Source organism: Bacteroides sp. M10 (assembly GCF_014334015.1).
GTDB lineage: Bacteria > Bacteroidota > Bacteroidia > Bacteroidales > Bacteroidaceae > Bacteroides > Bacteroides intestinigallinarum.
On the sequence record NZ_CP060488.1, the window covers coordinates 1,509,900 to 1,625,242 of the forward strand.

Below are 115,343 nucleotides of genomic sequence, written 5' to 3' on the forward strand. Positions count from 1 at the left end.
TCTTCCGCCAGCTTGTCAATCGTGAATTCCTCATTGGTGAAGTTGCGGGTGATAATCTCATTGACCGTATTGATCCATTTCACATCAGACTTATTCATCAGCGTCTGATCGTACGACATATTCGGCACACTTGTGAAGTGATTGAACAACATACGCCTGTTTTCCAGCAGATTGTTGATCGTGGCTTTCATGTGATTCAGTGAGAAAGGCTTCTCTATGTAAGCATCCGCACCATAGTCGAGACCTGCGATCTTTGAATCAATGCTGTCGAGTGCCGAAAGCAAGATGAACGGGATATGACAAAGCATATTGTCGGAACGAATCGACTTTAATAATTCGAATCCGTCCATATAAGGCATGACGATGTCACTGATAATCAAATCCACCGTTGTTGTTTCCAGACATTCCAATGCTTCCTTACCATTGGTAGCCGTATGAATCGTATAGGCATTTCCCAGATTCTTAGCCAGAAATTCCAGCATATCCGTCGTATCCTCCACGACGAGCAGAGAATAACCACCGGGTTCGGCTTCTTCTTCCAGAGCGGCTACCTTGTCCGGTATGGAAGTGACGGCGTGGACTGCCGGAATACTTTTCTCCAAATAAGGAATTTCGACGCACACTTCGCAACCATCGGTATAATTAGGGTTGATATAAACTTTCCCATTATGCTTTTCGACCAATAATTTAACCAGGCTTAGCCCGATACCTACTCCCGATCCGTTATTACCGGCATTTCCCACCTGATAAAACGGTTCGAACACCTTACCGCATTCCTCTTGCGGAATTCCCGGACCGTCATCGCGTACACAAATAGAAAGAATACGTCCTTCGGAAGACAAATGTTCGTCCATAATCACCCTGATGCAGGTACGGGCATATTTCATGGCATTGGTCAGCAGATTGCTGACGATTTTCGTTAAAGCCTCCTGATCTACATTATATTGCAGATGCTCCTCGGGCAGGGAAACACTGAAAGATATTCCGGTCAGGGAGATGGCACGGAAACGATCGATGATATCCTCAATCATCCGGTTAATATCTACTTCATTGAATGAAAGTGTATATCCTTCCTTATCCACTTTGCGGAAGTCGAGCAGTTGCTTGATAAGCTCCATCAGCCGGTTGGTGTTCTTCCGTATCACAGACAGGTTACTCTCTACTTCACTGTTCCATTCATGCATTTTCAAAATAGCTTCCAGCGGGGCCTTGATGAGGCTTACCGGAGTCTTAATCTCATGTGCCACCTGTGTAAAGAACGTAATCTTCGACTGAAACAATTCCTGATTCTTGATTTGCTCCATCTCTTTCATCTTTCTTAATTTCACGGCCTGTTGCTTACGCAGATAAAGCCTTACCAGAAAATAAGTGAAGCCACATGCAATTAGTAAATAGAAAATCTTGGCGTAGATCGTCTTCCAGGGTGGAGGAAGAACTTCAATATGCAGACAGCAGTCGTCATTACTCCAATATTCATCGTTGTTACTCGATTTCACACGGAACGTATATTCACCCGGAGGCAGGTTGAGAAATGATACGTTATGTTTGTCCGTGTATATCCATTCCTTGTGGATGCCGTCCAGTTTGTAGGCATATAAATTCTTGCTGGGAGCCACATAACTTAGACTTTCAAATGTGATGTCGAACGAAACTACCTGATAAGGAATAGTCACCTGTCCGCTAAGGGCAGGAATACGTTTGCTAAGGCTCACCTTATCATCGGGACTGTGCATATACACTGCCGAAATAGATGCCGTAGGCTTTACCTTATTGATCGATAATTTGAACGGATAGAAACTATTGAATCCATTCACCCCACCGAAATAAAATTTCCCGTCACGGGCTTGCATGGAAGAGCGGAAATTGAACTGGTTACTTTGCAATCCGTCTTCAATGGTATAAAGTTGTGCCCGCTTGTTTTGCGGCTCATACCGGATCAGCCCCCTGTTGGAAGAAAGCCAATAGTTACCCGATTGATCGTCCAGTATGCCGTAAATGATATTGTTCGGCAGATTCTCTTTGGTGGAGAAATTTTCAAAACGGTCCTCCTGGTAGTGATAACGGCAGATGCCGCCTCCCTCGGTACAAAACCATAGATTCTGTTTATGATCGATATACACACGAATGACCCAGTTGCTACACGGAGAAGCGGGATTAGCCGGATCGTTACGGTAATTGTGCAGCTTACCGGTCTGGCGGTTGTAACGCCAGATACCGTCCCTTTTACTTGCCAGCCATAAGTCCCCATACTGGTCTTCCACCATATCGTAGATAAAGATATGACTTAAAGGTTCCAATGTCCGGAACGAATCACTGTCCGGATCATATTGGCAGAATCCGGACAGAGTGCCCAGATAAATACTGCCATCTTTCGTTTGATAAATGGAGTAGATATGATCGTTAGGAATGGAATGTGGGTTAGTACGGTTGTGGCGATAGTTCTTCGTTTTTCCCGTTTGGATATCCAGGATATATAATCCCCGGGAGAAACTGCCGATCCATAACTTTCCTTCGTTGTAGAGCAGCGCATGGATATTGTGATAACCGATATTGAGATTACTGCTTTTCAATAGATGATTCTTAAACTTCCTCGTGCGGGGATCGAAGAGATTCAATCCTCCGTCTTCAGTAGCAATCCAGATATTACCATCGGGATCTTCACAAAACTGGCTGATTACATTTCCCGAAAGAGAATTCGTACCATTGGGATAATACCACTCGATATCCTTATGTTTGGGAGACAGGTAACTCACTCCACTGAAATAACTCCCGATCCAAATTCCCCCTTCCCTGTCTTGATAACAGGCATAGATGCTTTCCTTGTTCTGTTCATCGTCAGTTGGCAGACACTCTCCTGTGGCAGTGTTGAAGGTATAAAGCCCGTCGTCGGAGCCAAGATAGAAAGAATTGGCCGTCCGTTGAAACAGGGTACGGATGCGCGGAATGGTGAGAGTATCCCCTTCTCCGAAGTAATAGCGGAATTGCCCCGTTTCCTTATTGAAACGTGCCAGCCCTCCATACCAGGTACCCGCCCATAGCACTCCCTGCGAGCTTTCCATCAAAGAGATAATCTCGTTGCAGGCAGGGCGTCCGAAAGAAGTCTCTTCGGATATATACCCTGTGAAATTGTCCGTACGCTGGTTATACTTTGCCAAACCGTTCCGGGTGCCTATCCAGATCGTCCCGAACGAGTCGTTATAAATCACCCACACATGATTATCCGGTAATGAATGAGGATCGGAAAGAGAATGTAGATACTGCCTCAACGTACCTTTTTTCTCATTGTAGACAAACAATCCGTTGGTTGTTCCAATCCATAACTGCCCGTCATTGTCATAAGCCATTCCGAAGACACTGTTGACTGTCACCCCGTCTTCCGTCTGTTTGTCGAATACGGAGAATTTCTCTTCCTGCGAGTCGAATAAATACAGCTTTTCCGTGCTTGCCACCCAGATCTGATTGTTATCCTGATGGCGGCAGATGGTTACTATATTCATATAACTGTTTCCGCCGTTTTCTGACGAATGTCCGTAGTTGGTAAACTCGATACCGTTGAAACGATTCAACCCGTCCTGTGTGGCAAACCACATATATCCGATGCTATCCTGAAGGATGCTCCGGACACAATTGCCCGATAACCCTGATCTAACGTCATATTTCTTGTAGATATTGGCGAAGACCAGAGAAACCGATGCCAGCAATATACATATAGACAAGATGGATCGTTTCATAATTTCCCTTCTTTGTATCTCCTGTTTATAGGCAATATATCTCCTGTTTGCAGGATCTATATACCCTGCATGTTGGATCTATATACCCAACACGCAGGACATATATTGCCAACAGATTGGATCTATATCTCCTGTAAACCGGGTAACTATCCCCTCTGTAGGGCTCTTTATTTCACGTCATCCCACGTATCCGTGCGGAACGGGAAAGCGCTCAATCCGAAAGTGTTGCGCAGAGTGATATTTCCTACATAATTACGGAAAGCATAGCGCACGGCAACCGGTTGGGTAACCTCTTCACTCGATACTTCCACCGTGTTGGTACGTCCTATGATCTTCGCTTTCGCCGGATAGAACTTCTTGTCGGCTCCTGCAATCTCGAATCCCTCCAGTTGGGCGAAAGTAGGGAACAATCCCGCAGGTGCGTTATTGAATGTCACTATGGCCTTGTTGCCCTCATAGTCTACTTTAGTCATCATCGGACCGTTGGATGGCAATCGGCCGATACCGTATGTTTTGGTCAATGCAAGCGTAGCCAGCCGGAGTCCTACCACATCCTTTGGCGATGGATGGATACAAAACTCATCACCAATATCCGTAGTGGGTATCATGCCCGAATTAGGAATCGTTTTCAATGCTTCCATCTGTGCTTCACGCAATAAAGCGGCACCCGTATTGCTGCTGTTTTCATATTTGTAAGGAGCAATCTGCACATAATAGAAAGGCATATCGGGAGCCTCCCATACGTTTCTCCATAGCTGCACCATGGCAGTCATCATCGGAGCATAGAACTGATAGTTGGATATGTTCGATTCTCCCTGATACCAGAGGAAACCCTTTGCCGTGAAGTTCTTAACAGGCCATAACATCGAGTTGTACAGACATTCCAGACGCTGATGCACCCCTCTTTTAGGATCTTTGGCAGCTTCTACGTCCATACCTTCAACGGTTTTCAATGTCGGTTCATCTATCCATGCTTCGATAGCCGAACCTCCCCAACTGTTGATAACCAGCCCTACCGGAAGATGAAGACTTTCAGTCAGTTGTCTGGCAAAGAAATAGGCGGCGGCACTGCAATCAATGGTCGTTTCAGGTGACGAAACTTCCCATTTCCTTTTTTCAAAATCCGTGCGGCGCTCTGTATCATTGGTTCTCGGTACGGTAATAAAGCGAATACGGTCGCGGTAATTTCCCGAGTTTAGAAGCGTTTCAAGCGAGTTGTCAATGGGCTGTGCGGCATTTCCCATCATGCGCATTTCCATATTCGACTGTCCGGAGCAGATCCACACTTCCCCTATCAATATATCCGAGAGAGTGACCGGAGTTCCGTCGCTGATTGTAATAGAATAAGGTGTATATCCTCCTTTGGGAGTATCTACTTTCACCAGCCATGCCCCGTCTTTGTCGGTAGATGCCTGATAAGTCCGGTTGTTCCATGAAGTAGTGACGGTTACTTTTTTGCCGTCTGCCCAACCCCATAATTTAACGGAGCTGTTCTGTTGAAGTACCATGTGATCTCCCATCATTGCGGGAAGTTTTACTTTGCCTTGTGCAAGCGGTAGGAATAAAAGTGATAAAATCAGAAGTAGAAATTGTTTTTTCATACTGTTTTTTATTAGATATTCGACGAATAGTTATTAGGTATCCGGCAAAAATACAATCAATTTTTAAATATGGAATAAAATTAGCTGGTCATTTTCTGATAAAAGCTAGTCGAAATCTTAAAAGCTTGTTTTTCCTTTCCATTCTCGGTCGAATTTTCTTAATTAGTGGCATCAATCGCCTAAACAGTATTATTAGATTGGTTAAATATCCCATTTCTTTGCACTGTGAGTATTTAACAACCTAATTGTTTCATTAAATCTAATCAAATGAAAAAGAAGCATTATTTATTATTTTTATTGGCTTCGCTCTTTTTACTGACAGATGTGGTGTGGGCACAGACATCTGCTACAGTAAGTGGAGTAGTGATCGATGAGAATGGAGAAACCCTGCCGGGTGTTTCCGTCGTCGAAGTAGGTACAACGAACGGTGTCTTGACAGATTTGAACGGTCACTACACCTTAAAAACAACTTCTGCCAAACCTTCTGTTTCTTTCAGTTACATTGGTTATCAGACCACCACGCTTCCCCTGAACGGACGCACGAAACTCGACGTCCAGATGAAGGTGGAAACGAAAGTACTGGATGAAGTAGTGGTAGTGGGTTACGGTGTGCAGAAGAAAGTGAACCTGACCGGTTCCGTGACTTCCATCAACTTTGCCGATCAGACGGAGGGACGTCCCATCATGAGTGTTTCTTCTGCCCTTTCGGGGCTCGCTGCCGGTATGAACGTGACGCAGGCTTCGGGACAACCCGGATCGGACGGCGCCACCATCCGCGTGCGTGGTAACGGTACGTTCAATACCAACTCCCCATTGGTACTGGTAGACGGTATTGAATGGAGCATGGACAACGTGAACCCCAACGACATTGAAAGTATCTCCGTACTGAAAGACGCTGCCTCAACAGCTATTTACGGTACGCGTGCCGCTAACGGAGTGATCCTCATCACCACCAAAAGCGGAAAAGGTAAACCGCAAATCTCCTATTCTTATTCCGGAGTTGTGCAGATGCCTTACAACAATCTCTCTTTCGTAAGCGACTACGCCCGCTATATGGGACTGGTCAACGAGGCTTGCGAAAATGTGAATACCAAAGGTATTTTCTCGCAGGAAAGCATTGACCGCTGGAGGGCTGCTTCTGCCGATCCGAACGGACTGAATGAGTACGGAGTGCCCAATTACGTGGCCTATCCGAACACAGATTGGTTCGACGAAGTATTCGACACCGGATATTCGCAGGAACACAACCTCTCTGTCTCCGGCAGCTCGGAGAAAGTGAAGTATATGCTTTCCTTGGGCTATCTCGACAATCAGGGAGTCATGAACCGCTGGAACCTCGATTCAAGTACGCAGAAAATCAATTTCCGTACCAATCTGGAAGCCAAGATTGTGAAATGGATGACCGTCGGTACCCGCCTTTACGGACAAAAGCAAGATTACGGGATGGCAAACATCAGCAATGGATTCAAGTATCTCTACCAGACTACTCCGGGTGTATATCCGGGCGAACCGAACTACTGGGGACGTCCCGCACTGGCAAGTGAAGAATCTTCCAATGCCAATAATATCTTCGGGCAGATGGCGGGAGCTACCGGTTTCAATACCGTATGGCGTCTCAACGCTTCAGTCTACGGAATTATCACTCCTTATAAAGGTCTTAACATCGAAGGTACATTCAACTATTCACCGACATTTACTGACAAGTCTTCCTATAGCCGCCAGAATGGTTATTGGGACTACGTGACCGACCAACGTGTCAGCGAAAGCGCACTGGAGAACGCTTCCATTACCAATACAAGCGCGCGCACCTGGCGTCAGAGTGCCGAAATACTGGTACGCTATCAAACCACCATCAAGAAAGACCACGATCTGGGCGCATTACTCGGATATTCCGCACAGGAATATTACAGCAAGAGCTTTGCCGTTTCCCGTAAAGGAGCTACTGACTGGACACTGAACGAATTGAGCACCTATGAAACTCTCGTCAGCTCTTCCAGCTCGGCACCTGCCAAGTGGGGACTGCTCTCCTATTTCGGCCGTGTCAACTATGGATATAAAGGACGCTACCTCTTCGAAGCCAACCTCCGTGCCGATGCCTCTTCCCGTTTCGGTGTGAACCAGCGTTGGGGATATTTCCCCTCGTTCTCCGGTGGATGGCGTATCTCGGAAGAATCGTTCATGCAGGGAGCATCCGACTATCTCTCTAACCTGAAACTGCGTGTTTCGTGGGGAAAGACAGGTAACAACTCTACGGGCAACTACGACTGGCAGGCAAATTATGCCACAGGCAATGTTGTAATCGATGGTGAAGGAACCAAAGGACTGGTACGTAAAAAACTAAGCAACGACAAACTGCATTGGGAAAGTACCGCAACAACCGACATCGGACTTGACTTCGGTTTCTTCAACAACCGCCTGACGGGTGAAATAGACTACTATAATAAATATACTTCGGACATTCTCTACCATCCCGAACTCTATCTCTCGATGGGTGTTGTCGGCTCTGCTCCCGAAAATCTGGGTGAAGTGCGCAACCGCGGTGTAGAATTTACCCTGAACTGGAACGACCGTATCGGAAAAAACTTTGAATACCGGGTAGGCATGAACTTCTCTTTCAATGCCAATAAGGTAATGAAATTCAAGGGCGATCTCCAGAAATACTGGACGTATGATGCACAGGGAAACAAAGTCAGCTATGTCAACAACTTCAGTGATGTGTCCGAATCCGGATTCGGAGGATACATCTGCGAAGGTCGCCAACTGGGTGAAACCTATATGTATAAGGTGTACAGAGGTTCCGGCGAAGGCTATACCGGAGGTGCGGTGGACATCCATGCGGGACCGAAGGACGGAATGATACGTACAAAGGAAGACATGGTATGGGTACAGGCCATGATTGACTCCGGTTATTCATTCGGAGGAATGAAGACGATTGCCAAAGACCAGCTTTGGTATGGTGACATTCTCTATGCCGACAGCAATGGGGATATGAACTATGGTGATACGAACGACAGGGATTTCTCCGGTCATACCAGTGTGCCGAAATTCAACCTGGGCTTCAACTGTGCTTTCTCTTACAAGAATATTGATTTCTCCATGTTGTGGTCGGGAGCTTTCGGACATTACCTCAACTGGAATACGGATTACTACAACTCCACGCTCGTGAGTCACGGATATGGCATTATCGAACATATTGCCGACAATCATTACTTCTTCGATCCTTCCAATCCGGACGATTCGCGCACCAACCAGTCGGGCAAATACCCCCGTCTGACGTATGGAACTACGTATAATAACAGAATCCAGAGTGATTGGAACGAATATAAGGCCGACTATTTCAAGTTGAAGAATATCCAGATAGGCTATACATTGCCGCAGCGGATTTCCAGTAAGTTCTTTGTAAGCAAGCTCCGTGCTTTCGTGTCGATGGATAACATCCTGACGATTACAAGTTACCCGGGACTTGATCCGGAAATAGGAACTGAAATCGGCTACCCATTGATGCGTCAGATCTCTTTTGGCGGACAGATTACCTTTTAATGATGTAGAACTAAAAAACAGAATCTGATATGAAAAAGATATTAATGATTTTAACGATGGCTCTGGCTGCTACCTCCTGCATGGATATTCTTGATGTGGCCCCGGAAGACCAGATCGCAAGTGAAAACATGTGGACTACGGAGGAGCTTGCCGACAAGGGAATGGCAGGACTCTACTATCCGTTCTATGCCACCCAACTCTCGTCTACCCAGCTCCGGCGTGCCGACGGTTTGAACCGCCAGGGAATCGAAGCCATGAGCTTCGCAACCGATTATTATTCCAACAACTATCCGGTGGAACTGCTTTCGCTGGCTACCAAACCTGCCAATGACTTTCAGGTGTGGTATGAATGGAAGTTCTGTTATACCATCATCCATGCGTGTAACGATGCGATTGCCAATCTGCATAAAGCGGATATGGCTGCCGGCAAACTGGCGCGTTATCAATGCGAAGCCCGTTTCCTCCGTGCGTGGGCCTATAACCGGCTGAATATGCTCTATCAGGGTGTTCCCGTTTATCTGGAACCCATCAATAATGAAGACTGTACGCGTGGTCAATCTTCGGTAGATGAAGTCTGGCAAGTGATTCTGGACGATTTGACGTATTGCATCAATAATCCCGATTTTCCCCATAACACGCTGAACGAAAACTACGGACGCCCCTCCAAGGGAGCTGCCTATGCGCTTCGTGGCATGGTATATATGTGGAAGAAGCAATACAAGGAAGCAGGCAACGATTTCAAAGAAGTGGAAACCTGCGGCTACGGCTTGTGGACAGGCGAATATGCCGACTTCTTCAAATATGAAAACGAGAAAGACAAAGAAATGATTTTCTCGCTCCAGTTCAGCGAAGAAACCGGTTACTGTGACAACATTCAGCAAATGACCGGTGCGCGTGATACGTATGACGGATGGACGGAAATAAAACCTTCCGCAGACTTTGTAGACTATTATAAGAATGCCGACGGATCGGATTTCAAATGGTCGGAAGTAGACGGTTTGGAAGATTGGGACTTACTGACTCCGCAACAACGTGAAATCTTCTTCTGTCGTGACGGACTGGAATCCATGTCCTCACAAAAGAATGGTCTTATCAAACGCGTAGGCGAAGATATTTATCAGAAATATTACCTGAACAGCGGCAACGAAGCCCGCATTAAAAAGGCGTATAGCAACCGTGACTCACGTCTGCAACAGACAGTCGTTACCCCTTATATCCCGGTAGATTGCTACAAGCCTAACTATGCCGGAGATGCCAACCAAATCGGTAAACAACTCCGCTGGCCGTTGAAGGAACAAGGCACGAATGGCGGAGACTTCTGGCTGGATAAACGTACTTCCGCTTTCTACTGCTATCGTAAATACAATGAGTTTGAGAAAGGCCGCTTGATTAGCCGGAGCCGTTGCCATACCGACTGGCCGTTGATTCGCTATACCGATGTATTGTTGCAGTATGCGGAAGCATTGGCACAGACCGACCAGATAGGAGAAGCCATCCGCCTGGTGAATAAAGTACGTACCCGCGCCCACATGCCTGCGTTGACAGAGGGCGGAAGCGGTCCGTGCGCAGTGAACGGAAAAGAAGACATGCTCGAAAGAGTGCGCTATGAACGTCGCGTGGAATTCTGTCTGGAGGGAATTAACTTCTTCGACGAAGTACGTTGGGGAACCTATAAAGAAACCAAATTCCAGGGGAAAGACGTGAATGGCGGCAAGTCCTGGTGGGGCGATATGGTAGAGTATAACTGGTATTACACCGATTATATGTGGCCGTGGACTGCTCCTATCGTTGAAACGCAAAAGAACCCGAACCTGACTAAACGAAGCGGTTGGGCGTATTAATCATAAAGATTTGAATAAGGATGAAGAAAATACTTTTACTATTACTCATTTTTGTATCCGGTTGCACAGGTGTATTTGCGCAACAGTTTGACTATGGCAAGATAGAGCCTCATCCCCGGCTGTTATTGCCGGAGGGCGGAGAAGAAGCTATTAAGAAAGCTATTGTGGAGTATCCCCCGTTGGCAGCAGTTCACCAACGGATCATGGAACTTTGCGACCGGACACTTACGGAACCACCTGTGGAACGTATCAAGGAGGGCAAACGCCTGTTGGCGATTTCGCGCATCGCATTGAAGCGTATCTATTACCTCTCATACGCTTACCGTATGACGGGAGATAAGAAATACGCTCACCGTGCGGAACAGGAGATGCTCGCTGTCAGCCGTTTCACGGACTGGAACCCTACTCATTTCCTGGATGTAGGCGAGATGGTAATGGCATTGGCTATCGGTTACGACTGGCTCTATGATTCTTTGCAGCCCGACACCCGCCGGGTGGTGCGTGAAGCAATCATCGAAAAAGGATTTGATGCGGCAAAGAATACCCGTCATGCCTGGTTCTACACTGCCAAGAATAACTGGAATTCCGTATGTAATAGTGGATTGGCGTATGGTGCACTGGCTCTTTTCGAAGAGATTCCGGAGATTTCGAAAGGTATTATCGAGAAATGCATGGAGACAAATCCGAAAGCGATGGTAGGCTATGGTCCTGATGGAGGTTATCCCGAAGGATTCGGATATTGGGGGTACGGGACGAGTTTTCAGGTAATGCTCATTGCTGCGCTCGAAAGTGCTTTCGGCACAGACAATGGGCTCTCCCAAGCCCCCGGATTTAAGAAGTCTGCCCGTTTCATGCAGTATATGACGGCTCCGAGTGGAGACTGCTTCTGTTTCTCGGATTCTCCGGTAGAGGCGGAATGTAACATGATGATGTTCTGGTTTGCAGGCAAGGAGAAAGACCTTTCCCTGTTGTGGATTGAACGTCAGTATCTCGACCGCCCGGATATGCAGTTTGCCGAAGACCGTTTACTACCCAGCCTGATGGTGTTCTGTTCACAGCTCGACCTGAATCGAATCGGAAAGCCGAAGAAAAACTTCTGGTTTAACCGTGGAGATACGCCTGTGTTTATCTACCGTGGCGGATGGGACAGTAAGAAAGACACCTATCTGGGAGTGAAAGGAGGTTCGCCCTCTACCTCTCATGCACACATGGATGCCGGGTCGTTTATCTTCGAGAGAGACGGAGTGCGTTGGGCGATGGACTTGGGGATGCAGAGTTATATCACACTCGAAAGTAAGGGAGTGGACCTGTGGAATATGTCGCAGAACGGACAACGCTGGGAAGTATTCCGGCTAAGCAATATCGCTCACAATACGTTGACGATTAACGGAGAACGCCATTTGGTAGAGAGCAATGCCCCGATCACCCGTACTTTCGAGTCGAAGAAACAGAAAGGGGCGGAAGTAGACCTGTCGACTGTGTTTGCCAATAGTGTGAAGAAAGCTGTCCGCACCGTGATATTGGATCAGAAAGACCATCTGGAAGTAATAGACCGCTTGGAGACGCGCGATAAGGAAGCTACCGTATCCTGGATTATGGTCACTCCGGCAGAAGCCAAGATTACAGGCAAGAACCGCATAGAATTGACTAAAGACGGACAACGGATGCTCCTGACAGCAGATACCGGTACGGAAGTAGAAATGAAAATCTGGTCCAACGTGCCCCCGCATGAATATGATTTCCGCAATCCGGGAACCATCCGCGTTGGCTTTGAAACGGTGATTCCTGCCAATCGTGCCTCGCAACTGAAAGTACGACTTATTCCTTTGAAGTAATACAAATAAATTCATTGAACCATGAAAACGATTCTTTTTAAAACAATCATCATAGCTTTCTTCGTAGGAACAGCCGTAAGTTGTTCCGATGAGGACGAGAACAGATTCCGTCCGGGATCTACCCATGAGAAACCGAATCCTACGGAGCCGGAGGGTGGACTGGATTATTCCAAACTGACTGCGGATAACCATCCTCGTCTGTTGATGAACGCTGAGGCTTTCACTGCATTGAAAGCCAAAGTGGATGCAAATGCGAGTGCCAATCTGACCTTGCTGCATAACACCATTATGGGAGTGTGCAACAGCAAAGGGATGAATGCAACGGCACTGACTTATAAGCTGGATGCCAGCAACAAACGTATTCTCGACGTTTCCCGTGATGCTTTATTGCGTATTTTCACCTGCGCTTATGCCTACCGGATGACTGGCGATGCCAAATATCTGACTAAAGCGGAAACCGATATCAATGCCGTATGCAACTTTCCCGACTGGAACTCGAAACGTCACTTTCTCGATGTGGGCGAAATGGCTACGGCCGTTGCTTTCGGCTACGACTGGCTCTATAACGAACTAAGTGCCTCCACCCGTACGAAAGCAGCCAACGCATTGCTGAAGTTTGCTTTCCAACAGGCACAGAACAAGAACTGGAACCTGAACTTCTATGAAGCTACCAACAACTGGAACCAGGTTTGTAATGGCGGACTGGTCTGTGCGGCACTGGCCTCTTATGAAAACAATCCTTCCGAAGCAAAGGACATGATTGAAAAGGCTTTAGAATCCAATAAACCTGCATTGGAAGTGATGTACTCTCCCGATGGCAACTATCCGGAGGGCAGCGGTTACTGGTGTTACGGCACGCTTTATCAGGTGTTGATGCTTGCCGCCCTCAACAGTACGCTTGGCACGGATAACGGACTTTCCGATACGCCGGGATTCTCCAAGACGGCAGAATATATGTTGTATATGACAGGGCTGAACAGCAAGTTCTTTAATTATTCGGACTGTGCTCCCTCTTCTACCGCAGCACTTGCTTCGTGGTGGTTTGCCGATAAATACAGTAACCCGTCATTGCTCTACAATGAACTGAAAATGCTGAAGAACGGTGAATACGCTTCTTGTGCCGAAAACCGCTTACTGCCAATGATTATGGCTTTCGCCAATAATCTGAATCTGGATGCGATCTCCGCCCCTTCCAATAAGCTATGGAGTGGAAAAGGGGAAACGCCTGTGGTGATGGTGCATACCGACTGGACATACACGGATACGGATAAATACCTCGGTATCAAAGGGGGCAAGGCCAGTTCTAGTCATGGGCACATGGATGCCGGTTCATTTGTATACGATGCGTATGGAGTACGCTGGTCGATGGATTTCGGGCTGCAAAGTTATACAACTCTTGAGTCGGTACTGGCCGGTTTGGGTGGTAATCTTTGGGATATGGGACAGAATTCGATGCGTTGGGATGTATTCCGCCTGAATAATCTCAATCATAGCACGATCTCAATCAATGATGCCCGTCACCGGGTGGACGGTGCGGCTACCCTGACCACTACCATCAACACTGCTACGGAATTGGGAGCCACTTTCGATCTGACAGAAGTAGTGTCCGATCAGGTTGCATCCGCTACCCGTACCGTGAAAATCGTGAACGATAAAGATTTAGTAGTCATGGATGAGATAAAGGCAAGAACGGATAAATCCGCCAAAGTACGCTGGTGCATGGTGACCCCTGCCGTCCCGACGGTGGAAAGTAACCGCATCGTACTAACTAATGGAAGCAAAGTGATGTATCTCACAGCCAGCGGAACCGTGAAGCCTACCTACAAAACATGGAGTACCACTAGTGAAAACTCTTATGACCAGGCTAATCCGGGCACTTATATGGTCGGCTTTGAAGCAACGGTCACAGCCAACCAGACTGCCACATTTACCACAACCCTGTCCCCCAAATAAAATGAATTGAACGTATGAGAATCTTATTATTATCTATACTAGGGCTTCTAACATTGGCATCCTGCTCCAGGCAGGAGCCAATGGAGGCGCTGATTGACCGTGTGTTTACCGTTGCAGAGCAACAATACACGAATATGGATACCCGCCTGACGGAAAAGACACTTCCCCGCACGCTCTCTGCCGAGGGTGAGTTTGTCCCTTCGAATATCTATTGGTGGTGCAGCGGGTTCTATCCCGGCTCCCTCTGGTATATCTATGAATATACCCGGAACGATGCCGTGAAGGCGCTGGCCGAGAAGAATACGCTGAAACTCGACTCTATACAGTACGTGACCAGAGATCACGATGTAGGTTTCCAGTTGAACTGCAGTTATGGGAATGCTTTCCGGCTGACGGGCAATGAGGCTTATAAACAGGTGCTCTATCAGGGAGCCAAATCCTTGTCAACCCGCTTCCAACCTACCGCCGGTGTAATCCGTAGCTGGGACTTTGTGCGCAAAGGTTGTGACTGGAAGTTTCCGGTGATTATTGACAATATGATGAACCTGGAATTACTGTTATCCATGTCGAAAGCCTATGCCGATGATTCTTTGCAGAACATAGCCTGCACGCATGCCAACACCACTATCCTGAATCATTTCCGCGATGATTACTCTACGTATCATTTGGTAGATTATGATCCTGAAACCGGAGAAGTGCGCGGCAAGCAGACTGTGCAGGGTTTCTCGGACAATTCTTCCTGGAGTCGCGGACAGGCATGGGCCTTGTATAGCTATACGATGATGTTCCGCCTAACGGGTTATCAGAATTATCTGTTGCAAGCCGGACATATTGCCGATATGCTGCTCCGCCGTTTACCTGCCGACGGTATTCCTTACTGGGACTTTGACGCTCCGGTGGAAGAACACTCCTATCGAGATGCTTCTGCTGCCGCTATCATGGCCTCTGCTTTTATCGAGCTAAGCCGCTATATCCCCGGAACGGAAGCCAAGGAATCTTATCTTGCCATGGCGGAAAAGCAACTTCGCACGCTTGCCTCGAAAGAGTATCTGGCCGAACCGGATACGAACGGGAACTTCCTCCTGAAGCATAGCGTAGGCGCACTTCCGGATAAAAGCGAAGTAGATGTCCCCCTGACGTATGCCGATTATTACTTTTTAGAAGCATTGCTACGGTATAAGAATCTACAAAAATAAAACTAATACAATATGATTATGAAGAACTTACATATAAGCATGGCATTTATCTTCGTATTACTGCTGATAACTGCCTCCTGTTCGGACAAGGATGATTCGGCTCCACGTGTCATCCCCACCATGAACCTGACAGTTTCGGAGATTGCAGACAATACGGCTCTGATTACTTCCGAACAGCAAACAGGTACTACATTCGGAGCGAAAGTCATTGATTTCTATCCGGTGGCCGACATCGGCTTTGACTATAACATTGAAGTGAAGCTGGTGAAATTCGTAGAAGAAAACGGAGAACCGGTATCTCTGCCCTATACCCGTAAAGTCACCGAAGGATTGCGTCCGGGAGTGAATTACATTAGTGCTATCATTGCCTATAATGCCGAGGGGCGTGCCGTGTGTTCCGCTTTTCAGACTTGGAAAGCGGCAGGAACAGAAGGCGCATGGAGTGATGGCGGTTCTGCCGGTGATCTGGAAGAGAATGAATGGTAAACGAGGATGTAACTCAAAAGAATGAATGGTATGAAAAATAAATTATATGCAATAGGTGTAACGATTCTGATGATGACAAGTTGCACACAGGACGAGTTTATTTCGTCCGATAACGGCCGGGAACCGGTAACGGCAGGTTCATGTCTGACGCTGGTAGGACTCTCGTCTCCGCAGACGCGTGTTTCTATCGGTGATAAAACAGGCGATGTTTATCCGGTGCTTTGGAGTGAGGGTGATGCCTTGGGAGTTTTCTCCCGTACGGCAGGGACTGATATTCACAATGTGCAGTCTTTATTAAGTGATGAATCGATCGGGCAGAATTCCGGTGTCTTTACTTCAGACGATGTGAAGATGGCGGAAGCAGGAGCTACGGAACTTCTTATCTATTACCCGTACCGGGCAAGTACGGAACTAGCCGAAGACGGGAACAAGATAACTTCTTCCTTGTCTGTAGAGCAGGAGCAAAGTCGTCCGGGTGATAGTCATCATATTGGAAAGTATGGGTTTGCATTTGCCAAGGCAACAGTCAGCGGTCCGGATATGCTTGCCAAATTTACGTTGAATCATGCGATGGCTTATGTGAAGTTCAGCATCTCGTCCCAGGAACTTTCTACGTACAGGCTAAAGAGTGTTTCCCTGTATGACAAGGAGACGAAAACGCCTCTTTCCGGTACGTTTACCGCAAATCTGGATACGGACGAGTTGACATACGGTACGGATGCCAAACCGTATGCCACTGTTTCACTGACTACTCCCGAGTTGCTTGCTTCCGCACAGGATATATATCTGACTACGTATCCTGCTGATTTAAGCGGCAAACAGGTGTACATTGTGGTCACTCTGGAGAATGACCGGCAGACGGTTACAATTCCTATTCTAAAGGAAGGAAAGCAGCTGAAAGCCAATGCAGTCAATACGATTGCTATTAATAACTTGAAACTTTCGGATAATTCCTGTGAATGGTACGAGCCTGTAGAGACACGTCTGCTGGCAGGTGGATGGGCTTATGGTGAATCCAACTGTTTGATGACGAATATTTCGACCAGTGGTGTGAGCAATACGATTAGTGTGAAAGCACGTGGTAACTTCATGGAAGTGGAAGAACCTAAGTATGCAAAGACTATTCTCGGGTGCGATTTGAATGTTAATCATAAGATGATTGCTGTGAATGGTTCTACTACGGACATCATTCCTGTTGGCAGTGATTACAGTATTACGATTAATACCTATAAGGTAAGTGGAGGCTACGACGGCGGTTGCGGTCAGGTGGCTATCTATGGAGAGGATCAGACTACTGTTATCTGGAGTTTTATTATCTGGATGACCCCTACTCCGGCAGAACACCCTTATGGTAATACGGGATATGTAGTGTTAGATCGTAATTTGGGTACTTACATGACATGCGAAGGAGACAACTGGAAACAAAACGGTGTTTACTTCCAGTGGGGACGTCCTACGCCGGTGGGCTGGTCGGGAACCGTGGGTACTAACATACCTACTCAAGACACCAATGTCCGCTTCTCTATCGAAAATCCTCGTGCATTGCTTTATACCAATGAAGTGGAGAATACAAAATCCGACTGGTATCTGGGTGCATGGACCGGTGCACGTACCGACCGTAAAGATGACTTCTGGGGTAATCCGAACGAATCGAGCACTTATCTCAATCCTTCTGACGGTCATAAATCTATTTATGATCCTTGTCCGAAAGGGTATCGGGTAGTGTCTCCCCGCGTATTGGATGAGATAGAGCAGAAAGGTGAATTTGTGAAACAGAGCGCAACTGCGGTATTTAAATATTGCTATGATGGTACAAACTATGCTTATTGGCCGTTAGCAGGTTGTAAGTGGGGATCTAATGGTGGAAATAATGGTAATAATACAGGGCTGGATGCTAGCAAGGGTGCTGCTTGCTATTGGTCCAACTCATCGGCAAGTAGTTATGGAAATGATAAGGATCAGGGAGCTACTTCCTTGTATTATAAAGTTTCCGATAAGACGTGGACTCACTCTTCCGGTCGTTCTCATGCATTCTCTGTACGGTGTATGAAAGATACCGAGAATCGTTAGGTTTATGGGCTGTATGAGGAAATAGAGTTTTCCATCTCTGTTCCATTTTTAAGATTCAGAAGAAAACCGGAATAAGATAAAAGGACCTAATAGAAGAAAAAGTGCATATTCAGTTGCAAGAATATGCGCTTTTTCTTTTTATATTGCATTTATTTCCTTGAAATATGCAATATATGGTGTCACTAAACCATCGGTTTGGTGTAATCAAAGCTTCGGTTTGTTTAAAACAAACGCTCTCTTTGGTATAAACCAACCGTCGGTTCCTTTTAAAGGAACCGAAACTGGTTTTTGGGAGAGCAGAATTAGAGCTGGTTTGTCTTTCTTTTCTGTTGGTTTGTAAATAGCAATCTGATATGTGTCTGATGATATCGTGACTTTTTATACTTTTAAAAGGTCTGCTTTACTGCAATTTGTCTAGCTATAATAGACGTTTGGTATCGCTTGCGAATTGTGCTGTTTTAAATTACAGGCGTTTTTTCTGATTCAGAAGAGAGGAGCTCGAATTATGAGGTACAGAATAGATAAAATATGCGTTTCTTCATATATCCTCTTTTCTGCTCCGGTAACTGGCCGGTGATGTTCCCAAATATGCTTTTACATATTTCCCGAAGAAGGACTGATTAGGGAAGTTGAACTCTTCCGCAATTTCTTTGATAGACTTGTCCGAATGCTTCAACCGGTATTTTATTTGCTCCATAGCCGTTTCATTAATCAAGTCTGACGGAGTTCTGCCACACGCCTGCTTGATGACCTTCGAAAAATGTTTGGGCGTATAACAGAGCTCGTTGGCAAAATAACTCACCGAGTGGTGTATACCTTTGTCTCTTGATAATAGTTCCATGAATTTCCGTAAGGTATAATTCACCTGCTTGATATTCTCTCTCGAACGATCCGACTTGTCGGAGCACTCTATTTCCTTATGAAGCTGCCCCAACATCTCACAAAAGAGAGCGGAAAAGAGATGCTGCATCACTTCCCTGTGGTAGCAATGAGGTTCATCATTTATCTTGGCCACAATTAAATCCCGGTAGAATCCGAAAACAGAATTGTCTTCTTCGTCGCTTACGGACTTCACCGGATTGTTATGGATATGAACGGCTGTGTTCCACGCCTCCTTTTCCATTTTAATGATACGTTGCAGAAAACGGGTGGAGAATCCTGCAAGCCTTACCTTATATTTAGGGCTTAACATCGTATGGCTGATGACGGTATTGGGAAGGCCGAGCAATAGATCGCCTGCCTTCAACTGGTAAGTCCGGTAGTTGATGTCCAGTTGGATGCACCCTTCTATGCAGACGGCGATGATGAAACATTCCAGTCTGACAATATCATTATTATCAGGAATTCCTTCCAGGCTGTTGACTATTGCAAAATCATTATCTATATAGTCCAGTGTATGCTGACTGTCCTTAAAGTCTTTTATATCTATTGGTCTGATGTTCTCTTTTTCCATATTCTTTTCTTTTTTTCTTTTTGCAAAGTTGGTGAATAAAGCGGAAAACAGAATGTCCTGATTGCCTTTATAATTGTCTGATATGTCGTTTATTGACAAATAGTTAGCTATAATAAATGAAAAAGGCGAGAATAGGACATTTATAGAGGGAAATTGGTCACTATTGCCTTGTTCTTTTCTCCTACTTTTGTCCAGGATTTAACAAAAGAACAAAAGAGAAAGTATGATTACAGTAAGCAAAAAATGGATACGGCTGATAGGGATTGTCGGTTGTACAGTGTGGATGGCATCTTGCAAGCAGGCATCGGATGCGGGAGTGAAATCTTCTTCTTATGCAGTAATGCAGATAGAAGCGGTGGACAAAGAGTTTTCTTCTTCCTATTCGGCGACTATACGCGGGCGGCAGGATATTGACATCTATCCACAGGTGTCGGGAACGATTGAGAAACTCTGTGTGACCGAAGGACAGAAAGTACGCCGGGGACAATTACTCTTCGTTATCGACCAGGTTCCTTACAAGGCTGCACTGAAAACTGCCACTGCCAATGTAGAAGCAGCACGTGCCGGGCTGGGTACCGCCGAACTGACTTACAAGAGCAACAAAGAACTGTATGCACAGAAAGTTGTTTCCGAATTTAGTCTGAAAACAGCCGAGAACACTTATCTCACTGCCAAGGCACAACTCTCACAGGCCGAAGCCCAGGAAATCAGTGCCCGCAACAACCTTTCTTATACCGAGGTGAAAAGTCCCAGTGACGGAGTAGTAGGCGCATTGCCTTATCGCGTGGGTGCATTGGTAGGTGCTAATATGCCTTATCCGCTTACCACAGTCAGCGACAACTCGGATATGTATGTCTATTTTTCCATGACCGAGAATCAGTTGCTTGCCCTTACCCGCCAGTATGGTGATATGGATGAGGCATTGAAGAATATGCCGGAAGTGGAATTGCACTTGAACGACAATTCGGTTTATGATAAGAAAGGTGTCATTGAATCCATCAGCGGAGTCATCGACCGCCAGACGGGTACTGTCGTAGCGCGTGTGGTGTTCCCCAACGAATCACGGTTGCTTCATAGCGGAGCATCGGGCACGGTAGTAGTGCCGAGTATCTATAAAGACTGTATTGCCATTCCGCAGACGGCTACCGTGCGGATGCAGGACAAGACTATTGTATATAAGGTAGTGGACGGTAAGGCTGTCTCTACCCTGATAACTGTGGCCGGTATCAATGACGGACGCGAATATGTAGTGTTGAGCGGACTGAAAGCCGGTGATGAAATTGTATCGGAAGGCGCCGGACTGGTGCGCGAAGGCACGCAAGTTAAATAAGAAGGAGACTGATTATGAAAGGAAATATGTTTATAAAGAGGCCGGTGATGGCAATCTCCATTTCCGTATTGATTCTGGCTATCGGGCTTATTTCACTCTTCACGTTGCCCGTGGAGCAATATCCCGATATTGCACCTCCGACGGTATATGTGACTGCCAGCTATACCGGTGCTGATGCCGAGGCAGTGATGAACAGTGTCATCATGCCCCTGGAAGAGAGTATCAACGGTGTGGAAGACATGATGTATATCAGTTCGAGTGCCTCCAATGCAGGTTTGGCTATTATTCAGGTTTACTTCAAGCAGGGCACAGACCCCGATATGGCAGCAGTCAACGTGCAGAACCGTGTGGCTAAGGCGCAGGGATTACTTCCGGCCGAAGTTACGAAAGTCGGTGTAAGCACGATGAAGCGCCAGACCAGTTTCTTGCAGATCGGTGCTTTGGTCTGCACTGATGGCCGTTATGACCAGACTTTCCTGGCCAATTACTTGGACATCAATGTTATTCCCCAGATAAAACGTATCGAGGGAGTAGGAGACGTCATGGAGCTGGGTGATACGTATAGTATGCGTATCTGGCTGAAACCGGAACGGATGGCACAATATGGGCTGGTACCGTCGGACATCACCGCTGTACTGGGTGAGCAGAATATTGAAGCTCCTACCGGTTCGCTGGGTGAGAGTTCGCAGAACGTTTTCCAGTTTACGATGAAATATCGCGGACGCCTGAAGAGCGTGGAGGAATTTCAGAATACGGTTGTCCGTTCGCGTGAGGACGGCTCGATACTCCGCTTGAAAGATGTGGCGGAAGTAGAGTTGGGCACTATGACATATAGTTTCCGTAGTGAGATGGACAGTCAGCCTGCCGTTCTCTATATGATTTTCCAGACAGCCGGTTCCAATGCTACCGCTGTCAATAAAGAGATTACCGCGCAGATAGAGCGGATGGAGAAAAATCTGCCGGAAGGAACGGAGTTTGTCACCATGATGAGCTCGAACGACTTCCTTTTCGCTTCCATACACAATGTGGTGGAGACGTTGATTATTGCTATCATCCTGGTAATCCTTGTGGTATATTTCTTCTTGCAGGATCTTAAAAGTACTCTTATCCCTTCCATCTCCATTATCGTATCATTGGTAGGTACGTTTGCTTGTCTGGTGGCTGCGGGGTTCAGTCTGAATATCCTGACGCTGTTTGCCTTGGTGCTTGCCATCGGTACGGTGGTGGATGATGCTATTGTGGTGGTGGAAGCGGTGCAGTCCAAGTTTGATGCCGGGTATAAGTCGCCTTATCTTGCCACTAAAGATGCAATGGGCGATGTGACGATGGCTATCGTCTCCTGTACCTGTGTGTTTATGGCTGTGTTTATTCCCGTTACATTTATGGGAGGAACTTCGGGCGTGTTCTATACACAGTTCGGTATCACAATGGCAACTGCCGTAGGTATCTCCATGATTTCGGCTTTGACGCTTTGTCCTGCTTTGTGTGCCATCATGATGCGTCCGTCGGACGGAACCAAGAGCGCTAAGAGTATTAACGGACGGGTACGCGCTGCGTATAATGCTTCGTTCAATGCCGTACTGGGTAAATATAAGAGGGGTGTGATGTTCTTCATCCGCCATCGTTGGATGGTATGGGCTTCGTTGGCAGTTGCCGTTGCCCTGTTGGTTTATCTGATGAGTACCACCAAGACGGGACTTGTGCCGCAGGAGGATCAGGGTGTTATCATGGTGAATGTCAGCATTTCACCGGGAAGCACGCTCGAAGAAACAACGAAGGTGATGGACCGTTTGGAAAATATCCTGAAAGATACGCCCGAAATAGAACACTATGCCCGCGTGGCAGGGTACGGACTTATATCCGGGCAGGGAACTTCTTACGGTACAATCATTATCCGCCTGAAGGACTGGAGCGAACGAAAAGGTAAGGAACATAGCTCGGATGCCGTGGTTTCCCGCCTCAATGCACAATTCCAATCTTTAAAAGAAGCGCAAGTATTCAGCTTCCAGCCTGCCATGATTCCGGGTTACGGTATGGATAACTCCCTTGAACTGAATCTTCAGGACATGACGGGTGGTGATCTGGCTACGTTCTACGAAGCGGCTGTACAGTTCCTTGGTGCTTTGAACCAGCGTCCGGAGGTAGCAATGGCTTATACCTCTTATGCTATCAACTTCCCGCAGATATCGGTGGAAGTGGATGCTGCCAAATGTAAGCGTGCGGGTATTTCGCCAAGTGCGGTGCTCGATGCAGTGGGGAGCTATTGCGGTGGTGCGTATATTTCCAACTACAATCAGTATGGTAAAGTATATCGTGTGATGATGCAGGCTTCACCTGAATATCGTCTCGACGAACAGGCATTGAACAATATGTTTGTACGCAATGGTACGGAGATGGCTCCGGTAAGCCAGTTCGTAACGCTGAAGCAAGTGCTGGGACCGGAAACGGCCAACCGTTTCAATCTTTACAGTACTATCACTGCCAATGTGAATCCTGCTGACGGTTACTCTTCCGGTGAGGTGCAGAAAGTCATTGAAGAAGTAGCCGCACAATCTTTGCCGGCAGGCTACGGATACGAATATGGTGGTATGGCACGCGAAGAAGCAAGTAGTGGTGGTGCGCAGACAGTCTTCATCTATGCGATCTGTATCTTCCTGGTCTATCTGATTCTGGCTTGTCTTTACGAAAGTTTCCTCGTACCGTTTGCCGTTATCTTCTCCGTGCCGTTCGGACTGATGGGTTCGTTCCTTTTCGCCAAATTGCTCGGATTGGAGAATAATATCTATTTGCAGACAGGGGTGATTATGTTGATCGGTTTGTTGGCTAAGACAGCGATCTTGATTACAGAGTACGCCATAGAGCGTCGTCGCAAAGGGATGGGCATCGTGGAATCTGCCTACTCTGCCGCACAAGTCCGCTTGCGTCCTATCCTGATGACGGTATTGACGATGATTTTCGGTATGCTTCCGCTGATGTTCTCTTCCGGTGCAGGTGCCAACGGTAACAGTTCGCTGGGTACGGGTGTGGTAGGCGGTATGGCTGTCGGGACACTGGCATTGCTCTTTGTCGTTCCGGTTTTCTACATCATCTTTGAATATTTGCAGGAGAAAATTCGCAAACCGATGGAGGAGGAAGCAGACGTACAGGTGCTTTTAGAGAAAGAAAAGAGTGAAGTTGAACGCGAACGTAACTAAATGAAAGAAAGAATGAAGAAGAATATCATCACATTAGTTGCCATCAGTCTGTCGTTGAGCGGTTGTGGCATCTATACCAAATACAAACCCGCCACTGTCGTCCCCGACCATCTTTATGGGGAGGAAGTGGTGGCCGAGGACACTGCCAGTCTGGGCAATATGGACTGGCGGGAACTCTTCACCGATCCTTATCTGCAATCCCTCATCGAAGTGGGATTGCAGACCAATACCGACTATCAGTCCGCCCAGCTTCGTGTGGAACAGGCACAGGCGGCACTGATGTCTGCCAAACTTGCTTTTCTGCCTGCTTTTGCCCTTTCCCCGCAGGGAACGGTGAGCAGTTTTGATACACATAAGGCTACGCAGGCTTATTCATTGCCCGTTACTGCCAGTTGGGAACTGGACGTATTCGGTCGTATGCGCAATGCCAAAAAACAGGCGAAGGCACTTTATGCTCAAAGCGAGGATTATCGTCAGGCTGTCCGCACCCAGTTGATAACAGGCATTGCCAATACTTACTATACCCTGCTGATGCTGGATGAGCAACTCGACCTTTCCCGTCAGACGGAGACGGCATGGAAAGAAACCGTGGCCTCCACCCGCGCTCTGATGAATGCCGGACTAGCGAACGAATCCGCAGTGTCGCAGATGGAAGCTGCTTATTATCAGGTGCAGAGTTCTGTACTCGATTTGCAGCAGCAGATCAGTCAGGTAGAGAATAGTCTTGCCTTATTATTGGCGGAGACACCCCGTAGTTATGAGCGTGGTATGCTGGCAAAGCAGCAGTTTCCTACGGATCTTTCGATAGGGATTCCTGTCCGGATGCTTTCTTCCCGTCCCGATGTCCGTTCTGCCGAGCGGACACTGGAAGCAGCGTTCTATGGAACCAATGCGGCACGTTCGGCTTTCTATCCTTCCATCACTTTAAGCGGAAGTGCCGGATGGACGAACTCTGCCGGGTCTTTGATTCTCAATCCGGGTAAGTTTCTGGCATCAGCGGTAGGTTCGCTCACGCAGCCGCTCTTTAATAAAGGACAGGTGGTGGCACAATACCGCATTGCCCGTGCACAGCAGGAAGAAGCCGCTCTCGGTTTTCAGCAGACATTGCTCAATGCCGGCAGCGAAGTGAATGATGCGTTGATTGCCTATCAGACCAGTCAGGGAAAAAGACTTTTGTTGGACAAGCAGATCGCTTCCCTGCAAACGGCTTTACAAAGTACTTCGCTATTGATGGAGCATGGTAATACTACCTATCTGGAAGTGCTTACCGCCCGCCAGTCATTGCTTAGTGCGCAACTGTCGCAAACGGCCAATCATTTTACTGAAATACAAAGTTTAATTAACCTATACCGCGCTTTAGGGGGAGGTCAGGAGTAAATGACATCATACTCTCTCTGTTTTTTAATTTAGAGAAAGAAGGGCTGCCGGAGAAGTGATTCTGTGGCAGCCCGTTTTATGGTAAATCGTCTTTATGTAGTGTGTCACTTATTTTATCAAGCTCTTTGCCCTCTCCAATGCGACATTGATATTCGGACAGATATTCTCTTTTCCCAGCAGTTCGTAGAATCCGGCTTTTTCCAGTACGTTATGCACGTTTTCGTTTACTCCGGAAAGGATAACGGTGGTTTTTTCCTTCTGTGACATCTCGCAGAGGGTAGTCAGATTATGAATACCTGTGGAGTCGATGAACGGAACCTTACGCATACGGATAATACGTACCTCCGGACGATCTCCCAGTTGAGCCATGGTTTCTTCAAATTTGGTAGCGATACCGAAGAAGTAAGGACCGTTGATTTCGTATACCTCTATGCCTTTGGGAATCATCAGGTTTTCTTCGTGTACGGCAAGATCCGATTCTTTATTGGGGTCGATTTCATCGGTAATCACCGAGATTTCGGTAGTCTCCATAACACGTTTCATAAAGAGGACGCAGGCGATTATCAATCCTACTTCGATAGCGACTGTCAAGTCGAAGATAACGGTCAGGAAGAAAGTAATCAGCAATACGGTGACATCCGATTTCGGGTTCTTCAGTAAAGCTCTGAATACACGCCATCCACTCATGTTGTAAGATACGATGACCAGTACCCCGGCAAGGCACGCCATCGGGATATATTGTGCAAGCGGCATCAGGAAGAGCAGAATCAGCAGCAGTATCACTGCATGAATAATTCCGGCTATCGGTGTCTTACCTCCGTTGTTGATATTTGTCATGGTACGGGCGATGGCTCCGGTAGCGGGAATACCTCCGAACAGAGGAGCTATGATATTGGCTGCTCCCTGGGCAATCAGCTCTGTATTGGAGTCGTGGCGGTCGCCTATCACACCATCGGCTACGGTGGCAGACAATAGAGATTCGATAGCTCCCAGTACGGCAATGGTGATAGCTACCGGGAATAATTCTCTGATAGCTTCCCAATCCAGTGCAGGTACAACGGCATCGGGCAATTCCGATTTAATGGTAAAACGGTCGCCGATGGTCTGGATGCAGTCGATACCTCCGAAAGTTTTCATCAGATAAACGGCTACTGTGACAACGATGATAGCAATCAGTGAACCGGGAATTTTCTTTGAGAATTTCGGAGTGATGGCGATAATAATAATACTGACAATGCTTACAATGGTGTTCCACCAGTTGATCGTATCGAAGTGACGGAAATAGATCATCCACTTACCGACGAAGTCCCCCGGCACTTTCTCATCTCCGAAAGACAGGCCGAAAATATCGGCGATTTGGGTCGTGAAAATAGTGACAGCGATACCGCTGGTAAATCCGACGATGATAGGATAAGGGATGAACTTGATAACCGCTCCGAGCTTGAACACTCCTAATAAAATAAGGAGTACACCTGCCATGAGTGTGGCTACAATCAGTCCGGCTTCGCCGTATTGCTGTATGATGCCGTAGATAATGACGATAAATGCTCCTGTCGGACCACCGATCTGGACTTTGCTGCCGCCCAATAAAGAAATGATAAATCCGGCAATGATAGCGGTGATAATACCTTTTTCGGGTGAGACTCCCGAAGCGATACCGAAGGCGATGGCCAATGGGAGTGCCACGATACCTACGATGATACCGGCCATCAGGTCCGCCATAAACGTTTCTTTCGAATAATTCTTTAGACAAGAAACCAGTTTGGGTTTAAATTCAAATAGCTTCATTTTTATATGATGTTATACGTGTACTTCGTTCTTTTTTGCAAAGTAGAGGTTGCAAAATTATATAAAATAATCGAAAGAAGTATGTTTTTGAACATACTATTTATCTGTTGATAGATTTCATCGATGAGCCGATAGTTTTTATTCATCAAGAAAAGGTGGCTTGTTATGAACAAATCTCTTATATTTGCGTTATAAATAGTACGACAAGTTACGTTTGGTAATCAACCAATTTAAAATATAAATAGAATTATGGCTAAGAGTATTAAAGGAACTCAAACAGAGAAAAATCTGTTGACTTCATTCGCAGGAGAATCACAAGCTAGAATGCGTTACACTTATTTTGCAAGTGTCGCTAAAAAAGAAGGTTACGAACAAATTGCAGCTATCTTTACAGAAACAGCCGATCAGGAAAAAGAACATGCAAAACGTATGTTTAAGTTCCTCGAAGGCGGTATGGTAGAAATTACTGCTAGTTATCCGGCTGGCGTAATCGGTACTACACTTGAAAATCTTCGCGCTGCAGCAGCAGGTGAACATGAAGAATGGTCACTGGATTATCCTCACTTTGCTGATGTGGCAGAACAGGAAGGTTTCCCGATGATTGCTGCTATGTATCGCAATATCGCTATTGCTGAAAAAGGTCACGAAGAAAGATACCTTGCTTTCGTGAACAACATCGAAAATATGACTGTGTTCGCTAAAGAAGGCGAAGTGGTATGGCAATGCCGTAACTGCGGTTACATTACTGTAGGTAAGGAAGCTCCTGAAGTTTGCCCGGCATGTTTGCATCCGCAGGCTTATTTCGAGGTGAAGAAAGAAAACTATTAATTCTGGATGAATCAGATAAAGAAATGCCGCTTGCAGATCAACTGCAGGCGGCATTTCTTTATTTATTAGGTATACTGTCTTTGTAAATGGTAATCGTTCTCTTTCTCGTTGAATCATTTTTGATACTGGTTACATCTCCCCGGGTGGTGAAATATACATAGTTTCCCATATCAAGAAAGCGATACACTTTCACTCCGTCATGTTCAAACAGATAACTGACCTCATAAGTCTGGTTGTTTTCCGATTTTCCACTTTGTAGTGGAATGCCTGAATAGCAGGAAATGAGTCCTGTTATACAGAAGAAAAGAGCAAAGAACCGGATCAGTGTTTTCATAATCATTTCTTTACGTGCGGATAATCAATCGTATAATGCAACCCGCGACTCTCTTTACGCTCCATTGCCTGACGCATAATCAGATAACCCACGTTCACCATATTACGCAATTCGCAGATTTCTCTGGATGCAACGCTACGCTTGAACAGACTTTCAGTCTCCTCGTAGATAATATCCAGTCGGTCCCACGCACGTTTCAGACGGAGGTCGCTACGGACAATACCTACATAAGTACTCATAATCTGGTTCACTTCCTTCATGCTCTGTGTAATGAGCACCATTTCTTCCGGCGAGCGGGTTCCCTCATCATTCCATTCGGGAATATCTTCATTATAAGAATATTGATCGACCGCTTGCAGACTGTGTTTGGCAGCAGCGTCGGCATAGACCACTGCTTCTATCAATGAGTTTGAAGCCAGGCGGTTACCACCATGTAATCCGGTGCATGAACATTCTCCCACGGCATAAAGGCGCTCGATGGAAGATTGTCCGTCCAGGTCGACAAGGATACCTCCGCAGAGATAGTGGGCGGCCGGGGCTACCGGGATATAATCTTTAGTGATGTCGATGCCCAGGCTAAGACATTTCTCGTAAATATTGGGGAAATGTTTCCTTGTTTCTTCGGGATCTTTGTGGGTAACATCCAGATATACATGGTCGTCTCCACGATTCTTCATCTCGTTGTCGATGGCACGTGCCACGATGTCACGGGGAGCCAGGGAAAGACGGGGATCGTATTTCTGCATGAACTCTTTGCCATCCATGGTGCGCAGTACGCCTCCGTAGCCGCGCATCGCTTCCGTTATCAGGAAAGAAGGACGATCTCCCGGGTGATACAGGGCGGTAGGGTGGAACTGTACAAACTCCATATCCTTCACCGTACCTTTGGCACGATACACCATAGCGATACCGTCTCCGGTAGCGACTAGCGGGTTAGTGGTCGTTTTATAAACGGCTCCTACTCCACCGGTAGCCATCAATGTCACTTTTGCAAGATACGTATCTACTTTTCCCGTTTTCGGATCGAGGATATAAGCGCCGTAGCATTTAATATCCGGTGTCTGGCGGGTTACGGTAACCCCCAAGTGATGCTGTGTCAGGATTTCAATGGCAAATTGGTTTTCGATGACCGTGATATTCGGATGCCGTTGTACGGCTTTAATCAGACTGTCCTGAATCTCTGCTCCTGTATTGTCTTTATGGTGAAGAATACGGAACTCTGAGTGTCCTCCTTCGCGGTGCAAGTCAAATTCACCTTTCTCGTTTTTGTCAAAGTCCACTCCCCACTTAATCAGTTCTTCAATCTGTGCGGGAGCTTCGCGCACTACTTTTTCTACTGCGGCACGGTTGCTGATCCAGTCGCCTGCGATCATCGTATCTTCAATGTGCTTGTCGAAATTATCCACCAGAAGGTTGGTGACGGAGGCTACCCCTCCCTGGGCGAAGTACGTGTTGGCCTCTTCCAGCCCGCTTTTACAGATAAGAGCAACTTTACCTTTGTGCGCCACTTTCAGCGCAAAACTCATACCGGCAATTCCGGAACCGATAACGAGGAAATCGAATTTTCTTACCATAATCTTGTTATTTCTCACCGCAAAGCTACAAAATAAGTTACTTCGTTGTACTTTTCGTTGTCACTAATTCATAAAATTGCTACCTTGCAGGCAAAAATCTGACAAAATGAATCGAATTTTCCATGCCCGCATCGCCTGGTACCAATATTTCCTGTTGGTAGTGCTTACTGTGAATGCCGTCGGCGCATTGTGGTGTAAATATATCTTGGTAGCCGTACTGTTCATGCTTATGCTGATTGTAGTAATCGAGCAGATTATACATACTGCTTATACATTGACTACAGACGGTAATCTGGAGGTTTCACGCGGCCGTTTTATTCGTAAGAAGGTAATTCCGCTTTCCGAAATCACCACAGTCAGGAAATACCATTCCATGAAGTTCGGTCGTTTTTCGGTGACGGATTATATCTTGATAGAATACGGAAAAGGGAAATTTGTTTCGGTGATGCCTGTCAAGGAACAGGAATTTGCAGAACTGCTCGAAAAGAGAATGTTCGAAAAGAAGATAAAAGACCTGGAGGCAATAGACTCTGTAGATCCTCAAGGGGATGAACCATAGCATGTTTTGATAATAATGAAAAGATTAACTGATTATATACTATGAAATATCAAGTGATTATCATCGGTGGCGGTCCTGCGGGATATACGGCTGCCGAAGCTGCCGGTAAAGCCGGTTTGAGCGTATTGCTTATCGAAAAGAATAGTCTGGGTGGTGTCTGTCTGAATGAAGGCTGTATTCCTACGAAAACGTTGTTGTATTCGGCAAAGACTTATGACAGTGCAAAACATGCGTCAAAGTATGCGGTCAATATCCCGGAAGTCTCTTTCGATTTGCCTAAGATAATAGCGCGTAAAAGTAAGGTAGTGCGCAAACTGGTGCTGGGAGTGAAAGCGAAGCTGACTGCCAACAATGTTACGATCGTATCAGGAGAAGCACAGATCATTGATAAAAATACAGTTCGCTGCGGAGAAGAAACTTACGAAGGAGAGAATCTGATACTTTGTACAGGCTCGGAAACCTTTATTCCCCCTATTCCGGGAGTGGATACAGTGAACTACTGGACGCACAGGGATGCTTTGGATAGTAAGGAACTGCCGGCTTCTCTGGTCATTGTTGGTGGCGGAGTGATCGGGATGGAGTTCGCATCGTTCTTCAACAGTTTGGGAGTACAGGTGACGGTAGTTGAGATGATGGACGAAATTCTGGGTGGAATGGATAAAGAGCTTTCCGCTTTGCTCCGTGCGGAATATGCCAAACGTGGTATTAAATTCCTGCTTGGTACGAAAGTTATCGGCTTGTCGCAAACGGACGAAGGAGCTGTAGTCTCTTATGAGAATGCAGAGGGGGACGGTAGTGTCATAGCAGAAAAGCTGTTGATGAGTGTCGGTCGCCGTCCTGTGGCGAAAGGTTTCGGACTCGAAAACCTGAATCTGGAGAAAACAGAGCGTGGTATTATCAAAGTTAATGAAAAGATGCAGACTTCTGTATCGGGTGTGTATGTGTGTGGTGATCTGACAGGATTCTCTTTGCTCGCCCATACGGCCGTTCGTGAGGCAGAAGTTGCCGTACATTCCATTTTGGGGAAAGAAGACACCATGAGTTACCGGGCTATTCCGGGCGTAGTCTATACCAATCCGGAGATTGCTGGAGTGGGTGAAACGGAGGAATCGGCTTCAACGAAAGGAATCAATTATCAGGTTATCAAACTCCCGATGGCTTACTCCGGCCGTTTTGTGGCGGAGAATGAAGGCGTGAACGGAGTTTGCAAAGTATTGCTGGATGAACAGCAGCGGGTGATTGGCGCTCACGTATTGGGAAATCCCGCTTCGGAGATTATCACTCTTGCGGGGACTGCCATTGAACTCGGACTGACGGCAGCGCAATGGAAAAAGATTGTTTTCCCGCATCCCACGGTAGGAGAAATCTTCCGGGAAGCTCTATAAACGGATTCCGATATCTGACATCGTTCATTGATGAAGATACCTATCTGATTCATTGATGAGGGGGTATCTCACTGATAAAATCGAATATATGATGAGAAAATATATAATCACTCCGGCCTTATTGGCAATAGTTTGTATGGTGATGTGTCATTGTACATTCAATCGTAAAGCGTCAGTTGCCGCAAATGAATATTTGATTCAGGGCGAATTGGCTAATCTTCCCGACAGCATTGTGATCGGCCTGTATGAGGAAGACGGAAGTATTCTCAACTGTGTATGGAGAGATACGCTTATGAATGGGCAGTTCTCTTTCCGCGACACGGTTTCTACCACACGGAAAATGCTGATTATGTCTGATAACCGGGGCTTTCCGGGTACATGGCTGGAAGTGTGGATCGCACCGGGAGAATACATCGAAATCAAGGGGCAGGACAAACTAGTGAAAACATGGGAAGTAGTAAGCGATGTGCCGGAACAGCAGGAAGAAAACCGCTTTACGGCTTGCGCGATGTCCCAACAGAAAGAATTGATGCAGCACATGGCAGCAGAATATGACTGGCAACGGATGATGTTCATAGACCATCCGGGCGACCGGGAGTTTGAAAGCCAGGCCTGGGCCAAGATAGATTCTATCCGGAAACTGTCAATGCCGTTGCAGCAGGAAATCTGGAAAAAGGAAATGGAATACATGGAAGAAGCACCCGTCTCCCCGGTGTGGATGGACAGATTATTGTTATTTGCTTCCATGATGAAATATGAAACCATCATGCCTTATAAAGAAGAGGTAAAAAAACTCTATGCCCGAATGTCCGAAGCCGATAAACAAACAGATGACGGACAGGAGATTACAACCTATGTTTATCCTCCCACTACCGTAGGGATTGGAGATATGATGGTTGATGGAGATCTATATGATGTGAATGATTCTCTCCATCATATTTCCGAATTCAAAGGAAAATTCATCTTACTTGATTTCTGGAGTAGCGGTTGTGGCCCTTGCGTGGAGTCGATACCTGAAATGGAGAAGGTGATGGATCTGTATAAGGATAAAATAACTGTGATTAGTATTAGTGAGGACCCGAAAGCACGTTGGAAAGAGTATATCAAGACGAAAGGAATGGGTGGTAACCAGTGGAACGAACTTCGTAAAGGACGCACCGGTCTTGCCCTAAACTATCAGGTACGGGGAATCCCTCATTATGTATTGATTGCCCCTGATGGAAAAATTCAGGATGTATGGTCCGGTTATGGCTCCGGTTCGCTTCTTGGACAGGTAGAGAAAAACTTGAAATAGATAGAGGTAAAATACTATCATTTGTTGATGTCATAAACAGTGTTATATGAAAAAAAGTCTTTTGTTAGTCGCCCTTTCTGTTTGTTTGTTGCCACTTTGGGGACAACAGAATTTCTCCCGGATAGATTCGCTTATCAAGAAGATGCTCCCCGAAGCATCCGAAGTCGGCATATCCGTCTACGACCTGACGGCTAAGAAATCGCTTTATAACTATCGTGCGGAGAAACTTTCCCGTCCTGCCTCTACCATGAAGCTGCTGACGGCCATTACTGCACTCTCCTGCCCCGAAGCCAACGAGCCTTTCCGCACGGAAGTATGGCACGATGGCGTGATAGAACATGATACTTTGCAAGGCAACCTGTATGTGGTAGGCGGATTCGATCCGGAATTTGACAGCCAGTCGATGGACTCATTGATAGAAGAGGTAATCACTTTCCCTTTTTCGGTCATTAACGGACAGGTATATGGTGACGTCTCAATGAAAGACTCCCTTTATTGGGGCAGCGGATGGGCTTGGGACGATACGCCTGCGGGCTATCAGCCTTATCTCTCTCCATTGATGTTCTGCAAAGGGACTGTCCAGGTTTCCGTAGTTCCCTCCACCGTGCAGGGTGATGCGGCAAGTGTTTCCTGCCAACCTGTATCTTCCTATTATACAGTAACGAATCAGACGAAAACACGCACCTCTTCTGCCGGGAAATTCTCTTTCACGAGAGACTGGCTGACGAATGGAAACAATCTCCTTGTTTCGGGCAATGTCACTTCGATCCGGAAAGATGATGTCAACATCTACGATTCCCCCCGTTTCTTTATGCACACTTTCCTGGAACGCCTCCGTGGGAAAGGAATCACGACTCCCCAGTCGTATGGCTTTGCCGAATTGCCTCGCGACAGTGTGATAGTAGAGCGTATGGCTTGCTGGAACACTTCCGTGCAGAAAGTGCTGAACCAACTGATGAAAGAGAGTGATAACCTCAATGCAGAAGCATTTCTCTGTCGCCTGGGAGCGCAGGCTACGGGAAAGAAGCAAGTAGCTGCCGAAGATGGCATTGTCGAAATAATGAAGCTGATCCGCCGCCTGGGGCATGATCCGAAAGACTATAAGATTGCCGACGGTTGCGGACTGTCCAATTATAATTACCTCTCTCCTGCCCTGCTGGTCGACTTTCTAAAATATGCGTACTCGCAAACAGAAGTGTTTCAGATGTTATATAAATCACTTCCTGTTGGCGGGGTGGACGGAACTTTAAAATTCCGGATGAAAGGTACTCCTGCTTTCCGGAATGTTCATGCCAAAACAGGCTCGTTTACGGCAATAAATGCACTTGCAGGCTATCTGAAGATGAAGAACGGGCATGAAGTGGCATTTGCCATTATGAACCAGAATGTGCTTTCGGCTGCTAAGGCAAGAGCGTTTCAGGATAAGGTGTGTGAGGTGATTATCGGGAGATAGGCTATGTTAATACATTAGCCCGAACAACCAAAGTGGAATCTCGTTGTTGAATCCGATTTCTATGTTGTCAAGGGCTAGGTATCCATTCTCCACTCCCGCTAATTGTTTTTGAGTTTTGTTTTTACCACCTATTTCGAAATTATATGTTTCATTCAATGTGAAATCTATTTGGGAAGAATAGGTAACCTTATGTTTTACAACTGTTTGATTAAAGAAGAATGTTTCCCGGACATTTCCTATATCTGTTTTTTCTCCTCCCAATGCGTATGCATAATTTGTGTTACCTAAATAAATTTTTTCCGGTTTTGCCAGTTGTTTGATGCCGGAAGCTTCTTTGTCAAGTAGTAGGATGGCTTGGGCTTTTTGGAGATAGGATAGATAATTCAACAGACTGATACGACTGACTTCTATCTCCTTACTAAGCATTGATATATTGGGAATATAGGGTACAAGTCCGGCGAGTATGGCAAATAGTTTTTTTATTTTGCCAATGGAGTAATAATCTATTTTTTCAGTAGAAGGTAGATCTACATCCAGAATTGTATTCAGGGTGGCTAATAGTTTCTCATGATACAATATTTTATCTTCTTTATAAAAAGGGAAATAGCCGTAAGTTAAGTATTCGTTGAACGCTACAAGCGGCTTCAACTGTTTGTTTACGTTCATGGCCATTTCGATATGTCGGTTCAGAATATCAGAAAGTGTAAGTGCTTCCATTTTATATCCATATTCGAATAGTAAGAATTCACGGAAAGAAAGGCCATGAAGATGATAGGTAACAGCCCTTCTTGAGAGGTCTGCTTCGCCTTTGTGTATTTCCAATAAAGAAGATCCTGTGAATACTATTTTTATGTCCGGATAACTGTCATAGATGTTCTTTATTTCTCTTGACCAGGTGGGGTATTTGTGTACTTCGTCCAAAAACAAAGCTTTTCCTCCCATTTTCTGAAACTCGTCAGCCAGTTCAAATAATGAATGAGTGGTGAACCATATATTGTCTAATGAAACGTAGAGTGCTTCATTGCCATAGCCGGGGTAATGCTCTTTTATGTATTGAAGCATCAGGGTGGTTTTTCCTGTTCCGCGTGCACCTGTTATAGCTATCAGTCGATTGTCCCAACGAATTTCATGATACAGGTATCTGATGAAATCCAGAGAGACCCGTTCTTTAAGTTGATAGAATGTGGTGAATAACTGTTTCATAGGAGTAACTTATTGATTCTTCTACAAAGATATAATTGTATTCTCTAATAAACAAAAATAGTTTGATTTTGTTTACCAGAGAATACAATTATGCTTGTTTTGAGTCGAATACTGTAAATCCTATATTCTATTTACTTGGCGTATTCAGCCCAATTGGTATTCTTCATGTCGCCACTCTTAGCCAACTCTGCGTGCATGCCCAGTGCAGCCTGAATAGCGTGCGGAGTCTGTGCTCTATTACCGGCCAGTTTGAGGTAATCCCAAAGAAGCTCTTTATAGTCAGGATGTGCACAGTTTTCGATGATGGCTTGTGCGCGTTCTTTCGGGCTCTTGCCACGAAGATCGGCAACACCTTGCTCGGTGATAACGATGTTGACATCGTGCTCTGTGTGGTCGTGGTGGGATACCATCGGTACGATCGCACTGATTTTACCTTCTTTGGCCACAGACGGACAAGTGAAGATGGAAATGTAAGCGTTGCGGGTAAAGTCTCCCGAACCACCGATGCCGTTCATCATTTTTGTTCCGCCGATATGGGTAGAGTTTACATTGCCGTACAGGTCAACTTCGATGGCTGTATTGATAGAAATGATACCGAGACGACGAACCACTTCCGGGCTGTTTGAGATTTCCGACGGACGGAGAACCAGTTTATCGCGGAAGAAATCCATATCGTTGTAAATGCCTTCCAGGCAGTCATTTGTAACAGTCAGTGAGCAGGCGCTACCAAATTTGATACGTCCTTCGCGAATCAAACCGATCACGGAATTCTGGATTACCTCTGTGTACATTTCAAATGCAGGAATCGTTTTGTCACGTCCCAATGCACCGAGTACAGCGTTGGCGATGTTTCCTACACCCGATTGCAAAGGCAAGAAACTAGACGGGATGATACCGCGTTTCATGTCGGCAGCAAGGAAGTCGGCAACATTCTGCCCGATTTTGTCGGTCAACGGATCAGCAGCAGCGAAAGAACGCGCTTCATCCGGCCAGTTGGTTTCCACTACGCCTATAATCTTTTTCGGGTCTACCTGAACGTAAGGCAGTCCGATACGGTCACTCGGTTTGTAGATCGGTATTTCGCGGCGGTAAGGCGGGTCGAGCGGTTCGTATACGTCGTGCATACCCATACCGGATTTGCTGTGTGCGCTGTTCAACTCCACGATAATCTGGTCGGCAAGACGGCAGATAGTCGGCGAAATACCACCCGCGGCAGTCAGATAAATCTTTCCGTCGGGAGTCACTTCGCAGGCTTCGATGATGGCTACGTTCACTTTGCCCATGAACCCGTAGCGCACTTCCTGTGCCATTTGTGAGAGGTGTATGTCGTTGTAGGCAATCTCTCCGTTGTTCACAGCTTTGCGGAAGTCGGCGTTGGTAGTATAAGGAGCGCGGTAGCGGATGGCTTTGGCACGTGACAGTACGCCGTCACAGGATTCTCCTGTTGATGCGCCTGTGAAAATTCCTACTTGAAACGGGTTTCCTTTCGCATGTTCTGCTTCAGCAATTTTTGCGAGTTCGGCTGTTACAGCCTTGGCCGTTCCGGCGGGAGTAAATCCGCTTAGGCCGATGTTGTAGCCATGTTTAATCAGGCTTGCAGCTTCCGCTGCCGAAATACGATTGAATGACATAAATAGTAAATTTCGTGTTAAAATACAGTTGATATTTTTATTGATAATTAATTCGAAACTCAATGAGTCCACGGGCTCTCTCAATACTTCCGTTGAAGTATCTCTCCCCAGATAATAGCGCGTCGGGCTTCTTCTGCGGAGTGAATCGTGAAATCGTGTTCGTTATCAGTTGATTCGGTGTGAGAGTTATAATGAGAACCTTGTTGGGAATTTCGTTTATCTTGTGCGGCACTGTTTGCCAGGGATGCAGAAACGGAAATTTCTTCTTTTTTTCTTTTCTGCTGCGCGGCTGGTTTCGCCGTCTTTTTGGGAGACTGTTGCGGTGACGTTTGTTTCAGGGGTTTAGGCTGAAATAATTCTTCCAGCGACTTGGGGCCTCCCCATGCCTCGGGCATAGGAACTGCATCCGGAGCTACTTCAACGGGGGATGGCATCGGGGAAACGGGGCGTTTATTCTTAGCTTTTTTCGATTTACTATTCTTATTCACCTCTTTGAATATTCCCACAAGAATGACACCTGCTATCAAGAGAAATTTCAAAAAATCTTCCATTGTGTTTCACTGCTAATTAGTAATCTGCCAAAGTTACGTATTTTATCTGGTTCAGGCTAACTTTTTATTATGAAAAAAGGGCAGCTTCACAGCTCCCCTTAATTTTTTTAACCTAAACCTTAACTATGAAAAAATCTAATGTTTCTTTCATTGCACAAATGTGAAAAATAAATTTAAATTTGCCAAGCATATCGCCTAAAAATGTTTATTCCCTTAACATTAATTACAAAATTGCTTGCCAAATCATAAGTTTTTGCGTTATTTTGATATCAATTCACTACTTATTGAAAGCGAAGCCGTATCTTTGCATCCGAATTTTTAAACTAAGATTTGAGTATGAACGAATTAACGGGAGCGGACTTTAAATCCGCAACTGAAATGAATGATGACAACAAAAAGTTGTTTATCGAAACCTATGGCTGCCAGATGAATGTAGCCGACAGTGAGGTGATTGCCTCGGTGATGCAAATGGCGGGTTATTCCGTAGCCGAAACGCTGGAGGAAGCCGATGCCGTGTTTATGAATACTTGTTCCATCCGCGACAATGCGGAGCAAAAGATTCTGAATCGCCTGGAGTTTTTCCACTCGCTGAAGAAAAAGAAAAAGCACCTGATTGTAGGTGTATTGGGCTGTATGGCCGAACGGGTAAAGGATGATCTGATAACGAATCATCATGTCGACCTCGTTGTGGGGCCGGATGCTTACCTGACGTTGCCCGACCTGATTGCTGCCGTAGAAACCGGTGAAAAAGCAATCAATGTGGAACTTTCTACTACCGAGACTTATCGGGATGTGATTCCGTCGCGTATCTGCGGCAATCATATTTCGGGTTTTGTATCCATCATGCGTGGCTGCAATAACTTCTGCACCTATTGCATCGTGCCCTATACTCGTGGACGTGAGCGTAGCCGTGACGTAGAAAGTATCCTGAATGAAGTGGCAGACCTCGTGGCGAAAGGCTATAAGGAAGTCACCTTGTTGGGGCAGAACGTCAACTCTTACCGTTTTGAAAGACCGACAGGCGAAGTGGTTACTTTCCCGATGTTGCTCCGAACAGTGGCCGAAGCTGCTCCGGGAGTGCGTATTCGTTTCACAACTTCCCATCCGAAAGACATGAGCGATGAGACGTTGGAAGTAATTGCGCAAGTCCCCAATGTGTGTAAACATATCCATCTGCCTGTGCAGAGCGGCAGTTCGCGTATTCTGAAACTGATGAACCGTAAATATACCCGTGAGTGGTATCTGGACCGGGTGGCAGCTATCAAACGTATCATCCCTGATTGCGGATTGACTACCGATATTTTCTCCGGTTTTCATTCTGAAACGGAAGAGGATCATGCTTTGTCACTTTCGCTGATGGAAGAATGTGGATACGATGCTGCTTTCATGTTTAAATACTCCGAACGTCCGGGAACGTATGCATCGAAGCATCTCGAAGATAATGTGTCCGAAGAGGTGAAAGTACGCCGCCTGAACGAAATTATCGCTTTGCAGAACCGTCTGTCTGCCGAATCCAACCAGCGTTGCATCGGTAAAACGTATGAAGTACTTGTGGAAGGAGTTTCCAAGCGTTCGCGCGACCAGCTGTTCGGGCGTACGGAGCAGAACCGTGTGGTGGTGTTCGACAGAGGTACGCACCGTGTAGGTGATTTTGTCAACGTGCGTGTCACGGAAGCCAGTTCGGCTACGCTGAAAGGGGAAGAGGTCGTTTCAAATTAGTTTGCAAGAGAATTTTAAGATCGAACAAATATTGCACGAATTAGCAGATTATTTCATTTAATGTGCTACCTACGGCTTACTATATTTCTCATTGCAGAGGACGCAAAAAACGCAGAGGTATTATTTTCTTTAATCTCTGTGTCTTTTGTGTCCTCTGTGTTTTTTTCGTCTTTTTGGCTCTCTTTTACGATGAGATTTACATCATCATGTGCCTCCTGATGGAGAACTTCACAATCGCCATTGCATTGATGGACGCAAATGGAATGTCCATCGGTTCGTGGTGTGTATTGTAACTCACCAGTTTGAGATATCCCTCCTTATCGGAACGGTTCACGTATTTCACTGCCAGATACTCGTCTCCGTCAATCATAAACGACACCAGATATATTTCCCCGTAAATGACATTATCGAAGCTGCTGATTTCTTTATATCCGATAATGTCTCCCGATTTCAATATAGGATACATGCTGTCTCCGTTGACATAGACTGCTCCGTCGCAGATGGAAATATTCGGAATTAATATCTTTCCCAGTGCATACTGCTTTTTGTTGGTGAACAATGTTTTCAGGTTTGCAGCTGCCGTAATATCGTATAATGTCACGCTACGGTCGTCTATTGGTTCGGGTGTTTTCGGATTGTGTATAATCTCGACTTCTCCCTGCACCAGTTCGCTTTCGCAATATCTTGATTGGTGTTTCGGATTTCCCTTTCCCAATAATAGCCAATTGTAGTCCACCTTGTCCCCGAATTTATCGAGTAACAGGCGGAAGTCAATGCTATTTCGTGCACCCCAATTGGATACTGTAGCGCGTGAGACGCCTAAATATTCAGCTAATTCGCTGTCGTTCTTGAAGTTTAGCGCCTGTTTGGCACGCTTCACTATTCCTGTAACATCCAAAAATGTATCCATTCTATTATCGTTTATTTTTGATGTAAAAATTCATAAACTCGTTAATTGCTCATTGATAATTTGTTATCTACTTTTTTAAAGTTAATTCTCAAAATCATTTGTTTTCTTTGTGAAAACTGTTTTATCTTTGTAGCAACGAAATTACAAAGATGTTTCAAAATTATAAATTTTAAATAGAAAAACCATGAGAAACCGCAAAAAGTTTACGAAAGGTTGCAAAATACCTCATTCACCCCCTTTTTAAGGAAGCCGTGCCGGACGGGCGGAAGTAATATTGAGCCCGCTTACACCATCTATATATCTTGCGTCTAGCATCTATATACCCAATGTGCAGCCGATATATCTCCAATATACAGCAACTATATGTCCTGCGCGCAAGCGATATATCTCTAATATACACACGAATATTTAAATATGAAAATTGTAAAAACGGAAAGCAGTATGGAAACCATTATGAATCAATCTCTACACATCTGCGGATGTTGCAAGCGTAAGCTCCCACAGGAAGCCTTTTATATGAATCAGCGTACCCGGGCTTCAGATAATTACTGCAAGGAATGCCGTAAGGCAAACACGCGCAGACATCGCAATCAGGATAAAAATATATCATTTGAAAACAAACCTCTTTCTTATCCGGTAATAACCGAGGTAAAGGACTACGCTTTGCGGATGCTCCTTATCCGCCATGCCCGTCAGGTGGTGGCGGACAGTATTCGCCGGAAGCAGGAAAAGGAAAAACTACACGCACTATGGGAAGAATAAAACAGGGGTTGGATTATTTCCCCATGAGCACCAGTTTCATGCACGACCGCGTGGTGCGTCGTGTCATGAAGCGGGAAGGTGATGCTGCTTTTGCCACATTGGTAGAAACGCTGTCGTACATCTATGCCGGAAAAGGATATTATATCTCTGCCAGTGATGAGTTTTACGATGAACTGACGGACAGCCTTTACAACACGGATATGGATGATGTGAAACGTATCATCGCCCTGTCCGTGGAATGTGGTCTGTTTGATGCCGGGCTTTTCCGCCAATACGGCATCCTGACTTCCGCCGATATCCAACGTCAGTATCTCTTTATCACCAAGCGTCGCAGCAGTTCGTTGATAGAACCGGACTACTGCCTGTTGGAAGCGGAGGAGCTTGCATCGTATCACCCTTCTCAAAGTAGCAAAAGCTGTGCGGATGATGCTGATAACGAAACAGTCGATGCTGTAACATCAACTGCTGATTCTGTAACATCAAACACCGATTCTGCAACATCGGAAGCCGAAATGTCGACATCGGGTACACAAAACAAAGAAAAACAAATTAAAACAAACCAAAACAAATTAAACCACCTCTCTGACTCTCCTCAAGGAGAGGACGGAGGAGGAAAAATCTTGAAAAGAAGGAAGGTGATGACACAGGAAGACATCGACAACCTGCAACCACCGTCCGACGGCACGCAGCGTAACTTCGAGGGACTGATGGAGAACCTTCACTCTTACAAGATTCCGCCTTCCGAGCAATATGCCATTATCCTGAAAAGTAACTTCGGAGCTATCGGAAACCCTGTGTGGAAGGGATTCGGCAACATTCGCGGGAGCAATGGAAAAATCAAATTGCCGGGACATTATCTTTTGAGCGTAATTAATTAATTTATGAACGCACTTTGAAAAAATGATTGGGTCAGTCTGAATAATACCCGTATCTTTACAGTGTCATTAAGCTTAAGGACAACACTAAACTAATTTATTAACACGTAAAAACTATTACAATTATGCAGTATTGTACAAACCCTTCCAGTCGGTTCTGGAAGACAAGAACAAAAAGAAATTATTTCATCCCCGTGTGATATACACGGCCAATGTGTCAACCACCCAACTCGCCAAAGAGATAGCCGCTTACTCGTCTCTCTCCACCGGTGATGTGAAGAATACAATCGATAATCTGGTGACAGTGGCTGCCCAGCATCTGCAAGCATCGGAAAGTGTAATGCTCGACGGCTTCGGGACTTTCCGTATGGTGATGAAGTCCAACGGCAAAGGGGTGGAACTGCCGGAAAAAGTATCGGCTGCCCAGGCTTCCCTTACCGTCCGTTTCCTGCCCAACTATACCAAGAATCCCGACCGTACCACCGCTACCCGCTCTTTGGTGACAGGTGCTAAGTGCGTCCGTTTCGACCTTGCCGATACTTCGGCTTCGGGTGGCGGAAATAGCGGTGAACCCGATGACGGTGGTGGTTCCGGCGGCAGTGGAGAAGCACCGGATCCGGCAGCATAGCCTGTCTGTATGACGCAACACAAACACGAATGGCTGACTAAACGGAACTTTTTAACTAGGCTAGTAAACTAATTATCCACTAACATGCGAATTATTAATTTAATCGTGGTGCACTGCAGTGCCACGCGGGGGGATTGTACGCTCTCTCCGGAAGATTTGGACCGGTTGCACCGACGTCGGGGATTCAACGGAACAGGCTATCACTACTACATCCGCAAGGATGGAACAGTGCACCTCACCCGCCCCATCGAACGTGTCGGAGCGCACGCAAAAGGTTTCAATGCTCATTCAATAGGTATCTGCTATGAGGGTGGTCTGGACTGCCGGGGACGCCCGGGAGATACCCGAACCTCGGCACAGCGGGCTACGCTCCGGCAACTCATCGGGCAACTACAGGAGAAATTCCCCGGCTGCCGGGTATGCGGACACCGGGATCTTTCACCGGACTTGAACGGAAACGGCGAGATAGAACCGGAAGAGTGGATTAAATCGTGCCCGTGTTTTGAGGTGGCAAAGGAATTCAAGGAACTTGAGGAGTTTGCTATCAAAACAGAAAACACGGAAGAACACAGAGTATCACAACACATTAAGGAACAGAAAGGAGGTAAATGATGGCAATGAAGAAATCAGTTTGGGATATGATCCTTAAGGTGGTTATCGCAGTGGCTTCGGCTTTGGCTGGCGTTTTGGGCGCTAATGCGATGAATCTGTAATTAGTTGAATTGTGGGACGTGCGCGCCGTCCTGCAATTTTGATGGTTAGATAATTAATTGAACGATAGATAATTAGAAATATAAAAATATTTATTAAAATGCAGAAAACAATATATATACAGAAGATTTTTTTACTCATTGTAGTGACTTTCAGTTACTCAATTGCTATGGCGCAGCAGTTTAAGTCACCGGATGTGATGCCGTCTTCTCCCCAAAGTCAGTTAATAGAAAATTTTTATGAGAAATATTTCAATAATGATATTTCAGCTCGTGGAGAAAAGACTATTGATATCAATTTATATGATATTGAAGTGAAAGGCCTCAATATTCCCATTAATATCTCATATAATACTTGTGGAGTCAAATATAAACAACCGTCTGGTGATGTCGGAGTGGGCTGGACATTATCCCCTGCCGCCAGAATATCTAGGACGATTATTGGCTATCCGGATGAAGCAATGAAAAGAGTGCCTACATTATTTGATGATTTAAATAAATTGAATAATCATATTGATGTAGACAAATATCTGTCTGCTTTTTCGTCTGGAATAATGGGTAATGTCTCCTATTTCTCTGTCGCATCGTGGGACCAGGGATGTGATATTTTTACATTTAGTACATTAAGCGAGAGTGGTCATTTTGTTTTTCCAGATCCGTCTACATTGGATAAGGTTGAAATCCTGGAAAAGATAAATTGCCAAATTACTCCTATCTTAACAGGAGGATTGCTGACCGGGTTTCAAATTGTTGATGGACATGGTATTACTTATAATTATGGTGGTAATGCCAGCGAACATGTTCATGAGGACGCCTATCGAACGGATATTTCGTCGGGAACTACAGGATGGGCTCTGAAAAGTATTGTAACGGCGAAAAATGATACGGTTCGTTTTGACTATGTCGGATATACGAACCGTTCTATTACAGAGCCGGAATATAAGACGTTGACTGTAAATGATTCTTATGCTTACCGTATGTACGTACAAGATGAAGGGGATGTCCGAGTACAACAAGAATATGAATTAAGCACTGCGCTGAACTTTAATATAACTTTACCCAACTATACAACTTTCTTATTGTCAGGGATTGAGGCGAATGGAATAAAAGTGAATTTCTTGCGTGCGTCGGCAGATGGCATTTACTCCAACGCAGTAGATAGTATAACCGTTGTTGATAAGCAGTCTGGTGATATTATAAAACAAATCAACCTCTCATATTCCGGGATGAACAAACGACCGCATTTCTTTTTAGACAGGCTGGAAATGGATGGCCAAAAGTATTATTTGTCATATTATACACCTTCTGACTTAGGATTGGGTGAATATGATAATACGCATTATACATCTGATTTATGGGGATATTATTTGTATTCTTCCACATCGTTGGATAAAGTGGATCTGCCTGTAATAAGCCGTGAATTTGTAGATGATAGTTTTGTGTTTCTTAAACCCATTCCTGGAGCAAGTTTGTACGATGATGTCATCAAGAAGTTATCCCAGATTATTCCAAATGTGAATTTCAAAAATGATTCGGATAACACAAAAGCACATCTTTTTTCTCTGAAGAAGATATATTTTCCTACCGGTGGGTCACAAGAATTCATATATGAACCCAATGAGTATTTATTGAATTCCGCTCGTGTGAAGGGGGCCGGTATCAGATTGAGTAATGTTAAAACTTATGATGATAATGGCAATTTGCATGGGCAAAGGTATAAATATGGAGAAAATGAGGATGGAATTGGTGTTCCTAGTTTTCATTTGAGTTGTGAAACCTTTGCAGATGTGAAACAGAACAGAATACAATATAGTACATCTCCAGGGCTTTATGATTATGTCTCATTTTGCTCACGTATTTATTCTCCGGTGGCTTTTGGAGATGCTAACATTAGTAGTAATTTTTTTGTAGAATATCCGCAAGTACATGTATATAGCAAACAGGAAAAGGGTGAAAATAAGATTTCGTATCTTTTTAACCTGCTTCAACCTCTTTACATAGATATGATGCCTGAAAATACTAATGAGAAATATGTAGGAAGCCCTGATTTACTGAATAACAGGGGATGGAAATCTTATATACACAGATATCAATATGGAATAAAGACTAACATTGCATCATGCCGGTACTTTAATTCGGACGGACGTTTAGTTAAAAAGGAAGATTATACCTATTGTAGAAGCGCTGGTTTGGTTATGGACGGAGGAATTAAGATGGAGCAAGTTGTTATTCCTGTTTATCAGGATACGTATGATTTTGCTCATACGATCGAGCTTTCCAGGCCATCTCTTTTCAAATATATGACTTACTCGGTCATGTCTGGAAGGGATTTGTTGAGTAAGAAAGTCGTTAGTGAATATTTTGACGGGGGAACAGTTGTGTCAGAAGAAGGTTATGTCTATGATGATAAGAACCAGTTGATAAAAGTTATTCGTACCTCTCAAAATGGTGGTGGTGATTGTAGGATAAAGAATATAAAGTACCCCTATAACTATACAGATGCCATAAGTAATCTTATGGTAGAAAGGAATATGCTCGATTATCCGGTTGAAACTATAACCGAATATAATGGTAAGGAAGTATATCGTGAACAGATAAAATATGGGCTGTATCAAAATCTGCTATTACCTGCTTATGTTGATATATCTCACGATGGCCCCCTTGGGCTGAAAAGAGAAATGACTTATGTATCGTATGATAAAAAAGGAAATATATTAGAATATGTTGATAAAAATAATAATCATACCTGCTATATATGGGGATATAATTATAAATATCTTATAGCGGAAATACAAGGGGCGACATACGACTCTGTAAAAAGCGTTTTAGGTCATGAAAATAATGATTTATCCTATCTGCAAGGATATGGAGAATATCAATTAGAGCGTGAGCTAAATAAACTACGGATGGCTTTTAGAGGTAACCATCCGGTCTTTATTAAAACGTTTCTGTATAAACCGTACGTTGGGGTTACTTCAATAACTACTTCTGATGGCTTTACTACTAAATATGGCTATGATCAGTTTGGTCACCTTAAAGAATCTTATTTGGAAAGAAACGGAAGAAAACAATTAATTCAGGAATTTAAATACAATTATAAGCTATGATAAAACAACTTCGGATCATAATATTATTAATATTGTTGGGTACAGGCACTTGTCTAACGGCACAAAATAATACTGTCACTCCTTTATTTGCGGGAAAAATAGGCTATCATCAATATTTTGGGAGTGATATTCTACTTAAAGACGTAGTTTCTCCTTCAGGGGGGAACGGGACTTATTCTATATCGTGGGAATACCGGTATACTGATTCAAATGAATGGAGTGAGATTACCCGGCTTGCTCAATCTGACTATGAGGGGGGATGCTTGGTTTCATCCCAATACTTCAATACATACAGAGCGGAAGGGGTATATATCAGAAGAAAGGTTGTAAGTGGTACCTTGGTTGCATATTCTTCGGATATTAGAGTGAAAAGGCTCACAGAACCTTTGTCTTTTACCAATAGAGGCGGGGAGGCTTATATTGATCTTACTAAGCATTGTCCTTCGCTGCCTGGTGATTTTATTTGTACAGAATTATGGCTTGGAGAAAATACATCTGATTGGTGTAGTTTCCTGTATACCGGATGGGAAAACACGGATCATCCTGCTACTGTAAAAATAGAAGTTATGAGAAGTTTTGTAGATCACCGTAGCGGGCAGATTGAACTTCTGTATCGTGGATTTTCACGTAATAGCAATTTTTCTGTAGACATGAGTAACTACCAGAAGTATAAAGTTACCGTAAAAGTAGAACAGAACTGGAACTCTTTTGATGACGTATTCTTGTTTATTTCCTCTATGCATGAAGAACCGATTAATTCAGGTGAGACTTCTCGTGGCATTTGGGTCGAGAATGACGGGACTAGGGATGATTTGTTCAGATGGTGGCAATACAGTCATGACCAGATACATTGGGTAGATGTCTTTGATGTACCGGATTTGAGAACAGTATATCAGCCGGGTCCGCTGTATCAAACCACTTATTTCAGAATGATGGCTAATGACGGAGTTGATGTATATACTTCGAATATTGTGTCTATAAAGGTGCGTGAGAAATTGAACCTTTCGTCAAAGAATTACATACATACGCGTACTTATACTACTCCGGATGGGATGGAATTCAGGGATGATGTTGAATATTTTGACGGTTTGGGGCGTTCCATTGAAAATGCCAAAGTGAAGCATAGTGTTGATGATACGGATCTGTTGTCAATTACAGAGTATGATAAGATGGGACGTTTATTTAGAGAATGGTTGCCTGGGGTATCGGAACCCGGCAATTGTGGTGCATTTGTCGAAGTGGAAGAGTTGAAGAATAGTTCTGTTTTGTCTAATGGAAACGATGTTATGCCTTATACAAAAACGTTATATGAAAATTCGGCTATAGGGAAAGTGGAGAGCCGATATGGTCCGGGTATGGAATGGCATAATCGGGGAAAAGGGGTTAATAGCAGATATTTAACAAATGTATCCAAAGATACTACCTTGTTGGACTTGTGCGATTCATTGGTGTGCTTGCGTTATACCGTGCCGACTGATAGAACACGACTTTTTGTTAGTTGTGCAGGAACCTATGCTTCCGGGGAACTATATGTCGTAAAAGAGGTTGATGAAGACAATCATGTAAGGTATGAATTTACGGATAAAGAAGGAAGGATCGTGCTGATTCGCAGTATAAATGGTAATGAAGGAATGGATGACACATACTATATATATGATATATTCGGAAATTTACGGGTTGTTCTTCCTCCGATGTGTTCTGCCAATTTTTGTTCAGGTTCTCTTACGGATAGTGCTTCTGTTTTATCCGATTATGCTTTCTTGTATAAGTACGATACCCGTAACCGTTGTATTGGGAAAAAACAGCCTGGTTGCGAGTGGGTAGAATTAGTGTATGATCGTTGCGACCGATTGATTTTTACTCAAAATGGAAAAGAACGGGCAAATAATGAATGGGCTTTTCATTTGGAAGATTTGTCGGGGCGCTCTGTGTTGACCGGTGTTTACCGCGGTACGCCTGATTTTCAGAATTGTGCTTCAGAGGATATTTATGCTGAATTTACTTCAAATACTGATTTGCCTTGCTATGGATATACTATTTATGGATTGCAGAATCATTATTTGGACATACAACAGGTTTATTTTTATGATACTTATGAATATCAGAACTTATTGCCGGATTCTTTGTCTTCACTATGGTATGTATTTGATAATAATTACGGGGAACGCTATGAGAATAGCCAGAGTTCACCTCATTGCAAAGAACAACTAACAGGAAGTATCGTTCGAATATTGGGAACGGAAGAATACCAGTATGCCAGTTATTATTATGATTATTATCATAATCTGATTCAGGAACGTAAGACGACATCGGGTGGAAATAAGAAAGTAAATAAATCGCTTTTTAATTTTCTCAAGCAGCCTGTGAGTGTCCGCTCGGAATACGAAGGAGGAGTTTTAAATAAATTGTATAGTTATGATCGTGCAGGAAGGCTGATTCACGAAAGACATTGTGTCGTAGATAAGGATACTGTTGATCTGTTGTATGGTTATGACAAGTTAGGAAGGCTAAAAAGACTGGAACGTATTCATGGAAAAGATTCGGTAATTACAGAAAATGCCTATAATATACGTAGCTGGCTGACCGGTATTGATAGTAATGCAGGGTTTGGAGAGCAATTGCATTATGTGGACGGATTGGGCGATCCCTGTTATAATGGAAATATTAGTAGTATGACATGGGAGGCTGATGGTATGAAAAGAGGTTATAAATTTATGTATGATGACAGAAGCCGCCTGCTTCGTGCTGTATATGGTGAAGGTGAAGGTTTGAATGTCAATCAGGATCGTTTTAATGAAGAGATAACCGGGTATGATAAAAATGGGAATATCCTTGGTATTAAAAGATGCGGAAAGAGATCAGAGGATGAATATGGCTTAATAGATAACCTTGTCATGAGTTATAATGGAAATCAATTGAAGGCTGTATCTGATAGTGTAACAGGTTCTGCCCATGCTGATAGTTTTGAATTTAAAGATGGAGCAGATCTGCCGGTCGAATGCTATTATGACTCAAACGGAAATTTAATACAAGATTTAAACAAAAAGATTTCTGAAATTCAGTATAATTGTTTAAATTTACCCAGCCGTATAGAGTTTGAGGATGGAGGTGTTATTTCCTATCTTTATGATGCCAAAGGAACAAAGTTCCGAACAACGCACATAATAGTCGGAAAGACCACGACTATTGATTACTTTGACGATGCGATCTATGAAAATGGTGTACTCACTACTTTGTTGACGGAGTTGGGATATATTTCCCTTGTTGATGGCAAGTATCATTATTACTTGAAAGATCACCAGGGTAATAATCGTGTGGTTGTGGGACAGAATGGCAGTGTGGAGGAGGTGAATCATTATTATCCTTTTGGTGGTACATTTGCTTCGACTTCATCTGTTCAACCTTACAAGTACAACGGTAAGGAACTGGATAGACAAGGTGGTCTTGACTGGTATGATTATGGGGCGAGACATTATGATGCGGTGTTGGGAAGATGGCATGTGGTGGATCCATTAAGTGAAAAATTCTACAATTGGAGTTCCTATACATATTGTTTGAATAATCCGATACGAAAAATAGATCCTACAGGTATGGTTCCAAGAGATTATAGAATCGATACTAATGGTAATATTAGGCCGGTTAATAAACCTGATGCCAAACCAGATCGATTGATTGGAACAAATCAATCAACAGGGAAAGACGAAAATATAACAGTGAGTGATAAAAATATCCTTCCAGTTTTAGCAGGAAAAAGTAATATTGAAAATAAGGCTGTTCCTTTGGAAGGGAAAATAATAAGAAGAGTGAGTAAAGGTGAATATAGTGTTGAAGTTGTTCCTACAATGAGGCAAGGACATGTAGCAATAACACGTTCGAAAGTAGATGCAAAGAATTTGTTTGTTTTTGCATCAAAAACGTCTAATGTTGAATGGAGTTTGTCGCACTATAAAAATGGAAATTCTGTTGTCGGTACTCTTCATCAGAATAGTCAAGCGCCTAGTTTCTCTGTTTTAGGGGAAGATTACAAACTTGAAAATCAAGTATACGATGCTCATAGCCATACAGGTACGAATCCTAATGTGGACTTTGTTCCATCGGCACCTGATATTAATGCTGCAAGAAGTTTAATAATGGCGACACCAAATGCTAAAGTTTATATATATGCACCTTGGAAGCCTGGTAACCAATGGATAAATTTAAAAAGTTATGCGAAATAGAAAAGTAGCTTGTTTGTTAATCCTGTTGTTTTTTTCAATTATATATGGAATTAAACTAATAGTTGATGCAAAATCTCATCCTAAAATAGTTTTCACTGATTTACCTGGATTAATTCGTAATGGCTATGATTTTGTGGACGACAATCATATTTTCCCTAAATTATGTATGTTATTAAATGATTCTTTGTTACTTAAAAAAGGTAGCGTGAAAATGGCGGTATTTACTAATGTTAATTTGTCAGATAGTACAATCGGCTGGTGTTTGTTGGGTTATAACGATGAAGCTGAACTGTTAAGAGAAACTGATCGGTATTTTTTTAATATTGATCTGTATGAAGGGGGGCATATAAAAGTACAAAATATCCCTACTCAATTATCTGATATTCGCGGTTTAGCTGTAGATTATATTTTTTATCCTGATAGTGCAAGTAGAAAACGTATTTTTACTAGGCGTAATATCAATCAGGGAGAAGAATTAGAAGTATCAGGTGCCGGAGTGTATATGAGAGTAGATATAAAAGATAATAATGGTTTCTCGATTTCTGATTGGCGAGTCTTTTATAATTGCTTGCATGAGTTAATAAAATTATTCGAAGATGAAAGAAATAAAATATCGTTGAAAGTATGGGATAAGGACTATGATTCGCTTTCGTTTCAGGAAAAGGAAAAAATTATTGATTTAGCTGGTTATCGTATTAATATAGAATTTAAATAGTTTTTATGGAGATACAAATATCTTTTACTTAACATATTAAGTAGGCTATTATAGAGGGATATAAATCTAATAGCTTCCCTGACACAATGAATGAATTTTATTTGTTAAGGTCGCTTCTTTTTAAGTGTCATACCCTGATATAAGTTGGCTGGAAAATAGACAATTTGTATCAGGGTATTTTATATTCGCAGAGGTTATTGGGAATCAGTGGGGAGATATTGCGTTTGATGCCGTAACAACAGGAGCAGGGGTAGGAAAAGTTACCGGAACGTTAGGAAAAGCGAGTTCGGGTGTAGAAAAGGTGAAAGGGTTAGGTAATCCATTCAAGAATATGACACTTGACCAGGTCAGGACATCGATGGGTAAGCATGTAGGTACAGGAAAACTGAAAGTAGTTCATATCGACGGCAAAACAGGATTGAATAAAACATATTATAATAATAAATCTGGTTATTCTTATAATTTGGATGAAGGTCGAAATACTAGGGTAGGTCGACAGAAAGTTGTAGAAGATTCACATATTGATGTTAACTACCCAAAAACTAGACCTAAAAATATTGAAAAGAAAAAATTACCAGTAAACAATTAATATTATGATTAATGTAATAGCAGACGGAATGGGGAGTTGTATCTATCTTGATAATGAAGGTATTGATGACATGATCCATTATTTAACTTATTTGAGAGAGAAAAATGAGACAACTTATGATCTAGTTGAAGGCAATGGATTGGATAGACTTGATGAAGATCTTCTTCCTGATGGATATAGACATATAACACATCTGGAATTGATATACATCAATGCCTTTGATAGAGATGATGGCACAGTAAGAATCATAGAAGAAGATTAATATTTCTTACCATTCTCGTGTTTTACCCTGGTATAAGTTGATTAGAAAACAACCAATTTGTATCAGGGTATTTTATATTCTTTATTATGATGCCAAAGGAGCAACGTTCCGAACAATACACATAATAGTTGATGGGTGAAGTGGATACAGGATGTACGGGTGGCATTAGTGGGACGTAACTTGCTTATGTTGTACAATAAAGCTCCATTTGATCCGGAATCTACGGCAAGCACCGGAACCTGGGGTCAGGGCATAGACAACTTCCGTCAACCCAGCTACAGAAACATGGGCTTTTCCGTTAATCTGACTTTTTAATCTTTCTTCAAAAAGATATCTTGTCCCGATATGAGCTGTCAAAACTACTCTCATCTTGTATTGGGGCAACTCTTCTATTAAAAGTCCTTAACGAAAGCCCATTACATCACTTTTTATTTGTTTCTTTGCACCAAATTCGGGTATAGTGTTGTCTTGTCATTCGAGGCAGCACTTAATTTTGCTTAGAAACTAATGGAGAAACTCAGTATAAATGCTTGTCCGGTGTGTGGCGGTACGCACTTGAAACGCGTCATGACTTGTACGGATTTTTATGCTTCGGGCGAACAGTTTGAACTGCATTCGTGTGAGGACTGTGGATTTACATTCACACAAGGAGTTCCCGTGGAAGCAGAGATAGGCACGTATTATGAGACTCCCGACTACATCTCCCACACTGATACGCGCAAGGGCGCGATGAATAATATCTACCATTACGTACGTTCTTATATGCTGGGCCGCAAAGCGCGTCTGGTAGCTAAGGAAGCGCATCGCAAGACGGGGCGTTTGCTTGATATAGGTACGGGAACCGGCTATTTTTCCGATACAATGGTTCGTCGGGGATGGAAAGTAGAGGCAGTGGAGAAAAGCCCGCAGGCACGTGAGTTTGCAAAAACACATTTCGAACTGGATGTAAAGCCCGAATCGGCTCTGAAAGAGTTTGCTCCTGCTAGTTTTGATGTCATCACTCTCTGGCATGTGATGGAGCATCTCGAATCTTTGAATGAGACTTGGGAGACGCTTCGCGAACTGCTGACAGAAAAAGGAGTATTGATTGTGGCAGTACCTAACTGCTCTTCTTATGATGCCAAGCGCTACGGTGAGTATTGGGCGGCTTATGACGTTCCCCGTCATCTTTGGCATTTCACTCCGGGCACTATACAACAGTTGGCTTCCCGCCATGGTTTTATTATGGCGGCACGTCATCCGATGCCGTTCGATGCGTTTTACGTATCTATGTTGAGCGAGAAACATCGTGGCAGTTCATGCAGTTTCTTGAAAGGGATGTTTGCCGGGACGTTGGCCTGGTTCAATGCTTTGGGAAGGAAAGAACGCAGCAGTTCAATGATTTATGTATTCCGAAAAAAGAGATAACGCATGGGAAATCAAAACAAATATAAGTCAGGTTCGATTTTCGACATGCAGTTCATCACGTCGAGTATCAGTACGACACTGGTATTGCTGTTGCTGGGACTGGTTGTCTTTTTCGTATTGACGGCGCACAATCTTTCCGTATATGTCCGCGAGAATATCAGTTTCTCCGTTCTTATCAGTGACGACATGAAAGAAGCGGATATACTGAAACTTCAGAAGAAGCTGAATCAGGAACCTTTCGTGAAACAATCCGAATATATCTCTAAAAAACAAGCATTGAAAGAACAGACGGAAGCAATGGGAACAGATCCGGAAGAATTCCTGGGCTATAACCCTTTTACCGCTTCCATCGAAATCAAACTCCATTCTGACTATGCCAACTCGGACAGCATTGCGAAGATAGAGAAATTGATTAAAAAGAACACCAACATACAAGATGTGCTCTATCGAAAGGAGTTGATTGACGCCGTGAATGATAACATTCGAAATATCAGTCTGGTACTGCTTGCCTTGGCAGTAGTGCTTACTTTTATCTCTTTTGCCTTGATAAACAATACCATAAGACTGGCTATTTATTCCAAACGCTTCCTCATTCACACCATGAAACTGGTAGGGGCGAGTTGGGGATTCATCCGGGGGCCATTCCTTCGAAAGAATGTATGGAGCGGGATATTGGCAGCCATCGTTGCCGATTCCATATTGATGGGGACCGCTTATTGGGCCGTGACGTACGAACAGGAATTACTTCAGGTCATCACGCCTGAAGTCATGTTGATAGTCTGTGCAAGCGTATTGGCGTTTGGAATTGTAATAACGTGGCTATGCGCCTATTTCTCCATGAATAAATACCTGAGAATGAAAGCAAACAGCCTGTACTATATTTAGCGGATGGCGAATGGCTGACGGCAAACCTGTGTTTGCGTGTGATTAGCATCCGTAACAACCGACTGATAGAGTAAGGGAATGATTGAAATTAGTAATTTGTAATTAAATAAACTATGTCTGACAAGCAGAAATTTGCCTTTGATAAAGTGAACTTTATCTTGCTCGCAATAGGGATGGCGATTGTTATTATCGGCTTTCTATTGATGACGGGACCTACATCGTCCGAAACGCTTTTTGAACCCGATATTTTCAGTGTACGCAGAATCAAGGTGGCGCCGGTCGTTTGCCTGTTTGGCTTTGTATCTATGATTTATGCAGTATTACGCAAACCTAAAACACAAAAAATAGAAGAATAAAGATGGGGGATTTAACAACATTTGAGACGATTATTATTGCTATTGTAGAAGGGTTGACAGAGTTCCTACCGGTTTCTTCTACAGGACACATGATTATTACACAAAACATACTAGGGGTAGAAAGTACAGAATTTGTAAAAGCGTTTACTGTAATTATTCAGTTTGGCGCAATTCTTTCAGTTGTCTGCCTTTACTGGAAACGTTTTTTCCGGTTGAATCACACACCGGCTCCTGCAGGCGCTTCTGCTTTGAAGTGTTTTTTGCATAAATTCGATTTTTATTGGAAGCTGTTGGTTGCCTTTATTCCTGCTGCAATTTTGGGTTTCCTGTTTAGCGATAAGATAGACGAGATGCTGGAAAGTGTAGCGATAGTGGCAGTGATGCTGGTAATCGGTGGTATATTCATGCTGTTTTGTGATAAGATTTTCTCGAAAGGAAGCGAAGATACTGTGCTGACAGAAAAAAAGGCATTCAATATCGGTTTGTTTCAATGTATTGCAATGATACCGGGAGTATCCCGTTCGATGGCTACCATTGTCGGAGGTATGGCCCAGAAGCTGACTCGTAAGGATGCTGCCGAATTTTCATTCTTTCTTGCCGTGCCAACTATGTTTGCGGCAACCGGTTACAAGGTGTTGAAACTCTTCCTGGATGGTGGAACCGAGATTCTTGTCAACAACATGCCGGCACTTATTATCGGTAATGTGGTGGCTTTTGTCGTTGCTTTGCTAGCTATCAAGTTCTTTATTAGCTTTGTTACGAAATATGGCTTTAAAGCATTTGGATGGTACAGAATTATTGTTGGCGGAACCATTCTGGTAATGCTGCTGCTTGGATACAACTTAGAAATTGGCTGATGAATTTTAAAAAAGGAGAAGTACTGTTTTTCAATAAACCTTTCGGATGGACTTCATTTAAGGTAGTAGGGCATGCCCGCTATCATATTTGCCGCCGGATAGGAGTGAAAAAACTAAAAGTCGGCCATGCCGGAACACTGGACCCGCTTGCAACAGGGGTGATGATTTTATGCACAGGCAAGGCAACCAAACGAATAGAAGAGTTTCAATTTCATACGAAGGAGTACGTCGCAACGCTGCGTTTGGGTGCCACTACTCCGTCATACGATTTGGAACATGAAATAGATGCCACCTACCCTACCGAACATATCACGAGGGAACTGGTGGAAGAAGTGCTGACGCACTTTATCGGTGCCATCGATCAGGTACCTCCTGCCTTCTCTGCCTGTATGGTAGACGGTAAGCGTGCTTACGAACTGGCCCGGAAAGGAGAGGAAGTCGAACTAAAAGCAAAACAGCTTGTTATCGACGAGATTGAATTGCTGGAATGTCGACTGGATGATCCGGAACCGATGATTCAAATCCGTGTCGTATGCAGCAAAGGAACCTATATCCGTGCCCTGGCCCGCGACATCGGCGAAGCACTCCATAGCGGAGCTCACCTGACAGGATTGATCCGCACCCGTGTAGGTGATGTCCGGTTGGAAGACTGCCTGAATCCTGAACACTTTAAAGAGTGGATCGACGGACAGGAGATAGAAAATGAGGAAGAAAATAATTAACGTAATAAGGAATAGATATGAAATTATCACAATTCAAATTTAAGTTACCCGAGGATAAGATCGCTCTACATCCTATGAAATATAGGGATGAGTCGCGTTTGATGGTATTGCATCGTAATACAGGTAAGATTGAGCACAAGATGTTCAAAGATGTGTTGGACTACTTTGATGATAAAGATGTGTTTATATTCAATGATACGAAGGTGTTTCCTGCCCGCTTGTACGGTAACAAGGAGAAGACAGGTGCTCGTATCGAGGTATTCTTGTTGCGTGAGTTGAATGAAGAACTTCGTTTGTGGGACGTATTGGTTGATCCGGCACGTAAGATACGTATCGGTAACAAGCTATATTTCGGTCCGGACGATTCAATGGTGGCTGAAGTGATTGATAACACCACTTCTCGCGGACGTACGCTCCGTTTCCTTTACGACGGACCTCATGACGAGTTCAAAAAGGCACTGTATTCTCTGGGTGAAACTCCACTCCCCCACTCTATTATCAACCGTCCTGTAGAACCGGAAGATGCTGAACGCTTCCAGTCTATTTTTGCAAAGAATGAAGGTGCGGTGACTGCTCCGACTGCTAGTTTGCACTTCAGCCGTGAGTTGATGAAACGTCTGGAGATCAAAGGTATAGACTTTGCATATATCACTCTGCACGCTGGTCTGGGTAACTTCCGTGACATTGACGTGGAGGACTTGACGAAGCATAAGATGGATTCGGAACAAATGTTTGTAAACGAAATGGCGGTGAAAACCGTGAATCGTGCCAAAGATAACGGTAGAAATGTATGTGCGGTAGGTACGACAGTGATGCGTGCTATTGAAAGTGCAGTCAGCACCGACGGACATCTCAAGGAATTTGAAGGATGGACTAACAAGTTTATCTTCCCTCCGTATGAATTTACCGTAGCCAATTCAATGATTTCCAATTTCCACATGCCGCTTTCTACCTTACTGATGATTGTAGCTGCTTTTGGTGGTTATGACCAGGTGATGGATGCTTATCATGTAGCATTGAAAGAAGGTTATCGTTTCGGCACGTATGGAGATGCAATGCTGATTTTGGACAAATAATGGCAAAAGTTTATCTGGGACTCGGCACTAACCTTGGGGATAAAGAACAAAATCTTCGGGATGCCGTGCAAAAAATAGAAGAGCAGGTAGGGAAAATCGTTTCCCTGTCTGCTTTTCACATAACTGCCCCTTGGGGATTTTCTTCCGATAACAGTTTCCTGAATGCAGCGGTTTGTGTAGATACCGAATTGGCTCCCATAGACGTTTTACAGAGAACGCAGGCGATTGAACAGGAATTGGGGCGTACGAAGAAATCCGTCAACGGCATATATAGCGACCGCCTGATTGATATTGACCTGTTGCTTTATGATGATTTGATACTTTCCACCACTTCTCCTTCAGGAGCAAAGTTAATCCTCCCCCATCCGTTGATGGCAGAACGTGACTTCGTCATGAAACCACTGGCGGAAATTGCTCCCGGATTAGTGCATCCGGTACTTGGAAAAACGATGAAGGAGCTTACTTCTTCTTTTTCTCCGCAATAAACACCGGTAAATAGGCAATGCATCCTATCAATACTGCATACAGCAAATGAATCTCCTGAAACGGCTTATCGATGAAATGGCAGACAATGGCATAGATGGCAATCGTGAAGCCTATATAAAGAGCCAGCACCAAAAGCGTTTTTAATTTCTTATTTAGAATCATTATAAATCTATTTATGTGTTAAATACAGGGCAAAGATACTCATTATCTCCGAAATCTCTTTATCTTTGTACCCGAAATGAAAGTGTGGACAGATTTGAGTAGCTTGCAACCACGGAAAAAAATGCTAAAACACGTCTGATTGACGCCTTTCGGTTTATCCTTTGCAGCACTCGCCTCTCCTACTCTCTCTCATTTTTTAATTTTCAATTTTTAATTCTTAATTTAAAAAGATGGGATACTTATTTACATCCGAATCGGTGTCAGAAGGACACCCCGACAAGGTAGCCGATCAAATATCGGATGCCGTGCTTGACAAACTGTTGGCTTACGACCCCAGTTCGAAAGTAGCTTGCGAAACACTAGTGACTACCGGACAAGTGGTGCTAGCGGGTGAAGTGAAAACTAAAGCGTACGTTGACCTCCAGCTCATCGCGCGCGAAGTGATTAAGAAAATCGGTTATACCAAAGGAGAGTACATGTTCGAAAGTAACTCTTGTGGCGTACTTTCTGCTATTCATGAGCAAAGTCCCGATATCAACCGTGGTGTAGAGCGTCAGGACCCGATGGAACAGGGTGCAGGCGACCAGGGTATGATGTTTGGTTACGCTACCAATGAAACGGAAAACTACATGCCGCTTTCTCTTGATCTGGCACACCGCATTCTGCAAGTGCTGGCCGACATTCGTCGTGAAGGAAAGGTGATGACTTACCTCCGCCCCGATGCCAAAAGCCAGGTTACTATTGAATATGATGATAACGGAACTCCTGTTCGCATCGATACAATCGTTGTTTCTACGCAACATGATGACTTTATCCAACCGGAAGATGATTCTCAAGCTGCCCAGCTGAAAGCTGACGAAGAAATGCTGTCTATCATCCGCCGTGATGTGATCGAGATTCTGATGCCTCGTGTCATTGCTTCTATCCATCACGATAAAGTGTTGGCGCTGTTCAATGATAAAATCATTTATCATGTGAATCCTACGGGCAAGTTCGTAATTGGTGGTCCTCACGGAGATACCGGTTTGACAGGTCGTAAGATTATCGTTGATACTTATGGTGGTAAAGGTGCTCACGGTGGTGGTGCTTTTTCCGGAAAAGATCCTAGCAAGGTAGACCGTAGCGCAGCTTATGCAGCACGCCATATCGCTAAGAATATGGTAGCGGCAGGCGTAGCAGATGAAATGCTTGTGCAGGTGAGCTATGCTATCGGTGTGGCTCGTCCGATCAATATCTTTGTAGATACTTATGGCCGTTCCCACGTCAACATGACGGATGGTGAGATTGCCCGCGTTATCGACCAGTTGTTCGATCTACGCCCGAAAGCAATCGAAGAACGTCTGAAGCTTCGTAATCCTATTTATCAGGAAACAGCTGCTTACGGTCACATGGGACGTGAACCGCAAGTGATAACGAAGAAATTCTTCTCTCGCTACGAAGGGGACAAAACTGTGGAAGTGGAACTCTTTACATGGGAGAAACTCGACTACGTAGATAAAATCAAGGCTGCTTTTGGTCTGTAAAATAGCTTGAAAGCGAGCTTAGCTCATTAGGTAAGAGCCACAATCTCAACTCCTTTTAGTAGGATATGAGGTTGTGGCTCTTGATTTTAAATAAGTTATATTTAAATAAATGTCTTTTGGATATTAATCTTCTTTTGCCGGAATTTGCTACTTTTGACCCGTAAATAAACAGACTGCCTAATGAAAACAAGATGTTGTTGTTCTAAACGCTATTTATTGGCGTTCTTTAGTTTACTTGTCAGCGTAGGTAGCATTCTGATGTCTGTCTCTCTATCTTCCTGCTCTTCTTCGGTGAAGAGTTCATTGCTACTATCTGCTGACTCATTGATGGAAATATATCCTGATAGTGCATTATCTATTTTGGAATCAATTTCCTCCCCACAGAAATTGCCACGTGCCGACAGAGCACTTTATGCGCTATTGCTTACGCAAGCAAGGCATAAAAATTATATTGCTTTAGGAGATGATTCGCTGATAAAAACGGCTGTTGAATACTATGGTGATAAGAAGAAAAGTGTACGTGCTGCAAAAGCTCATTATTATTGGGGAGCTACTTATGGTGAGAAGGGGTATACTTCATTTGCTGTAGACGAGTATTTGACGGCAATTCGGTTGATGCCTGTTAGGGATGAGTTCTTAGCAATGATATATGATAATCTTGCGGATTGTTATGAAAAAGATGATTTGTATGATATAGCGATTGAGGCTTATCGCCAAGCTTATCAGATATTAGAGGGGGGAAGTCAGCAGACATATCCATTGAGAGGTATTGCGCGTATCTGTTTATTACAAAATAAAAAGGATAGCGCATTGTTATATTATCAAAAAGCTCTTGATTATGCATTAGTAGAGCAAGACTCTAGTTTGATAGGAGCTCTTTATCATGACCTCGCTATGGTTTACAATGAAAAAAAAGATTATGTTCAAGCCGATAAATATGTATCGAAAGCAATGATTATGCAAGGGGAGGATGCTGTTAATGTCTGTTTGTCAAAAGCTCAAATTATGTTGAATTTGAATAAACTTGATTCTGCCAGTTATTTCTTTAGTAAGAATATAGACCAACTTAATATTTATGGAAAGGCTGTTTGCTATGATGGAATGCATCAAATAGCAAAGAAAAGAGGTGAATGGAAGATTGCGACAGAAAATATGGATGCATATAGAGTGCTTTATGATTCTATGCAGATTATGAATGACAATGAAGAACTCAATCGACTTATGGATAAACATCAATTAGAAGAACATAAGAGGTTATTGTCAGAACATACTAAAATGCTGGTTTTTACTTTGGTTTCTGTATTCTTTTTCTTAATGATTATTTGTGTCTTTTGTTTTATGTGGAATGATAGGAAAAGGAAAAAGCGTTATATAGCATTACAACGTGAATTGACCCAAAATCGGGTAGATACTATGCTGCTCAAAGAGGAAGAGGTCTCGGAAACTAATAAAGAAGATCTAGATAAGAAAAGGTCGAAGTTAACAGAGCAACAAATTCAATTATGTATATCTGTACTTAAAACAACTAATTGTTACGATCAATTGGAAGCATTAGAGAAAGCGACTCCTAAACAGCTATTGGTGATGCGTAGTTTGAGAAAAGAGATACGTTCTGAAATTTCTAGTGCATTTGTTGATGTGATGATGAATTTGAAGGAACGTTATCCGGCTTTAACTGGTGATGATATATTTTATTGTGTTCTTTCATTGCTTTGTTGTTCGAAAACTGTCATGATGGAGTTAATGGATGCTACATCAGATGCTCTTAAAACCCGTAAGAATCGTATAAAGAACAAAATGGATGCTCAAATTTTCGATCGCGTGTTTGGCGTTGATATTCAGTGAGATATATTGATTTCTCTAGGTTTGTTTTGCTTTTAAATGAAAGGCTGTTACCATTGTTACCGCATAAAAATCGTTTCTTTTGCTTCATCTGTGTATTTTTGGAGCGAAATTTTAAACCCATTTATTATGAAAGCTAAATTTTTACCTTTTTTGTTGTTGACTGTCTTACTTCAAGTAAGTATGTTTTCTTTTGCACATGAAATGATATCTGCACGTCAAATCAGACTAAAGAATAAAACTGAGGTACAACATCGGTCTATCCCTGTTACTCCTGATGCTTTTATTGAAAACTCATTGTTGTCTATAGATCTTCTTTCTACTGTTCCTACTGTAACTGTTATCATTAAAGATGCAGAAACAGATGAAGTAGTTTATACATCTACTGATTTAAATGTAGATAAGGTTTATATTGATCTTGCAGGTGAGGAAAAAGGTAAATATACTTTGGAGATACAACTTCCGAAGGAAGCCTTTATCGGAGATTTTGAATTAGATTAAATCTTTGGAATATATATTATTTGCAACTAACATAAGATGATATACCTAAATCATTAACTGTTGAAGCCCCGCTGTTGAAATATATGGCGCATTGCTGAAATGACGATTTAGATGACCGAAAGGGGAAAGAATCGGTTAACTTTTGTTCGTGGGCTTAATAAGCCTTGTGAAAGGCCCCATTAAGGTATATTGAAACGTAAAATTAAAATCACTTTTTTAATTGTGTGCTGGATTACTACTGGTAGGGTATTTGAACGATTTTATGGTTCAGATAATGAAGTTTATTCAGCAACAATGTGATACACCTGTTAGTAGATGAGAAATCTGTGATAGATGTATTCTCTGTGAGAAAAGCTCTTGGACTTCTTATTTTTAGAAGTCCAAGATTTTTTTTTATGAAGATAGATAAATGTGGAGATAAAAATGATCTCTGATTAAGTTGAATATGAATAACGGAATTTTTTCGTAATTTTGCCTCCTTGATATAATAATGGATAGTGATGAAGATGAATCAGATAAATTCCGTATGCGTATATAGCGCTTCCAGTACAAAGATAGATGCTGTTTACTTCCAAGCAGCCGAGACTCTCGGCCGTCTGCTTGCCGAACACCATATCCGTTTGATAAACGGAGCTGGAAGAATCGGTCTGATGTGCTCTGTGGCAGATGCTGTGTTGAAAAATGGCGGTGAAGTGACCGGAGTGATTCCCCGCTTCATGGTGGAACAAAACTGGCATCATACTGGACTGACAGAGCTGATCGAGGTAGAATCCATGCACGAACGCAAACAGAAGATGGCCAATTTGAGTGATGGTATCATCGCTTTGCCGGGTGGATGCGGTACCCTTGAAGAATTGCTGGAAATTATCACTTGGAAACAGTTGGGGTTGTATCTCAATCCGATTATAATCCTCAATACAAACAGATTTTTCGATCCGTTGCTCGAAATGCTTGAAAAAGCAATCGATGAAAACTTTATGCGACGTCAACACGGTGATATATGGAAAGTGGCGCAGACACCGGAAGAAGCTGTTCAGCTGCTTTATGAGACTCCTGTATGGGATATTTCCATTCGTAAATTTGCAGCGATATGATAGGTGATACACTAAGTTCCCAGAACACGGATACCTTGTCTCTTCTCCAGCAGAAACAGATTAGTCCGGCAAAGGCAGACAGTGATAGCCTGCAGTTGGCCGATCTTCATGCTGTACAAGAGGTTGATTCCGGCTTTGAAGGAACCCCTATCTCCTACTCTCCCCGTACAGACGATGCTATTGCACTGACATTACTGGCTTGCTTCTTTCTTTCCTCTATTGCCTTGGCACGCGGTAAGAAATTTCTCTCCCAACAGGTGAAAGACTTTGTGTTGCATCGTGAACGGACGAGCATTTTTGATAGCTCTACGGCGGCTGATGTGCGTTATCTCCTTGTGCTTGTATTGCAGACCTGTGTCTTGTCGGGCATCACATTTTTCAATTATTTTCATGATACATGTCCCGCTCTGATGGACCATGTATCCTCCCTCCTTTTGCTAGGTATTTACGTTGGTTTTTGCCTCGCTTATTTCTTACTAAAATGGTTGATTTATATGTTTCTGGGGTGGACGTTTTTTGATAAAAATAAGACAAATATATGGTTGGAATCGTATTCTGCACTCATATATTATGTCGGATTTGCCCTTTTTCCGTTCGTTCTTTTCCTGGTTTATTTTGATTTGAGTCTAACGAATTTGGTTATAATTGGGTCTATTATTTTAATTTTCACTAAAATATTGATGTTTTATAAGTGGATAAAGCTTTTTTTTCATCAATTTAGCGGGCTTTTCCTATTAATTTTGTACTTTTGCGCTCTTGAAATAGTACCTTGTCTTTTACTGTATCAGGGTATGATTCAAATGAACAATATTTTGCTAATAAAATTTTAGGACGTTGAAAATTAAAAAAGTACTAGTGTCGCAGCCTAAGCCTGCGTCAGAGAAATCTCCCTATTACGACATAGCTGAAAAGTATGGCGTTAAAATAGATTTCCGGCCCTTTATTAAGGTTGAAAGTCTTTCGGCGAAAGAATTTCGGCAACAGAAAATTTCGATTCTCGACCACACTGCCGTAATATTCACTTCGCGCCATGCTATTGACCATTTTTTCACTTTGTGTACTGAATTGCGCGTGACAATTCCCGAAACTATGAAGTATTTCTGTGTGACGGAAGCTGTTGCATTGTATATTCAGAAATATGTGCAATATCGTAAGCGTAAGATCTTCTTTGGAGCTACTGGAAAGATTGAAGACCTGATTCCTTCCATCGTAAAGCATAAAACGGAGAAGTATCTCGTTCCGATGTCAGACGTACATAATGACGATGTGAAAAACCTGCTCGACAAGAACAGCATTCAGCATACGGAAGCTGTGATGTATCGCACGGTGAGCAACGACTTTACACCGGACGAGGAGTTTGATTATGATATGTTAGTGTTCTTCAGCCCTGCCGGAGTGACTTCTTTGAAGAAGAATTTCCCGGATTTTAATCAGAAAGAGATTAAGATCGGAACGTTCGGATCTACTACTGCACAGGCTGTACGTGACGCAGGTCTCCGTCTGGACCTTGAGGCTCCTACGGTGCAGGCTCCGTCAATGACTGCCGCACTTGACATGTTTATCAAGGAAAACAATAAATAAACAGAGTGGGTATATATACTTTGTGTAAAGCCGAAAGGCTGAATAGTAAAATTTTGATCGGAAAGATGTTTGAAGGCGGTGTTTCTAAATCGTTTTCCATCTTTCCGATACGCGTTGTATATATGCCTGTCGAGCAGGGCGAGGCTCCTGCCTCCATATTAATCAGTGTATCGAAACGTCGTTTTAAACGGGCGGTGAAACGCAACCGGGTGAAACGCCAGATACGTGAAGCCTACCGGAAGAACAAGTCTCTTCTGGTGGATGAACTGCAACGCCGGGAGCAACGGTTAGCCGTTGCCTTTATCTATCTGTCGGACGAGCTTGTTGCTACTGCCGAGCTGGAAGAGAAAATGAAAATAGCGCTTGCGCGCATCTCCGAAAAACTATTCTCATGAAACCTCATCACTCCCGGATATCTACCGCGTGGGTATTCGTTACGGGAATTTTGAGAAAGGTATTTTCCTTCTTCCTGCTTGTTCCCATTTATTTTTACCGGATTTGTATTTCACCCCTTACTCCTCCCTCTTGTCGGTTCACGCCTACTTGTTCAGCGTATGCGCTCGAAGCAATTAAGAAACATGGTCCTATAAAGGGGCTTTATCTTGCTGTGCGGCGTATTCTGCGATGCCATCCCTGGGGTGGTTCCGGTTATGATCCCGTGCCTTGAGACAACTGAAACGAGAAATAGGAAATGAAAAAGAAGGTGACTGATGTTTTAGATATCCATACTCATAAACAGGAAGTTGATACCCAAGGAAAATCCATCATCAATTATCCGTTATTGGCAGACTCTCCATTGTATATGCCTCTGGCAGAGAATGTGGAAGTGACTGTGGGTAGAGGATCTTATTATTCTATCGGTATTCATCCTTGGGAGGTGAGAGAGAGTAATGTCAGTCAGCAATTGAGCTTTCTTCAACAGCAGCTGCAGAGAAAGCAGTTTGTAGCTGTAGGAGAGGCGGGGTTGGATAAATTGGCAAAAGCTCCGATGGAGCTTCAGTTAGCGGTGTTTAAGGAACAGGTAAAGTTGTCGGAAAAGCTCGGTTTGCCGTTGATTATCCACTGCGTGAAAGCAATGGAAGAACTGCTGGGTGTGAAAAAAGAATCTCGCCCCCAACAACCTTGGATATGGCATGGCTTTCGTGGAAAACCGGAGCAGGCAGTACAGTTGTTGAAGAAAGGGTTTTATCTTTCTTTTGGAGAATATTATCCCGATGAAACAATACAGATAGTCCCCGATGAACGCCTGTTTTTGGAAACGGATGACAGCTTGCTTGATATTGAAGATATCCTGTGTCAGGCAGCCAGGGTGCGTGGGGTAGAAGTGGAAGCGTTGCGTGAGGTGATTCGCCGGAATATCCAAAATGTCTTTTTTAGGGCGTAAGAGTTGTATCTTCCGAGAAAGAGTCGTACTTTTGTCGCACATGGAATTGAAATACAATAAAAACCAAATAATTAAAGAGTAATACGATGAATTTTGTAGAAGAATTGAGATGGCGTGGCATGTTGCAGGACATCATGCCGGGAACAGAAGAGTTGTTAAGCAAAGAGCAGGTGACTGCCTACTTGGGTATCGACCCGACTGCCGATTCGCTACACATTGGTCACCTTTGTGGAGTGATGATCCTTCGTCATTTCCAACGCTGCGGTCATAAGCCGTTGGCACTGATCGGTGGCGCTACAGGTATGATTGGTGACCCTTCCGGTAAATCGGCAGAACGTAACCTGCTGGACGAAGAAACGTTGCGTCACAATCAGGCATGTATCAAGAATCAGCTTGCCAAGTTCCTCGACTTCGAGTCGGATGTACCTAACCGTGCCGAGCTGGTGAACAATTACGACTGGATGAAAGACTTCACTTTCCTCGATTTTGTTCGCGAAGTAGGTAAGCACATCACTGTAAACTATATGATGGCGAAAGACTCTGTGAAACGTCGTCTGAATGGTGAAGCGCGTGATGGATTGTCATTTACCGAGTTCACTTACCAATTACTTCAAGGATATGACTTTCTTCATTTGTATGAAACAAAGGGTTGTAAACTCCAAATGGGTGGTTCCGACCAGTGGGGAAACATCACTACTGGTGCCGAATTGATCCGCCGTACCAATGGGGGAGAGGTATTCGCATTGACTTGCCCCCTGATTACAAAGGCTGATGGTGGTAAGTTTGGTAAAACAGAATCTGGAAATATCTGGCTGGACCCTCGCTATACTTCACCTTACAAGTTCTATCAGTTCTGGTTGAATGTAAGCGACTCCGATGCCGAACGCTATATTAAAATCTTCACTTCTATCGAGAAAGAAGAAATTGAAGCATTAATTGCCGAACATCAGGAAGCTCCGCATTTGCGTCTTCTCCAGAAACGTCTGGCTAAGGAAGTGACTGTGATGGTTCATTCTGAAGATGATTATAACGCAGCAGTAGACGCATCGAACATTTTGTTCGGTAATGCGACTTCGGAAGCTCTGCGCAAACTGGATGAAGATACGCTGCTTGCTGTATTCGAAGGAGTGCCTCAATTTGAGATTTCCCGTGATGCGCTGGCAGAAGGAGTAAAGGCTGTTGATCTATTCGTTGATAATGCGGCCGTATTTGCGTCGAAAGGTGAAATGCGTAAGTTGGTTCAGGGCGGTGGCGTTTCGTTGAATAAGGAGAAGCTGGCGACCTTTGATCAGGTAATTACGATTGCTGACCTGCTCGACGAGAAATATCTGCTTGTTCAGCGCGGTAAAAAGAACTATTATCTGCTGATTGCAAAGTAATAATGCACGATTCACTCGATAGAATATAAAAAAGTGAACGAAATATTTGGAGGTTTGCTTGCAAACCTCTATCTTTGCACCGCTTTTTAACAGAAAGCACATAAGTTTGGACTATGGTGTAATGGTAGCACAACAGGTTTTGGTTCTGTTTGTCCAAGTTCGAATCTTGGTAGTCCAACGAAGAAAAGCCCTGAAAGAGAATATCTTTCGGGGCTTTTTCTTTTTTTGTGGATGCGAAGTCACTTCTTGAGTCATTAGAATGTTCACATACGGAACAACAACACGATGATTTCTATGTTTTAGTTGCAGAAGCGGAGAAAGATGCTTTAAAGAAGTATCTTTCTATTAGGATGTAAGAAATTTGTTATAGCTTATTTGTACGTAATATTGACTGTTTCGATGTTTGCCTTACCCATATTTGAATAGACTTCTATATTGTTAGCAATAATATATTTACAGTTCTATAATAAATCCGAATACCGTTTTTAATAAATAGTGGGAGAGTTTATTAAGAACGGTATCAGAGTTTATTAGAAACTATTTTCAGAGAATTATCAGAATGTTTGTGACTTATATATACAAAATGGGAGAAGATCAGTGCTGATTTTCTCCCATTCGGTTCTTCCATATATGGAAATATATGTTTTGATAATGTGTTATTATGTCTTGATTTTTATATAACTCATATTACTTTTTTCTTTTTCTGTTCTCCAAAGATACAAAATAAAAAGAGGAAAGTCAATAGCTGATCCTACATTAATGGCAGGTTCAAACCGTATTGAGTAGAAATCTCTCCCAAAACGTATTATAGTTCGTTAAAAAAGTGTACATTGCACAGATTCTGGACATTTTTGGTGGATAATTGGAACAAAATTGCAAGGTAAACCCGTTTTCTTTTGCTATTTTTGCATCGTGTACGTAAACGAAGTGCACGTAGAAAGAGAACTTATTCAATAACTATAAATAAATAAGGTATGAAAACGAACTATGAAATTCGCTATGCTGCGCATCCGGAAGATGCAAAAAGTTATGATACAACAAGAATCCGCAGAGATTTCTTAATCGAAAAGATATTTGTCCCCAATGAAGTAAATATGGTATATTCCATGTACGACCGTATGGTGGTAGGTGGTGCGCTTCCGGTAGGAGAGGTGCTGACGCTTGAAGCGATTGATCCGCTGAAAGCTCCGTTCTTCCTCACCCGTCGCGAAATGGGTATCTACAATGTCGGCGGTCCCGGTATTGTGAAAGCAGGCGACGCAGAGTTCGAACTGGACTATAAAGAAGCTCTTTATCTGGGTTCGGGCGATCGCGAAGTGACTTTCGAAAGCAAAGACGCTGCTCATCCTGCTAAATTCTACTTCAACTCACTGACTGCACACCGCAACTATCCCGACCGTAAGGTGACGAAAGCCGATGCCGTGGTAGCTGAAATGGGTTCTTTGGAAGGTTCCAATCACCGCAACATCAATAAGATGTTGGTGAATCAGGTGTTGCCTACCTGCCAGTTGCAGATGGGTATGACGGAACTCGCTCCGGGAAGTGTGTGGAACACGATGCCGGCACACGTACACAGCCGTCGTATGGAAGCCTACTTCTATTTCGAAATTCCCGAAGATCATGCTATCTGCCACTTCATGGGTGAGGTAGGCGAGACGCGTCACGTATGGATGAAAGGCGATCAGGCCGTTCTTTCACCCGAATGGTCAATCCACTCGGCTGCTGCTACCCACAACTATACTTTTATCTGGGGAATGGGTGGCGAGAACCTTGACTACAGCGATCAGGACTTCTCGTTGATTACAGATTTGAAATAACAACTACAATAGTTTTCCTAATTTAATAACAAAAAGAATTATGAATCAGTTTTTGAATTTTTCTTTGGAAGGTAAAGTAGCTCTCGTTACAGGTGCTTCTTATGGTATCGGATTTGCTATTGCTTCTGCATTTGCAGAACAAGGCGCTAAAGTTTGTTTTAACGACATCAATCAAGAGTTGGTAGACAAAGGTATGGCTGCTTATGCTGCAAAAGGTATCAAAGCTCACGGTTACGTATGCGACGTGACAGACGAACCGGCTGTTCAGGCGATGGTTGCTACGATTGCAAAAGAAGTAGGTACAATTGATATCCTTGTAAATAACGCAGGTATTATCCGTCGTGTTCCTATGCACGAGATGGATGCTGCTGATTTCCGTCGTGTAATCGACATCGATTTGAATGCTCCGTTCATCGTTGCTAAGGCTGTTTTGCCGGCTATGATGGAAAAACGTGCAGGTAAGATCATCAACATCTGTTCTATGATGTCTGAATTGGGTCGTGAAACTGTATCTGCTTACGCTGCCGCTAAGGGTGGTTTGAAGATGCTGACTCGCAATATCTGTTCTGAATATGGTGAATACAACATCCAGTGTAATGGTATCGGCCCGGGTTACATCGCTACTCCGCAAACTGCTCCTCTTCGTGAGCCGCAGGCAGACGGAAGCCGTCACCCATTCGATTCATTCATCTGCGCTAAGACTCCTGCCGGTCGTTGGTTGGATCCGGAAGAACTGACAGGTCCTGCCGTGTTCCTTGCTTCTGAAGCTTCTAACGCTGTTAACGGTCACATTCTCTACGTAGATGGTGGTATTCTTGCTTATATCGGAAAACAACCGAAATAATAGCTGATAGAAGAGATTCCGGTAAGGTGATAGAATGGCAAAGAGCATCCTCTTTTCATCTGTCACCTTATTTTTTATTATTCCCTTTGCCGGATATAATAGCCTCTGATTTGCAAAGTATATGTTATTCATTCAATGTAGACTAATTATGAGAAAGATATTAATTCTGTTTGCTGTAGCCTTGATCGGTTTTGCTTCCTGTGCCGACAGCAAGCAGTCAATGACAGTCACAGTGACCAATCCTTTGGCTCTTGAACGGGCAGGAGAGATGGTTGAGGTGCCGATGAGCGATGTGGTCGCTAAATTGAAACTGGCGGATACGGCACAGATTGTGGTGCTTGACGTCGACGGTCAGCAAGTGCCTTATCAGGTGACGTATGATGAGAAGGTGGTCTTCCCCGTTACGGTAGGGGCAAACAGTGCGGTTACTTATACCATTCAACCGGGCACACCGGCGCCTTTTGATGTCATTGCTTGCGGTAAATATTACCCCGAACGTCTGGACGACGTTGCCTGGGAGAATGATCTTGGCGGATTCCGTGCTTATGGTCCTGCTTTGCAGGCTCGTGGAGAACGTGGTTTCGGCTACGATCTTTTTACGAAGTATAACACTACGGAGCCGATTTTGGAATCTCTGTATGCTGAAGAGCTCAATCCTGAAAAGCGTGCTAAGATAGCCGAACTGAAAAAGACAGACCCGAAAGCCGCTTCCGAATTGCAGAATGCCATCTCTTACCATATCGATCATGGATACGGTATGGATTGCTATGCCGTAGGACCCACATTGGGTGCCGGCGTTGCCGCTTTGATGGCAGGTGACACTATTATCTATCCTTACTGCTATCGCACACAGGAAATCCTTGATAATGGTCCGTTGCGTTTCACGGTGAAGCTGGAGTTTAATCCGCTGGTGGTCCGTGGAGATTCTAACGTGGTGGAAACACGCGTCATCTCCTTGGATGCAGGCTCTTATCTCAATAAAACTGTTGTTTCATATACCAATTTGAAAGAAGCAATGCCGGTAACTACGGGACTTGTGTTGCGTGAACCGGACGGTGCGGTTGTGGCAGATGCTGCAAATGGCTATATCACTTACGTAGATCCTACAACTGACCGTAGCGGTGCGAATGGTAAGATATTTGTGGGTGCTGCATTCCCTGCACAGGTAAAAGAGGCGAAAGTGGTTCTTCTTTCCGAAAAGGAAAAGAAAGATCGTGGCGGAGCCGACGGTCATGTGCTCGCTATCAGCGAATATGAGCCGGGTTCTGAATATACTTATTACTGGGGATCTGCCTGGGATAAGGCGGCTATCAAAACAGCCGATGCCTGGAATAAATACATGGCTGAATATGCGCAGAAATTGCGTACTCCGCTGGCGGTAGCATATTAAGTTTGTTTTTGGTATAAAATACCCTGTTTGTAGGCTGTTAATACTTGTCGTATAAGGTATTAACAGCCTATCTGGTAAGTGTTAATACTTGAGACGACAGATGTTAATATTCTATACGTCAAGTTTTAATGGCTTGTATGACGGCTGATAACAGCTTGCGTGCCAAGAGAACCATCTGATAGGTTGTTTGGCAATATTCCATCTCCTGGCTTCCTTATTTATCTTTATTTCTTTGGAGGAAAGAAACTTTTGCTTAAAGTTTTCTTTCTGAAAAAGAAAGAAAACTAAGAATGTGTCGTAGTTACATACGGTAAAGTAAATATAAATGTAGTCCCCTTACCAAACTCGGAGCTGACGGAAATCTTGCCACCAAACCGTTCAATGATAGATTTGCAGATGGATAATCCCAGTCCTGTTCCTTGTGCATAATTGTTCAGTTTTGTAAAACGCTCGAACACATGTCCCACTTTCTCCGGTTCAATTCCCATTCCAGTATCTGTTACATGGAAGATGATCTGGTTGTCTGTCAGTTTGTAGCCATAACTGATGCTGCCTTTTTTGGTAAATTTGATAGCATTCCCGACCAGATTCGAAATCACCTGAAATATCCGGTCTTTGTCTGTTGTGATCATCAGGCTCTCGTCCGAAGGCTCGTAGATAAGGCTTACTTCCTGCGGAATACGGAATATATGGGCATTGCGCACTTCCAGGCAGATGTTGTGGAGACTGGTAGGTCTGAAAGAAAATTCAATAATTCCCGATTCAATCTTCGAGAGATCGAGGATCTCGTTGATAAGTTGCAGAAGCCGTTCGTTGTTGCTATTAACGATGTTGTAATATTTTTTGCGTTCTTCCGCATCGTCGCTTTCGGCAATGAGATATGAAAAACCGACAATGGCATTTAGTGGAGTTCGTATTTCATGGCTCATATTGGCGAGAAAAGCCGATTTCAGGTTATCGGCCATCTCTGCTTTCTCTTTTGCCGACTGGAGTTCACGTTTTATGATTTCCAGTTCCGTGATGTCCCATTCGATGCTGACGATGATGGGGGAAGACAATTCGTCTCCATCCACCCGAATTTTCCGTTTGTCAAGGATTATCAGATTTCCATTTTTGTCTTTCTCTTCAACAATCCAGTGTAACCCTTTCCCTGTGGTAGCTACCTGGATATCTTCCTGCCTCTTCTTTTCGGCTACTGCGCGAGGATGAAAGTCAAAATCATTCTTGCCAATTGGGTCATATGGATAAATATCCCGATTGTACGATTCGCGATTTCGGTAGATGTATCGGAAGTTGTTATTGATCTCTTTTACTACAATTCCGGCGGGGAGGTTGTTGATGGTGGTATCCATGATCCGGTTGAGCCGTTTGATTTTGGCTTCATATCGGATTCGCTCGGAAATGTCATGGGCGAATGACCAATAACTTTCCTCACCGGAGTCATTAGTTACGTTATACATTGTGCCTTCGTAGCCCAATATGTTTTTATTAGTTTTCGAGGGATAGTAGGAGGTGAAATTGCAGCTTTCACCGTGTCTTATTTTTTTGTACCGCTCTTCCCAAGCTTTTTGCGTAGGTATGTTTTCGGCGATATTATAAATTTTCAGTTGGCTAAGGTCTTCGTTTTCGGCAATTCCGTGATTATATAAGAAACAGCGGTTGGCGAAGATAATCGTACCATCGGGTTTGGCAGCGAAGATACTCTCTTGAACGTTGTTGATGGCGTGTGTCAGTGTATTGATGTGGTTTCTGCGATGTTGTATGTCCGTGATATCCTGAATATATCCTTCGATATTGAAGCTACCGTCGGAGAGTTGTTTGCGCAGATAAGTCTGAATGCGCATATAAAATATTTCCCCATTTGAGCGGACACGATAGCTGATACTTTCCATGTTGAGTTCTTCTTCGTTCGTATACCACCATTTTTTGAAACTTTGACGATCTTCTTTTACGATTAGTTCGATATATTTTTCAATAGTAATATTTTGGATATTTTCCTCACATGAAACTCCCGTATAGTCCGAACAATGTAGCACGTTTTTATACGTATTGTATGTCCATTGTCCGATTTGAGCCACTTTTTGAATCGTTCGTAGCGTATAGTTCGCCTGTTCCAGTTGACGTTTTACATTGCTTCTTTGCGTGATGTCACGATATTGGCAAAGTACCATGTCGTCATAAGGAAACATGAGGCATTTGAAGTAAAAAGTATCGTCTTTCAGCACTAGCTTGAAGTTCTTGCTAATACTCCGCTGCTCTTTGAGCACAGCCTGAAAAATGGGTATTACCCTCTTTCTCGTATATTCCGGTAAAAGTTCGAATATATTTTCTCCTAAAAGTATATCTTCTTGCAGAAACCACAAGTCACAATGAGGTTCAATATCTATGCAGACGCCATGTTTGTCGACCAATAACATAGTGTCTGCTGTCAGTCTCAAAATTCTTTGTGCGTTATTCACGTTATGTAATATTCTGTTCATGTTTTTTTATTAGTTGGACGTACAGATTGTTATTTGTAAAGTGATTTTGCATAAGTTTTGTTTGATGTACAGCTCTTTGTTTTTTTGATGGTTTTCAAATTAGTTTTATGCATATTTCAGTGGCTGTACTACTTGTAGGTGCATTTTTATGAGTTTTATTGATATGCTGCAAAAATAGGCAAAAGAAACATGTTGGCAGAGGAATGTGCAGTTCCAACAAGTAAACATAAGTGTATCTTATTTGGATACATTTGTAAAGTTGGTGCTATTAATATTGTTAGATAAGTCGTGGAAAAAATCATGGCCAAGAATACAGGAAATACGCCAAAGTAGATGAATGTCGATATTTTCTTTCTGGAATATCTTGTAGACGTTGGGGCGTGTGCAGCATAATTGGGTGGCGAACCAGGTGACGGTGCGTCCCTGTTCGTGAAGTATGTGTGCAATAAGTTGTCCCACGTGAGTCATGTATCTACTCTGCTTATGTGTGCCTCCAGATTCCCTTGGGCGGACGAATCAATCTAAAGTTGACAGATATATAGAAAAGGCGTGGGAATCTTACCTTCATCCGTTCTGTATTCAAGGCCTTCGCAATGCCCTACCCCGGGAACGAACAACGCAGAAAGCCCACGCCGATATGCATAACATCCGTAACCTCTCTTTGTTTTAAAGCGAGGCACGGATGTATATAAATACACATCAGGAGGACGTCTTAGTTGCTATTCGTCAATTCGGGGTCAAAGTGTGCGAAGTTTTGAATACGAAAGACAAACGCTTGTAAACGTCTTCTCTATATACACGGCTCTCCTACCATCACCCGCAGGCTTTCTGCAGAAAGAGACCGTTGCAAATGTATAAAAAAATATGGTTGGAAAGGGTAATGTGAATCAGAAACTTTTTGAATGTAGATTATTTTGTCCTCTTTTTGCCCTTTACCGGGCGAAATGCGGTTGCGCTGACATATCTTATAAGAAAGAGGAGGATTCTTTCAATTTTGGGCACGAAACGGGCTTTAAACTACAAAAGCCGGGGCATAATACCTCGGCTTATGTTTTTTCTTCTTGTCAGGGAGCTTTTTTATTCATTAGAAACCTTTGTTCCCCATACATTTGCTGTGTAGGTTCACAACGACGGCGGGTTCCGAAAAGCCGGATAGTAAAGAGAGTAGGGAAACTGTAAAATCATAAAGAAGTATGGCAACTATTGATGGAAAAAGTATAATGGATTTTCTTATCGGTGGGATGGATAATCCTTTACCTGACTGGTTCAAACCTTTCGGACACGATCCTGTAATCGGATTAGAAAAAAAATGTAGCCTATGATGCCCAATTTGGATCTGCCGGTCAAGACGCTAATTGGTCTCATGATGTGATTCCTCTTGTAAAATGGACAAACGAGGGTTTTAAGGAGGTGTCTTACTCTATAGATCTAAATCTTGAAGGATTAAAACAGTTGTGATGTAAAAAAGTAATTTGTTGATTCATTGTACGTAGGCACACTAAGTTTCGTAGTTGCTACAAGAATCTTGATTTCAAAAATGGAAGATACAGGGATAAACGTTTGCAATAAGAATGAAATTATTGTAGGCGTTTCCTTTATAAAAGGTTAAAACTTATTGTTTCTCCGGAAATAAGAAAGTCCGCAGCTTTTCCAATCCCGCCCTGTGTTTTTTAGGATTGTCCTTTTTGAGTTTGGCGATATTCTGTAATTTCCATTTTACAGACGGATAGCTGTTTAAATCTCCTGCACAACATTTTCCCCAGTCAGGTTCGTCGTTTTCGAATGACAGAAGAAATTCCCGGTCTGTTTCGGTCAGGCTGTCGTTTACCTGTTGAATGAGGTTATGCCTCGCCTCTTCATAATCGGAATAAGTGAACGAGGTATCGGACATTCCTTCAAACTGATTTTCCAATGCTTCCGTTTGGTCGATGGCATTTGGCTGCAATGATTCGATGAGAGGCTTGTCGCTTCCCAGCAGGCAAAACATGAAGCCGTCCTTGACATCATTGAACGATGTCATTTTCATATACTTCCAATCGAACAGGTCCCGTGGGTGTTGGCGGCTCAATGCCGCTGCTATCTTGCCCCCGTAAAGTTGTGAATAAGAAACGGTACGTGCTTTGCAGGTCATGTTGAACTCCGTTTCGGCCCGTTCGCACAGTATCCTGTCCTCTGTCTCCCCAATGATGCCGCGCTTTGTCCCGTTCACCTCGATTTTGACGGTCGCACTGTCCAAGGTACACTGCAATTTCCAGACATCGGGCTTGTGAAGCACTCTGATACCCGGTATGGATTTTTATATGCTGCTTTTCAGGGTTCGCAGATGGCTGTTGATAGTCTCCAGACTCTTCGCCCTTTCCTGCACAGGAATATAGGTAAGGTCTATATCGACCGAATAGCGCGGCATATTCTTATGGAACAGGTTAATGGCCGTACCTCCATGCACCGCGAAATCTTTGATGCGATACACGGACGGTATAATGCGTATCAGCAGGGCCACCTGTTTTTTATAGATGTCATTCATATTCGTTTAACTCTTTGGGTACGGTTATTCTGTATTTGGCGATATAAGCCCCGTTTTTTATCAGTTGCAATTTGGAGGTTCCCAACTCTATTTTTGATGTATCGAGTGCTTCATGCCAATAGTGTCCCGCCTTTTCCGCCATGTAAAGGAACATACGTTTTACTTTAAGGCTCTTGGTCGTTTCAAGCAGTTGTTGTAGTATTTCGGGGCGCAGCGTTGTCAGTTGTTCCATCATATAGAATAAATCCATATAAGAGTATTGTTGCGGCGCAAGCAGCAAACACTCCAAGAATGCCTGTTCCGGAGTGGAAACCTGTAAATCCGCTTCGTCTTTCACGACCGTTGTGGCTTGCGGCTCTGAAAAAGCATCGGTGGAAAATGGTTTTATCACTCTGTCGAAAACATCCTTGCGCATCCATTCCGGAACACGTTGTTTGCTATGCGCTACCATCAGCAACGGTTTGCCCATAGGTACATAGTGATTGAAACCGAATAGCTCCAATGCGGAATGTGCCGCAACACGGATTTTCTTGCCTAATTGTCTGTTGTAGCAGGACAATGCGGCGTATGCCGACAGACTGTCTCCCGTGCGGTACATGACTCCTTTTGACAACATCTCGAGCCAGCCGGATTCCCGGTATCTTTTTATCAACTGGTCGGAATAGCCGTTCCTTTTCAACCATTCGGAGAACAACAGCCCTTTTGGAGTGGCGGAAAGTAACAGTTGGTTTATCTTGCTTTTGGGTTCTATATTCACAGTATATTATTTGTTTCTTATTTCAACTGCAAAGATACTGTTTCTTTTGTCTTAAAAGTCAGAATAGTTAATTTTGTTTCGGTATAATATACTTTTTGTGTAGTATTGAATGACAAAACCAACAGCTACGAAAACCATTTTTTCTCTCCCTCATATCGGAATCCGCTTTTTACTTGGCGTTTCGTTTGTTCAGCACGTCCTTTATCATCTCCTTCACGTCTTGCCCCATCTGTACGAAATTCCTATATCAGAAATCCCTGTTCTTTTCGAAGTTTCTGTTTTCTCAAAGATTATAACACCTTGAATTCATAACCTTCCTCTTTCAGGAATTCAATGGCACGGGGAAGTGCGTATTGCAGGTTACCGTTGTTCCATGACTTCAGCGAATCGTGGAAAGTGATGATAGAACCGTTTCGGGCATAGCGTTTCACGTTATTCAGCACTTGTTCCGGACTCATCCGTTTACTGTAATCACGGGTCACGAGATCCCACATAATAATGCGGTAATGATAGCGCAACGTATAATACTGCCTGAATCCCATGTGTCCGTGTGGCGGACGGAAGAGATCGGAATGAATAATATCATCTACCTTTCTGGCATTTGCCAGGTAATCCGGATTGGAATATTCAAATCCACGGATGTGGTTGAAAGTATGGTTGCCGATGCGGTGTCCGTGCTCTACCACCATCCGGTATTCATCCGGGTGCTTGCGTATATTGTCGCCTACCATGAAAAAGGTAGCTTTAATATGATGCTTTTCCAGTATTTCCAGTACCCAGGGAGTTACTTCGGGGATGGGGCCGTCGTCGAAAGTCAGATAGACTGCCCGCTCATTCGGGTCCATCCGGAAGATAGCCTGTGGATACAACGCCCGGAAAAGCCAAGGTGGTTGTTCTATAAACATGAGAGTTTGCGTTAAACAAGTATTAAGCAATAAGTATTAAGTATTATACCATGCGGAAAACATGCCGGAAGCCATGATTAATACTTAATACTTAGTACTTGATATTTAATATTTATTTCCCTTTCATTCTCGTCACGTACTCGTTGTATAGTTGATCGAGTTGCGTAGAGTAATGTTTTGCGAGTTCTTCTGATTTGTATTTTTCCATTAGGCGGACTTCGGCGTCAAGCAAGCTGGCGTTGTATACGAAGTTTTCGCTGGCGATGGCAAGCTGGTTATCGTTTAGGCTAAGATACCAGATCATGTATTCGAGCGACTTGTTGGCAAGCTCGTCGATAATCTTGTTGGCTTTCTCGTTCTGTCCCAGTTGATAATAAGACTCTGCCATTTGGAAGGCGCCGTTTGCCCAGTCATACGGTACGTTGATTGCCGGAATCATCTTTTCGGCGTAATCGAGTGCAGCGAGTGCCTTGTCCTTCTTACCTTCTTTGATAAGCTGTCCTACGAGTTGCGTGAAGATACGGCGGTGCGTGTAGCACATACGCATCACGTTCTCGTCGATGTAGATACCCGGCTTGTCGATACCGCCGAACTTGAACTTGTTCATCAGGTTGTCGTACATCTTTTCACTGTCAATCTTGCTGTCCAGCTTGTCCGTATCGAACGGAGTGAAGCGGTAGGCGAGACCCTCCTGTGTGAAGTGGTTGCCCATGCCCAGATGGTTTTCGCTTCCTACGGTGATTGCCATATAGATAGGACGTTCCCAGTTAGCGTTGGCAAGCATTTCGAGCATCATCAGTTCACTCTTGTAGAGGGCGCGTTTCGGGTTGCCGTTGGCGTCTCTAAGGGTGATTGTCATGTATTCGGGGATAGAGTCGCCCAGAGCTTCCGGAATCTTCATGCCGGAGCGGCGTACGGCTTCCTTATCTATCTTCATGACGATGCTGTCCGTAGGGATCAGCGGGAGCTGTATCTCTTTTCCTGTCTTCTTGAGAAGCTCTTTCAATTGGTCGTTCTTGCCAAGCATCCAGCGGTTGATGATTTCCTTCAGTTCATAAGGATTTTCACCGAAGATGGAGTGAACGAGTGACAATATGGTAGTGTCTCCTTGCGCGGCCAGTTCGTTTGCCTGTTTGAAATAGCTGTCGATAAGAGCTTTCATTTCCGGACGGATAGAGATATATTCGTTTTGTCCTTCCACGTATTCCACACGGTCCCAGGTGATAGGGAGTGACGGAGAATCGTAGGCCGGACGTTTCATCTGGTCGATATACCAGTCTGTTTGCAGGTAACTTAAGTTACAGGTACGGGCATCTGTACGGAAACCTTCCGTTTCCTGATTGTACCACAATGGGAAAGTATCGTTATCACCATTGGTGTAGATAATCGGGTTGCCTTCTTCCTGCAAAGTCATCAGGTAGTTCTGTCCGAAGTCGCGGGCAACGAAGCGTCCGCTACGGTCGTGGTCATCCCATGTCTGTCCCGCCATCTGGATGGGGACGAACAAACAGAGAACAGAAGCCAGAACGGCTGCCGGAAGTTCCTGCATCTTGGCATAATCCCGCAACATGCGGATGATGCCTGCCACTCCCATACCTACCCAGATGGCAAAGGCATAGAACGAACCGGCATACGCATAGTCTCGTTCACGGGGTTGTGCAGGAGTTTGGTTGAGGTAGAGTACGATAGCGATACCTGTCATAAAGAACAGGAAGAATACCACCCAGAATTGCTGGATACCTCGTTGACTATGGTAAGCCTGCCAGAAGAGTCCGATCAAACCGAGAATCAGCGGCAGACAGTAGAATACATTATGACCTTTATTGTTTTTGAGATCTTGCGGAAGCAATTCCTGGTTGCCTACCAGCAGGTTGTCGATAAACGGAATACCGGTGATCCAGTTGCCGTGCTCGATTTCTCCGCTACCTTGTATGTCATTCTGCCGTCCGGCAAAGTTCCACATGAAGTAACGCCAGTACATGAAGTTCAACTGGTAGGAGAAGAAGAATTTGATATTTTCCCATTGGGTAGGCATGTTTACCATCACCATTTCTCCACATTGGTCGTAAGGAACATCATATCCCTTGATGTCTACCCATTGCTTGTAGAGCGGTGCGTGTGACGAACTGTACATACGCGGGAAAAGCATATTCTGTGCATATTCATATTCCACACGTCCGGGAAGTTCGATATAAGAGTCTTTTTCGTCGGGCGAAGTCTTTTCCTTGCGGACAAACTTGCTTCCTGCTTCCGACTGGCGCGGAATACAATATCCGTCTTTTACGTCGAGTGCCACTTTCGAAGAGAAAGCAGGACCGTAGAAAAGAGGACGGCTTCCGTATTGTTCACGACCGAGGTATTCGCCCAGTGTGAATATATCTTCCGGTGAGTTTTGGTCCATCGGAGTGTTGGCAGTAGAACGGATAACGATCAGTGCATAAGAAGAATATCCGATTACGATCATCATAGTGCACAGTAAAGCCGTGTTCATGGTGCGGGCGGTGATACGCCATCTCTCTTTGATCTTGGCCTGTACACCCGGAGCGAGGTAAAGTCCCAGTGCGGCGATAACCAGAATACCGATGATGATACTGCTGGCTCCGTGTCCGTAGAACGGGATACCCAGTAGAGCAATCGTCAGGATAAAGGAGATAGCCATGCGCGTTTTGTTCTTTTCGGTATAGCTTTCGTATACGCCCCAGATCAGAGCCGCTGCAAGCAGAATGATATAAACCACTACGCCTGAATTGAATGACATTCCGAGTCCGTTGACAAACAACAGCTCGAACCAGCCGCCTACTTTCACAATACCCGGTACGATGCCGTAAAGCACGGCTGCAACGAGTACCATTGAACCGAATAACGCAATTAACGAACCTTTGGCGGTAGCGTTTGGAGTTTTCTTGTAGTAGTATACCAGTACGATGGCGGGCAGACAAAGCAGGTTCAGCAAGTGGACACCGATACTTAATCCCGTCAGATAGGCGATGAGGATAATCCAGCGGTCGCTATGAGGCTGGTCGGCTACGTCTTCCCATTTCAGAATCAACCAGAAAACGACAGCGGTAAACAGAGAGGAGAAGGCATATACTTCACCTTCTACAGCCGAGAACCAGAATGTGTCACTGAATGTATAAACCAGTGCACCGATCAGTCCGCTACCCATGACCGTGATAAGCTGTCCTTTGGTGATATTGTTTTCGTCAGTGATAATCAGTTTGCGTACCAGATGGGTGATGCTCCAGAAAAGGAACAGGATACAGGCACCACTCATCAGGGCACTCATGTAATTCACCATTTTCGCAACGGTTGTTACGTCGGAAGCAAATTGAGTAAACAGGTTCGCCATCAGCATGAAGAAAGGTGCGCCGGGCGGGTGTCCGACTTCCAGTTTATAGCCGGTGGTTATGAACTCCGGGCAATCCCAGAAACTTGCGGTCGGTTCTATTGTCAGGCAGTAGACGGTTGCCGCAATGATGAATGTAAGCCAACCCATAAGGTTGTTTACGGTTCTGTACTGTTTCATTAGCACTATCGTAGTTTATTCGTTAAAAACAAATTATGAGGTCGCAAAGATAGTGATTTGTAAGGATAATGAGGAAGAAAGTAAGAAATATTAAGTAACAAAGGGGTGATTTACTATCTCTTTCACTCTTCCGGAAGGCAGCAGAGAGGGAAGATACACTTTAAAACAAGGTAGCTGGATATCTATATAAAGTCTATGTTTAATGATGGTGATGATGCTCTCCTAAAACCCGGTGAGGCAATGTACCGTGTCCCAATAGCTCGATAGGGCAGTTGAAGTTTCTTTCCAGCCATTCGGTAGTGACGCCTGTATCCGGATGGTAATCTAACGTTTCATTGACACAAGCGATGGATTTTACCTGTTGCAGCACAGTGCCGATATCATGGCTGACAAGAATGATGGCACACTCTTTATTGATTTCAGCCAATAACTCATAAAGACGCGCTTCGAAACGCTTGTCGATATACGTGCTGGGTTCATCGAGAATCAATACCGCAGGGTCGGAGATGATGGCGCGCCCCAACAGGGCACGTTGCAGTTGTCCGCCGCTTAATTGTCCGATAGAACGGTGTTCGAGTCCTTCAAGCCCCATACGGGAAATAATCTGTCTGCCTTTCTCTCTCTGTTCGGGAGTGAATCGGGAAGTGAGCGACTTTTGTATGCTCAATCCGGATAGAATTACTTCTTCCACGGAGATAGGAAACTTCCGGTCTATGGTGCTATATTGTGGTAGATAGCCGAGGAGAAGCTGGGATTTTGCAGAAGAACTTTGAAAGGAGACTCCTGTAGATGTTGTTGATGAAGCCTCTTTGGGAACATTGAATATAATTTCCCCTCCGGTTGGCTTCAACAGACCGAGGATGCACTTTATAAGCGTCGTTTTGCCGCCTCCGTTCGGACCTATAATACCTAGAAAATCCCGTTCGTAGATGCTTAGATTAACATCGTGGAGAACAGTGCGACCGTCATATCCGGCGGAAAGATTCTTTATTTCGATTATTGGTTTCATCGTTGGAAATGGCTTGATGGGTTCTTTCTTTATACGTTTATTTTGTTGCAGCCTGTGGCGCGAGGGCTTTGGCTACATTCAGCATTTCTTCTTCCCAGTCGTAACTTAGCGGATTGATAGGGATCACTTTCGTTCCGGTTTGCTGCGCGATGGTTTCCGCATTGCGTTTGTCAAATTCCGGTTGAACAAAGATAACACGTACATCTTCTGCCTGACACAGGTCTATCAAGGCTTTCAGATGGGCGGGAGAAGGTTCTTTACCTCCTTCTTCGATGGAAATCTGATGCAATCCGTAGTCGCGGGCGAAGTAGGAGAGAGCCGGATGATAAATCATGAAGGCTTTGGCTGCTTCGGGAGTGGAGAGTTGACGGCGAATCAGGCTGTCGGTGTGCTGGATGCGCTGGCAGAGCGAATCGTAGCGGTTTCTATAGTATACCTCATTTGCCTTATCCAGTTGGCTAAGGGCTTTGTAGGTGTTTCCTGCAATGATTAAAGCATTACCGGTGGAATTCCATACGTGAGGCTCTACGGCGTGGATATGACCGTCGTGGCTGTTATGTCCGTGGGCATGGTCGTGGTCATCATTGTTGAGTATGAGGTCGATTCCTTTGGAGGTGTCGAACACTTGAATATGGGGGGTATTGTTCATTAAACGATCCATCCAGGTCTGTTCGAAGCCGATGTATCCGATGCGGAAATAGGCTTTGCTGTCTCCCAGAGAAACAAGTTGTTGGGGGACAGGATCATAGGTTTCCGGGCTGGAACCTTTGGGGACCATGCTGACTACTTTAAATTTATCTCCGGCAATAGCTTCCGTGAAATAACGTTGCGGTTCCAGGGTGACGGTAATCACCGGTTTTGCTTCGTCATCGTTGCTTGCTTGGGAAGAGCGTCCTGTGCAGGCTGCCATTAGGAGGCAGGCACTAAGGAGGAAAAGGGTTCTCATATCTTTTAGTTGTTTTTTCATGACTTCTTCTATTTCGGGGTTTCTTTCTTATCTTGTTCCTATTCTTATTTCCGGGCCCGTAATATTTCCCGTTTACCACCCGGAGGTCCGGGCAGGCGTTCTACTGTGAATCCGGCTGTCTGTAACATCCGGCGGACGACACCTTTGGCGCAGTAAGTGGTCAGAATGCCGTCTCTATCTAATAAAACGTAGAGGCGGTTGAATAGTTCTTGCGACCACATTTCCGGCTGCTTTTCCGGTGCAAAGGCATCGAAGTAAATGAGGTTAAATGAAGGATTCAGGGCAGGTGATTCAGCGTTGGTTACGCTATCATTGACATTGCTTATTGTCCGTTCTCTGTTTTCAACCCATTTATTAACGTCTGTCTCTACTTTCCGTAGGGTGAAGTGTGGAGTGAGTTGCACGTCTTTCTCCCAAGGTGATGTATGAAGTTGCTTAAACAATTCGATGGCCGGTTGTTGCCGGTCGGTCGTTGTTAATTGTTCATCATTGGAGATATATCCTAGTTGCTCTATCGTCTGCCATTCCAGCGGGTAGAGTTCCAATCCTGTATAGTGTATATTCCGTCCGCTTCTTTCTGCTTCTTCGAGGGTGAGCCAGGCGTTTAGCCCTGTCCCGAAGCCGATTTCAAGAATACGCGGGGTAGTGGCGGAAGAGGCTTTAAGTCCCATATCGATGAAAATATGTTGAGACTCCGTGCGTGCCCCTTTCGTTGAATGATAATGTTCATTCAATTCCGGAACAAACAGGGTAGCACTCCCGTCATCGGTTTTCTCAATAATCCTTTTCATCATACAATCTCTAATACTTACTGCCTAACGTCTAATACTTTATACTTACTACCTAATACTTATTTCCTATCCTGCCATAGCATCCCAGGCACTTTCGAGCACATACAGGAGGAGGATATAGCGTATCAGTTTGCCGACAAACATGGAAACGATGGTGAGCCATGTGTTGCTTCGCATAAATCCCAGTGCAATGGCTATCACTTCCCCAATGGCGGGAAGAAAGGTGAAGAAGGCCATCAATGCTCCTTTTCCTTGCAGGAATTTCACCATTTTGTCTACTTTCTCTTTCTTTACCTTGAAATATTTCTCAATCCAGCTGATTTTGCCCAGACGCCCCATGTAGTAGCAGGTCATTCCGCCTACTGTGTTGCCCAGAGTGGCGGAGATCAGACAGGCTATCGGGGGCAGGCCGAGTTTCACCAGTGCCACCAGTACCAGTTCGGAACTGAAAGGCACGATGCTCCCAGCCAATAAAGCCGAGATGAATAATCCCGGGAGTCCCCATTCTATGAGGAGTTGTATCGTTGAATCTATAAAAGCGTCCATATATTAAAAGCGAATAAGAGGATGAGACCGACCAATGAAAGGATGAAAAACACATTCGAACTTTTACTATTGGTCAGTACAAAGAAATGTCCGATCAGGATGCTGTTGCTTATGATAAGCAAAGGCAATAGGGCACTGCAATATATCGGTTGCAGGGCAATCAGCAGGAATAGGAAAATCGTCAGGTCTATCAAGAATTGGAGATAGGCGCGTGTGCGTATCTTATCCTCAAATCCGGCGGCGATGCAATGGACGGCACTGATGATGAACATCACCAACAGATAACCGAGTATTGCCAGTTCCCAAGGCTGGAGGATTTGCAGGTTGAAGAATTCTCCGAAAGTTAGTAGCTGATTGAAAGGGCGGTAGAACAACTCCATCTCGTTGTAGAAGAAGGCGTGTCCGAACAGCATCCAGTATGGCAGCATCCATCCGAGCAGCGCACCGCAGAAACTACGCGGAGTGAGCGACTGGAAACGGTAGGCTTCGAGCAACCAAAGCACCGAGAGGATGGTGAACTGTGGGAACAGAATACTTCCCGCTCCAATAAAGAAGAAGGAATAGAATAAATAACCCGCAGCTTGAGTTTGCTGGTAGCTTTTAAACAGAAAATAAATGGAAATGAGAAAGCCTAGGGCAACAATATCTCCTGTATATAGGAAATGCATTTTCGGGCAGACGGTGACCAGCAGGAAATAGATAGCCGTCTGCATGGATGCCCTCATACGGATAATGCTGAACTGATTGTTCAACTCTATCAGAAAGTAGCCGATGGTTGCATAAATCAGGAAGCTGACAATCCGGTCTGCCCATCCCGGAAGCAGAAAATCACGGGTGGGTTGCCAGGCAGAAGGGCTGCCTTCGAGTACGGTTGAGGCTATGGAATTGGGAAATAAAAAGTAAGTCAACACCCAGCACAGGGCGCAGATAAAGATAACGGCAGGCAGGGTCCACCGTCCTGCCGTCACTTGACTTTGTAGCCTTTTATTTCTCATTGATCTGTCAGTTCTGTTGCCGCCCGGCGAGCATATATCATCGCTTTGTTGGATCTATATGCCGTGCGTGTTGGATCTATATATCCTGCGTGTTGGAACTATATGTCCTGTACATTGGATCTATATGCCCTGCAAATAGGAGATTTATACCTGCCGTGGCGTATCATTATAGGTTGTTTTTTACAAATCGAATCCGATATCGCGGCGGAAATACTTCTTGTCGAAGTCGATCATGTCTGCCACTTTGTAGCTCTGTGCCAGTGCCTCTTCTTTCGTTGCACCGTAAGAGCAAACGGCAATCACACGTCCTCCGTTCGTCACGACTTGTCCGTCTTTCATGGCTGTTCCGGCATGGAAAATGATGCTGTCGGTAGCGGCAGCCTGTTCCAATCCGCTGATAGGGAATCCTTTTTCGTAAGCTTCGGGATAACCTCCGCTGACAAGGATGACACAGCCGGCTGAACGTGGGTCCATCACCAGTGTCTTTTCGTTCAGGTTGCCTGCGGCAGTGCCTTCAAGCAGTTCTACGAAGTCGCTCTGGATACGGAGTATTACACTTTCTGTTTCCGGGTCGCCCATGCGGACGTTGTATTCGATCACCATCGGTTCACCTTTTACCTTGATAAGGCCGAGGAAGATGAAACCTTTGTAGGTGATGTTTTCTTCTTTCAGGCCGTTGATGGTTGGTTCGATGATGCGTGTGCGTACTTTCTCCATAAACACTTCATCGGCAAACGGAACGGGGGTTACGCTACCCATACCACCTGTATTCAGTCCTTTATCGCCTTCACCGATGCGTTTGTAGTCTTTGGCTACCGGAAGGACTTTATAGTGTTCTCCGTCTGTCAGTACGAATACAGAGCACTCGATACCGCTTAGGAACTCTTCGATTACAACGGTTGCCGATGCAGAGCCGAACATGCCACCCAGCATTTCTTTCAGTTCTACTTTAGCTTCGTCCAGCGTAGGGAGGATCAGTACTCCTTTTCCGGCACAAAGACCATCAGCCTTCAATACATAGGGAGCTTCCAGCGTTTCGAGGAAAGCGAGACCTTCTTCGAGGTTTGCAGAAGTGATGCTTTTGTAGCGGGCTGTCGGGATGTTGTGGCGCATCATGAAGCCTTTGGCAAACTCCTTGCTTCCTTCCAGTTCTGCTCCTTGAGCCGAAGGGCCGATAACGGCAATATGCTTTAGCTCCGGACGGTCCTGGAAGTAGTCGTAGATTCCTTCTACCAACGGATCTTCGGGGCCTACTACTACCATTTGAATGTTCTCTTTCAGAGCGAAAGCGCTGATGGCTTCAAAATCGGTTGCTTTGATGTTGACATTCTCGCCTACGGCAGTTGTTCCGGCATTTCCCGGAGCAATGTACAGTTTTTCAACTTTCGGACTTTGGGCAATTTTCCATGCCAGTGCATGTTCGCGGCCGCCCGAGCCAAGTAATAATATCTTCATCTTTGTGCTATTATAAGTTATACTGTTATATATGATTCGTAATGGATGCGGTGGACTTTGCAGGTTTTATAAATTCTGCTCAAAGTACCGGGTGATTTTCTCGTGCAGATGTACACGGTCACGGCCTGCTACGTTGTGCTTGTGGCACGGGTAGATAAACAGGTCGGGATAAGTGCGGGCATCTACACAGGCTTTCATAAACGACAGGGTGTGCTGTGGCACGCAGGTATCGTCATGATCGTCGTGAATAATCAACAGGTGACCTTTCAGTTGACCGGCAAGATTCTTCAGGTTACATTCTTTGTAGCCTTCCGGATTGCTTTCCGGTGTGTCCATATAGCGTTCGCCGTACATTATTTCATAGTAACCCCAGTCGATTACCGGACCTCCGGCAACGCCTACTTTGAATATCTCCGGGTAACGGAGCATCAGGGCGGTAGTCATGTGACCTCCGAAACTCCATCCGTGTACGCCGATGCGTTCGCTATCTACGTAGGGGAGGGATTTCAGGAATTCAACGCCTTTCACCTGGTCTTTGCCTTCTTCGATGCCGAGACGGCGGAAGGTGGCATTTTCAAATGTTAGTCCGCGGTTGCTGCTACCGCGATTGTCGATGGTGAACATGATATAGCCTTTGCCTGCCATGTATGTGTCCCATCCGCGTGCGCCGTTCTGCCATCCTCCGGTGACGCATTGCGCGTGAGGACCTCCGTAGACGTATACGATTACGGGATATTTCTTAGTCGGATCGAAGTTTGCCGGCTTCATCAGACGGTAATGCAGGTCGGTGGTGCCGTCTGCCGCTTTGATTGTTCCGGTTTCGATGCTTGGCATCTGGTATCCGTCGTAAGGATTTTCGGCTGTCAGCAGGTTGACTGTTTCTTTGAAGTTTTTGGTGTCTACCAGGTTGATGACGCGGGGTTGGTCTTTGGTGGAATAACGGTCGATAAGGTATGTGCCGGAGGCACTAAGTGTTCCGCTATGTTCGCTTTCCTTGCAGTTTTCGAACGGCTGGCTTATCTTTCCATTGTTTACGTTTACTGCAAAATGTCCGCTTCTCAAGCCTTCTACGGCAGTGAAAATGATCTCTTTACGCTTTGTGTTGAATCCCAGGATTTCGCTAACCAGCCAGTTGCCTTTGGTTAGCTGTTTCACTTTACCGGCCTGGAAATAGCTGCCGCCGTTGGCACTATTATCGGTTTCACCTTTCATGTTTGCTGCATTTGTCTCAAAGAGATACAGGTGATTGTAGCCGTCACGCTGACTTTGATAGATGAACTTGGTAGGGTCCCACGGCAAAAATACGATGGGGGTTTGCGGTTCGACGTATTTAGGGTGCATTTCTTCATAGAGAACTCCCATGGGTTCCCCTGTCTCTGCGTTGTACTGGCAGAGTTTGGCATGATTTTGATCGCGGTTTACTTCGATCAGGTAGAGGCTCTTTTCATCCGGTGCCCAGCTGATGTTAGTGAAATAACGGTCTGTCGGATCGCCTGCATTCAGATAAATGCTTTTATCGGTGGCAGGGTTGTAAATGCCTACTTTTACCTGATGGCTCGTCATTCCTGCCATCGGATAGCGTACGTTGTTCACTTCGCCTACACGTGCGGTGATGTCTACAAGTGGGTATTGTGTCACCATGCTTTCATCCATACGGTAGAAAGCGAGCAGGTTACCTTTCGGACTCCAGAAAGTTCCTTTGTTGATACCGAATTCATTGCGGTGCACTGTTTGTCCGCAAACGATGCCTTCGGGTTCATTGGTTACTGCTTTCTCATTCACATATAGATTGTTATCTATCGTGTAAGCCACATTTCCACTGGCTGCGCAATAGTCTTCATTATTTGCCCCGTCCTTTGGTTTGAGTGTGCTGACAACCTGATTGTTCTTGAAATCATATACAATGAACTTTCCTGCTATCGTGAATAGCATTTGTGGCTTGTCTGCCCATGGAAAACGGACGGAATACAGGTGTGATAATTTTCCTGCCTTGTTTTCTTCAAGCACTTTGTTGATTTGCTCGCGAGTGATAACCATTGTTTCTTTCCCGGTTTTGGGTTGAATTGAATAAAGGGTATCTACTCCTGGCTTGATACATTCGTCGCCCCACCATTGCAGCCCGTACAGGTTTTCTGCATAGAGGTAACTCTCGCCGCCCGGAATCAGTTCTTCCAGCGTCGGTTTTTTGGTTTCTTGTGCCATAACATTGAATCCGATTGGTAGTGCCAATAATAACAGAATGGCTCTTTTTCCAATTTTACTCATTGCTCTTTTCTTTATTATTTGTTTTTAAATCCTTCTATTTTTACTCTGTCCAAAGGAGTCTGCTTTATTTGAATGGCAGCACTCAATTTGGCAAAAGCGGTGAATAGGTCGTCAAATTGCTTCTCGTAGCTTTCTCTGTCGGAGGATATGTCCTCTTCCAAGTATTCAATCCTTTTCCTCAATTCTTCCAATTCCTGTTTTGGAGCGTGGGAGAGCAGGTATTGGCGCATGTGGACGAAGGCTCGCATGATGTTGATGTTGACTTCGATGGCTTTAGGGCTTCGAAGTACTCCAGAAAGCATGGCGACACCTTCTTGGGTGAAAGCGAAAGGGGCATAGCGGCTACCACCCCAACTTGAGGTTCCAATTTGGAACCTCAAGTTTTCAAACTCATCAGAGCTTAATTGGAACATGAAATCAGATGGAAAACGTTCAATATTACGGCGTACCTGTTCTTTTAAGCGTTTATTATCTATTTCGTACATTTCTGCTAGGTCAAAGTCTAGCATAACCTTCTGTCCTCTGACCTCATAAATCTTATTTTCTATGATAATTATATCTTCCATTTTGTTTTTCAAACTTGAGGTCGCAATTTGCGACCTCATATTGAGTATCAGTGCGTTAGTAGGTATATGGTGTTGTGGATTGTTCTTAATTATGAATCAATTATTCCTCTTCCTTCTTCGGAATCCTCGGCTCCCGGTTTCCCCTAAATTCTCTTGGTCCTCTTGAATCTCTTCCTCCGCGGAATTCTCCCCGTGGCTTTCTATCTCTGTCGCCGCCTTTGAAGTCGCCACCTTCTCTGCGTGGCTTGTATTCTCCCTCTCTGCGAGGTTTGGACTCACCATCCCGGCGTGGTTTGAATTCACCTTCGCGCCGTGGCTTAAACTCTTTTCTTTCTCTGAATCTTGGAGCCTGTTCACCTTCACCCTCTTTCTTCTCTTCGCCCTCTTCCTGGCTCTTGAACTCTTTATATTTTCCGTCAAAAATCTCATATTTGCGGAATTCACACTCCAACGGTCCATTGAACAAAGGAACCTTCTGACTTGCTTTCAGACCAATCTGGTCGAAACACTCTTCCCGATAAGAAAGTACCCATGCTTCGTTTCCTACAAATGCATGTTTCAGACGTTCGCCGATCATTTGATAAAGACCGAGCAAATCATTCGTAGAGATACGTTCCCCATAAGGAGGATTGGTGATGATAATCGACTTCTCCTGCGGCTGTTCGAACTGCTGGAACGGTTGCAGTTTCAGCACGATATCTTTCGATACACCGGCAGCTTTTATATTGTGAGTTGCAATCTCATTCGCTTTCGGATTGTTGTCATACCCATAAATCTTATGAGTAAACTCACGCTCCTGACTGTCGTCATTGTAAATCTCATCGAACATATCCGCATCGAAATCCACCCATTTCTCGAAAGCAAACCCCTTACGGAATACTCCCGGAGCGATATTCTTAGCAATCAGTGCGGCTTCTACAGGGATAGTACCCGAACCACACATCGGATCGATCAGATCACATTCTCCACGCCATCCGGTCATTAAAATCATGCCGGCAGCCAATACCTCATTCAACGGAGCTTCTACCGCTTCCTGGCGATAACCGCGACGGTGAAGTGATTCTCCGGACGAGTCCAACGACAAGGTACAGGTAGTCTGTGCAATATGAATGTTCAGAAGTACATCCGGGTTGTTGATGCGTACCGACGGACGTTTACCCGTTTTCTCGCGGAAGTAGTCCACAATCGCATCTTTCACCTTGTACGAAACGAATTTCGAATGGCGGAACTCCTCACTGAATACTACTGCATCGATAGCAAATGTCTTGTTCACATCGAGATATTCTTCCCATGGAATAGCCTGTATTTGATTGTAAACCTCGTCAGCATCTTTGGCCGTAAAGTTCTTGATGGGTTTCAGGATACGGATGGCGGTACGTAGACAGAAATTAGCCTTGTACATCATACGTTTATCTCCTGTAAATGAAACCATACGACGTCCTATTTGAATGTCGTTGGCTCCTAATGCTGTCAGTTCTTCTGCAAGTATCTCTTCCAGTCCCTGGAAAGTCTTGGCTATCATCTCGAATTGTTCGCTCATATAGATTCTTTTGATTTTATTTTTTTGCTTTAGTTTGTACGATTCTTGCTCCTGCGGGCACGTTTTCCGTTACCCAGATATTACCGCCTACGGTTGCATCACGCCCGATGGTGATTCTTCCCAGAATAGTGGCGTTGGAATAAACAATCACATTGTCTTCCAGGATCGGATGGCGGGGGATTCCCTTGATCGGTTTTCCGTCGGCATCCAGCGGGAAACTCTTGGCTCCCAGTGTGACACCCTGATATAGTTTGACGTTGTTTCCGATGATACTCGTGGCGCCGATTACGACACCCGTACCATGGTCGATGGTGAAGTGAGTGCCAATCTTTGCGGCCGGATGGATATCAATTCCCGTTTCGCTATGCGCCATCTCCGTGATGATACGGGGAATCAGAGGAACACCCAGTTCCAGCAATTCATGCGCGATACGGTAATTGCTGATCGCTTTAATGGCCGGATAACAGAATATGACCTCTCCATAGCTTTCGGCAGCCGGGTCACCGTTGTAGGCGGCTTCCACATCCGTTGCCAGTATCCTCCTCATGGCGGGTAACTTACTGATGAATTTAGCAGCAAGACGTGCAGCTTCTTCTCGTTTGGAGTCGGAACAGACGTTGCATTTCCCCTCTATGGAAGTGCTAAAACATAATCCGGCCAGGATTTGCTCACAAAGCAAATCAAACAATTTTTCAATGTTTACACCGATGTGATAATTGATAGTCCGGCTGTTAATAGTAGAATTTCCGTAATATCCGGGGAAAAGAATGGAGCGTGAAAGCTCAATAATTTCATACAAGACTTTTGCAGAGGGCAGTGGTTCGCCATCTTTGTGCTGATGAAACAGTCCTTTATAAGATTCGCTTTCCGATAGCTCATCGACTGCCTGTGTCAAAATGTGGGTGAAGTTCAGTGGACTCATTAGGTCAGTTGCTCATATTTATATGGGCACAAAGGTATTAAAAAAATAATAAAATTCGCTGGGATTCAGGATAAATAATGTATTTTTGTCACATTCAAAACATGACATGAATAAGGGGAACGGATGAATCAGAGGACTACTATGAAACTATTTGTGCTATTGGGACTGTTGATGTTGCTAAGTTGCGGATACGCTGATAGACATCACAATAGCTCTTCGTGCGAACAGGTCTTGGTCGATTCTTTGGAAGTTCGTGTGCAGGATTCGCTGTTTTCCAATGTGCATTATTCCCGCTCACAACTGCTTGAGGCACTGATGCAGACGCAAGATTCCCTGGTTTATTATCGTCTGCTCGCCCTTTACGGGAAAACATTCTTTGTCTCTTCCGATTTTGATTCTATACTCTATTACAACCGCCGGGTAAAAGAATTTTCCCGCAATGCTTCCCAATCTTCTGAATCTCTCCAATCTCCACAATGGAATGATGTATTGTCCGATGTCTATAATATCGAAGGCAACGTATGGATGCAACTGAACCGCCCTGATTCTGCAATTATCGACTATAAGAAAGCCTATGGATATCGCCTGAAAGGAAAAAGATTACACCTGCTTCCGGATATTTGTATCAATATCGCTGATGCTTATCTGCATCGCAGTGACTTGGCGCACACTGCTTCGTATTACCGGCGCGCCCTGTTTCTCTGCGATTCTTTGAACTTGTCCGAACACACGAAATTTCCTGTCTACTACGGATTGGGGCAGACTTACATGGAACTGCGTGATTTCGATTTATCCAATCATTACTATGAATTGGCCGGGCAGTTCTTCGATGAAATGAGCGTGAGCGAGCAATGGACCTATCTCAACAATCGCGGCAACCATTATTATTACCGGAAAAACTATCAAGAGGCCTTGAAATATATGCGCAGAGCCAATGCACTCGTATCTTCTTATCCGCAGATGGTGTTTGAACAGAACTTTATCAAAGTAAACCTGGGAGAATTGTACTTGTTGACTGACAAACTGGACTCCGCACAGATCTGCCTGGACGAAAGTTATCGTTTCTTCTCCGATATACAGCATAACTCGGCCATTCATTACATTGAAACCCAGATGATTGAACTGGCATTGAAGAAAGGAAATATAGCCCAAGCGAAAACTATGATCGCCCGGACTGCTCCTGTGGGGCATCTTGACGCCAATATGCTGACTATACGCAATCAGTATCTGCAACATTATTTTGAGCATATCGGTGATTACCGCCGTGCCTATGAATACCTGAAACGTGATTGCCATTTGGACGATTCCATTCGGAGCGAACGGATACAGATGCGTGTTGCCGAATTGGATATGCGTTACCGGCAGGATACGATAGTACTTCGTAAGGAAATGAAGATTCAGCAGCAGGCAGCAGAGATGAGAGTGCTCAAATTGAGCGTATCTATCTGGGTACTTGTCTGCGTGTTGCTTGTGGCAGGGGTAGTGGTAGTTGTCTGGTATATGCGTAAAAAGAGGGAGTTTCTTCGCCAGCGTTTCTTCCAGCAAATCAACCGTGTCCGCATGGAGAATTTGAGAAGCCGGATTTCTCCTCATTTTACTTTTAATGTACTGGGACGTGAGATCAATCAGTTTAACGGCTCGGAAGAGGTGAAACATAATCTGATGGAACTGGTGAAATATCTCCGTCGGAGCCTCGAACTTACCGAGAAATTGAGTGTATCTTTGCAAGACGAACTGGATTTCGTGCATACATACATCGAACTGGAACGTGGGCGTGTCGGAGAAGATTTTGTCGCAACAATCACGTTGGAGGAGGGTTTAGATGCAACCCGCATCATGATTCCATCTATGATTGTGCAAATTCCGGTGGAGAATGCTATTAAACATGGACTGGCGGGAAAGGACGGAAAAAAGGAACTAATGGTATATGTTTCCCGTGAAACAAATGGGATTCGCATAATGGTTACCGACAACGGACGCGGGTATCTTCCGCAGGTAGTTTCCGCCACACGGGGTACTGGTACAGGATTGAAAGTGTTGTATCAGACCATTCAATTACTGAATACAAAGAATAAGAGTGATAAAATACGTTTTAATATAACCAACAGAAGCGATGGACAAACCGGTACGGAAGTGTCGGTATATATCCCGTTTCGTTTTTCTTATGATTTATGATGGAGACAGAAGAAAAGTATAAGGTAGTTATCGTTGACGATGAACGTACAGCGATTGATGCTTTGCGCCGAGAGTTGGAGCCCTATCGTGAATTTGAAGTAAAAGGAATCGCAGGGAATGGTGCAAAGGGTAAAAAGATGATTATGGAGTTGCATCCGGACTTATTGTTTCTTGATGTGGAACTTCCGGATACGTTGGGACTCAATCTACTAAGTGAAATCAGGGAGGATATTTTGTGGGATATGAAGGTCGTATTTTACACCTCTTATGACAAATACTTGCTTCAGGCGTTGCGTGAGTCGGCTTTCGACTTCCTGCTGAAGCCTTTTGAAGCGGAAGACCTGAAAGTAATTATAGACCGTTACCGGAAGGCTATGACCTCTACTTCGCTTCCTCTTTTGCCTTCTTTTGCTTCTTCCATTAGTGCATTGATGCCCCAGCAAGGCATGTTTATGATTAGTACAGTGACAGGCTTCAAGCTTTTGCGACTGGAAGAAATCGGCTTTTTTGAATATTTGAAAGACAAACGTCAATGGCAGGTGGTCTTGTTTAATCAAACTTGTCTGAATTTGAAGCGAAATACCAAAGCAGAAGATATTATCAGTTATTCACAAGCTTTTGTACAGATTAGCCAATCTGCTATTGTAAATGTTAATTATCTGGCAATGATTGATGGTAAATGCTGTCAACTTTATCCGCCTTTTCACGATAAGAACGATTTGATTATTTCCCGAAGTTATCTAAAAGAACTGCAAGAGCGTTTCTTTGTTTTGTAATGTAGACCTCATATTATGAAATACGCCACTTCTTCAGCAGAAGCGGCGTATCCTTTTGTTAGAATATTAGAATGAGAGAGAGTTTATGTTACATATTTGTATTATCCATCGTAACGGTCATTTCGGGTACCAGTACGTAGGCTTGTTTTTTAGCGTTCCATTTATAATAATTCGTAGTAACGGTCTTGCCTTCATAAGTATAATTGATGCGTAGGTCTTTTTCCCATGCGTCCTTGCTATTGTTCCATTTCAAGGCTTCGCTTTCAATCATACGTTTGTTGTCATCGTACTTGTAGTTGTACTTCATGTAGTTGGCAAGTGTATTTCCGTCCATTTTGTAAACGGTTTGTCCCACTGTCATACCATTCTCCTCGATTGGATTATAAATCAATTGATTATCGTAGCTACGTGCAGAAGTAGCAAGCGATACAACAAGAAGAGCTGCAGATAAAACGAACATTTTTAAAGATACTTTTGCTTTCATGGCTATTTAAGTTTTTGGGTTATACTTTCATTTGTCTACCAAATGCATTGGTTTTACGCTGCAAATCTACATATTAATTTGGTATTTATGCATTTTAGAAGATAAAAGATTGTCAAAATGTCAAGAGTGGAGGTGGGCGATAACTAGCTTTTTGCCAATATTGGTGACAAAAAAATATCCGGCAGTCAATCTGCCGGATATAGAATGAATCACTTCGTCGAAAAAGGAATCTTTTTTCTAGCTTTCTGGATACAGAGTTAAATAATGTTATTACCCATACTTGCTTCTATTTTGTAAGCGGAAGCCCCTGATAAGATGGAGTCTCCTTGTGCAATTAGTGTCTAAAAGATAGCAATTCCTTATTGAGGTGGCCTTTATTCACTTGATGGTTTAATGTGCCTCAAGCCAGTTTTTGCCCCATCCGCAATCTGCTTTCAAGGGGACGTGCATGCGGTATGCTTTCTCCATTTCTTCGATGACGATTTCTTCTACACGCTCTTTTTCATTGACAGGAACGCTGAAATTTAATTCGTCATGTACTTGCAGGATCATTTTGGCTTGTATTCCTTCGGCCTGGAACCGTTGATAGATACGTGCCATTGCTACTTTTATAATATCTGCCGCACTTCCCTGGATAGGGGCGTTGATGGCATTTCGTTCCGCATATCCGCGTACAACGGCATTCCGCGAATTGATGTCCGGTAAGAAGCGCTTCCGATGGAAGATTGTTTCCACATAGCCTTTTTCCTGGGCCACCTGAATGCTTTTATCCATATATGCTTTCACTCCCGGATAAGTTTCAAAGTAACCGTCGATTAACTCTTTGGCTTCTTTACGATCTACATTCATTCGTTCGGCAAGACCAAATACGGATATGCCATAGATGATACCGAAATTGGCAGTCTTGGCTTTACGGCGCATGTCGGAACCTACGTCTTTCAGGTCGATCTTATAAATTTTGGCAGCAGTGGCCGCATGAATATCGTGATTGCTAAGGAAAGCATCAATCATATTCTTATCCTCGCTAAGGTGTGCCATGATGCGCAATTCAATTTGCGAATAGTCGGCAGAGAAGAAGAGGCAGCCTTCATCGGGGATGAAAGCCTTGCGGATTTCTTTTCCATTCTCGTCGCGGATAGGGATATTTTGTAAGTTCGGATTGCTTGAACTAAGGCGTCCCGTAGCGGTTACAGTCTGGTTGAAAGAGGTGTGTACCCTTCCTGTGCGTGGATTGATAAGCTGGGGGAGTGCGTCGATATACGTGCCCAATAGCTTTTTCAGTCCGCGATGTTCCAAAATCTTTTCTACTACCGGATGTTTGTGCCGGAGGCTTTCGAGCACTTCTTCTGAGGTGACGTACTGGCCGGTCTTAGTCTTTTTTGCCTTCTCTACGATTTTCAGTTTGTCAAACAGTACCTCACCGACTTGCTTGGGTGAAGCGATGTTGAAAGTCTCACCGGCCAATTCGTAAATCTCTTTTTCGATTTGCTCCATCTGGGCGGTGAAATGGGCGGACGACTGCTTTAATGCTTCCGTATCCAGCAATACCCCGTTCCGTTCTATATTAACCAATACGGGAACTAGCGGCATTTCTATATCATAGAACAAACGTTCTGCGTCATTCTCTTTCAGTTCTTTCTCCAATACATTTTTCAGTTTCAGAGTTACGTCTGCATCTTCGCAGGCATACAGATATACATCTTTCGGATCGAGATCGCGCATGTTCTTCTGATTCTTCCCTTTGGGACCTATCAGTTCGTCAATGTGGATAGTCTGATAGTGCAGGTAAATTTCCGCAAGATAATCCATGCCGTGACGAAGTTCCGGTTGAAGGACATAATGAGCGATCATCGTATCGAAAAGCGGACCTTTTACTGTTGCACCATAATTTTGAAGAACAATCATGTCGTACTTGATATTTTGTCCGACTTTTAATGAACTCTCATTTTCGAAGACCGGACGGAACTCATTTACGATTTTTAACGCTTCGTCTTGGTCCGATGGTACGGGAACATAAAAAGCTTCATTTTCTGCAATTGAAAAGCTCATTCCGACTAATTCGGCATCCATTGGTTCAGTTCCGGTGGTTTCCGTATCTAACGAGAGAATTTTCGATGTAAGTAACTTTTGAATAATTTCCTGTCTTTTCTCCTCTGTATCAACGAGTTGGTAGTTATAAGTGAGCGATTCTAACGTCTCTAGGTTCGATTTTTTTGCTTCACCCGGTTCATCGGGCGTGAAATTCGCAAATAAATCGCCTTGCATTCCGCCTCCTTCTTCGGGAAAAAGTGGAAGAGGAGAGGGGGTGCTTTTCCCAGTGGCAACTTTGCTTCCGGTGGCAGAGGTTATTCCGTTTCCGGAAATATCTTTTTTGAGCACCCGGTCAATGAGTGTTCTAAATTCTAATTCCTCGAAAATGCTACGAAGTGAATTTTCGTCTGCTTCTTCGCGGACAAGAGCATCCATTTCAAGTTGGATGGGGACATCGATTTTAATGGTGGCGAGAAATTTCGAGAACGTAATCATTTCCCGGTTAGTTTCCACTTTTGTTTTCAATGCTCCTTTCAGTTGGTCGGTATGTTCCAATAGATTCTCGATGCTTCCGAATTCGGAGATTAGTTTTTGAGCAGTCTTTTCTCCTACTCCGGGACATCCGGGGATGTTATCCGAAGAGTCACCCATTAGTCCGAGCATATCGATCACCTGTGCCGGAGACTGAATGTCAAACTTGGCTTTCACTTCCTCAATGCCCATCACTTCGAAACCTCCTGTGTGTTTAGGGCGATACATAAATACTTTGTCACTTACCAGCTGCCCGTAATCTTTGTCGGGAGTCATCATATAGGTAGTGATACCCTGGCGACCGGCTTCAGTAGCGAGCGTACCTATCACATCATCGGCTTCGTAGCCTGCCACTTCCAGAATAGGGATGCGGTAGGCACGTATAATATCCTTTATAATAGGTACGGAAAGACGGATTGCTTCCGGAGTTTCTTCGCGTTGTGCTTTATATTGTTCAAAAGCCTCGTGGCGGAAGGTGGGACCTGCGGGGTCGAAGGCTACTCCTATATGAGTGGGATTCTCTTTTTTCAGTACTTCTTCGAGGGTGTTCACAAAACCCAGTATGGCTGAAGTGTTGAATCCTTTGGAATTGATTCTTGGGTTCTTAATAAAGGCGTAATACGCCCGATATATCAATGCATAAGCGTCTAAAAGAAATAATTTATTACCTGAATCCATAGATTTAATTAATTTTTCATGGTAAAAGTACAAAAAAATACGGTATTAAGCGTTTTATTATTACTTTTGTGCTCAAATTGTGTAATAAATGGACAGTATCTCACTTATCAGAACTCCGATTGAAGCGGAACTGGGCGACTTCAAAGAACTTTTTGATAGTTCTCTCTCCAGTTCAAATGCATTGCTCGATAGCGTCGTATCTCACATACGGCGGAGGAATGGTAAGATGATGCGGCCTATTCTTGTTTTACTCGTGGCACGTCTTTATGGCGCAATATGTCCTTCCACTCTTCATGCGGCTGTTTCATTGGAACTCCTTCATACGGCTAGCCTGGTACATGATGACGTCGTGGATGAAAGCTCCGAACGTCGTGGACAGCTCTCGGTAAATGCTATCTTTAATAATAAAGTAGCGGTGCTGACGGGTGACTATTTATTGGCAACCAGCCTCGTACACGCAGAATTGACAAACAGCCATCGTATTATTCAGCTGGTGTCCACTCTTGGACAGGATCTTGCTGACGGTGAGTTGCTTCAGCTCTCAAATGTAAGTAATCACAGCTTTTCCGAGGAAGTCTATTTTGATGTAATCCGCAAGAAAACTGCTGCTCTTTTTGCTGCCTGCACAAAGGCTGCCGCTTTCTCGGTAGGTGTGGGTGAGGGGGAAGCTGAACTTGCCCGTTTGCTGGGCGAATATATTGGTATCTGTTTCCAGATAAAGGATGATATTTTCGATTACTTTGATAATAAGGAGATCGGTAAACCTACGGGTAATGATATGCTTGAAGGTAAACTGACATTGCCCGCTTTGTATGTGCTGAATACGACGAAAAACGAGGAAGCGCAAGAAATTGCAATCAAAGTAAAGGAGGGCACGGCTACTCTCGGTGAAATAGCTCATTTGATTTCGTTTATTAAAGAAAACGGAGGTATTGAATATGCGGTTCAGACTATGAATGTCTATAAGCAAAAAGCCTTCAATTTATTGGCTTCTTTGCCGGATTCCGATATCTGTGCAGCTCTCCGGGCTTATCTGGATTACGTAGTAGACCGCGAAAAATAGTTATTTCCGGTATTTTGCCAGAAGTGAATAGCACAATAATAACCGGTCCCAATCTTCTATCTTTTCCGATTCCATCGCTTTTCCTAAAAGGAAACTCTTGTCTATTTCTTCCGCTGTATGAAGATCTAAAGAACATAATTTGGCGGCTTGCTCTATGTAGTCCCAGGCTTTCTCTTTGGTGATGTGACCACATGCTTGGGAGGCGCGCGCCAGGCTCACAAGCAGTCCCATATCCCATCCGATAATGCCTTTTTCCAAGTCATTTATCCATATAATAGGATCCCTTCTTTCCTCTGTATATTTCACAAATTTGTATAGATTCTTTCCTTGACGGATAAAGCGTTCCACTCCGAAAAAACGCTTTTGAATGATGTTTTCGAACTCGTTGATGTTCTCTGTAGAGAGTAAATAGGGGAGCATAATCTGGTAGGAGACTCTGTCTCCTTCGTTGATAAGGAACTGGAATAGTCCGGTGACGGACTCATTATCGGTGCAGTGAAACTCCTCTGTCAGCAGTTTGGATAGCTTTTGCGGATGGATTCCGGTCTCCATGGAGTTGAGATAGAAGCCTTGCAGTCCGGCTTCCATATAACCGATGCGTAGCCCCTTCTTTTTCTCTGCTCCGAGGATGAGGTTCAGAGGGTTGTGATTGAATCTTAAGGTTCTTGTATATGCGTCCATCCTAATACCTCCAAAGGTTCATGAAAAGCGTGAGAACTGTTGCCATGTATTTTCCTGAGGCTTCGGCAAGCCGTTATGAGTATACAAGCAACAGTCCCACGCTCCATTCGATATATAACAAAAGTATATACATGAAGGTGCGTGAGACCCGTTTGCTTATTACCATTCATAACTTTGAATTTTGCCGAATTCCAGGAATTGGTAATAAATGAAACGTTCTCTAATATAACTAATTAGCTATATTTTCATCGCTAAACCTTTTACAAAGATAAGTATTTTTCCGAATTCTTCTGTAACTATCTTTAGATTTTCTTAAATGAAAAATACCGCGTCGGTTCCCGGAGTACGGGAATCGCGCGGTAAGGCGTATTTGATTGCTAATGTAGCCTTTAGCTTAGAAGAACTTGATTTCTTCCCCTTTGATGTCAGAAAGAAGGAGGTTGGCTAAGCGGCTGGTTCCCAGGCGGAACAGTTGATTATCCAGCCATTCTTCACCCAATAGCTCTTTTACAATTGTGTAGTAAATAATCGCATCATTAACGGTATTGATGCCACCCGCCGGTTTGAATCCAATCTTGATTCCGGTCTTCTGGTAGTATTCTTTGATGGCTTCACACATCACGTAAGCGGCTTCCGGAGTAGCGGCAGGCTGTTGCTTACCGGTGGAAGTCTTGATGAAATCTGCACCCGAATACATGGATAGGATAGAGGCTTTCTTGATGTTGGAAGCACTCTTTAGTGCACCAGTTTCGAGGATTACTTTGAGGTGACGTTCCTTGCAAACTTCCTTTAATTCTTGTATTTCTTCACACATTCCTTCGTAGTCTCCGCTTAGGAATTTGCCGATGGAAATGACAATATCTATTTCATCTGCGCCTTCTGCGATTGCTAATGCTGTTTCTGCCACTTTTACTTCAATAAATGTCTGTGAAGAGGGGAAACCTCCTGATACACAGGCTATATTGACTCCGTCTACTTCCAGCGTATTCTTAACGATGGCTGCAAAATTGGGGTATACACAGATTGCTGCAACATTTTTCAGATCAGGATATTCGTCGTCAAACTGATTGACTTTTTCGGTAAAGTGCATCACACTTTTGTCACTGTCTGTACTATTCAAAGTAGTCAGATCAATACAGTTGAACAGGAACTTCTTAACATCTTCCGTGTTGTTTTCCGGCACTTTTTTCTCAATCAATTCAGCTACGCGAGCTTGAATATCTGCATCGCTCAGATTGGTATTATACTTTGCCAATGCGGCATTGTACTTGTTGGGCTGTGAGTTATTCTCTTCCATGATCTTTCAGTTTTGGGTTGTTGATATGTCTTTTATTATCTCGTTTCGTTTTCTTTTCCATACTTTTCCGGAAAGCAGTGGTTATGTCTACACCTGTCTGGTTGGCAATGCAGAGAAGCACCCATAAAACGTCTGCTATCTCTTCATCTATATTATCTTTCTCTCCCTCTTTAAAGGATTGATCTCCATATTTGCGGGCCATGACACGCGCCAGTTCTCCTACCTCTTCCGTCAGAACTGCCATATTGGTCAACTCGCTGAAGTAGCGGACACCGTATGTTTTCACCCATTGGTCCACTTGTTTCTGTGCTTCTTCCAGAGTCATAATTGTTGATGGTTAGTTATTATTCTTTGTTTTTTGTATCCATGCATATAGTAACGGGGCCGTCGTTTAAAAGTTCAACTTTCATGTCCGCTCCAAAGATGCCTGTACCTATTTCTTTTCCCAATGCACCGCTTAAATCTTTGCAGAATTGTTCGTAGAGTGGGATAGAGACATCTGGCTTGGCAGCTTTGATATAGGAGGGGCGATTTCCCTTCTTGGTAGAAGCGTGTAACGTGAACTGGCTGATAACCAGAATCTCACCTCCATCTTCTAAAATAGATTTGTTCATTACACCATTCTCATCATCGAAGATACGTAGATTTACAATCTTCTTGCAGAGCCAGTCGATATCTTCCTGCCCGTCTGCTTCTTCAATACCGACTAATATCAGCATCCCTTTCCCAATGGACGACTTACGGTGTCCTTCAATGGCTACTGACGCATGGCTTACCCGTTGTATGACTATTCTCATTGTTATTTATTCTATTTCATGATTAGGAAAGGCAAATTTACAAAATTCAGAAGAGAAAACGGTGTGTTGGTGGGAAAATATTATAAGGCTTTGCCGAAAGCGTTAATGATTTATTATTGGGGCACGGATTACACGGATAACACGGTTTTTTAGTAATTCAACCGTGAAATCCGTGTAATCCGTGCCTAAAAGTGATAGAAAGATAACAGGTCTACTCCCCAACTTCTTATTAATTTTCTGATGATTCATCGCTCAATCCCGCTTTTACAGTCTTGGCTTTCGCTTCTCCGATCACAGCGGAAATCTCCTCAAAAGAGGCTTCTTTTATCCGCTTTACGCTTTTAAATTCTTTCAGAAGCGCTGTTTTTGTCTTTTCTCCAATCCCTTTGATATTGTCTAATGCCGATGCTACCTGCCGTTTGCTGCGTTTATCACGATGGAAACTAATGGCAAAGCGGTGCACCTCATCCTGGATCTGTGTCAGCAAACGGAATAACGGGCTTTGCTGTTTGATACCGATAGTCTGCGGAGGAAATCCAAAAAGCAGTTCCGATGTGCGATGGCGATTGTCCTTTGCCAGTCCGGCAATCGGGATTGTTAAGTTCAGCTCATCTTCAATCACCTCTCTAACGACCTCCATTTGGCCTTTTCCACCATCGGTGATAATCAGGTCGGGCAGAGGGGTGTTTTCTTCAATAGCGCGCTGATAACGTCTTCTGACGACCTCTTTCATGGATGCATAGTCGTCAGGTCCTACAACCGTCTTTATATTGTATTTCCGATAATCCTTCTTTGAGGGTTTGGCCTTTTTAAAGACAACGCAAGCGGCCACGGCATCAGAACCCTGTATGTTTGAGTTGTCAAAGCATTCAATTTGCAAAGGCGGTCTGTCCAGATGCAGCTCTTGTTGTATCTCTTTCATTAATCGCATACTTCTTTGTTCCGGATTCAGCTTTTCCGCCTGTTTTAGACGGTCGGCCTTGTATTGCTTCACGTTTAGAATCGAAAGATCCAGCAATTTCTTCTTATCTCCCCGCTGTGGAACGGTAAATACGATGTTGTTTAGCTCCAAATCCAGTTCAAAAGGCACTATAATCTCTCTGGATTGACTCTTATAGCGTTCCCGCATTTCGATAATACCCAGTGTCAAAAGCTCCTCTTTTGATTCATTCAGCTTCTTTTTATATTCGAATGTAAACGCCTGGTTAATGGCACCATTTGTAATATGCAGATAGTTGATGAAAGCGGAATTGGACTCGTCCTCTTCAATAGAAAATACATCTATGTTGTGCAATACAGCACTTACTACCTCCGATTTGGAACGGTAATTTTCTATCAGAAGATATTTCTCTTTCACCTTCTGTGCTTCTTCAAACTTCATCTCACCAGCTAATGTCTGCATCCTTTCCAGTAGCATACGGCTGATTTCTTGTGTGTTTCCTTTCAGGATTTCTTTGATTTCATCAATGTTTTTGAGATAATCCTCCTGTGATTGTAGTCCGATGCATGGTCCTGCACAGTTCTTTATATGATATTCCAGACATACGTTGAACTTTCCTGCCCGTATATTCTCCGGAGTTAGGTTTAAACTGCAGGTTCGCAAAGGATATAAATGCTTTATCAGATCCAGTACCGCATACATGGATGGTATGTGACTATATGGTCCATAATACGAAGAACCGTTCCTGATAATTTTCCTTGTTCTGAAAACTCTGGGAAAATACTCGTTTTGTACGCAAATAGAAGGGTATGTCTTGTCGTCCTTTAATAGAACGTTATAGCGCGGCTTATATTTCTTTATCAGATTATTCTCCAGCAATAACGCATCTTCTTCCGTGTTGACTACAATATAGCGAATATCGGCGATTTTGCTAACCAGCACTCGTGTCTTTCCCGGTTCATGCTCTTTGCTGAAGTAGGAGTAGACTCTTTTCTTTAGATTTTTAGCCTTTCCAACGTATATAATTGTACCCTCCGTGTTCAGGTATTGGTAAATACCCGGCTTCTCGGGAAGGTTGGCTACAATCCCTTTCAAATATTCATTGGCTCTGCTTTCTGGTTTTGTATTCATAATCATTAGGGATGGACTGCTAAAATAAAAAGGGGGCTGTTCTGAAGCTAAGCTTCACTATCTTATTGCTGTTTAGGCACGGATTATGCGGATTTTGCAGAAAAATAAAAACCGTGAAGTCCGCGTAATCCGTGCCTAAAAAATAAACCATTGGAGCTGTTAATACATTTTCTGCAAATAGATGCAACTCCTTTATAAAGTCAATACGGATTCTACTTCTACATCATCTCCGAATACCGATTTTCCATTCAGCTCTTTCAGTTCGATGATGAAGTTTACATACACCTTTTTAGGCTTTAATCTTTTCACCAATTCGCAAGCCGCTTTCATGGTGCCTCCTGTTGCCAGCAAATCATCATGGAGTAGAACTACGTCATTCTCGTCCAGTGCATCTTTGTGAATTTGCACCGTGTCTTTGCCATACTCCTTATCGTAGCTTTCTTCAATCGTTTCTGCCGGGAGTTTGCCCGGCTTGCGGATTGGAATAAAACCGGCGTTCAGACGGGTTGCCAGAATCGGTCCCATAATAAAGCCTCTTGATTCTATACCTACCACTTTGGTGATTCCTTTGTCCTTATACATATCGAACATGATATTGGATAATTCCTGCAAGCACCATGGATCTTTGAATAGAGTGGTGACGTCGTAGAACAAGATTCCGGGAATCGGAAAATCGGGTACTTCCCGAATGCTTTTGATTAGTGTTTCTTTGCTCATAATCATTGAATTATATCGTTTCTTTAAATGCTTTGTTTCACGTGAAACGTTGCCGCTTATCGTCCCGAAAGTACCAACAGCACGTTGATGTCGCTAGGAGAGACACCCGGGATTCTGCTCGCTTGCGCGATTGTTTCCGGATCTATCTTTACCAGCTTTTGCCGAGCTTCGGTGGAAAGGGACTGAATGGTAGAATAGTCAAATTTTCCTTTAATCTTAATACTCTCCAATCGTGCTAGTTTTTCAGCAATCATTCTCTCTCTATCAATATATCCTTGATACTTGATTAGGATTTCTGCAGCTTCAAGAATCTCTTCTTTCCGGTCCTGATCCGAACTCGTCGCTTTTTCCAGTTCGCGTTGAAACGCCGGAACATATTCTGCTATATTTTCTATTGTCACTTGCGGGCGGTTCAGAATCTCTATCAACTTACAACCTTGGCGTAGGGGAGTTGTCCCTATCTTTTCGAGAGCATCGTTGATTAGTGCCGGTTTCATCGAATAGTTGCGCGCGAAAGAAATGATTCGTTCCACAGCTTCTTTCTTGCTTCTTACTAACTGATATCGATCTTCTTTTGCCAGCCCAAGCTTAAATGCTTTCTCTGTTAAGCGCATATCGGCATCATCCATGCGAAGCAGAATGCGGTATTCCGCACGCGAGGTAAACATACGGTAAGGTTCATCCACACCTTTGGTAACCAAATCGTCGATTAATACGCCAATATATGCTTCATCACGAGCCAAAGTAAATGCTTCTCCGCCGTGGCAGTTGATGTGTGCATTGATACCGGCTATCAATCCTTGTCCTCCTGCTTCCTCGTATCCGGTGGTTCCGTTTACTTGTCCGGCAAAGAACAAGTTTTTGATAATCTTCGATTCCAACGTATGTTTTAATTGAGTCGGATCGAAATAGTCATATTCGATAGCGTATCCCGGGCGGTAGATAACCAGATCTTTGAAAGCCGGGATTTGTTTTAATGCTGCAATTTGTATTTCCATCGGAAGCGAAGAAGAGAATCCGTTAAGATATAACTCTTGTGTCGTTTCTCCTTCCGGTTCGAGAAATAACTGGTGCTGATCTTTATCCGGGAAAGTGACAATCTTGGTTTCGATGCTCGGACAATAGCGTGGCCCGATACTTTGAATCTGTCCGTTGAACAGGGGAGAATCCGGCAAACCTTCACGCAGAATCCGGTGTACTTCTTCATTGGTGTAGCATGTCCAGCATTGAAGTTGTTTTAAGTGGTGCGTGCTAGTATTCATGAATGAGAACTTGTGGAAGTCCGATTCACCGTCTTGTGTTTCCATCTGGTCAAAATGAACGCTTCGCGCGTCGATTCGTACCGGAGTACCGGTTTTCATCCTTCCGTAAGAGATGCCGTGACGGGCGATGGATTCGGTCAGCTGATAAGAAGCCGGCTCGGCCATTCTTCCTCCCGGCAATTTATGACGTCCTACATGCATCAGTCCGTTGAGGAAAGTTCCTGCGGTGAGCACAATGCATTTTGCTTTGAAGGTGACGCCCCATGCGGTGACCAATCCGGTGACCTCACCGTTTTCAACGAGCAGTTCACATACGGTATCTTGCCAGATATGAAGGTTGGGTGTATTTTCCAGTTTCTCCCGCCAGGACCAAATGAACTTAGCCCGGTCGCATTGGGCGCGGGGACTCCACATGGCTGGACCTTTCGAGCGGTTTAGAATTCGGAATTGAATGGCAGTCTCATCTGTCACTAATCCCATCTGTCCACCCAGTGCATCTATTTCACGTACAATTTGTCCTTTGGCGATTCCTCCTACAGCCGGATTGCAACTCATCTGTCCAATCTTGTTCATGTCCATAGTGATGAGACAAGTTTTGGAACCTAAATTAGCAGCAGCTGCCGCTGCTTCACAACCAGCATGTCCGGCACCAATTACAATTACGTCGTACTTAAAATCCATTCCTATCTTATTTATTATCAAACGCTGCAAAGTTACAGAAAAGTTGCGAGACTTGTATCTTCAAGCTGTTTTTGCTTCTGAAAATCCGGGGAGGAATCCGGTTTAATTGAAAAAATCGCCGTAATTTTGAGTTAGGAATATGCAGATTGTTCGAGATTTGGCTATTCTTCGAGTTTTGTAATCGTGCGTTTTTGTGGAAAATAGTGATATTATGCTCTTTTATGTCTTGTTTTATTGTCTTTTTGTTAGTTGCTTGTTTGCTCAATAATGGATCAAACTAGAAAGCAAAATGGAGAATTTGTTCAAAATAGAGGCTATCGTCAGAATAAATGTGAGGTTTACACTCAAAATTTGCTTCATGTCTTGACATAAGTCAAAAAAACAAGCCCAAATGTATTTTTTAGTATCATGGACTTTGTTGTTTTCGCAAACAGCTATACCTTTGCAGTGTAGTTGTGAAACTACTTATATTTTTAGGTATTAGAAAAAAGGTTATAATTAAAAGGTATTAGTTTATAAAATTAAGGTATTAGATTTTAAGATTAGTTTTTAGGAAAAGGATTGTTTTGATTAGGTATTAGGAAAAAGACGTTTTTAGGTAACGAGTAAATGAAAGATGAAGAAAAGAAGAATCCCATTTATGGGGATTCTTTAAAGGTGGAGCGGAATGATTCGCTCTTTTTTGTGCCCTTTGTTCATTCTCTTCACATTGAGATAAGTCTCAATTTATCAGTCTTTTTACGTGATTCGTTGAGTGAAAATACCTCTTTCACATCCTTCACAGTCACTACCGTGAAGGATGTGCCGCATCTCTGGATACGCCATAATAACCGGGAGCAGGCACATACATCGGCTGATTGCGCAAACCGATATTCACTAGCTTCCCTTCTCCACGCAAACGTACCAAATGCGTTTTAGCCGTAGTACGTGCCAAACCACACACTTCCTGAAAATCACGGCGGGTCATCATCTGATGTTCGGCAAAATATTCTTTCAACAGCATATCAATCTTCACCTCTGACACCTTTTCCGAATGGCGAACATACTTGGACTGACTGGCACAAACACCCACAAAATGTCCTTTCAGATTACTATCAGGGCGAAATCGGACAGTTTTGAAAGCCACCTTATTAGTCTTATGCGGAGTGCTACGAGTCACTTTCCCCGTAGCCTCCAAAGTGGAATAAAAATAACCGATCCCCTCGATATGTACTTCTTTTCCCTCACGCAACGACTCACCAAGAATCTTCGATAAGTTATCAAGCACATTCTTTACGTCGCCCACAGTCAACGAACTGTAGTCATGAATCTTGTAACAAAGAGTATCCGTATCCACCTTTCCATTCATAAAGATACGCGGATGCAACGCCGCTTCTTCTTCCGAAGAAGCATTAGGATTTTCATACCAATCAAACACAATAGCCATTACTTCTTATCAATTTAAATGTGTAACTTCATCATAGGACAACTTTAATCGGCTATTCGGACGACTGGAATCGGCTGTTCAGTCAACTATTGTCAGCCAACCGGACAACTCCAGTCGGCTTTCCCTAAACAAGCACTAAAGATACGACAAAGTAACGACATATCAGTACAAGAAAGCTTGTTTTTCATTTCAGAAGAAAATAAACATTTTCTTAGTTAAATACTTGCAAACCCCATATTTCATGTTATACCTTAGCAGCATCAACCGGTCGAAAAAACAACATTTATTCATTTAAAAAGAAGAAAAATATGAAGACATTAGAATATAACTCGAAACGTTTGGCAAAAAGAATACGAGTATTGATGAAAGAGTCGTCAAACGTCATCGTTTCACCGAATACGTCAAAGAACGTGCCGAAAATGCAAGAAGTACATAAACACCCCGTCCTTCTGACGCAACAAGTGATTGACTTTTTGATAGAGCAATATGACTTCCGCTACAACCTGCTTACCGAAGAAACCGAATTCCGGCCATCAGGACAACGAGACATTCCTTTCTGCCGTATAGACAAGCGAGAACTAAATACTTTCTGCCTGGAAGCACACAAAGAAGGTATCAACTGCTGGGACAAGGATCTTCAAAGATATATCTACTCTACCCAAGTGGAAAGCTACCACCCCTTCCGACTTTATATGAACGAACTACCGACCTGGGACGGAACGGATCGGTTGAAGCCCTTAGCGAAGCGAGTATCCGACATTCCTATATGGATAAAAAGCTTTCACACTTGGATGCTCGGGCTTGCCGCCCAATGGCTGGGAGTAAATCAAACACAAGCGAACAGCGTAGCCCCGATACTTATCAGTGAAGAACAGGGACGCCACAAGTCCACTTTCTGCCGTATGCTAATGCCGCCACAACTAGCCCGTTATTATTCGGATAATCTGAAACTAACCGCACAAGGCAATCCCGAACGTCTCCTTGCCGAGATGGGATTACTAAACATGGACGAATTTGACAAATTCGGAGCACAAAAGATGCCATTACTGAAAAATCTGATGCAAATGTCCAGCCTCAACATCTGCAAAGCCTATCAGAAAAATTTTCGGTCGCTCCCCCGCATCGCTTCATTCATCGGAACCAGCAACCGGACTGACCTACTCCGCGATCCAACAGGCAGCCGTAGATTCATCTGCATTGAAGCGGAACATGATATAGACTGTACCGGAATTGAACATTCACAAATCTATGCCCAACTGAAAGAGGAATTGCTTGCAGGTGCCCGCCACTGGTTCAGCAAAGAGGAAGAACACGCCTTGCAACGTCATAACAGCGCATATTATCATGTCAACCCAATAGAAGACATTGTGTGCAACACATACGCGCCTGCCATGTTGGATGAACCGGATTGTCTGTCACTCTCTGCTGCTATCATTCATCAAGAATTGAAAAAGAGGTTTCCGGCTGTACTTCGTAATTGTACTCCTATCCAATTGGCGCAGATTCTGACTGTAACGGGTATCAGTCGACAGCATACGAGACTAGGCAATGTGTATTTGGTGAAGAAAGTGAAGGGCTGTGAAGAGTGAGAATGATACCACTTGTTCACATAAGATGTCTGTGAATAAGATGGTTACGCCTCTGTGACGACTGTGAATGACAGCATATATCATTGCAATCAGAAAGTAGTAAACAACCAAGCCCCGAACATATTTTGATTGGTAATGATTTTATTTGAAATAATGTTATTGCTAATCGAAGTATTTCTTATTTTTATATTCCTCTTTAAAGCTTGCGCCTTTTGTGTCTTGTTGCATTTTATTTTTATTTTGTAAGTCAGCAAGGTCTGCGTTTCTGAAAAAAAACAATATATTTGCATTCATAAATATCGCAAAAGTAAGTAGTTACGGTGATTTTTATAAATTTTGTTCTCTTTTTTCGCAGGAAAAGTGACAGTATGAACGATAAAATTGACATCATAGTAGCGGGAGTAAACCGGAAGGATGAAAAGATATGGGGCGATTTCTACGATCGTTTTTATGCTGCTTTATGTGTTTATGTTTCCAAGATATTGCCAGTCCCCGATGCGGTGGAAGATTTGGTACAGGAAGTTTTTATTTCTGTATGGGAGGGGAAGCGTACCTTTTCTGATATTAAAGAGCTTACCAATTATCTTTATCGTGCCTGCTATAATAATACCTTATTATATATACGTAATAATCAAATTCATGATACTATTTTAAGTTCTTTGGCGGAAGAAGAAAGTATGGTGGACGAAGATACGATTTATGCACTGACAGTAAAAGAAGAAATTATCCGGCAACTCTATTGCTATATCGAAGAACTGCCTGCCGAACAACGTCGGATTATTTTAATGAGAATTGAGGGACATACATGGGAAGAGATAGCGGAACGTCTGGAGATAAGTATCAATACTGTCAAAACCCAAAAGACTCGCAGCTATAAATTCCTCCGTGAAAGGTTGGGGGATTCCATTCATTCCATAATTCTTTTTTTATTTTTCTAAAAATAAAAAAAACATTCTGATACTTCTTTGTCTTTTTATTGATTGATTAAGATTTGTTCTATTTGTTAAAATCAAATCTTTTTCTTCTATATAATGACATTATGATATATTTCTACCTCTAAATTCTGATTCATTATTCTTTTATCTCAAAAAAAAGTCATCTTTTTGTCACCCATTTTTATGAGTTGTGTATATCTATAATAAAGATGAATTAAACAATTGTTTAATTAAAAAAACGCAATAAGATGAAGAAGTTCGAAAATGTATATCAAGACGCTGCTTTAATAAGAAAGGTTCTTTGGGGGGAGGCTGATGAAGTGGAACAAAAAGATCTTGAGAAACGGTTGGTAGAATGTCCAGACTTACGAAATGTATACGAGCAATTACAGAGCGGGGAGACTTTGAAAGTTGCCTTTGGAGAATATCAAAAATATTCGTCAAAGAAAGCTTATCAGTCTTTTCTTCAGAGTATCGGGCAGATGGAATCGAAAGGACGGAAGAGTCGTTTTCGTCGGGTTGGGTGGTACGCTGCTGCGGCTGTCGTTACTTTAGCCGTTGCTCTTTCTTTCTATATGTCATCGGAAAAAGAAGGGAAAACTTTGATTCAGCCGGGAACGCAGCAGGCACAATTGACTTTGTCCGATGGCAGCGTGATTGATGTGCATAGAAAAGAAGTAAGCGTAGTAGTAGATGGCGTTCAAGTAAAATATAAGAAAGGAGTGCTGTCTTATCAGCCTACCGTCACGACACAACATGAGGAGAAAAACATTGAAGAACAACCTGGCAAATCAAATGAACTGGTAATACCGCGTGGAGGTGAAAATACTGTAATCCTTGCAGATGGAACGACAGTACATTTGAATGCCGGTTCCAAATTGACCTATCCGGTACGTTTTGCCGGTAAACGTCGAATTGTGCGTTTGGAGGGTGAAGCTTATTTTGATGTAGCAAGAGATGAGAATCATCCATTTGTGGTACAAACTCATCTCGGGGAAATAACTGTACTTGGTACTGAATTCAACGTGAATGCTTATGCCGATACCCCTGTTTGTTATACAACCCTAGTACATGGAAAAGTGAAATTCTCTACATTAAATGCGGAAACGGTTACTCTCTCACCGGGTGAACAAGCTGTTGTATTTGCCAATAGTTCAACGAAACGCAAGGTGGATTTGGAAGAATATGTTGGTTGGGTAGATGGTATGTACATCTTTAATGACCGTCCCTTGGGCGATATAATGAAGACATTCGAACGCTGGTACGACATACAGGTTTATTACGAAACCCCTAACCTGCGCGACATTACCTATAGTGGCAACTTGAAACGCTACGGAACAATAAATTCATTCCTGGATGCACTGGAACTGACAGGAGACCTTACTTATAAAATCAGTGGCAGGAATATATTGATATATGATAAAGTGGAAGAATAGGAATGGAAAAGATAGAATATTAGAATAGTTAGAATATTAGGTACACAAAAGTTTAATTATTAATTTATGAGAGAAAAACGATGGCTGCTATGTTTTCTAGTGGCAATGTGCTGTACGTTTAGTGCATGGGCATTACCGTCACAAGACAAGACGGTGACTTTGAAACTGCACAATGTCTCTATAGAGACTGTCTTGGATGCAGTGAAGAAACAGACAGGTGTGAATATGTTATATAATTCACAAATGTTCAAGGGTGTTCCTTCGGTATCACTTGATGTGAAGAACGAGAGATGGGATACAACTCTTAAATTGGTGTTGAATCCTCAAGGGTTTGACTATGTGATGAAAGACGGTATTGTTGTCATTCGAAAACAAAAGCGTGAAAACCGTGTCCGTGGTATGGTGACAGATTCACATGGAGAACCGATTCCCGGAGCCAGTATTATTGTTAAAGGTACTCGTACAGGTACTTCTACCAATATTGAAGGTGAATTCACTTTGGACGTAAAAAGTGATAAAGTGGCATTGGAGGTTTCTTTTATAGGTATGAAAAAGCAAACTGTCCAAGTAGATGCTACCCGCCGGAAAACGGTTGAAATTACATTGGTGGACGATGTCAAAACATTGGATGATGTGGTTGTGACCGGATATAGCAATGTACGTAAATCCAGTTTCACGGGTAGTTCGACTCAGATTTCGGGTGATGATTTGCGTAAGGTGTCACAGACAAATATAATTGGGGCGATCCAGTCATTCGATCCCTCTTTCCGTTTAGTAGATAACGTACAATTTGGTTCTGACCCGAATGCTTTACCAGAAATGTATATTCGTGGACGTTCCGGTTTTGGCGTTAAAGAACTGGATAAAGATCAGCTTTCAAAATCAAATTTGGAGAATAATCCTAACTTACCAACCTTTATCATGGATGGTTTTGAAGTAAGTATTGAGAAGGTATATGACTTAGACCCTACCCGTATTGAGAGTCTGACGGTTTTGAAAGATGCTGCTGCTACTGCTATGTATGGTTCACGTGCTGCTAATGGAGTGGTGGTAATTACTACTGTTGCTCCGAAAGCAGGAGAGGTTCGTGTTTCTTATAACTTTACAGGAACGTTAGAAATGCCTGATTTGCGGGATTATAATTTGGCAAATGCATCGGAGAAGCTGGAGATAGAGCGACTCGCAGGATTATTTGATAAAGGACAAAGTAACATTCCATCAACTGCGGTAGGAATGAACAACTATTATAAGAAATACGCTTTAATTCAAAAAGGAGTAGATACAGATTGGATGTCTATTCCACTTCAGAACTCTTTCAATCATAAGCATAGTGTTTACTTAGAGGGAGGAACTCCTAATCTGCGCTATGGTGTAGACGGTTCATTTAATATAGCAGATGGTGTGATGAAGGGTACAGAACGTAATCGCTATAGTGCAGGCTTCTCATTGGATTATCGC

89 protein-coding genes, 1 tRNA gene and 3 pseudogenes (2 of these 93 cut by a window edge) are annotated in these 115,343 nt (G+C 43.8%); 56 read left to right on the forward strand and 37 right to left on the reverse strand.

Features of this window, described 5'->3' with window-relative positions; genetic code table 11:
* Both H8796_RS05480 and H8796_RS05485 read right to left on the reverse strand, forming a co-directional pair.
* A protein-coding gene (locus H8796_RS05480; RefSeq protein WP_117933351.1) for a hybrid sensor histidine kinase/response regulator transcription factor crosses the window boundary here: on the reverse strand, positions 1-3,731 show its 5' portion. Its footprint begins 262 nt before the window's first position; 3,731 of the gene's 3,993 nt are visible here — the first part of the coding sequence; its start codon is at positions 3,729-3,731; its stop codon lies off the left edge, out of view.
* A gap of 167 nt (positions 3,732-3,898) precedes the next feature.
* On the reverse strand, positions 3,899-5,332 hold the full coding sequence (locus tag H8796_RS05485) for a sialate O-acetylesterase (protein WP_117933353.1): 1,434 nt from the start codon (positions 5,330-5,332) through the stop codon (positions 3,899-3,901).
* 267 nt (positions 5,333-5,599) lie between these two features.
* Here H8796_RS05485 and H8796_RS05490 point away from each other — a divergent pair, with 267 nt between their 5' ends.
* From H8796_RS05490 to H8796_RS05520, 7 genes are read left to right on the forward strand one after another with little or no spacing between them, the layout of a single operon-like run.
* Positions 5,600-8,872, forward strand: a complete 3,273-nt coding sequence (locus H8796_RS05490) for a TonB-dependent receptor (protein ID WP_117933355.1) — start codon at positions 5,600-5,602, stop codon at positions 8,870-8,872.
* Between the two features lie 29 nt (positions 8,873-8,901).
* Complete coding sequence (locus H8796_RS05495; RefSeq protein WP_117971505.1) at positions 8,902-10,713, forward strand: RagB/SusD family nutrient uptake outer membrane protein; 1,812 nt, start codon at positions 8,902-8,904, stop codon at positions 10,711-10,713.
* A gap of 20 nt (positions 10,714-10,733) precedes the next feature.
* A complete protein-coding gene (locus H8796_RS05500; protein WP_117933359.1) occupies positions 10,734-12,548 on the forward strand; it encodes a heparinase II/III family protein in 1,815 nt (604 codons plus the stop codon).
* 21 nt (positions 12,549-12,569) lie between these two features.
* Complete coding sequence (locus tag H8796_RS05505) at positions 12,570-14,501, forward strand: heparinase II/III family protein (protein ID WP_117933361.1); 1,932 nt, start codon at positions 12,570-12,572, stop codon at positions 14,499-14,501.
* Positions 14,502-14,515: 14 nt separating this feature from the next.
* Positions 14,516-15,697: a glycoside hydrolase family 88 protein gene (locus tag H8796_RS05510; RefSeq protein WP_117933363.1), complete on the forward strand. Its 1,182-nt coding sequence runs from the start codon at positions 14,516-14,518 to the stop codon at positions 15,695-15,697.
* A 12-nt stretch (positions 15,698-15,709) separates the two neighbouring features.
* A complete protein-coding gene (locus tag H8796_RS05515; RefSeq protein ID WP_004324161.1) occupies positions 15,710-16,183 on the forward strand; it encodes a hypothetical protein in 474 nt (157 codons plus the stop codon).
* A gap of 30 nt (positions 16,184-16,213) precedes the next feature.
* The gene (locus tag H8796_RS05520; protein ID WP_117933551.1) at positions 16,214-18,253 is read left to right on the forward strand and encodes a fimbrillin family protein; all 2,040 of its coding nucleotides are present in this window, start codon (positions 16,214-16,216) and stop codon (positions 18,251-18,253) included.
* A gap of 538 nt (positions 18,254-18,791) precedes the next feature.
* Here H8796_RS05520 and H8796_RS05525 read toward each other — a convergent pair.
* Complete coding sequence (locus tag H8796_RS05525) at positions 18,792-19,706, reverse strand: AraC family transcriptional regulator (protein ID WP_117933365.1); 915 nt, start codon at positions 19,704-19,706, stop codon at positions 18,792-18,794.
* Positions 19,707-19,929: 223 nt separating this feature from the next.
* Here H8796_RS05525 and H8796_RS05530 point away from each other — a divergent pair, with 223 nt between their 5' ends.
* Genes H8796_RS05530 through H8796_RS05540 form a run of 3 tightly spaced genes read left to right on the forward strand, consistent with a single transcriptional unit; the run spans position 19,930 to position 25,607 of the window.
* Complete coding sequence (locus tag H8796_RS05530) at positions 19,930-21,036, forward strand: efflux RND transporter periplasmic adaptor subunit (RefSeq protein WP_004302838.1); 1,107 nt, start codon at positions 19,930-19,932, stop codon at positions 21,034-21,036.
* 14 nt (positions 21,037-21,050) lie between these two features.
* Entirely contained in the window at positions 21,051-24,230 is a 3,180-nt protein-coding gene (locus H8796_RS05535) for an efflux RND transporter permease subunit (RefSeq protein WP_187343947.1), read from the forward strand.
* 12 nt (positions 24,231-24,242) lie between these two features.
* Positions 24,243-25,607: an efflux transporter outer membrane subunit gene (locus H8796_RS05540; RefSeq protein ID WP_004302840.1), complete on the forward strand. Its 1,365-nt coding sequence runs from the start codon at positions 24,243-24,245 to the stop codon at positions 25,605-25,607.
* A gap of 108 nt (positions 25,608-25,715) precedes the next feature.
* Here the strand turns inward: H8796_RS05540 and H8796_RS05545 are convergent, their stop codons facing one another.
* Positions 25,716-27,395: a SulP family inorganic anion transporter gene (locus tag H8796_RS05545; RefSeq protein ID WP_009001347.1), complete on the reverse strand. Its 1,680-nt coding sequence runs from the start codon at positions 27,393-27,395 to the stop codon at positions 25,716-25,718.
* Positions 27,396-27,644: 249 nt separating this feature from the next.
* On the opposite strand from H8796_RS05545, the gene rbr reads away from it, so the two are divergent.
* Positions 27,645-28,223: a rubrerythrin gene (gene rbr / locus H8796_RS05550; RefSeq protein WP_117933369.1), complete on the forward strand. Its 579-nt coding sequence runs from the start codon at positions 27,645-27,647 to the stop codon at positions 28,221-28,223.
* 58 nt (positions 28,224-28,281) lie between these two features.
* Here rbr and H8796_RS05555 read toward each other — a convergent pair whose 3' ends face one another.
* Positions 28,282-28,557, reverse strand: a complete 276-nt coding sequence (locus tag H8796_RS05555; protein ID WP_117933553.1) for a DUF4884 domain-containing protein — start codon at positions 28,555-28,557, stop codon at positions 28,282-28,284.
* A 2-nt stretch (positions 28,558-28,559) separates the two neighbouring features.
* Positions 28,560-30,131 (reverse strand): L-aspartate oxidase, encoded by a 1,572-nt coding sequence (nadB, locus tag H8796_RS05560; protein ID WP_117933371.1) that lies wholly within the window; start codon positions 30,129-30,131, stop codon positions 28,560-28,562.
* A 106-nt stretch (positions 30,132-30,237) separates the two neighbouring features.
* Here nadB and H8796_RS05565 point away from each other — a divergent pair, with 106 nt between their 5' ends.
* The 4 genes from H8796_RS05565 to dacB all read left to right on the forward strand — a co-directional run bounded on the left by H8796_RS05565 (position 30,238) and on the right by dacB (position 34,822).
* Complete coding sequence (locus tag H8796_RS05565) at positions 30,238-30,690, forward strand: PH domain-containing protein (protein ID WP_117933373.1); 453 nt, start codon at positions 30,238-30,240, stop codon at positions 30,688-30,690.
* A gap of 41 nt (positions 30,691-30,731) precedes the next feature.
* The gene (gene lpdA, locus H8796_RS05570) at positions 30,732-32,075 is read left to right on the forward strand and encodes a dihydrolipoyl dehydrogenase (protein WP_117933375.1); all 1,344 of its coding nucleotides are present in this window, start codon (positions 30,732-30,734) and stop codon (positions 32,073-32,075) included.
* 91 nt (positions 32,076-32,166) lie between these two features.
* Complete coding sequence (locus tag H8796_RS05575; RefSeq protein ID WP_117933377.1) at positions 32,167-33,369, forward strand: TlpA disulfide reductase family protein; 1,203 nt, start codon at positions 32,167-32,169, stop codon at positions 33,367-33,369.
* 46 nt (positions 33,370-33,415) lie between these two features.
* A complete protein-coding gene (gene dacB / locus H8796_RS05580) occupies positions 33,416-34,822 on the forward strand; it encodes a D-alanyl-D-alanine carboxypeptidase/D-alanyl-D-alanine-endopeptidase (RefSeq protein WP_117933379.1) in 1,407 nt (468 codons plus the stop codon).
* 6 nt (positions 34,823-34,828) lie between these two features.
* On the opposite strand, the gene H8796_RS05585 is transcribed toward dacB, so the two are convergent.
* From H8796_RS05585 to H8796_RS05595, 3 genes are all read right to left on the reverse strand, one after another.
* Positions 34,829-36,025 carry an ATP-binding protein gene (locus H8796_RS05585; RefSeq protein WP_117933381.1) on the reverse strand — a complete coding sequence of 399 codons (1,197 nt, stop codon included), beginning with the start codon at positions 36,023-36,025 and terminating at the stop codon, positions 34,829-34,831.
* A gap of 131 nt (positions 36,026-36,156) precedes the next feature.
* Positions 36,157-37,656: an acetyl-CoA hydrolase/transferase family protein gene (locus H8796_RS05590; protein ID WP_117933383.1), complete on the reverse strand. Its 1,500-nt coding sequence runs from the start codon at positions 37,654-37,656 to the stop codon at positions 36,157-36,159.
* Positions 37,657-37,736: 80 nt separating this feature from the next.
* On the reverse strand, positions 37,737-38,207 hold the full coding sequence (locus H8796_RS05595) for a ferrichrome ABC transporter substrate-binding protein (protein ID WP_117933385.1): 471 nt from the start codon (positions 38,205-38,207) through the stop codon (positions 37,737-37,739).
* 336 nt (positions 38,208-38,543) lie between these two features.
* On the opposite strand from H8796_RS05595, the gene miaB reads away from it, so the two are divergent.
* Entirely contained in the window at positions 38,544-39,926 is a 1,383-nt protein-coding gene (gene miaB / locus H8796_RS05600; protein ID WP_009001354.1) for a tRNA (N6-isopentenyl adenosine(37)-C2)-methylthiotransferase MiaB, read from the forward strand.
* Positions 39,927-40,122: 196 nt separating this feature from the next.
* On the opposite strand, the gene H8796_RS05605 is transcribed toward miaB, so the two are convergent.
* Positions 40,123-40,836 (reverse strand): helix-turn-helix domain-containing protein, encoded by a 714-nt coding sequence (locus tag H8796_RS05605; protein WP_117933387.1) that lies wholly within the window; start codon positions 40,834-40,836, stop codon positions 40,123-40,125.
* 441 nt (positions 40,837-41,277) lie between these two features.
* On the opposite strand from H8796_RS05605, the gene H8796_RS05610 reads away from it, so the two are divergent.
* The 18 genes and pseudogenes from H8796_RS05610 to folK all read left to right on the forward strand — a co-directional run bounded on the left by H8796_RS05610 (position 41,278) and on the right by folK (position 58,489).
* Positions 41,278-41,598 (forward strand): hypothetical protein, encoded by a 321-nt coding sequence (locus H8796_RS05610; protein ID WP_008641543.1) that lies wholly within the window; start codon positions 41,278-41,280, stop codon positions 41,596-41,598.
* A complete protein-coding gene (locus tag H8796_RS05615) occupies positions 41,586-42,476 on the forward strand; it encodes a DUF4373 domain-containing protein (RefSeq protein ID WP_117933389.1) in 891 nt (296 codons plus the stop codon). Before H8796_RS05610 ends, H8796_RS05615 begins: the two co-directional genes overlap by 13 nt.
* A 130-nt stretch (positions 42,477-42,606) precedes the next feature.
* Positions 42,607-43,101: an HU family DNA-binding protein gene (locus tag H8796_RS05620; RefSeq protein ID WP_117933391.1), complete on the forward strand. Its 495-nt coding sequence runs from the start codon at positions 42,607-42,609 to the stop codon at positions 43,099-43,101.
* 84 nt (positions 43,102-43,185) lie between these two features.
* Positions 43,186-43,713 carry an N-acetylmuramoyl-L-alanine amidase gene (locus H8796_RS05625; protein ID WP_117933393.1) on the forward strand — a complete coding sequence of 176 codons (528 nt, stop codon included), beginning with the start codon at positions 43,186-43,188 and terminating at the stop codon, positions 43,711-43,713.
* A gap of 5 nt (positions 43,714-43,718) precedes the next feature.
* Positions 43,719-43,814: a smalltalk protein gene (locus tag H8796_RS05630; RefSeq protein ID WP_005681936.1), complete on the forward strand. Its 96-nt coding sequence runs from the start codon at positions 43,719-43,721 to the stop codon at positions 43,812-43,814.
* Positions 43,815-43,912: 98 nt separating this feature from the next.
* A complete protein-coding gene (locus tag H8796_RS05635; RefSeq protein ID WP_117933395.1) occupies positions 43,913-46,918 on the forward strand; it encodes a hypothetical protein in 3,006 nt (1,001 codons plus the stop codon).
* Positions 46,915-51,135: an RHS repeat domain-containing protein gene (locus H8796_RS05640; RefSeq protein ID WP_158570816.1), complete on the forward strand. Its 4,221-nt coding sequence runs from the start codon at positions 46,915-46,917 to the stop codon at positions 51,133-51,135. Before H8796_RS05635 ends, H8796_RS05640 begins: the two co-directional genes overlap by 4 nt.
* Positions 51,125-51,850, forward strand: a complete 726-nt coding sequence (locus H8796_RS05645; RefSeq protein ID WP_117933397.1) for a hypothetical protein — start codon at positions 51,125-51,127, stop codon at positions 51,848-51,850. Before H8796_RS05640 ends, H8796_RS05645 begins: the two co-directional genes overlap by 11 nt.
* Before the next feature lie 124 nt (positions 51,851-51,974).
* Positions 51,975-52,439 (forward strand): hypothetical protein, encoded by a 465-nt coding sequence (locus H8796_RS25355; protein WP_233530327.1) that lies wholly within the window; start codon positions 51,975-51,977, stop codon positions 52,437-52,439.
* Between the two features lie 4 nt (positions 52,440-52,443).
* Positions 52,444-52,701 (forward strand): hypothetical protein, encoded by a 258-nt coding sequence (locus H8796_RS05655; protein ID WP_117933399.1) that lies wholly within the window; start codon positions 52,444-52,446, stop codon positions 52,699-52,701.
* A 132-nt stretch (positions 52,702-52,833) separates the two neighbouring features.
* Positions 52,834-53,016 (forward strand): annotated as a pseudogene (locus H8796_RS05660) (hypothetical protein); the annotation flags it as partial.
* A 192-nt stretch (positions 53,017-53,208) separates the two neighbouring features.
* On the forward strand, positions 53,209-54,108 hold the full coding sequence (locus tag H8796_RS05665) for a methyltransferase domain-containing protein (RefSeq protein ID WP_117933403.1): 900 nt from the start codon (positions 53,209-53,211) through the stop codon (positions 54,106-54,108).
* Between the two features lie 3 nt (positions 54,109-54,111).
* Complete coding sequence (locus H8796_RS05670) at positions 54,112-54,993, forward strand: ABC transporter permease (protein WP_009001365.1); 882 nt, start codon at positions 54,112-54,114, stop codon at positions 54,991-54,993.
* A gap of 113 nt (positions 54,994-55,106) precedes the next feature.
* A complete protein-coding gene (locus H8796_RS05675) occupies positions 55,107-55,349 on the forward strand; it encodes a DUF3098 domain-containing protein (protein WP_117933405.1) in 243 nt (80 codons plus the stop codon).
* 2 nt (positions 55,350-55,351) lie between these two features.
* A complete protein-coding gene (locus tag H8796_RS05680) occupies positions 55,352-56,206 on the forward strand; it encodes an undecaprenyl-diphosphate phosphatase (RefSeq protein WP_004322592.1) in 855 nt (284 codons plus the stop codon).
* The gene (gene truB / locus H8796_RS05685) at positions 56,206-56,928 is read left to right on the forward strand and encodes a tRNA pseudouridine(55) synthase TruB (protein WP_117933407.1); all 723 of its coding nucleotides are present in this window, start codon (positions 56,206-56,208) and stop codon (positions 56,926-56,928) included. Before H8796_RS05680 ends, truB begins: the two co-directional genes overlap by 1 nt.
* 17 nt (positions 56,929-56,945) lie before the next feature.
* The gene (gene queA / locus H8796_RS05690) at positions 56,946-58,004 is read left to right on the forward strand and encodes a tRNA preQ1(34) S-adenosylmethionine ribosyltransferase-isomerase QueA (protein ID WP_004302895.1); all 1,059 of its coding nucleotides are present in this window, start codon (positions 56,946-56,948) and stop codon (positions 58,002-58,004) included.
* Positions 58,004-58,489, forward strand: a complete 486-nt coding sequence (gene folK, locus H8796_RS05695; RefSeq protein ID WP_117933409.1) for a 2-amino-4-hydroxy-6-hydroxymethyldihydropteridine diphosphokinase — start codon at positions 58,004-58,006, stop codon at positions 58,487-58,489. The genes queA and folK overlap by 1 nt, the downstream gene beginning before the upstream one ends.
* Here folK and H8796_RS05700 read toward each other — a convergent pair.
* Positions 58,464-58,652: a hypothetical protein gene (locus tag H8796_RS05700; RefSeq protein WP_004302899.1), complete on the reverse strand. Its 189-nt coding sequence runs from the start codon at positions 58,650-58,652 to the stop codon at positions 58,464-58,466. The genes folK and H8796_RS05700 overlap by 26 nt on opposite strands.
* A gap of 230 nt (positions 58,653-58,882) precedes the next feature.
* Between H8796_RS05700 and metK the strand changes: the two genes are divergently transcribed.
* From metK to H8796_RS05770, 14 genes are all read left to right on the forward strand, one after another.
* Positions 58,883-60,175, forward strand: coding sequence for a methionine adenosyltransferase (gene metK, locus H8796_RS05705; protein ID WP_008023738.1), 1,293 nt, complete (start codon positions 58,883-58,885; stop codon positions 60,173-60,175).
* Positions 60,176-60,355: 180 nt separating this feature from the next.
* Positions 60,356-62,020, forward strand: a complete 1,665-nt coding sequence (locus H8796_RS05710) for a tetratricopeptide repeat protein (RefSeq protein WP_122136084.1) — start codon at positions 60,356-60,358, stop codon at positions 62,018-62,020.
* Positions 62,021-62,146: 126 nt separating this feature from the next.
* Complete coding sequence (locus tag H8796_RS05715) at positions 62,147-62,518, forward strand: DUF3244 domain-containing protein (RefSeq protein WP_117933413.1); 372 nt, start codon at positions 62,147-62,149, stop codon at positions 62,516-62,518.
* 506 nt (positions 62,519-63,024) lie between these two features.
* On the forward strand, positions 63,025-63,612 hold the full coding sequence (locus H8796_RS05720) for a TIGR00730 family Rossman fold protein (protein WP_117933557.1): 588 nt from the start codon (positions 63,025-63,027) through the stop codon (positions 63,610-63,612).
* Positions 63,609-64,442 (forward strand): DUF4271 domain-containing protein, encoded by an 834-nt coding sequence (locus H8796_RS05725; protein WP_187343948.1) that lies wholly within the window; start codon positions 63,609-63,611, stop codon positions 64,440-64,442. The genes H8796_RS05720 and H8796_RS05725 overlap by 4 nt, the downstream gene beginning before the upstream one ends.
* Before the next feature lie 4 nt (positions 64,443-64,446).
* On the forward strand, positions 64,447-65,193 hold the full coding sequence (locus H8796_RS05730; RefSeq protein ID WP_004307801.1) for a uroporphyrinogen-III synthase: 747 nt from the start codon (positions 64,447-64,449) through the stop codon (positions 65,191-65,193).
* Between the two features lie 5 nt (positions 65,194-65,198).
* Positions 65,199-65,588, forward strand: a complete 390-nt coding sequence (gene rnpA, locus H8796_RS05735) for a ribonuclease P protein component (RefSeq protein ID WP_004298908.1) — start codon at positions 65,199-65,201, stop codon at positions 65,586-65,588.
* Positions 65,585-65,860 carry a membrane protein insertion efficiency factor YidD gene (gene yidD, locus H8796_RS05740; RefSeq protein ID WP_007762735.1) on the forward strand — a complete coding sequence of 92 codons (276 nt, stop codon included), beginning with the start codon at positions 65,585-65,587 and terminating at the stop codon, positions 65,858-65,860. Before rnpA ends, yidD begins: the two co-directional genes overlap by 4 nt.
* Before the next feature lie 24 nt (positions 65,861-65,884).
* Positions 65,885-66,577: a TatD family hydrolase gene (locus H8796_RS05745; protein ID WP_117933415.1), complete on the forward strand. Its 693-nt coding sequence runs from the start codon at positions 65,885-65,887 to the stop codon at positions 66,575-66,577.
* 86 nt (positions 66,578-66,663) lie between these two features.
* Positions 66,664-67,956: a tyrosine--tRNA ligase gene (gene tyrS / locus H8796_RS05750; RefSeq protein ID WP_117933417.1), complete on the forward strand. Its 1,293-nt coding sequence runs from the start codon at positions 66,664-66,666 to the stop codon at positions 67,954-67,956.
* Between the two features lie 107 nt (positions 67,957-68,063).
* Positions 68,064-68,134, forward strand: a tRNA-Gln gene (locus tag H8796_RS05755).
* A 796-nt stretch (positions 68,135-68,930) separates the two neighbouring features.
* On the forward strand, positions 68,931-69,773 hold the full coding sequence (kduI, locus tag H8796_RS05760; protein WP_117933419.1) for a 5-dehydro-4-deoxy-D-glucuronate isomerase: 843 nt from the start codon (positions 68,931-68,933) through the stop codon (positions 69,771-69,773).
* A 40-nt stretch (positions 69,774-69,813) separates the two neighbouring features.
* Entirely contained in the window at positions 69,814-70,617 is an 804-nt protein-coding gene (locus H8796_RS05765; RefSeq protein ID WP_004296873.1) for a gluconate 5-dehydrogenase, read from the forward strand.
* Between the two features lie 148 nt (positions 70,618-70,765).
* Positions 70,766-72,007, forward strand: coding sequence for a DUF4861 domain-containing protein (locus H8796_RS05770; RefSeq protein ID WP_117933421.1), 1,242 nt, complete (start codon positions 70,766-70,768; stop codon positions 72,005-72,007).
* A 305-nt stretch (positions 72,008-72,312) separates the two neighbouring features.
* On the opposite strand, the pseudogene H8796_RS05775 reads toward H8796_RS05770, so the two are convergent.
* Both H8796_RS05775 and H8796_RS05780 read right to left on the reverse strand, forming a co-directional pair.
* Positions 72,313-74,487, reverse strand: a pseudogene (locus H8796_RS05775) (ATP-binding protein); the annotation flags it as partial.
* Between the two features lie 237 nt (positions 74,488-74,724).
* A complete protein-coding gene (locus H8796_RS05780) occupies positions 74,725-74,955 on the reverse strand; it encodes a hypothetical protein (RefSeq protein WP_117933423.1) in 231 nt (76 codons plus the stop codon).
* 725 nt (positions 74,956-75,680) lie between these two features.
* Here H8796_RS05780 and H8796_RS25360 point away from each other — a divergent pair.
* Positions 75,681-75,809 carry a hypothetical protein gene (locus H8796_RS25360; RefSeq protein WP_255421599.1) on the forward strand — a complete coding sequence of 43 codons (129 nt, stop codon included), beginning with the start codon at positions 75,681-75,683 and terminating at the stop codon, positions 75,807-75,809.
* 290 nt (positions 75,810-76,099) lie between these two features.
* Here H8796_RS25360 and H8796_RS05785 read toward each other — a convergent pair.
* From H8796_RS05785 to H8796_RS05850, 14 genes and pseudogenes are all read right to left on the reverse strand, one after another.
* Positions 76,100-77,011: pseudogene (locus H8796_RS05785) on the reverse strand (nucleotidyl transferase AbiEii/AbiGii toxin family protein).
* Entirely contained in the window at positions 77,004-77,768 is a 765-nt protein-coding gene (locus H8796_RS05790; protein ID WP_117933425.1) for a type IV toxin-antitoxin system AbiEi family antitoxin, read from the reverse strand. Before H8796_RS05790 ends, H8796_RS05785 begins: the two are co-directional and overlap by 8 nt.
* 290 nt (positions 77,769-78,058) lie before the next feature.
* Complete coding sequence (locus H8796_RS05795; protein WP_117933427.1) at positions 78,059-78,673, reverse strand: polysaccharide deacetylase family protein; 615 nt, start codon at positions 78,671-78,673, stop codon at positions 78,059-78,061.
* A gap of 112 nt (positions 78,674-78,785) precedes the next feature.
* Positions 78,786-82,199 carry a DUF2723 domain-containing protein gene (locus tag H8796_RS05800; protein WP_117933429.1) on the reverse strand — a complete coding sequence of 1,138 codons (3,414 nt, stop codon included), beginning with the start codon at positions 82,197-82,199 and terminating at the stop codon, positions 78,786-78,788.
* Between the two features lie 199 nt (positions 82,200-82,398).
* Positions 82,399-83,208 carry a metal ABC transporter ATP-binding protein gene (locus H8796_RS05805; RefSeq protein WP_117933431.1) on the reverse strand — a complete coding sequence of 270 codons (810 nt, stop codon included), beginning with the start codon at positions 83,206-83,208 and terminating at the stop codon, positions 82,399-82,401.
* 37 nt (positions 83,209-83,245) lie between these two features.
* The gene (locus tag H8796_RS05810) at positions 83,246-84,175 is read right to left on the reverse strand and encodes a metal ABC transporter solute-binding protein, Zn/Mn family (protein WP_117933433.1); all 930 of its coding nucleotides are present in this window, start codon (positions 84,173-84,175) and stop codon (positions 83,246-83,248) included.
* 44 nt (positions 84,176-84,219) lie between these two features.
* Complete coding sequence (gene mnmD / locus H8796_RS05815) at positions 84,220-84,966, reverse strand: tRNA (5-methylaminomethyl-2-thiouridine)(34)-methyltransferase MnmD (protein WP_117933561.1); 747 nt, start codon at positions 84,964-84,966, stop codon at positions 84,220-84,222.
* 66 nt (positions 84,967-85,032) lie between these two features.
* A complete protein-coding gene (locus H8796_RS05820) occupies positions 85,033-85,512 on the reverse strand; it encodes a YqaA family protein (protein WP_117610918.1) in 480 nt (159 codons plus the stop codon).
* Complete coding sequence (locus H8796_RS05825; RefSeq protein WP_117933435.1) at positions 85,497-86,507, reverse strand: hypothetical protein; 1,011 nt, start codon at positions 86,505-86,507, stop codon at positions 85,497-85,499. The genes H8796_RS05820 and H8796_RS05825 overlap by 16 nt, the downstream gene beginning before the upstream one ends.
* Positions 86,508-86,687: 180 nt before the next feature.
* A complete protein-coding gene (purD, locus tag H8796_RS05830; protein WP_117933436.1) occupies positions 86,688-87,962 on the reverse strand; it encodes a phosphoribosylamine--glycine ligase in 1,275 nt (424 codons plus the stop codon).
* Between the two features lie 66 nt (positions 87,963-88,028).
* Positions 88,029-90,227 carry a DPP IV N-terminal domain-containing protein gene (locus tag H8796_RS05835; protein ID WP_117933438.1) on the reverse strand — a complete coding sequence of 733 codons (2,199 nt, stop codon included), beginning with the start codon at positions 90,225-90,227 and terminating at the stop codon, positions 88,029-88,031.
* Between the two features lie 14 nt (positions 90,228-90,241).
* Positions 90,242-90,793, reverse strand: a complete 552-nt coding sequence (locus H8796_RS05840; protein ID WP_117933440.1) for an ORF6N domain-containing protein — start codon at positions 90,791-90,793, stop codon at positions 90,242-90,244.
* 100 nt (positions 90,794-90,893) lie between these two features.
* The gene (locus H8796_RS05845) at positions 90,894-92,333 is read right to left on the reverse strand and encodes a class I SAM-dependent RNA methyltransferase (RefSeq protein ID WP_117933442.1); all 1,440 of its coding nucleotides are present in this window, start codon (positions 92,331-92,333) and stop codon (positions 90,894-90,896) included.
* A 16-nt stretch (positions 92,334-92,349) separates the two neighbouring features.
* Positions 92,350-93,255: a serine O-acetyltransferase gene (locus H8796_RS05850; RefSeq protein WP_004296704.1), complete on the reverse strand. Its 906-nt coding sequence runs from the start codon at positions 93,253-93,255 to the stop codon at positions 92,350-92,352.
* A gap of 123 nt (positions 93,256-93,378) precedes the next feature.
* Here H8796_RS05850 and H8796_RS05855 point away from each other — a divergent pair, with 123 nt between their 5' ends.
* On the forward strand, positions 93,379-95,430 hold the full coding sequence (locus H8796_RS05855) for a histidine kinase (RefSeq protein WP_117933444.1): 2,052 nt from the start codon (positions 93,379-93,381) through the stop codon (positions 95,428-95,430).
* Positions 95,427-96,206, forward strand: a complete 780-nt coding sequence (locus H8796_RS05860) for a LytTR family DNA-binding domain-containing protein (protein WP_074638758.1) — start codon at positions 95,427-95,429, stop codon at positions 96,204-96,206. Before H8796_RS05855 ends, H8796_RS05860 begins: the two co-directional genes overlap by 4 nt.
* A gap of 88 nt (positions 96,207-96,294) precedes the next feature.
* On the opposite strand, the gene H8796_RS05865 is transcribed toward H8796_RS05860, so the two are convergent.
* Positions 96,295-96,690, reverse strand: a complete 396-nt coding sequence (locus tag H8796_RS05865) for a DUF3836 domain-containing protein (RefSeq protein ID WP_004296707.1) — start codon at positions 96,688-96,690, stop codon at positions 96,295-96,297.
* A gap of 390 nt (positions 96,691-97,080) precedes the next feature.
* Entirely contained in the window at positions 97,081-99,930 is a 2,850-nt protein-coding gene (gene polA / locus H8796_RS05870) for a DNA polymerase I (protein WP_117933446.1), read from the reverse strand.
* 88 nt (positions 99,931-100,018) lie between these two features.
* Between polA and H8796_RS05875 the strand changes: the two genes are divergently transcribed.
* The gene (locus H8796_RS05875; RefSeq protein WP_117933448.1) at positions 100,019-100,993 is read left to right on the forward strand and encodes a polyprenyl synthetase family protein; all 975 of its coding nucleotides are present in this window, start codon (positions 100,019-100,021) and stop codon (positions 100,991-100,993) included.
* Here H8796_RS05875 and H8796_RS05880 read toward each other — a convergent pair whose 3' ends face one another.
* The 8 genes from H8796_RS05880 to H8796_RS05915 all read right to left on the reverse strand — a co-directional run bounded on the left by H8796_RS05880 (position 100,994) and on the right by H8796_RS05915 (position 109,925).
* Positions 100,994-101,674, reverse strand: coding sequence for a DUF1266 domain-containing protein (locus H8796_RS05880; RefSeq protein WP_117933450.1), 681 nt, complete (start codon positions 101,672-101,674; stop codon positions 100,994-100,996).
* Positions 101,675-102,068: 394 nt separating this feature from the next.
* On the reverse strand, positions 102,069-102,971 hold the full coding sequence (gene deoC / locus H8796_RS05885; RefSeq protein ID WP_008776159.1) for a deoxyribose-phosphate aldolase: 903 nt from the start codon (positions 102,969-102,971) through the stop codon (positions 102,069-102,071).
* Complete coding sequence (locus tag H8796_RS05890; protein ID WP_117610926.1) at positions 102,958-103,296, reverse strand: nucleotide pyrophosphohydrolase; 339 nt, start codon at positions 103,294-103,296, stop codon at positions 102,958-102,960. Before H8796_RS05890 ends, deoC begins: the two co-directional genes overlap by 14 nt.
* 19 nt (positions 103,297-103,315) lie before the next feature.
* The gene (dtd, locus tag H8796_RS05895) at positions 103,316-103,768 is read right to left on the reverse strand and encodes a D-aminoacyl-tRNA deacylase (RefSeq protein WP_117933452.1); all 453 of its coding nucleotides are present in this window, start codon (positions 103,766-103,768) and stop codon (positions 103,316-103,318) included.
* A 229-nt stretch (positions 103,769-103,997) separates the two neighbouring features.
* Positions 103,998-105,839, reverse strand: a complete 1,842-nt coding sequence (uvrC, locus tag H8796_RS05900) for an excinuclease ABC subunit UvrC (protein ID WP_117933563.1) — start codon at positions 105,837-105,839, stop codon at positions 103,998-104,000.
* A gap of 192 nt (positions 105,840-106,031) precedes the next feature.
* Positions 106,032-106,562: an adenine phosphoribosyltransferase gene (locus H8796_RS05905; RefSeq protein ID WP_004313735.1), complete on the reverse strand. Its 531-nt coding sequence runs from the start codon at positions 106,560-106,562 to the stop codon at positions 106,032-106,034.
* 50 nt (positions 106,563-106,612) lie between these two features.
* Entirely contained in the window at positions 106,613-108,499 is a 1,887-nt protein-coding gene (gene mnmG / locus H8796_RS05910; RefSeq protein WP_117933453.1) for a tRNA uridine-5-carboxymethylaminomethyl(34) synthesis enzyme MnmG, read from the reverse strand.
* Positions 108,500-109,286: 787 nt separating this feature from the next.
* Complete coding sequence (locus H8796_RS05915) at positions 109,287-109,925, reverse strand: HU family DNA-binding protein (RefSeq protein ID WP_117933455.1); 639 nt, start codon at positions 109,923-109,925, stop codon at positions 109,287-109,289.
* 308 nt (positions 109,926-110,233) lie between these two features.
* Here H8796_RS05915 and H8796_RS05920 point away from each other — a divergent pair, with 308 nt between their 5' ends.
* The 4 genes from H8796_RS05920 to H8796_RS05935 form a co-directional block, all read left to right on the forward strand.
* Positions 110,234-111,514: a VapE domain-containing protein gene (locus H8796_RS05920; protein ID WP_117933457.1), complete on the forward strand. Its 1,281-nt coding sequence runs from the start codon at positions 110,234-110,236 to the stop codon at positions 111,512-111,514.
* A 368-nt stretch (positions 111,515-111,882) separates the two neighbouring features.
* The gene (locus H8796_RS05925; RefSeq protein ID WP_117933459.1) at positions 111,883-112,452 is read left to right on the forward strand and encodes an RNA polymerase sigma-70 factor; all 570 of its coding nucleotides are present in this window, start codon (positions 111,883-111,885) and stop codon (positions 112,450-112,452) included.
* Between the two features lie 245 nt (positions 112,453-112,697).
* A complete protein-coding gene (locus H8796_RS05930) occupies positions 112,698-113,885 on the forward strand; it encodes a FecR family protein (RefSeq protein WP_117933461.1) in 1,188 nt (395 codons plus the stop codon).
* A 66-nt stretch (positions 113,886-113,951) separates the two neighbouring features.
* A protein-coding gene (locus H8796_RS05935; protein WP_117933463.1) for a SusC/RagA family TonB-linked outer membrane protein crosses the window boundary here: on the forward strand, positions 113,952-115,343 show its 5' portion. Its footprint extends 1,965 nt past the window's final position; the window shows 1,392 of its 3,357 coding nt (coding positions 1-1,392); it begins with the start codon at positions 113,952-113,954; the stop codon falls past the right edge of the window.

What these genes read in the sequence shown, in the direction of transcription:
- H8796_RS05670 (WP_009001365.1), top strand. Translation starts at nt 54,112, where the DNA reads ATGGGAAATCAAAACAAATATAAGTCAGGTTCGATTTTCGACATGCAG.
- H8796_RS05500 (WP_117933359.1), top strand. Translation starts at nt 10,734, where the DNA reads ATGAAGAAAATACTTTTACTATTACTCATTTTTGTATCCGGTTGCACA.
- H8796_RS05890 (WP_117610926.1), bottom strand. Translation starts at nt 103,296, where the DNA reads ATGACTCTGGAAGAAGCACAGAAACAAGTGGACCAATGGGTGAAAACA.
- H8796_RS05535 (WP_187343947.1), top strand. Translation starts at nt 21,051, where the DNA reads ATGAAAGGAAATATGTTTATAAAGAGGCCGGTGATGGCAATCTCCATT.
- H8796_RS05635 (WP_117933395.1), top strand. Translation starts at nt 43,913, where the DNA reads ATGCAGAAAACAATATATATACAGAAGATTTTTTTACTCATTGTAGTG.
- H8796_RS05720 (WP_117933557.1), top strand. Translation starts at nt 63,025, where the DNA reads ATGAATCAGATAAATTCCGTATGCGTATATAGCGCTTCCAGTACAAAG.
- yidD (WP_007762735.1), top strand. Translation starts at nt 65,585, where the DNA reads ATGAAACCTCATCACTCCCGGATATCTACCGCGTGGGTATTCGTTACG.
- H8796_RS05780 (WP_117933423.1), bottom strand. Translation starts at nt 74,955, where the DNA reads ATGACTCACGTGGGACAACTTATTGCACACATACTTCACGAACAGGGA.
- H8796_RS05880 (WP_117933450.1), bottom strand. Translation starts at nt 101,674, where the DNA reads ATGGACGCATATACAAGAACCTTAAGATTCAATCACAACCCTCTGAAC.
- H8796_RS05665 (WP_117933403.1), top strand. Translation starts at nt 53,209, where the DNA reads ATGGAGAAACTCAGTATAAATGCTTGTCCGGTGTGTGGCGGTACGCAC.
- nadB (WP_117933371.1), bottom strand. Translation starts at nt 30,131, where the DNA reads ATGGTAAGAAAATTCGATTTCCTCGTTATCGGTTCCGGAATTGCCGGT.
- mnmG (WP_117933453.1), bottom strand. Translation starts at nt 108,499, where the DNA reads ATGGATTTTAAGTACGACGTAATTGTAATTGGTGCCGGACATGCTGGT.
- H8796_RS05855 (WP_117933444.1), top strand. Translation starts at nt 93,379, where the DNA reads ATGAATCAGAGGACTACTATGAAACTATTTGTGCTATTGGGACTGTTG.
- H8796_RS25360 (WP_255421599.1), top strand. Translation starts at nt 75,681, where the DNA reads ATGGCAACTATTGATGGAAAAAGTATAATGGATTTTCTTATCGGTGGG.
- H8796_RS05655 (WP_117933399.1), top strand. Translation starts at nt 52,444, where the DNA reads ATGATTAATGTAATAGCAGACGGAATGGGGAGTTGTATCTATCTTGAT.
- kduI (WP_117933419.1), top strand. Translation starts at nt 68,931, where the DNA reads ATGAAAACGAACTATGAAATTCGCTATGCTGCGCATCCGGAAGATGCA.
- H8796_RS05835 (WP_117933438.1), bottom strand. Translation starts at nt 90,227, where the DNA reads ATGAGTAAAATTGGAAAAAGAGCCATTCTGTTATTATTGGCACTACCA.
- H8796_RS05540 (WP_004302840.1), top strand. Translation starts at nt 24,243, where the DNA reads ATGAAGAAGAATATCATCACATTAGTTGCCATCAGTCTGTCGTTGAGC.
- H8796_RS05845 (WP_117933442.1), bottom strand. Translation starts at nt 92,333, where the DNA reads ATGAGCGAACAATTCGAGATGATAGCCAAGACTTTCCAGGGACTGGAA.
- miaB (WP_009001354.1), top strand. Translation starts at nt 38,544, where the DNA reads ATGAACGAATTAACGGGAGCGGACTTTAAATCCGCAACTGAAATGAAT.
- H8796_RS05920 (WP_117933457.1), top strand. Translation starts at nt 110,234, where the DNA reads ATGAAGACATTAGAATATAACTCGAAACGTTTGGCAAAAAGAATACGA.
- polA (WP_117933446.1), bottom strand. Translation starts at nt 99,930, where the DNA reads ATGGATTCAGGTAATAAATTATTTCTTTTAGACGCTTATGCATTGATA.
- H8796_RS05810 (WP_117933433.1), bottom strand. Translation starts at nt 84,175, where the DNA reads ATGAAAAAACAACTAAAAGATATGAGAACCCTTTTCCTCCTTAGTGCC.
- folK (WP_117933409.1), top strand. Translation starts at nt 58,004, where the DNA reads ATGGCAAAAGTTTATCTGGGACTCGGCACTAACCTTGGGGATAAAGAA.
- H8796_RS05700 (WP_004302899.1), bottom strand. Translation starts at nt 58,652, where the DNA reads ATGATTCTAAATAAGAAATTAAAAACGCTTTTGGTGCTGGCTCTTTAT.
- H8796_RS05770 (WP_117933421.1), top strand. Translation starts at nt 70,766, where the DNA reads ATGAGAAAGATATTAATTCTGTTTGCTGTAGCCTTGATCGGTTTTGCT.
- H8796_RS05615 (WP_117933389.1), top strand. Translation starts at nt 41,586, where the DNA reads ATGGGAAGAATAAAACAGGGGTTGGATTATTTCCCCATGAGCACCAGT.
- H8796_RS05505 (WP_117933361.1), top strand. Translation starts at nt 12,570, where the DNA reads ATGAAAACGATTCTTTTTAAAACAATCATCATAGCTTTCTTCGTAGGA.
- H8796_RS05865 (WP_004296707.1), bottom strand. Translation starts at nt 96,690, where the DNA reads ATGAAAGCAAAAGTATCTTTAAAAATGTTCGTTTTATCTGCAGCTCTT.
- H8796_RS05525 (WP_117933365.1), bottom strand. Translation starts at nt 19,706, where the DNA reads ATGGAAAAAGAGAACATCAGACCAATAGATATAAAAGACTTTAAGGAC.
- dtd (WP_117933452.1), bottom strand. Translation starts at nt 103,768, where the DNA reads ATGAGAATAGTCATACAACGGGTAAGCCATGCGTCAGTAGCCATTGAA.
- dacB (WP_117933379.1), top strand. Translation starts at nt 33,416, where the DNA reads ATGAAAAAAAGTCTTTTGTTAGTCGCCCTTTCTGTTTGTTTGTTGCCA.
- H8796_RS05495 (WP_117971505.1), top strand. Translation starts at nt 8,902, where the DNA reads ATGAAAAAGATATTAATGATTTTAACGATGGCTCTGGCTGCTACCTCC.
- H8796_RS05545 (WP_009001347.1), bottom strand. Translation starts at nt 27,395, where the DNA reads ATGAAGCTATTTGAATTTAAACCCAAACTGGTTTCTTGTCTAAAGAAT.
- H8796_RS05715 (WP_117933413.1), top strand. Translation starts at nt 62,147, where the DNA reads ATGAAAGCTAAATTTTTACCTTTTTTGTTGTTGACTGTCTTACTTCAA.
- H8796_RS05605 (WP_117933387.1), bottom strand. Translation starts at nt 40,836, where the DNA reads ATGGATACATTTTTGGATGTTACAGGAATAGTGAAGCGTGCCAAACAG.
- H8796_RS05930 (WP_117933461.1), top strand. Translation starts at nt 112,698, where the DNA reads ATGAAGAAGTTCGAAAATGTATATCAAGACGCTGCTTTAATAAGAAAG.
- H8796_RS05490 (WP_117933355.1), top strand. Translation starts at nt 5,600, where the DNA reads ATGAAAAAGAAGCATTATTTATTATTTTTATTGGCTTCGCTCTTTTTA.
- H8796_RS05875 (WP_117933448.1), top strand. Translation starts at nt 100,019, where the DNA reads ATGGACAGTATCTCACTTATCAGAACTCCGATTGAAGCGGAACTGGGC.
- H8796_RS05805 (WP_117933431.1), bottom strand. Translation starts at nt 83,208, where the DNA reads ATGAAACCAATAATCGAAATAAAGAATCTTTCCGCCGGATATGACGGT.
- H8796_RS05925 (WP_117933459.1), top strand. Translation starts at nt 111,883, where the DNA reads ATGAACGATAAAATTGACATCATAGTAGCGGGAGTAAACCGGAAGGAT.
- H8796_RS05800 (WP_117933429.1), bottom strand. Translation starts at nt 82,199, where the DNA reads ATGAAACAGTACAGAACCGTAAACAACCTTATGGGTTGGCTTACATTC.
- queA (WP_004302895.1), top strand. Translation starts at nt 56,946, where the DNA reads ATGAAATTATCACAATTCAAATTTAAGTTACCCGAGGATAAGATCGCT.
- H8796_RS05915 (WP_117933455.1), bottom strand. Translation starts at nt 109,925, where the DNA reads ATGGCTATTGTGTTTGATTGGTATGAAAATCCTAATGCTTCTTCGGAA.
- H8796_RS05530 (WP_004302838.1), top strand. Translation starts at nt 19,930, where the DNA reads ATGATTACAGTAAGCAAAAAATGGATACGGCTGATAGGGATTGTCGGT.
- H8796_RS05905 (WP_004313735.1), bottom strand. Translation starts at nt 106,562, where the DNA reads ATGATTATGAGCAAAGAAACACTAATCAAAAGCATTCGGGAAGTACCC.
- H8796_RS05625 (WP_117933393.1), top strand. Translation starts at nt 43,186, where the DNA reads ATGCGAATTATTAATTTAATCGTGGTGCACTGCAGTGCCACGCGGGGG.
- H8796_RS05555 (WP_117933553.1), bottom strand. Translation starts at nt 28,557, where the DNA reads ATGAAAACACTGATCCGGTTCTTTGCTCTTTTCTTCTGTATAACAGGA.
- tyrS (WP_117933417.1), top strand. Translation starts at nt 66,664, where the DNA reads ATGAATTTTGTAGAAGAATTGAGATGGCGTGGCATGTTGCAGGACATC.
- H8796_RS05585 (WP_117933381.1), bottom strand. Translation starts at nt 36,025, where the DNA reads ATGAAACAGTTATTCACCACATTCTATCAACTTAAAGAACGGGTCTCT.
- H8796_RS05745 (WP_117933415.1), top strand. Translation starts at nt 65,885, where the DNA reads ATGAAAAAGAAGGTGACTGATGTTTTAGATATCCATACTCATAAACAG.
- H8796_RS05485 (WP_117933353.1), bottom strand. Translation starts at nt 5,332, where the DNA reads ATGAAAAAACAATTTCTACTTCTGATTTTATCACTTTTATTCCTACCG.
- H8796_RS05820 (WP_117610918.1), bottom strand. Translation starts at nt 85,512, where the DNA reads ATGGACGCTTTTATAGATTCAACGATACAACTCCTCATAGAATGGGGA.
- metK (WP_008023738.1), top strand. Translation starts at nt 58,883, where the DNA reads ATGGGATACTTATTTACATCCGAATCGGTGTCAGAAGGACACCCCGAC.
- lpdA (WP_117933375.1), top strand. Translation starts at nt 30,732, where the DNA reads ATGAAATATCAAGTGATTATCATCGGTGGCGGTCCTGCGGGATATACG.
- H8796_RS05795 (WP_117933427.1), bottom strand. Translation starts at nt 78,673, where the DNA reads ATGTTTATAGAACAACCACCTTGGCTTTTCCGGGCGTTGTATCCACAG.
- H8796_RS05850 (WP_004296704.1), bottom strand. Translation starts at nt 93,255, where the DNA reads ATGAGTCCACTGAACTTCACCCACATTTTGACACAGGCAGTCGATGAG.
- H8796_RS05565 (WP_117933373.1), top strand. Translation starts at nt 30,238, where the DNA reads ATGAATCGAATTTTCCATGCCCGCATCGCCTGGTACCAATATTTCCTG.
- H8796_RS05860 (WP_074638758.1), top strand. Translation starts at nt 95,427, where the DNA reads ATGATGGAGACAGAAGAAAAGTATAAGGTAGTTATCGTTGACGATGAA.
- H8796_RS05575 (WP_117933377.1), top strand. Translation starts at nt 32,167, where the DNA reads ATGAGAAAATATATAATCACTCCGGCCTTATTGGCAATAGTTTGTATG.
- H8796_RS05510 (WP_117933363.1), top strand. Translation starts at nt 14,516, where the DNA reads ATGAGAATCTTATTATTATCTATACTAGGGCTTCTAACATTGGCATCC.
- H8796_RS05630 (WP_005681936.1), top strand. Translation starts at nt 43,719, where the DNA reads ATGAAGAAATCAGTTTGGGATATGATCCTTAAGGTGGTTATCGCAGTG.
- H8796_RS05725 (WP_187343948.1), top strand. Translation starts at nt 63,609, where the DNA reads ATGATAGGTGATACACTAAGTTCCCAGAACACGGATACCTTGTCTCTT.
- deoC (WP_008776159.1), bottom strand. Translation starts at nt 102,971, where the DNA reads ATGGAAGAGAATAACTCACAGCCCAACAAGTACAATGCCGCATTGGCA.
- H8796_RS05640 (WP_158570816.1), top strand. Translation starts at nt 46,915, where the DNA reads ATGATAAAACAACTTCGGATCATAATATTATTAATATTGTTGGGTACA.
- H8796_RS05645 (WP_117933397.1), top strand. Translation starts at nt 51,125, where the DNA reads ATGCGAAATAGAAAAGTAGCTTGTTTGTTAATCCTGTTGTTTTTTTCA.
- H8796_RS05840 (WP_117933440.1), bottom strand. Translation starts at nt 90,793, where the DNA reads ATGGAAGATATAATTATCATAGAAAATAAGATTTATGAGGTCAGAGGA.
- H8796_RS05765 (WP_004296873.1), top strand. Translation starts at nt 69,814, where the DNA reads ATGAATCAGTTTTTGAATTTTTCTTTGGAAGGTAAAGTAGCTCTCGTT.
- uvrC (WP_117933563.1), bottom strand. Translation starts at nt 105,839, where the DNA reads ATGAATACAAAACCAGAAAGCAGAGCCAATGAATATTTGAAAGGGATT.
- H8796_RS05710 (WP_122136084.1), top strand. Translation starts at nt 60,356, where the DNA reads ATGAAAACAAGATGTTGTTGTTCTAAACGCTATTTATTGGCGTTCTTT.
- H8796_RS05680 (WP_004322592.1), top strand. Translation starts at nt 55,352, where the DNA reads ATGGGGGATTTAACAACATTTGAGACGATTATTATTGCTATTGTAGAA.
- rbr (WP_117933369.1), top strand. Translation starts at nt 27,645, where the DNA reads ATGGCTAAGAGTATTAAAGGAACTCAAACAGAGAAAAATCTGTTGACT.
- H8796_RS05515 (WP_004324161.1), top strand. Translation starts at nt 15,710, where the DNA reads ATGATTATGAAGAACTTACATATAAGCATGGCATTTATCTTCGTATTA.
- mnmD (WP_117933561.1), bottom strand. Translation starts at nt 84,966, where the DNA reads ATGAAAAGGATTATTGAGAAAACCGATGACGGGAGTGCTACCCTGTTT.
- H8796_RS05675 (WP_117933405.1), top strand. Translation starts at nt 55,107, where the DNA reads ATGTCTGACAAGCAGAAATTTGCCTTTGATAAAGTGAACTTTATCTTG.
- H8796_RS05595 (WP_117933385.1), bottom strand. Translation starts at nt 38,207, where the DNA reads ATGGAAGATTTTTTGAAATTTCTCTTGATAGCAGGTGTCATTCTTGTG.
- H8796_RS05590 (WP_117933383.1), bottom strand. Translation starts at nt 37,656, where the DNA reads ATGTCATTCAATCGTATTTCGGCAGCGGAAGCTGCAAGCCTGATTAAA.
- H8796_RS05610 (WP_008641543.1), top strand. Translation starts at nt 41,278, where the DNA reads ATGGAAACCATTATGAATCAATCTCTACACATCTGCGGATGTTGCAAG.
- H8796_RS05825 (WP_117933435.1), bottom strand. Translation starts at nt 86,507, where the DNA reads ATGAGAAATAAAAGGCTACAAAGTCAAGTGACGGCAGGACGGTGGACC.
- H8796_RS05520 (WP_117933551.1), top strand. Translation starts at nt 16,214, where the DNA reads ATGAAAAATAAATTATATGCAATAGGTGTAACGATTCTGATGATGACA.
- truB (WP_117933407.1), top strand. Translation starts at nt 56,206, where the DNA reads ATGAATTTTAAAAAAGGAGAAGTACTGTTTTTCAATAAACCTTTCGGA.
- purD (WP_117933436.1), bottom strand. Translation starts at nt 87,962, where the DNA reads ATGAAGATATTATTACTTGGCTCGGGCGGCCGCGAACATGCACTGGCA.